A 112,986-nucleotide genomic window follows, 5' to 3' on the forward strand; every position below is an offset into this window, starting at 1 on the left:
CGGTCGGCGTGCATGTCCCTCCCCTCGGGCGCCACCGACGCGTCCCCGGCGCCCGGCTCGATCTCCCGGACCCCGACAAGGCGGGCGAGCGACACCTGGGCCACCTGCACCTCGTCGTACCAGCGCAGGATCAGGTTGACCGGGTCGACGAGCATCTGGGCCACGAGCGCGCCCGTGATCAGCCGGCCCACCCCGAGCCACCCGTGCAGGACGAGCGTTCCGCCCACCATCAGGACCGAGCCGAGGACGATGACGTGGGTGGCGTTGATCACCGGGAACAGCACGGACCGCAGCCAGAGCGTGTACCTTTCCCACGCGCTCCAGGACTTGATCCGCTGCTCGGACAGGGCGACGCGGCGGGCGCCCAGACGATGCGCCTCGATGGTGTGGCCCGCGTCCGCGGTCTCGGCGAGCGCGGCGGCGACGGCCGCGTATCCGGCGGCCTCGGAGCGGTAGCCGGCGGGCGCCCGCTTGAAGTACCAGCGGCACCCGGCCACCAGCACCGGCACGGCGAGCAGCACGGCGGCAGCCAGCGGCGGCGCCGTGACCACCAGCCCGCCGAGCAGCAGCAGGGCCCATACGACACCGATCGCGAGCTGCGGTACGGCCTCGCGCATGGCGTTGGCGAGGCGGTCGATGTCGGTGGTGATACGGGAGAGCAGGTCGCCGGTGCCCGCCCGTTCCAGCACGCCGGGCGGCAGGCCGACCGAGCGGACGAGGAAGTCCTCGCGCAGGTCGGCGAGCATCCGTTCGCCGAGCATGGCGCCGCGCAGCCGCACCTGCCGGACGAACACCGCCTGTACGGCGAGCGCCAGCAGGAACAGGCCGGTGGTGAGGCCGAGATGCAGCTCCCGGCTTCCGTCCGACAGCCGCTGGACCAGGTCGCCCAGCAGATAGGGGCCGGTCATGGACGCGATCACGGCCACCGTGTTCACGGTGATCAGCAGCAGGAAGGCCCGGCGGTGCCGGCGGAACAGCTCGGAGACGTAGGCCCGTACGGTCGCGGCCGTGCCGACGGGCAGGGTGGTGGCGGTCGTCGGGGCCGCCGGGTCGTGGGCCGGTGGTGCGACGCCGATCATGCGCTCTCCTCGATCTCTGCCAGCTCGCCGAGCGCGTCCAGCAGCGCCTCCTCGTCGGCGGTGGCGGGTTCGGCTTCCGTCTCCCGTGTCACCACGGCGCGGTACCGGGGCTCGTTCTCGAACAGCTCCCGGTGCGTGCCGGTCGCCAGAACCTCGTCCTCGTGGACCAGGACCACCCGGTCGGCGCGGTCCAGGAGCAGCGGCGAGGAGGTGAACACCACCGTCGTGCGCCCCGAGCGCAGCCGGCGCAGTCCGTCGGCGATGCGGGCCTCGGTGTGCGAGTCGACCGCGGAGGTCGGCTCGTCCAGCACCAGCACCTCCGGGTCGGTGACCAGGGACCGGGCGAGGGCGAGCCGTTGGCGCTGGCCGCCGGACAGGGACCGTCCGCGTTCGGTGATGCGGGCGTCCATCGGGTCGGCGGCGTCCAGGGAGCCCTGCACCAGGGCGTCCAGGACGTCCTCGCACCGTGCGGCCGCGAGCGCGTCGGCGGCCGTGACGGCGCCGGACGCGGGTACGTCGAGCAGTTCGCGCAGGGTGCCGGAGAGCAGCACCGGGTCCTTGTCCTGGACGAGGACGGCGGTCCGGGCGAGGTCCAGCGGGAGTTCGTCCAGGGCCGTCCCGCCGAGCAGCACCGAGCGGCCCGGTTCCGTGGGGTGGCCGCCGAGCCGTTCCGCGAGCCGGCCGGCCGCGTCCGGGTCGCCGCACACCACCGCGGTGAGCCGCCCGGCCGGAGCGGTCAGCCCGGTGCCGGGGTCGTACAGATCGCCGCGGGGCACCTCCGCCCGGTCGCCGCCCGCCGCTTCGCGGACGTCTCCGCCCGCCGCCGACCGTTCCAACGACAGCACCCGTGCGGCGCGCTTGGCCGACGGGCGGGAGAAGGAGTAGGACATGGCGATCTCTTCGAAGTGCTGCAAGGGATAGCTCAGGACCATCACCGAGCTGTAGACGGTGACCAGTTCACCGACGGCGATGCGGCCTTCGCGGACCAGGTGGACGCCGTACCAGACGACCGCGATCAGCAGCAGTCCCGGCAGCAGCACCTGCACGGCCGAGATCAGTGACCACATACGAGCGCTGCGTACGGCCGCGTGGCGTACCTCCTGGGAGGCGTGGCGGTAGCGGTCGAGGAACAGTTCCTCGCCGCCGATGCCGCGCAGCACCCGCAGTCCGGCGACGGTGTCCGAGGCCAGTTCGGTGGCGCGGCCCGCCTTCTCGCGCTGTACGTCGGCGCGGCGGGTGGCGCGTGGCAGCAGTGGCAGCACGGCGAGGGCCACGACGGGGAGCCCGGCGGCGACGACCGTGCCGAGCGCGGGCTGGTAGACGAGGAGGCCCGCACAGACGACGACCACCGTCACCGCGGCGGCGGTGAAGCGGGACACCGCCTCCACGAACCAGCCGATCTTCTCCACGTCTCCGGTGGACACGGCGACCACCTCGCCGGCCGCCACCCGCCGGGTGAGCGCCGAGCCGAGGTCGGCCGCCTTGCGGGCGAGGAGCTGCTGGACGCGGGCGGCGGCGGTGATCCAGTTGGTGACGGCGGCCCGGTGCAGGAAGGTGTCGCCCACCGCGACGGCCGTGCCGCACAGCAGCATCAGAGCGCCCGTCAGGGCCAGCCGGTGGCCGGACCGATCCACGACGGCCTGTACGGCGAAGCCGACGCAGAAGGGCAGCGCGGAGACGGCGACGAAGTGGAGCAGGCCCCAGGCCAGCGCCTTGAGCTGGCCGCCCAGCTGGTTGCGCCAGAGCCACCACAGGAATCGGGGCCCCGAGCGTGCGTCGGGCACACCGGGGTCGGGATAGGGAAGGTCGTGAATCTGCATGACGTCCAGATGGCTCGTGACAGCGTGTCAGGGAACGGCGGCAGCCGGAGGTGGCGGCGGCCGGGGACAAGCCGTGAAAGGGTCGCTTCGCAGAGTCGGGAATTTCAAACGGTTTTCGAGTCAATCGGACGTCATGTCAGCATGGCCGGGTGCATATAGACAGTGAGCGGCGCTCGACGCGCTGGGCGGCGGCCCTCGGAACCCTGCTCCTGACGACCCTTTCGGCCTGCGGGACGGCCTCCTCCGGCTCCGCGCCCGGCCACCACGGCCCGGCCGCGTCGACCGCCTCCGGCTCCGCGCCCGCCCCCGACCCGGTCCGCGTCCCGGGTGTCGGCAGACGTCTGTACGCACGGATACCCGCACAGTCCCGCCAGGTCGTGGCCGTGTACGGCAAGGGCCGGGAGTCGGCCGAGTCCGAAGTGGTGCTCTATGTGCGGCAGGGCGGCGGCTGGCACCGGGAGGGCAGCTGGGCGGCGCACAACGGGCGGCGCGGCTGGACCCTCGACCACCACGAGGACGACAAGCGCAGCCCGGTGGGCGTGTTCACGCTGTCCGCCGCGGGGGGTACGTTCGCCGACCCCGGGAGCAAGCTGCCGTACGACCACAACACCTACGCCTACGCGTCCCCGAAGGAGTGGCCCAAGGCGTACCAGCACGACTTCGGTTACGTCATCGCCATCGACTACAACCGCGTACCGGGCACCCCGCCACGCGACGGCGCACGCCCCCTGGGCGCGGCCAAGGGCGGCGGGATATGGCTCCATCTGGACCACGGGAGCGGCACCTCGGCCTGCGTGAGCATGCCGAAGAGCGCGATGGTGACGCTGCTGCGCACGCTCGATCCGGCCCGGCACCCCGTGGTGGTGATGGGGGACCGGGCTGATCTCGGCGCCTGAGGACCGCGCGGCCGTCAGTTGCCGGTCGAGCCGCCCTGGGGCGCCGAGGACGGTCCCGCTGCGACGGCCGAGCCGATCACGTCCACATCGTTGGCGCGGACGTAGGCGATCCGGTGGTCGAACTGGATCTGGTAGTAGGTCTCGTCGCCCCTGACCACCGGCTCGGGGCTGTCGACGAAGGCCGAGCGCGGTACGAAGGAACTGTCGATGGTGCCCTCGGTGACATACCGCTGGCCCGCGCGGAAGTGGTAGGGGAGCGGCGCCTCGGGCTCCCCCTCCATGCCCTCCGGGTAGGCGTCCTCCTCGGGCAGGGCGCGGCCGAAGACCGGGATCTCGTTCAGGCCCTCCTTGGGCGTCACCATCTTTCCGGCCGCGCCGACCGCCGTGGCCTGCTTCTTCGGGTTCTTGAACCAGGCCTTGCGGCCCTGGTACCAGACCGCCGTCCAGTCGCCTCGGCGCTCCGCGACGGCGAAGGTCTGCCCGGCCGAGGCCCGCGCGCCCAGGTCGTCGACGTCCAGCGTGGAGTCACCGCCGTCCGGGTGGCGGCCCGGGTCCTGGATCAGCGGCGCCTTCTCGTCCGGACGGGTGTACATGCGCACCGCGCTGGAGCCGTGCTTCGGGCACGGCGCCCCGGGCTTGAGGCAGCCCGTGAACTTGGGCGAGTGGGTGGCGTAGTCCGGAAGGACCGTCACCATGTCGCTGTTCGGCCCGGCGGTGGCCTTCAGTGGCGCGCCGAGGAGGTCGAAGTAGTGGCGCCAGTCCCAGAAAGGACCCGGGTCGTCGTGCATGTCGGGGATGGAGTCGCCGGTCGGCGAGGGCACGTTGTCATGGCCGAAGATGTGCTGCCGGTCGAGCGGGACGTCGTACTTCTTGGCCAGATAGCGCACCAGACGGGCCGAGGTCCTGTACATCTGTTCGGTGAACCAGGTGCCCGGCTGCCGGAGGAAGCCCTCGTGCTCGATGCCGATGGAGCGGGCGTTGACGTACTGGTTGCCGGAGTGCCAGGCCTCGTCCTTGGTCTGGACGTGCTGGGTGACATGGCCGTCGCTGGAGCGGATCGAGTAGTGCCAGGACGCCTCGGTCGGGTCCTGGACCGTCTGGAACATGCTCGACAGCTTGGCCTCGGTGTCGTGGATGACGATGTACTCGATCTTCTGGTCGCGCGGCCGGTCGGCGAGGTCGTGGTTGCCGTAGTCGCCGTCGTCGTCGATCTCCTCGTACGGCGCCGCGAGCCAGTCGCAGGCGACCTCGGCCGGGCACTCAGTCCCCTTGGCGTGCTGGGGCTTCTCGGTGCGGACGGTGTGGGGGCGCACGGAGGGGCTCGCGGGCAGGGAGACCTCCTGGCCCTCGGCGGTGGTGCGGTGGGCGCCCTTACGGATGACCGAGAAGACATCGTTCGCATAGGTCGCGGCCGAGCTGACGTCAGGAGTGCCGGGGAAACGTTCCACCGCCTCCCACCAGTCCGCGGGATTGTCGCTCAAGGGCTTGCCCAGCTGCTGCTGGGTGGCCGCGAGCAGGGCGGCGCCGCCGCGCACATTGGCGGTGGCATCGGTACGCAGTCGCCCGGCCGGGGCATCGGTCAGCCGGGCGGCGCGCTGGAGGTCCGCCGGCTTCACGGACCGGCCGGCCAGGACCCCGTCCGGCCGCGCGGCGGGCGCCCCCGCAGCTCCCGCGCTGGGCTGGAGCGCGCCACCGCCCTGGACGCCCGGGGTGGGCGAGGCCGCCGGAAACTGACTGGTGTCCACCAGATGCATCGGCCCATAGCCGCCCGCGACGCTCGGGGAGCCCGGGTGGGCGTCCCAGCGGGTCTGCACATAGGACACGCTCATCAGCACACTGCGCGGCACATGGAAGTCGTGGGCGGCATCGGTGAAGGCGACCTGAAGGCGCTGCTCGGGTGCGTCGTCGTCGGTCAGCGGGGTGAGCAGTAGCGGGGCCAGCAGAGCCGCCGATCCGATGGCGCATGCGGTCCGGCGGCACACGCGGCCGTTGGGGACACGTGGGGCGGTGGGTCTTTTCATGGCACGGGTCTCCAAACATGTTCAACGCGCTCTTCGCAGCCAGGACAAAGGAGTTGCCCCTGACAACCACCCCTTGTACGTTTCCGTGCCCCGCGTGTCCCGTCGCGCCAACCGTCACCGGGGTGGACCAGCGGCCCGGCAGAGGCCACCCGGTCGGCGGCAGCGGCTCCGCCCCGACGGCTCGTCAGTACGGGTGCCCGTACGGGGCGGTGACGGAGGGCATCCGGGTCAGTCCTCGACCGGCTCGACCCGCCAGTCGGGGTGGCCCGGCATGGGCGGGGTGCGCGGGCCGTGGAGCCAGGCGGTCAGAAAGGGTTTCAGATCCTGTTTCGCGACCCGGGAGGCGAGGTCGATGAAGTCCCGGGTGCCGGCCGCGCGGCCCCGGTAGGTGCTCACCCAGGACTTCTCGATCCGCTCGAAGACCGCGGCGCCGACCTTCTCCCGCAGGGCGTACAGCACCAGTGCCGAGCCGTCGTAGCGCATCACCTTGAACAGCGTGTCGGCGGTGGGTTCGGCCGGCGCGCCGTCGTCGTGGCGCCACTGGTCGTGCTGCTCGTAGGCGTCACGCATCGCGTCGTCCAGGCTGACGCCGCCGTGCGAGTCGGAGTACAGCCGTTCGTAGAAACGGGCGTGACCCTCGCTCAGCCACAGGTCGGACCAGCGCCGGATGGCGACGCTGTCCCCGGTCCAATGGTGCGTCAGCTCGTGCACGAGATTGCGTTCGGCGTCGACCCGGTCGCCGAGCAGATCGTCCTTCGGTACGACGGACAGCGACTGGGTCTCCAGCGCCACCGGCAGCTCGGTGTCGCCGACCAGCACGCCGTAGCGGCGGAACGGATACGGCCCGAGCCGCTGTTCGAGCCAGGCCAGGTGTTCCGGGGTGAGCGAGCGGTACTCCGCGGTGTCGCCGACCAGGTCGTCCGGGACCACGTCACGCACCGGCAGCCCGCGCGGGCCGGTGCTGTTGACGACGCGGAACCTGCCGATCGCCAGCTGGACCAGTTGGGCCGCGATCGGCTGTTCGGAGTCGTAGGTCCGTTCGACGCGGCCGCCGGGTCGCGCGGTCGTGCTGACGAGGCGTCCGTTGGCCACCGCACCGACGTTTGCGGGGGTCGTGACATGAAAGGTGATCGGGGCGCGCAGGCTCGGATGGTCGTCCGCCGGGAAGATCATCTTGGCGCCGTCGGGCTGGGCGCAGACCACGGTGCCGTCGGGCGTGGGCACCCAGCCGTAGTCCCGGATCGCGTCGTCGCGGTGGCGCTGCTGGGTGGGGTCGGCGGTGTAGGCGACATGGACGGTGAAGGCCCGGCCGCGGGGGATCGGCCGGGCCGGGGTGACGACGAGTTCGTCGCCGTCGCGCGCGTACCTGGCCGGGGAGCCGTCGACGGTGACCCGGTGCAGCGTGTTGCCCGCGAAATCGAGGTCGAAGCGGGACAGGGCCTGGGTGGCGGCGGCGCTGATGGTGGCGCCCGCCTCGAACGGCGTCAGGGGTGCCTGCCAGTCGAAGTCCAGCGTGTATCGGCGGACCGTGTAGCCCCCGTTCCCGGCGAGCGGCATCAGCGGGTCGCCGATACCCGGGGCGCCGGGGGACGGGGGTGCGCCTCCTGTCGGACCCGAGGCGGCGGCGCGCCCCGGTGCGGCGGCCGGGCCGGGCGCGCGCGAGCCCTGGCCCCCGCGCGGGAGCAGGTCGTAGCAGAGGGCGGCGCCGGTGAGGGTGAGGGCACCGGCGAGGGCGAGGGCCGTGCGGCGGGGACGCCTCGTTCCGCGCGCCTTCCGTGAGCCCTGGCCCGGGGGGCCCGCCGGGCTGCCTGCGGACATGATCTCCATGAACGCACTATGCCAGCGAGATCCGCTTATAGCACTAAATGTCTGTCAGGGTGACGATGCGCCAGATGCGCTCCGTGTGGCGGCTCCTTCCCCCGACGCCTCATTGCGGGCGGGCCCAACTCCCCGTAGAACACCGCCCATGAGACAACGGATAGTCATGTCCATGCTTGCGACCGCGGTCCTGCTGGTCGGCGCGTTCCTCGGCGCCGGAACCGCGACCGCGCGGGCCGCCGGCGTTCCCGCCGAGTTCGGCACCGACTGGCACGACCCGGTGACCGCCGCCCCGCCCGTCGCCCGGCCGCACACCAAGTCCTGTCAGGTCACCCTGGCCGACACGCAGTTCCGCGACTTCACCCCCTACCGGGGCGCGTACACCCCGCCCAAGGGCTGCGGCGACCATTGGAGCAAGGTCGTACTCCGCCTGGACGGCACGGTGAAGGGCCGTCAGTACGACCGGCTCGGCTATCTGCACGTCGGCGGGGTCGAGATCCTGCGCACCTCCACCCCGGAGCCCTCGCCGGACGGCATCGCCTGGCACGTCGAGAAGGATGTCACCCGCTACAGCGACACCTTCCGGAGCCCGCGGGACGTCGAGATGCTGATCGGCAATGTGGTCGACGACACCTACACCGGCGTCATCGACGTCCACGTCACCCTGACGTTCTACGCGGGCAGCCCCGCCGGACGCACCCCCGACCGCGTGCTCACCCTCGCCGACACGCCCGACGGTACGACGCTCACCACGCCGCGCAACAGCGAGCGGATCGTCGCCGAGGTCTACGCGACCGGATCCGGCGGCGGCTGCGAGGAGTTCTGGTACCTGACGGTGGCCGACCCGGCGTCGTACTCCTGCAAGGCCGATCACGGCCCCTACCGCGAGGTGCAGATCAAGGTCGACGGCCGGACGGCGGGCATCGCCGCGCCCTTTCCGAACGTGTGGACAGGCGGCTGGTCCGATCCGTACCTCTGGTACGTCGTCCCGGCCCCGGGTGCCTTCGATGTCCGGCCCATCGAGTACGACCTGACCCCCTTCGCCGGACTGCTGGACGACGGCCGCCCGCACCGGGTCGAGGTATCCGTCGTGGGCGTGCCGGCGGGCCAGGCCGGCTGGAGCACCCCGGTGAACGTGCTGGTCTGGCAGGACGCGCACCGCGACCGCCTCACCGGGGCGGTCACCGAGGACACGGCGACCGACCTGGTCAACTCCTCGACCTATACACCGGGTTCGGAGAACCGGGCGGACACGAAGGCCGGGCACCGGCTCACCGTCAGCGGATACCTCGACACCTCTCACGGACGAGTGACCACCACCGTCACCCGGACCCTGGCCGACACCTCCGTCCACCGCTGGACCGACGGCGAGAACACCGACGGACTGAACGCGACCTGGACCGACGACCAGGCCGTCGCCACCACCGGGTCCGGTCCCGCGCGGTCGGCGCGCACGCTGCGGACGTACACCCTCGACGGCGTCACCACCATCGGCTCCGACGACCGGCTGCGCACCGTCCTGACGCTCGGCGACCGCGCGTCGGTGACCGAGCTGCGCGGCGGCCGGCGCACCGCGTGGTCGCGGCTGGACGACACCTACCGCGGCGACGCCTCCTACGCCCTCGACGCCCCGCGCGAGCAGCGGCACGCGGTCGGCACCTCGTCGGAGCGCTACCGGTCGTACGGCTCGGGCGGCTGCTACGACCACACGCTGGCCACCGCCCAGGGCGCGCTGACGCTGGACCGCAGGGGCTGCTAGCCGGAAGCCCCTCGGAGCCCTTCGGCGCGATGGCTCCGACCGTCGCGCCGGGGGGCCTCAGCAGGGCTTGGCGGCGTCTCCGTCAACCAGGGTGTCCAGCAGCACGCCGAGCACCTCGCGCTCCTTGCCGGTGAGCGGGGCGAGTATCTCCTCGGCCGCCGAGCGGCGCGCGCCGCGCAGTTCGCGCAGGGTCGCGCGCCCCTCGTCGGTCAGCTCGATCCGGGTCACGCGCCGGTTCGCCGGATCCGCGGCCCGGCGCACCTTGCCGCTCGCCTCCAGCCCGTCGACCAGCGTCGTCACCGCGCGCGGCACCACTTCCAGGCGCTCGGCGAGGTCGGCCATGCGTGGCGGGGAAGGGTAGTGCGCGAGGGTGCGCAGCAACCGGGACTGGGCGGGGGTGATGCCCAGCTCACGCTGTTCCAGATGGCGCTTCTGGATGCGGTGCACCCGGCGGGTGAGCCGCAGCAACTGCTCGGCGAGCAGTCCCTCGGGATCGGGGGTGGTCATGCGGGAACAATATCAGGATGCAGTTCATTGTGAGTATAGGTAACAATGAGCTACGATCCGTTCCGTCATCGCCTGCCGGTCCCGGCCGGCGACCGCTCACCTCCGTAGGAGCCCATGCATCCCGACCGTGAGTCCTCCTGGACCCCGCCCGCCGACGCCAAGGACATGCCCCGGCAGTGGCGGCGGATCCTCAAGCTGTTCCGTCCCTACCGCGGGCGGCTCGCCGTCGTCGGCCTGCTGGTCGGCGCCTCCTCGCTGGTCTCGGTGGCCACACCGTTCCTGCTCAAGGAGATCCTCGACGTCGCCATCCCGCGCGGCCGCACCGGCCTGCTGAGCCTGCTCGCGCTCGGCATGATCCTCAGCGCGGTCCTCTCCAGCGTCTTCGGCGTGCTCCAGACGCTGATCTCGACCACCGTCGGCCAGCGCGTCATGCACGACCTGCGCACCGCCGTCTACGGCCGGCTCCAGCGGATGTCGCTGGCCTTCTTCACCCGCACCCGCACCGGCGAGGTGCAGTCCCGCATAGCCAATGACATCGGCGGCATGCAGGCGACGGTCACCTCCACCGCCACCTCCCTGGTCTCCAACGCCACCAGCGTGGTCGCCACCATCGTCGCGATGGTCGCCCTCGACTGGCGGCTCACCATCGTCTCGCTGCTCCTGCTGCCGGCCTTCGTCTGGATCAGCCGCCGCGTCGGCAATGAGCGCAAGCGGATCACCACCGAGCGCCAGAAGCAGATGGCCGCGATGGCCGCCACGGTCACCGAGTCCCTCTCGGTCAGCGGCATCCTGCTCGGCCGCACCATGGGCCGCACCGACTCGCTGACCGGCTCCTTCGCCGACGAGTCCGAGCGACTGGTCGACCTGGAGGTCCGGTCGAACATGGCCGGACGCTGGCGGATGGCCGTGATCACCATCGTGATGGCCGCCATGCCCGCCGTCATCTACTGGACGGCCGGTCTCGCCCTCCAGTTCGGCGGCCCCCAGGTGTCGCTCGGCACCATCGTCGCCTTCGTCTCGCTCCAGCAGGGCCTGTTCCGCCCGGCCGTGAGCCTGCTGGCCACCGGCGTCCAGATCCAGACCTCCCTCGCGCTCTTCCAGCGCATCTTCGAGTACCTGGACCTGCCGATCGACATCACCGAGCGCCCCCGCCCAGTCCACCTCGACCGGGTCAAGGGCGAAGTCCGCTTCGAGGAGGTCGGGTTCCGCTACGACGACAAGGGCGGTCCCGTCCTCGACGGCATCGACGTCACCGTCCCCGCCGGCAGCAGCCTCGCGGTCGTCGGCCCCACCGGCGCGGGCAAGTCCACCCTGGGCTACCTGGTGCCACGGCTCTACGACGTCACCGACGGCCGGGTCACCCTCGACGGGGTCGACGTCCGCGACCTGGACTTCGACACCCTCGCCCGCGCGGTCGGCGTGGTCTCGCAGGAGACGTACCTCTTCCACGCCTCCGTCGCCGAGAACCTGCGCTTCGCCAAGCCGGGCGCCACCGACGAGGAACTGCATGCCGCGGCCCGGGCGGCGCAGATCCACGAGCACATAGCGGCGCTGCCCGACGGCTATGACACGGTCGTGGGCGAGCGCGGCCACCGCTTCTCCGGCGGCGAGAAGCAGCGCCTCGCCATAGCCCGCACCATCCTGCGTGACCCGCCGGTCCTCATCCTGGACGAGGCGACCAGCGCCCTGGACACCCGGACCGAGGCCGCCGTGCAGGAGGCCATCGACGCCCTCTCGGCGAACCGTACGACGATCACCATCGCCCACCGGCTGTCCACCGTCCGCGACGCCGACCAGATCGTGGTGCTGGACTCCGGGCATGTCGCCGAACGCGGCACGCACGAGGAACTGCTGGAGCGCGACGGGCGGTACGCCGCCCTGGTGCGCAGGGACGCGCAACTGGAGCCGGCCGGGTGAAAGCGGCGACCAGAGGTCAAGGGCACGGACGGGCGTCCGGCGCCTCGGACCGAGACGGGTGACTGGGCCGACGAGCTGAATATATGTCGTGTTTGCGGTGATTCGCGTATTACGGTTCCCGCATGCTGATGCACATTCCGCCACGGAGAAGGACCCGACTGACACGCCGGGGCAGACTCGCTCTCGTCGTGGCCGGCGCCGTCGTCGCCGGCACCGCCGTGGCGGTGCCGCTGCTGACGGTGGCCGAGCACCATGAGGCGCCCAGGCCCGCCGCGCTCGTCGTCCCGGAGGGCTGGCGCGCGACCCAGGTCTACGACGCGATCGACAAGGCGCTCGCCCTGCCTTCGGGTAGCACCCGCGGCTCGCTCGGCAAGGCCCGGCTGACGCTGCCCAAGGACGCCGGGGGCAACCCGGAGGGCTATCTCTTCCCGACGTCCTACCCCTTGCGCAAGGGCGCGACCCCCGAGTCCGTGCTGCGGTCCATGGTGGACACCGCCCACGAGAAGTTCGACGGCGCACCGGTCGCGGCCGGGGCGCAGCGCAACTCGATGAACGTCTACCAGGCCCTCACCATCGCCAGCATCGTCCAGGCCCAGGCCGTGAAGAAGGAGGACATGGGCAAGGTCGCCCGGGTCATCCTCAACCGGCTGGAGCGCGGGATGCCGCTGCAACTGGACTCCACGCTCATCTACGCGCTGGGCCGCGCGCGCACCACCGAGGACGACACCAGGAGCGACAGCCCCTACAACACCTATCAGCGCATGGGCCTGCCGCCGACGCCGATCGGCAGTCCCGGCGAGGACGCGATGCGCGCCGCCATCAATCCGACGCCGGGCGACTGGCTGTACTTCGTGACGGTCAAGCCCGGGGACACGCGCTTCACCGCCGACTACGACACACACATGCGCAATGTGGCGGACTTCAACTCCGAGCAGCAGAAGGTCGGGCAGCAGGCGGGCCAGGGCCAGAGCCCGTCGCCGAACCAGAGCCCGTCACCGAGCCACTCCACGTCCCCGTCCGCGACACGGTCCGGCAAGGCAGGCTGAGAGGGCGTCGACCGGTCCTGCGCCGACCGGTTCAACGGGGCGCGGCGGTCCGGCGGTTCGTCATGCGGCGGCCGGTCGGTCCTCCGCCAGCAACCGCCTGATGTCCCGTACGGCCGCGCGACCGGCCCGGTTGGCGCCGATGGTGCTGGCCGAGGGGCCGTAGCCGACGAGGTGGATCCGGGGATCGGCCGCGGTGCGCGTCCCCTCCATGCGGATCCCGCCGCCCGGTGCGCGCAGCCGCAGCGGGGCGAGATGGCCGAGCGCCGGCCGGAACCCGGTCGCCCACAGGATCACATCGGCGTCCACGCGGCCGCCGTCCCGCCATTCCACGCCGTCGGGGGTGATCCGGTCGAACATCGGCCGCCGGTCCAGGACGCCGTCCGCGAGTCCCCGGCGGATCGCGTCGTTCAGGGGCAGCCCGGTGACCGAGACCACGCTGCGCGGCGGCAGCCCCTCGCGCACCCGTTCCTCCACCAGCGCGACGGCGGCCCGCCCGGCGCCCTCGTCGAACGGGCCCTCGCGGAAGACCGGCGGCCGCCGGGTGACCCAGGTGGTCGCGGCGGCGTACGGGGCGAGTTCCAGCAGATGCTGGGTGCCGGAGGCGCCGCCGCCGACGACCACCACCCGCTTCCCGGCGAACTCCGCGGGCCCGGCGTACTGCGCGGTGTGCAACTGCCGCCCGCGGAAGGTCTCCTGGCCCGGATAGTGCGGCCGGAACGGATGATCCCAGGTGCCGGTCGCGTTGATCAGCGCCCGGGTCGACCAGATGCCGTCGGCGGTCTCCACGAGCAGCCGCCCGCCGTCCCCCTCGCGCACCGCCCGCACCGCCACCGGGCGCCGTACCCGCAGGTCGAAGGCGTGCTCGTACCGATCGAAGTACGCGCCGATCACCTCGGCCGAGGGGCGCGCGGGATCGGCGTCGGTCAGCTCCATGCCGGGCAGCGCGTGCATCCCGTGCACCTTGCCGTATGTCAGCGAGGGCCAGCGGAACTGCCAGGCGCCACCCGGTGCGGGGGAGTGGTCGAGGACCACGAAGTCGCGGTCCGGCTCGAATCCGGTGCGGCGCAAGTGATAGGCGCCGGCCAGTCCTGCCTGACCAGCGCCTACGACGACCACCTCGACCTCACGCAATTCGTTCACGCTTCTACCAACAGCGTGCCGTGCGCGGCTCTTCCCACCCGCTGTCGTACCCATGCGTCAGGATGGGAGCCATGTCAGATGCCTTCACCACCCGAATCCTGAACGTCTCCACCGGCAGCCGGGAACGCGTCGTCGACCTCACCGGGGACTGCGAGGACTTCCTGCGGGATGCGGCGGGCGGTCGCGACGGCCTGCTGAACATCTTCGTCCCGCACGCCACCGCCGGGATCGCCGTCATCGAGACCGGCGCGGGCAGCGACGACGACCTTCTCGCCGCCCTGCACACCCTGCTCCCCGCCGACGACCGCTGGCAACACCGCCACGGCAGCCCCGGCCACGGCCGCGACCACGTCCTCCCGGCGCTGGTCCCACCACACGCCACGTTGCCGGTGATCGCCGGCCACCTGGAACTCGGCACGTGGCAGTCGGTGTGTCTGGTGGACACGAACAAGGACAACCCCGAGCGCACGGTGCGTCTCAGTTTCCTCGGCTGAGTTTCCTGGAGTGAGGGACGTTTCCGCTCGTGGGCTGTACGACCGGTGAACACCGGCCACGATGGCTGGGGCGCGTGGTGGCTGTGGCGGACGGACCGGCCGGCCCAACATCTCCTGGACGCAGCTCACTTCCAGTGCTTCGGCGTCCCTTCGGCCCGAGCCGTTGCGACACCCCACTTGCGGTCGGCGGGACTTCTGTCTGGCCTGCGGACAGGAGTGGAGCCTGGGACGGTACCTGGGCCACCTCCGGTCACGTGGAGGTATGGAGCGTCGGAACACGCCCTCGCCACCACCTCTTTCCACACTCCTACGCACCCATCACCCCTCCTGTCCGGCTGCCGTCCACAGGATGGGCGAGAGGCGTTTCCTTGACCGTCTACTCTCAGCACGCCAATCGCGGTAAGTCTCAGATTCTGGCGACCTATCAGAGTGCGGATGGCGTCGTGTCCAAGACCGTGACGAGCCTTGGCGACGCGCGCCTCGCGGCTCCGATCGTCGACGCTCTCAGTCGGATCTCCGCTTTCGCCACCGTCCCTGTCGGCGTCCACGACCGCCGCGAGCGGCGTGGGCGCGCCTGCCCGCACCAGCACCTTGCGGCGCTGACCGACGCCGCTGTCCGAGCCGCTCTGCTCACCGGTGCCCATAGCCTGTGGTACGAGTAGGGCGATCCATTCCGAACTCAAGCTGGAAGAAAGCGAGTTGCGTGCGGCACTCGCCGAATACTCAGGGACTTCCTCGGAGGATGAGCCGGAGATCGAACGCCACCGGAGGAACGGGAGAAGGCCGCCGCTGACCTCCGGGTGCTGGTCGCAGCACACTCCAGGGTCGACGGGATGTTGGCGTCACTGGACGATGCCGGCAGTGTCATCTTCGCGGAGCCGTATGACTCCGACGGTTTCCACATGACGGTCCAAGCACCAGAACCCGGTGATGCCGAGCTTCCTGGGAGATCGAGATCGGACGTTGGGAGCCGGACGACCCCGATGAAGCGTACGGAGACCACACCAGTGCGACGGGAAGGTCCGTGATCTGCTGTGCTCTTCGGGTTGCACCGAGCGCCGAGGAGATCGTCCATTTGCTGAAGTGGTGACCCCGCACTACGGCTCCTGACCGGGTCCCTGGAGGGCTTCTGCACGCCTCGCCGGCGCCCGTGCTCGCTCACCTCCGTCGTGGGGCGAACAAATGCTCAATCACGTACGGTGTGGTGGACGCAGCAAGCCGGGCTCGCCGCGACAGAAGTGGTTGCGCAGTACGCGGCAGTCCCGGTCCGTTCAGGCCGGGAGAGGAAGCATGAGAATACGCGTCCGGCAGCGGCCCAGGAGCCGCCGCACAGCCCTGCGCACCGGGGTTCCGCTGACCACTCTGGCGCTCGCCGTCGCCGGCTGCGGGGCATCGGTCACGCCCGGGACGACCACGACCTCCCTCCGAAACACCGTCGCCACCCAGGGCACACCGACTCCGGGCGCCACGAGCCCGACGCCGAGCCCCACCGGCACCGCCACCGCGCACACCGCCCCGATGGCGACCGCCACCTCCTGCACCGATCAGATCCTGGCCGGTATGACCACGGCTCAGCGGGTCGGACAGCTCTTCATGGGCGGTGTCAACGCCGCCCAACCGGACCAGGCCCAGCTGCGCATCCTGCGGGACAACCACGTGGGCTCCGTCATGCTGACCGGCCGCAGCTCCGCCGGTACGGCGGCGACCCGGAAGATCGTCGACGGTTTCCGGGGCCAGGCGGACCGGGTCGGCGGCAAGCAGGTCGGCCTGGTGGTGGCGACGGACCAGGAGGGCGGCAAGGTACAGGTGCTCAACGGTCCCGGCTTCTCGGCCATGCCCAATGGGGTGACCCAGGGCAAGAAGTCGACCACGATGCTGCGCGCCGAGGCCGCCATCTGGGCCCAGCAACTCAAGCGCGCCGGGGTCGATCTGAACCTGGCACCGGTCGCCGACGTGGTCCCCGCCTCGCTGGGCACCCGCAACATCCCCATCGGCTCCTTCCAGCGCGAGTACGGCAACACCCCGGGCCCCGTGACCTCCCACACCGGTGCCTTCGCCGCGGGCTTCAAGCAGTCGGGCGTGATGACCACGCTCAAGCACTTCCCGGGGCTGGGCCAGGTGATCGGCAACACCGACACCACCGCCAATGTCGTGGACTCGGTGACGACCAGCACCAGCGCCAGCCTCGACCCGTTCAAGTCCGGGATCCAGGCCGGATCGCCCTTCGTGATGGTCTCCTCGGCCACCTACAACAAGATCGACGCCCAGCACATCGCGGCCTTCTCGCCGACGGTCATCGGCCAACTGCTGCGCGGCCAGATGGGCTTCAAGGGCGTGGTCATCTCGGACGACATCGGGAACGCGGTCGCCGTACGGTCCTTCACCCCTGCCCAGCGGGCGTTGAACTTCACCTCGGCCGGCGGGGACATGATCCTCACGGTACGGCCGGACGTCATACCCGCGATGGCGCAGGCCATCCAGACCCGGATGGGGCAGGACGCCTCCTACCGGGCCAAGATCGACGACAGTGTGCGCCGGATACTCGACGCCAAGCACAACGCGGGCCTTCTCCAATGCAGTTGAGGTCTTGAGACCTTGAAGCCTTAGGTCTTGAGGCCCGGGTCGGCCGCGTGGCGAGGTCAGGACGTCCACGCGGCCAGGCACAGCGTGCGGTCCAGCTCACTCGTGCAATGGGCCGCGGCCAGCCAGGCGCGGGCGAAGCGGTCGGGGTCGGTGGGGCGCAGGCGGCCGCAGACGTCATGCGCGCGGTCCGCGGCGGCGGGGTGCAGGTCCGTGAGGAGTTCGGCCGCCGTCGCGAGCCCGGACCGGCGCAGCGATCTTCGGTGACACCGACTTCAACATCCGCCCGGACGCGTTGCGGCACCACCTTCTTGCCGTCGAGGGCGACCTCGTACTCACCGGCCGACACCCACCCCATACGTGCCTCCCGCCCCGCAATGATCAAGTGACGGGAACTCTAGAGGCGACCACTGACAGCGCCCTCCGACGAACGGAGGGCGCTGGGGGCAAGCCTGTGGAGAAGCGGGGGATCAGCTCTGCGACGAGTCCTTCGCCGCGTCCTTCTGCTGCTTCAGGTTCTTGATCCGCGCCGCTTCCTTGCGGACCTCGACCTGGGTGGCCTGCTCCTTGAGGAGCCACTCGGGCCGCTCCTGCTTGAGCGCCTCGATCTGCTCCGTGGTCAGCGCCTCGGTGACGCCGCCGCGCGCCAGACCGGCGATGGAGACGCCGAGCTTCGAGGCGACCACCGGACGTGGGTGCGGACCGTTGAGACGCAGCTCGCGCAGCCACTGGGGCGGGTCGGTCTGGAGCTCGTTGAGCTCGGCACGCGAGACCGCACCCTCCTGGAAGGAGGCGGGGGTGGCGGGGAGGTACACACCCAGCTTCTTCGCCGCGGTCGCGGGCTTCATCGTCTGGGTGCTCTGCTGCGACTTCATGAGGACAAGGGTATCGGCCGTGCGTGCGGGAGCCGACCACGAGCCGGGCGGCGGACGCAGGGGATCACGGCCGGTGACCATGGGCGGGGCCGCGGCCGGTAACCTGGCCTGGTGACAGGCTCGGAGGAATCACCGTCGTTCCGGCTCGCGTACGTCCCCGGAGTGACACCCGCCAAATGGGTGAAGGTCTGGCACGAACGCCTGCCCGACATCCCGCTCACCCTCACGCAGGTCCCGGCCGCCGAGGCGCCGGAGCTGATGCGCGCGGGGGAAGCCGACGCGGGTCTTGTACGGCTGCCCGTGGACCGCGACTTCTTCAGCGCGATCCCGCTCTACACCGAGACCAGCGTGGTCGTCGTCCCCAAGGACCATGTGATCACGGCCGCCGACGAGGTCACCCTGGAGGACCTCGCCGACGAGGTGCTCTTCCATCCCCTGGACGACGTCTTCGACTGGGACCGGCCGCCCGGCGAGGCCGCGTTCGAGCGGCCCGCGACGACCCTGGACGCGATCGAGCTGGTCGCGGCGAACGTCGGCCTCCTCGTCGTCCCGCAGTCGCTGGCCCGCCTCCACCACCGCCGCGACCTCACCTACCGCCCGGTCACCGACGCGCCCCAGTCCGGCGTCGCCCTGTCCTGGCCGGAGGCGGCCACCACCGATCTGGTCGAGGAGTTCATCGGCATCGTCCGGGGCCGCACGGTCAACAGCACCCGGGGGCGCGGAGCGGCGGGCCGCCCGGCGGACGGCGGTACGGCGGAGGGCCGTACGGCCAAGCCGGGAGCCAAATCGGCGGGCAAGCCCCAGGGCGACAGGAAGTCCCGGGGCGCCGGTCAGTCCGGCGCCCGGCAGAAGCCCGGGGCCGCCAAGTCCTCGGGCGGCCGGGGACAGCGGGCCCGCACGGGCGGAGCCAAGCCGGCGGCGAAGCGCGGGAAGCCGAAGAAGCGCTCATAGGGCCGGGCGACGCGCCGAGGCGCTCTCGGGCCGAGCGTTTCTCAAACCGCCTGATCGTGTTCCTCCGGCCGTGCCGCGCCGCGCACCGCGCCCAGCGGTTCCGTCTGTCGTTCCCGCAGGTCGGCCACCGCGAGGACCAGGGCGAGGACGATGATGCCCACGGCGGTCAGCAGACCCAGCTGGAGCGCCCGCGCCGGGCTGCCGTGGTTGGCCAGGTGGGCGAAGTACACCGCGCCCACGGCGGCGATCCCGGCGGCCGAGCCGATGCGCTGGGCGGTCACCAGCACCCCGCCCGCCGCGCCCGCCCGCTGCACGGGAACGGTCGCCAGGGTGAGCGTGGTGTTGGGGGAGATGGTGACGCCCGAGCCGAGGCCCGCGATCAGCAGGGGCAGCGCCGCCGCCCAGGCCACGCCCTGCCCCGGCACCAGCTGCACCGTCGCGATCACCGCGAGCAGGCCCAGCGCCACCACCGCCAGCCCGGCGACCACCAGCTTGCGCCCGTGCCGTACGACGAGTCGGCCGCTCACCCCCGCGCCGATCGCCGAACCGCACGCGAACGGCAGCGAGGAGAACCCGGCCGCGAGCGCCGTGTAGCCCACGCCGTTCTGGAGGAACAGCGTGTAGACGAAGAAGAGCGTGGTGAAACCCGCGAAGTAGACCAGATTCAGCAGCACCCCGAGCGAGAAGGACCGCTGGGCGAACAGCCGCAGGTCCAGCAGCGGCGCCTGCCCCCACCAGCCCTGCCAGCGCTCCCACGCCCAGAATCCCGCCAGCAGCAGCGCGGCCACCGGCAGCAGCGCCCACTTCAGCCGGCCCGTCCACTGCTGCTCCTGCACCAGGGGCAGCATCAGCGCCAGCACGCCGGTGCCGAGGAGCAGCACACCGGTCAGGTCGATGCCCTCGCGCCTGCCGGTCGCGGGCGGGGTGCGCGGCAGCAGCCGCAGCGCCGCGCAGAAGGCGGCGACACCGATCGGCAGGTTGACGTAGAACACCCAGCGCCAGCCGTCGTCGGTGCCGAACAGATGGATCAGCAGTCCGCCGGCGGGCGGCCCGATCGCCGTGGACAGCCCGACGACGCTGCCCAGCATGCCGAACGCCCGTGCCCGCTCGGTGCCCCGGAACATCTGCTGGATCAGCCCGGTGGTCTGCGGCGCCAGGATGCCGGAGGCCACGCCCTGCGACAGCCGGAAGAACACCAGCCAGCCGGCGTCGGTGGCCAGTCCGCACGCGGCCGAGGCCAGCGTGAACAGGGCGAGCCCGTACAGGAAGACCGTGCGCCGTCCGCGCAGGTCCCCGAGCCGCCCGGCGGGCACGAGGGCGAGTCCGAAGGTGAGCGCGTAGCCCGAGACGACCCAGGACAGGGCGGCGGTGTCGGCGCCGAGGCCGCGTTCCATCGAGGGCAGGGCGACATTCACGATCGAACTGTCCAGCAGCGTCATGAAGCCCGCCGTGAGACAGACCCAGAGCGCCTGCCAGCGGCGCCGGTCGTCGGCCGGCCGGGCCGTGTCCATGGTCATGGGGGCCACGCTAAGCAGCGGCCGGCCCTTGTGCGGGTAAGCGAGGAAAATCCGGCGCGTCGGTGTTTGTCCTGCTATAGAGCACCAAGTGTCGCGTCGCATTCGGGGTCTCAGGCATCAGGCGGAGTTCGTGGCGGCCGTTCCCCGGAGCCAGGCGTACGCCGAGCGGGCCGTGAACTCCTTCTGGCCGCCGCGCAGCAGCAGGCTCGCCGTGGCGAACCCGGGATCGTCGGCCTGCTCGGCGACATAGGGGACGGCGATACAGCGCATCCCGGCGGCGTGCGCGGCGGCCGCGCCCGGAGCCGCGTCCTCCAGGACCACGCAGTCGTACGGATCCGCCCCGAGCCGCCGGGCGGCCTCCAGGAAGGTGTCCGGCGCCGGCTTGCCGCGCGCGACGTCGGCCGCCGAGACCACCACGGAGACCAGGGCGTCGAGGCCGGTGCCGGCCAGGACCGCGGCCACGGCCTCGGGGGAGGAACCCGAGGCCACCGCGGCCGGTACGCCGTCGGCGGCCAGCAGCTCAAGCAGCGCCCGCATCTCGGGATACACGCGCGTGTCGGCGCGGGCCAGCTCCAGATAGCGCCGGTCCGTCGCGGCCAGCAGTTCCTCGGCCGGGGCAACCAGCCCGTAGCGATCCCGCCAGAGCAGGACCGTGTCCCGGGTGCTGACACCGACGTAGCTCTCGTGGTCCGTCCAGGTGTAGTCCGGGACGCCGTACTCGGCCAGGGCCAGACGGCTCGCCTCGTAGTAGTTCGGCTCGCTGTCCACCAGCGTTCCGTCGAGATCGAAGATGACCGCGAGGGCGCCGAGATCGCTCATGCGCTCCAGCATGCCGGGATCAGGCGCGGGCGGCGCGGCCCACCGCCTCCACCAGGGGCCCCAGCCGGTAGGGGACGCGCTCGCGCAGGGCCACCTCGGTACGGGTGCGGACCACACCCGGCAGGCTGATCAGTTTCTGGATGACATCCTCCAGATGGGCGTTGTCCCGGCCCACCACGCGGGCGAGCAGATCACCGCCGCCCGTGATCGAGAACGCCTCCACGATCTCCGGCACCGCCGCCAGCGCGTCCCCGACATCGTCCAGGTGGCCCTGGGTGACCTCGATGTGCACGAACGCGAGCACGGGGTGGTCCAGGGCGGCGGGGGACAGGGAGGGGCCCGTACCGGTGATCACCCCGTCCCGCTCCATGCGGTCGAGCCGGGCCTGGAGCGTGCCGCGGGCTATGCCGAGAATCCGGGCGTACTCGCGCACGCTGGTGCGCGGCTGCTCCAGAAGCAGTCGCAGGATGCGGGTGTCGAGCTCGTCCACGGCCATGATGTACGACTGTACCAATGGCCCAGTACCCGTTCGGACCGCTGTGCCGCTCGACCTGCGCCGTTGGCGTCGCGGGGGCTCTGCGACAGGGCCTTGTGCTGGGCCGTTGGCCCACTGAATCGAGCATCACTTGAGCCACTGCGGTAGGGGATGCTCTTATAGACATGTCGATGGCGCTGCGGATCCCCGCGGCGCCTTTTGTTTTCAGGTCTTCCTTGGTCGTCCAAGGTGTCCATGGGGAGGGCAGCAGTGCTGAAGAAGGTGTTCGTGGCTCCGGACCCGGGTCGGGCGCGATTGCGCTGGGCGTCCCGGGCCGTCCTCGGCATCGGGCTCGCCGTGGTGGTCTGCCTGCTCGTCGGGCACTCCGTCGTCGGCGCGGTCACCGGCGGGCTCGCGGCGCTGCTCGCGCTGTTCACCGTCGCCGACCCCACCGTGCGCGGGCAGGCGGTCACCACCGCCCTGCTGCCGGTCGTGGGCCTGCCGGTGCTCGGCGCCGCGGCCGCGCTGCACCCGTATCCGGTGGCGCGGGACCTCGCCTTCCTCGCCGTCGTCGGCGCCGGGGTGTACGCCCGGCGCTGGGGGCCGCGCGGGCACAGCCTCGGGGTGTTCGCCTTCATGATGTTCTTCACCGCCCAGTTCCTGCACGCCGCCCCCGACCGGCTGCCCGAGCTGTCCGCCGCCGTACTGCTGTCTGTGCTCAGCGCGGCCGCGGTGCGCTTCGGGCTGTGGTGCTACGAGCGCAGCCTGCCCCCGGCCGCCGCCCCCGCCCCCCTGTCCAGCGGCGGCGGGCTCGCCCGGGTGACCACGCGCCAGGCGGTCCAGGCGATGGCGGGCGCGGGCTTCGCGCTGGTCGTGGGCGAGCTGGTGTCCGGCCAGCGGTGGTACTGGGCCGTCGGCGCCACCTGGTGGGTCTTCGTCAACACCGCCTCGCGCGGCGAGACGCTGGTACGGGGCTTCCGCCGGGTCCTCGGCACGCTGATCGGCGTCGGCCTGGGCTTCCTCGTCGCCGTACCGCTGCACGGCGCGCCGGTGCCGACGGCCGCGCTGCTCGCGGTCGCCGTCTTCGGCATCTTCTACTCCGCCGCCGTCTCCTACACCTGGATGATGCTCTGGGTGACGGTCCTCGCCGAACTCCTCTACGGTCTGCTCGGCGTCCTCACTCCGGGACTGCTGGCGCTGCGGCTCGGGGAGACCGCGGTGGGCGCGTTCGGCGCCGCGCTCGCGGTGTTGTTCCTGCTGCCGGTGACCACGCACGCCACGACGGACGCGTGGATCGAGCGGGCCCTGCGGTGCGTGCACGCCTGTACGGCGGAGGCGGCGGCGCGGCTCGCGGGCTCGCCGACGGCGGATCCCGGACCGCGGGTGGCCGAGCTGGAGAGGCTGCTCGAACGGGTGCGGCTGTCCGTGGCGCCGCTGGTGCATCCGCTGAACCCGCTGCCGGCCCGTAAGCGGCGGGCCCGCAGGGTGCTGGCGCTGCTCGACGACTGCGCGCGTGAGATCCGGGGGCTGGTGGCTGTCGCGGCGGATCCGGAGGCGTCGCACGACGCACGGCTCGCGGCGGCGTGCGGGCGGGTGGAGTCGGCGGTCGAGGCGCTGACGGGGGGCTCCGCGGGGCCGGCGGTCACGGCGACCGAGTCTCCGGCGTCGCCGGCGCTGGCGCATGTGCATGGCCTTGAGCATGCGTTGGCTGCGCTGGCGGAGCCGTTGCGGGAGACGGCGGGGGCGAGGTTGGTGGGGGCGGGAGCCTGATGGCTGGTGGTGGGTGAGTCTTCTTGGGGGCTGATGAGGGGGACGAGGGTGCGGATCCGTCGTGGCTGGTCGCGCAGTTCCCCGCGCCCCTGGGGAACTGCCGTGCCGTCGGCCGAGAAGTGGACGCTTCCGTGCAGAACGGCTCGCCGGCCCGGCGCGCGTGCGGGAGCCGCCCGCTTTGAAGACCGCCTCGCGCCCGTAAAGGGCAACAGATCCGCCCAGCCCCTGCCGTAGCCCCCGGCCGCAGCCGCGCGCAAGCGCCGGCGACCGGCCCCGCGCTCGCCCCGCGCTCGGCGCCGAGCTGCGCCGCAGACCTACCCCCGGCCCCCTCCGGAGGATGCCGCAGCGGAGTGAAGAACTCCCGGCCCACGCCGTTCTCTTGGTCTAGACCGAACTAGGTCGGCTGCTACCGTCGGCGCGTGACGGGCTTGACCGAGAGGGGACAGCGGTGGTGCGGAGCGGTGGCGGCAGGGTGTTCATCGGGTCGTTCACGGCGGCGGGCGGCCCGGGGCTGGTGATCGCCGAGGCCGCGGCGCAGGGCGGTGCGCTCACCCTCGTCGCCGCCGTCAACGACGTGCCGGACCCCTCCTACCTGGCCCTCTCCCCGGACGGCGGCATGCTCTACGCGGTCAGCGAGACCGCCGAGGGCGCCGTGGCCGCCTATCGTGTCGACGGCGGCCGTACGGAGCTCGCCGGACCGTCCGTGCCGGTGGACGGCAGCGGACCCACGCATCTGAGCTTGTACGCCGGGCATGTGCTGACCGCCAACTACGGCTGCGGCAGCGTCACCGCCGTAGCGCTGCGCCCGGACGGCACCCTCGCCGCGAAGCCCTCCGGCCGGCTCCAGCACACCGGCTCGGGGCCGCACGACCGCCGGCAGCGTGGCCCGCACGCTCACCAGGTGCAGCCGGACCCCAGCGGCCGCTGGGCGGTGAGCGTCGACCTCGGGACCGACTCGGTGCGGGTGTGCACGCTGGAGGCCGGTGCCCCGGCACTGCACCGCGAGTGCGCGCTGCGACCCGGCTCCGGGCCCCGCCACCTGGCCTTTCATCCCGACGGCGAGCACGCCTACGTCGTCAACGAACTCACCCCGACGGTGACCGTGTGCCGCTGGGACGCCTCGGCCGGCTCTCTGAAGCCGCTCACCGAGGTCCCCCTGCTGCCGGGCGCCCCGGTCGGCGACGCCTACCCCTCGGGGATCGTGGTCGCCCCCGACGGCCGCTTCGTGTGGACGGCGACCCGGGGCGAGGACGTCCTGTCGGTGCTCGCCGTCGAGGGGGACGGCCTCAGACTGCTCGGCACCGTGCCCTGCGGCGGCCACTGGCCCCGCGCCCTGGCCGCGCACGACGGCTTCCTGTACGTGGCCAACGAGCGCTCCGGCGACGTCTGCTGGTTCGCCGTGGACGAGGCGACCGGAGTACCGCGCTACGACGGCTCGGTGCAGGTCGCCGCGGCCTCGTGCGTCGTCTTCGGCTGAGCGCGCACGACACTGGGTCCCCGGCAAGGCGAAGGACCCGCTCCCGAGGGGAGCGGGCCCTGCCTGTGCGAATTTCCGTTTTCGGTGCCGTCAGCGGACCGGGGTGCCCTGCGCCTGCTGCGGCGCGATACCCAGGGCCGTCGTGTACTTGGCGAGGGCCAGCTTGCCGATCGCCGGGTAGGCGCCCAGCGGCTCGGCCATCGAGCAGCCCACCTCGTCGGCGGCGGCCGCGAGCAGCGTCGCGTCGATCTCCGGGCCGACCAGATACGGCGCGAGCGCCAGCTGCTGCGAACCGGAGGAACGCAGCTGCTCGGCGACCGAGGAGATGGAACCCTCCTGGTCCAGGGCCGCCGCCATCACCGGCACGGCCAGGCGCGCGGCGAGCAGCATGCCGGTGATCCCGGCCGCCTGCACGGCCTCCTCTCCGCCTACGGAGGCCAGCACGATGCCGTCGGCGGCCGTGGCCACGGTGAACAGCCGGGCGCGGTCCGCGCGGGCCAGGCCCGCCTCGGACAGCCGTACGTGCAGCGCCTCGGCGAGCAGCGGGTGCGGGCCGAGGACATCGGTCAGCTCGGCCGCGACCCGGCTGTCGTTCACCGACTGGCGGATCTGCCGCAGCAGCGCGTTGTCCGGACCGGCCAGCAGCGGTACGACGACGGCGACCGGGCCGTCGGGCTCCCGCAGGCCCTCGACGCCGGCGGCGACGGCCTGCTCGTAACGGGCCGTACGCTCCTCGGCGGCGTGCGCAAGAACCGACCGCAGCGAGGGAAACTCGGCGTCGTCACCGTCCAGGTAGCCGATCCGGGCATTCAGGCCGGGCAGCTCGGAACGGGCGATGCTCACGACCTCCTCGGCGAGGCCACGCGTGGCAGCGCTGGGCACACCGGGCACCGCGAGGACGAGCGCGGGCGCGCCCTCGGGAGCCACCAGCGGTTCGGGCCGGCGGTGCCGTCCGGGCTGGCGGGGTCGCGGCATTCGTACTGGGAGGCCGGACTCGGGTCCAGTGGAGGAGCTCATGGCGCCGCATGTTACTGGTTTCCCGGATGGTCCTGTTCGGGGAGGGTACAGGTGAGCGGTATCCGTCCGGATTTGTCTGCCCGCTTACGGGTGGCGGCTGTGACGTGCAGCATTGTCGGTTCACCCGGCAGCGTGAGCCGCCCGGCGGCCAGCTCGGTCGCGATCCGTACCGCGCCGTGCAACGGGTCGCCCTCGGGCGGCACCTGGCGGGCATGCGGCAGCCGCCGCGTCAACTCCTCGCGCAGCGGCACGAGCAGCGGATCGCCCATCTTGGACAGGCCACCGGTGAGCGCCACTTCGGGCGTCCCGTCCACCGGGCACACGGCCGCGGCCGAGTCCGCCATGTGTCGCGCCGCGGCGCGCAGGATGTCCGCGGCGACGGGGTCGTCCGCGCTGAGATCGGCCACCCGGGGCGCGAACGAGGCGAGTACGGCGGCCCGGTCGGTCCGCGGATAGAGCAGGCCGGGCAGTTGGCACACCGGTCCGAACTGTTTCTCCGCGCATCTCAGCAGCGCGGCCGAGCCGCCCGCACGGCCGTCGTGGGCCCGCAGCGCCGCCTCCAGACCGGCCCGGCCGATCCAGGCGCCGCCGCCGCAGTCACCCAGCAGATGCCCCCAGCCGTCGGCCCGCCGCCAGCCGGTCAGGTCGGTGCCGATGGCGATCAGACCGGTGCCCGCGGCGAGCACCGCGCCCGGCCGGGAACCGAGGGCTCCTGCATACGCGGTGACGGCGTCGGCGGCGAGCGCGACCCGTCGTACCCCCAGTACGCGGGCGAGGGCGTCCGGCAGTTCGGCGCGCAGGGCGTCGCCCAGGGTGGCGAACCCGGCGGCGCCGACGACGGCCGTGCCCAACTCGTCCACCCCCGCCTCGGTCGCCAACTCCCTGGTCAGCGGAATGAGTTGGGACATCAGGTGGGCCGGGTCGATGCCGCCCGCGCCGGTACGGACCGGCTCCCGGGTCTCCCGCTGTGCCGAGGGGGTCCGCCCCGGCACGCCGACGGCGACCCGGAGGCCGGAGCCGCCGGAGTCCACGGCGAGATACCCGGCGACGGTCACGGCAGACGCCAGTCCACGGGCTGCCCGCCCTGCTGGATCAGCAGGTCGTTGGCCCGGCTGAAGGGGCGCGAGCCGAAGAACCCGCGGTCGGCCGACATCGGCGAGGGGTGCGAGGACTCCACCGCCGGCAGGCTCCCGAGCAGCGGACGCAGATTGCGGGCGTCACGGCCCCACAGGATCGACACCAGCGGCTTGCCGCGCGCCGCGAGCGCCCGGATGGCCTGCTCGGTGACCTCTTCCCAGCCCTTGCCCCGATGGGCGGCCGGGCTGCGCGGCGCGGTGGTCAGCGCCCTGTTCAGCAGCAGGACGCCCTGCTGGGTCCAGGGGGTGAGGTCGCCGTTGGACGGCTGGGGCAGCCCCAGGTCGTTGATCAGCTCGCGGTAGATGTTGATCAGGCTCGGTGGCAGGGGCCGTACCTCGGGAGCGACCGAGAACGACAGGCCCACCGCGTGCCCGGGGGTGGGATAAGGGTCCTGACCGACGATCAGGACCCTTACCTCGTCGAAGGGTTGCTGGAACGCCCGCAGGACATTGCTTCCGGCCGGTAGGTAGGTACGTCCCGCGGCGATCTCCGCGCGCAGGAAGTCGCCCATCTGGGAGATGCGTCCGGCCACGGGTTCCAGGGCCTTCGCCCAGCCCGGTTCGACGATTTCATGCAAGGGTCGTGGTGCCACGGGCGTCACCCTACTGCCGTACGGCCGCCGGTGATCAACCGATGGCCGGAACCCGGCCGGACGCCCCACGCCCCTGGCCCCCTGCAACCCCGCTCTCCCGACACCGCTGCGCCCCCCTCTTCGGTCATGCCTCCCCCACTTCCTTCTCCGGCTCCGGCGCGGCCCTCAGCCGACCAGCGCCGCGCGTACGCACAGGACGTCCGGCAGATGCGCGGCCACCTGCTGCCAGCTGTCGCCGTCGTCGGCCGAGGCGAACACCTCTCCGTTGCGGTTGCCGAAGTACACGCCCGCCGGGTCGGCGTCGTCGGTGCACAGGGCGTCGCGCAGCACCGTGCCGTAGTGGTCCCCGGTCGGCAGGCCCCGGGACCGGGGTTCCCAGGACTTGCCCGCGTCGGCCGTGCGGAAGACCCGGCAGCGGCGGTCGGCGGGGACCCGGTCGCTGTCCGCGTTGATCGGGAAGACGTACGCCGTGTCACCGCGGTGCGGATGGGCGGCGACGGCGAAGCCGAAGGTGGACGGCAGGTCCGCGCCGATGTCGCTCCAGTGCGCCCCCGCGTCGTCGCTGCGGTACACCCCCCAGTGGTTCTGGAGATAGAGCCGGTCCGGGTCGGCCGCGTCCCGGGCGACCTTGTGCACGCACTGGCCGAACTCCGGGTTCGGGTCCGGCAGGAACACCGCGGCCACACCGGAGTTGGACGGCGCCCAGCTCGCCCCGCCGTCGGTGGTGCGGAACACCCCGGCCGTGGAGACGGCCACCGTGAGCGCCGCCTTGTCGCGCGCGTCGGTGAGCACCGTGTGCAGCCCCTCACCGCCGCCGCCCGGCACCCAGCGGGAGCGGGTGGGGTGCTCCCACAGCGGGCGTACCAGCTGGAAGCTCTCGCCGCGGTCCACCGAGCGGTACAGCGCGGCCGGTTCCGTGCCCGCGTACACCACATCGGGTTCGGCGGCGGCCGGGTGCAGCTGCCAGACGCGCTCCAGGGAGGCGCCGGTGTCCTTGGGGAACCTGACGGCCGGCCGGGGCGGTTCGGTCCAGGTGCGGCCGAGGTCGTCGGAGTGGAACACCGACGGTCCCCAGTGCGCGCTGTCGCCCCCCGCGAGCAGCCGCGGACGAGGCCCCCGGGTGTCGATCGCGACCGAATACACCGCCTGCGCGTTGAAGTACGGGCTCTCGTCGAACTCCCACGGGCGCCGGCCCAGCCGCCGTCCGAGGAACAGGCCCTTGCGGGTGCCCACCGCCAGCAGTACCTCGGTCATGCCGATCACCTCCGGGGCGCCATTGCCCAGGGTCGCCATCAGATATCGGCCAGTGTGCACCCCACCACTGACAGTCTCCCCTGGAGCGGCCGTCGCCCCAGCTCAGCGGGGGTGTCTTCGGCTTTCCGCGAGGATCTGCGAGGTCCGTTCCGCGATGCGCCTGCGCGAGGCGGGCCGCTCGTGCGAACGTCGAGGACGGCTTGTCATGAGCAACGGAACGATCCCTCCTCCCGGGGAGGGCGGTCCTGCCGGTCTTTGCGGTCGCGAGGAGGATGCCCTTGATGGCGTTCCGAAGTCCCAAGGTGTGGCTGTGGCGGTGGCGGCGCAATCCGCTCAGGCGCCGGGCGGACGTGGTGGAGGGCTGGGTGGTGCTCGGCGTCGGGCTGCTGACCGTGCTCGCCGGGGTGCTCGCCGGGCTCATGGTGGCCCGGTCGGTGACGCAGGGGCTGGCCCGCGAGCGTGCCGACCGGCGCCCCGCCGTCGCGCATGTCGTCGCCGAGATCCCGGACGCGCACGCCGGGCGTCGGCACATATCCCATGACGCGCGGGGCTGGGCCGAGGTGCGCTGGACGGTGGCCGACGGCTCCGTGCGCACCGGCCGGGTCCGGACGGCGGCCGGCAACCGGGTCGGCACCAGGGTCACCGTCTGGACCGATTCCCGTGGCCACCTCGTCGGCAGCCCCGTCCCGCCCGGCCAGGCCGCCTTCCGCGCCGATCTCGTCGGAACCCTGGCGGGCCTCGGCGCCGCGCTCGTCCCCTTCGCCGGCGGCTTCCTGCTGCGCTCCCGGCTGGAGCGCCGCCGGATGACCGCCTGGGACACGGAATGGGCCCGGCTGGGGCCGCAGTGGGGACGCATGGTCTGAGCCGGCGTCCGTCGGCGAAACGCCAAATCCCCCGGGTTGCCTAGTGGTTGGTCACGATCCGGTGAAGTCTCATTGAATGTTGCAACTTCATGGGATCTTCACCAATCACACACGTGTTCATCACAGCAGCAGCCTCAGGGGGGCACATGAGCCAGCAATACCCGCAGCAGCCCGGTGGAGACGTCCCGCCGCCACCCGGATGGGGCGTCCCCCAGCAGGGCTGGGGCACGCCGCCCCCGCCCCCGCAGCCGCCGAAGAAGTCGAGCACCGGCAAGATCCTCGGCTTCGGCTGCCTCGGTGTCGTCGCGCTCGTCATCGTGATCGGCGTCATCGCGGCCGTGGCGGGTGGTGGCGGCAAGGGCGACGACGGCAAGGCGGACGCCGGCAAGAGCGGCGTCCCGAGCGCAGCGTCCTCGTCGCGGCCGGGCGGTTCCGAGCCGGCGGGGAAGCCGGCGGCCGTGGAGATCACCGCGAAGAAGGCGTCGTTCACCAAGAGCGTCCTCGCCGACGGTGACGCCTACACCAGCGTGTCCGTCACGATCCGCAACAACAGCGGCAAGAAGGTCAGCGTCAACCCGCTCTACTTCACCGTCACGGACACCAACGGCACCAAGCACACGGACGAACTGGGCGTCGACGACAAGCAGATCGACACCGTGGACCTGTCCCCGGGCGAGAACATCTCGGGCACGGTGACCGGCAAGGGCACGTTCACGCCCAAGTACGTGACCTTCACGGAGGACTTGTTCGGGGATCCGGTTCGGGTCGACGTCAAGTGACGTAGTCGAGGGGCCTGGAGGAGCGGGTGGTGGTCGTACGGGCCCGGCCGGAGGCGGGCCGGACCCGTACGGGGTCGCCGGGCTCAGCCGTGGTCGGGCAGGGCCCGTTCCAGGATGGCGTCCAGGTCCGTTCCGGGGGGCAGGGTCCCGAAGGAGTGGCCCCAGTCGCCGGCCAGGCGGGTCGCGCAGAAGGCGTCCGCGACCGGCCGGGGCGCGTGGCGGACCAGGAGGGACGCCTGGAGGGCGAGCGCCATGCGCTCGACCAGGCGGCGGGCGCTGAGCTGGTCGGCCCGGGGCAGCTCGGACCTGAGGGCGGCCACGGCGGAGTCCAGGCGGGCGTCCGCGCCCCCGGCGAGGGCGAGTTCGGCGAACAGGGCGTCGGCGGCGCCCGGTTCGCGGCCGAGGGCGCGCAGCACGTCCAGCGCGTTGACATTGCCCGAGCCCTCCCAGATGGACAGCAGCGGGGCCTCCCGGTAGTGCCGGGGCATGCCGGAGTCCTCCACATACCCGTTGCCGCCCAGGCACTCCAGGGCCTCGGCGGTGAACGCGGGCCCCCGCTTGGTGACCCAGTACTTGCCGACGGCCGTGGCGATCCGCCGGAAGGCGTGCTCCCCGGCGTCCCCGCGCACCGCGCGGTCCGCGGCCCCGGCCAGCCGCAGCGTGAGCGTGGTCGCCGCCTCCGACTCCAGCGCGAGATCCGCCAGCACATTGCGCATCAGCGGCTGTTCGATGAGCCGGGCACCGAACGCGCTCCGGTGGCGGGCGTGATGGCCGGCCTCGACCAGCGTCTTGCGCATCAGCGTCGCCGAGGACATCACGCAGTCCAGACGGGTGCAGTTGACCATCTCGATGATGGTCTTCACACCCCGCCCCTCGGGCCCCACCAGCCACGCCACGGTCCGGTCGAACTCCGGCTCGGACGAGGCGTTGGAACGGTTGCCCAGCTTGTCCTTCAGGCGCTGGATGCGGAAGGTGTTGCGGCTGCCGTCCGGCAGTACGCGCGGCACCAGGAAGCAGGACAGCCCGCCGGGTGCCTGTGCCAGGACGAGGAAGACGTCGGACATCGGCGCCGACGTGAACCACTTGTGCCCGCGCAGTGTGTACACGCCCGGTTCGCCGGTGGGCGTGGCCGTCGTGGTGTTCGTCCGCACGTCCGAGCCGCCCTGCTTCTCGGTCATGCCCATCCCGGCGATCAGGCCGGGCTTCTCGGTCGGCACCCGCAGGCCCGGCTCGTACTCCCGGCTCGTGAGCAACGGTTCGTAGACCTTGGCCAGTTCGGGCTGTGCGCGCAGGGTGGGTACGGCGGCGTACGTCATCGACGTCGGACAGCCGTGCCCCGCCTCGGTGTGCCCCCACACCAACCCGCCCGCGGTACGGGCCACATGGGCGCCGGGCCGTTCGTCTGCCCAAGCCGAACCGGCGAGGCCCGCCCCGACCGCGGCTCGCATCAGATGGTGCCAACCGGGGTGGAAGTCCACCTCGTCGACGCGGTTGCCGTAGCGGTCGTGGGTGCGCAGCACCGGCTCGTTCACGTTCGCCTGCTCGGCCCACTCCTGGGCCTCCGCGCTGCCGGCGTGGGCACCGAGCCGGCGGATCTCCTTCTCGGCCCACCGCGCGCCCTCGCGGCGCAGGCCCTCCAGGAGGGCGGTGTCGTCGGAGGAGTCGTAGGGGGCGAGGGGCGGGGGCTGATTGGTGACGTCGTGGGTCGCGACCGACGGCTGCGTCTCTGTCTGCGTGGAGGCCATACGCGCAATGTTGCGCTTTATCTGCGACTGTAGCAATAGTGCAACATGGAGGCGCACGTAAAGTACGTGCCCATGCGCATGAACGTGTCGACCGGGCCGGAGACGGCCGGCCTGCGGCCCCTGTCCGCCCGGTCGGTCGTGCTGAGCATGCTCCTGGCCGTGCACCCGCCCGAGTTGCCGGTGAAGGACCTCATACGGCTGGTCGAGCCCTTCGGCGTCGGCGGCTCCACGCTGCGGGCCGCGCTGAGCCGGATGGTGGCCGCGGGCGATCTGTGGCGCACGGACGCGGTCTACGGGCTGAGCGACCGGCTGCTGGCCAGGCAGCGCCGCCAGGACGACGCTGTTCACCCCCGTACCCGGGCATGGGACGGTGACTGGGAGATGGTGGTCATCACGGCCACGGGGCGCGGCGCGGCCGAACGCGCCGAGCTGCGCACCCGGTTGACCGCGCTGCGGCTGGCCGAGCTGCGCGAGGGCGTGTGGCTGCGCCCGGCCAACCTCGACCGGCCGCTGCCGGACGGACTCCACCGGGTGGCGGTGACGTACACGGCCCGCCCGGACGAGCCCGCGCACGACCTCGTCGCGCGCCTGTGGCCGCTGTCCGCCTGGGCGAGCACCGCCCAGACCCTGCTCACGACCGCCTCCGACGCCCCCAGCCCCGCCGACCGCCTCACCGCCTTCGCCGCGATCGTCCGCCATCTCCTCGGCGATCCCGTCCTCCCGCCGGCCCTCCTTCCCCCGACCTGGCCGGGCCCCGAACTGCGCACGGCGTACGCCGAGTACCAGCGGGAGGTGGTGGCGTCGGTCGGAGTCGAGGGGAGCGTGCGGGGCTGCTGACCGGGGGCGCGCGGGCCGAGGCGAGCACTGGGGCCGGGGCCGGGGTGGCCGGTCGAGCGGGGAGTCGTGGGGGAGGGGCTGGGGTCGGCCCTGAGGAGGGTGGCGGTCGGGGGTGAGCAGGCGCTGTCGGCGGGGTGAGGTGGGCCGCCGATCGGCCGGGGGCTGCTGGGGACTCCGTCGCCGGGCGCGGCGCCGCCCGCCGCGACCCCTCCCCGGCATCGAGCATGGGCACCGCCTCCCGACCACGCGTCGCCCGTAAGCCGCAAGCCGCACACCCAGCCGCCGGGCCCGCGCGGGAACGCCGCCCGCCGTCGGGCCCGGCCTCGCGGCTGAAGAGACGCGCGCCCGTCGCCGAGCCCCGCCACCGCGGCCTACGGCCCGTCCAAGGCCCCGCTCCACCCCATGCGGAGCAACCCCCGCACCCGCTCTCCACCGGTCCGCCGGGCATCCCGGCCACGACGGCTCGACGCCCCCGGTGACCGGACCGCCCCGCGCCTCACGCCCAGCAGGTGGCGCGCCCGACGTACAGGGCGTTCCCTGGGAGATGGAGGGTGACCGGCACGGTCGCGGGCACTCGGTGGGGGTTGGAGGACGATCTCACCCGAGGAGAGTCATGGCTGAGCACAACGCATCGTCGGCCCTCACGGCGCCCATGCGTGGTGCCGCCTCGGTGCTGCGCAAGGTGCCGGGCGCCACGACGGTGGGCCACGTCGCTGAGGAGGCCCTGGACAAGGTGGGCGCCGTTTCCCCGCGCGGGCGGCGCATCGCGGTGTACGCCGGAGCGGGCGTGCTCGGCGCGGCGGGCGTCGTGGAGTGGCCCGTGGCCCTGACCGGCGCGGCGGTGGCCTGGCTCACCCAGTCCCGGCCCGGCCACCGTGGCGACGGGACCGGCGAGGAACGGGCCGCGGCCCCACATGATCTCGGCACCGCCGCGCTCCGGTCCGGCGCGCAGACGCGTACGCACGGACCCCAGGAGCAACCGCACCGGCATCACGGCGAGGGCGGCCAAGGGCATGGACACGGGCATCGACCCGGACCCGGCCCGGTACCCGCGGACGACACCCAGGACAGCACACCGAAGACGGTGACCGGCCCCTTCGGGCCCACCGCGCGCCCCGACCGCACCACTCGCTGAGGAGAGCCCCTTGCCAGGTATGTTCACCGTGCCGCGGGCCACCCTCCGGCTGCTGCCCGCGGCACCACGCCTGCTTGCCCGCGCCGCCGCGCCCACCGTGGGGGTGGCCGCAGGCGCTGCCGCGGGCACCGCACGGGCCGGCGTGCGCGGCGTGGACGCGGCCCTGCGGGTCGCCCGCGTCGCCCGCAACTCCCTCCCCGGCTCCGACGACCACTGGCGCTCGGGCACCCGCGCCCACCTCGCCCTCCGCCCCGCCACCCCCGAGTCCGCACCCGGCGCGCAGCCCCCACCCCCCGAGCCCTCACCGGGCGGGACCACCGCACCCCCGGCTCCGGGGCCCGCCGCCGGCGCACCCGGCGCGCAGCCCCCGCCCTCCGAGCCCTCGCCCGGCGGGACCACCCCACCCCCACCTCCCGAATCCGCCACCGGCCCCACAGGCGCCCCGCCACCCCCCGCCCCCGACCGCTCGGCCGACGCCACACACCCCGCCCCCGAACCCTCCGCGACCGCGCCCCCGCCTCCCGAACCGCCGCCCAGCACCGAACCCCCGCGCCCCAACCCCACCCCCCACATCGGCCGCCGTATCGCCCGGATCCTCGCCGAGCGTCCCGATGTGCTCTTCGCGTACTGGGACGACGGTCTCGCCCGGCTCGTGGTGAGCGTGACCGAGGAGGAGGCCACCGATTACGTGGTCGAGCACGCCGCGCGGCTCGCCGCACGGCACGGGTTCGAACTGGCCGCCGGGGACGTGGAGGAGACCACCCACCCGGCCGACCCCGCGGGGGTCCGCACCGCCGTGGCCACGTTCGGCGTCGATGTGCTGGGCACCGCCGTCGCGGTCACCGGGTACGCGCTGCGGCTGCCGCCCTCGCCCCGGCTGGTGACCGCCGTGGTGACGCTGCTGCGGGAGAACCCGCGGTTCCGCGCCTGGCTGCGCGCCCGCCTCGGACCCGACCGGATGGACCTGGTGCTGGCCACCGCCAACGCCGCCGCGCACGGCGCCGGGCAGACCCCCGCGTCGCTGCTGCTCGACGGCACCCTGCGCGCCTGCCAGATCGCCGAGACCGTGGCCCGCGCGGCCGCCTTCGACGCGGTGCACGACGACCTGTGCGGCCCCGACCGCGTCAGCCTCGCCCCCGGCGGCGAGTCCCGGCCGCCGCTGCGCGAGTCGCCCGCCCAGGAGTACGCCGCCCACGCCTCGGCCGGCAGTGTGCTGGGCGCCGCGGCCACCCTGCTGGTCAAGCACGACGGTACCGAGGCGGCCGAGGCGGTGCTCGCAGGTTCACCCAAGGCCGCCCGCTACGGTCCCGCCGCCTTCCACGCCGTCCTCAGCGCCGCCCTGTCCCGCACCGGAGTGCTGGTCCGCGACCCGGAGCGGCTGCGCCGCCTTGACATGGCCGGGACCGTCGTCCTGCACGCCGGAGCGCTGCGCGGCGCGGACGGCGAGGCGGATCCGTGGGCCGAACCGGTGCTCGACGCCGCCCGCCGGGCCGGGCTGCGCGTGGTGCTGGTGGACGACCCCGCCCTGGAGGACTTCACCGGCCTCGCCGACCAGGTCGTGGACGCCCGCCGGCCGCTGGACGACGTGGTCTACGAGGCGCGCGGTGAGACACAGACCGTGCTCACGGTCGCCCGGGTGGGCTCGGCCGAGGAGAGCGATGTGCTGGCCGCGCTGCGCGCCAGCGATGTCGCCGTCGCCCTCACCGACCGGGACGGCGCGGTGGTGTGGGGCGCGGACTTGCTGGCCCTGCACGGGTTGCCCGACGTGTGGCGGGTGCTGATCGCGATCCCGGCCGCCCGCGCGGTCGGCGGGCGGTCCCAGACCCTGGCCCGGTCCGGCGCGGCCCTGTCCGGGCTCCTCGTGGCCGTCGGCGAGGCCAAGGGCGGCCGGGGACGGTTCGCCATGCTGCCGGGGCTGCGGCACGCACCCGTCGACGCGGGCGCCGCCCTGGCCCTGCTGTCCGGGATGCGTGCCGCGCTCGGCGTCGCGGTGGCCCGCGCCCCGCACCCCCGACCCCGGGTGCACTGGCACGAACTGGACCCGGACCAGGCCAGGGACCGGCTCGAACACCAACCCGGCGTCGAGAGCACGCCGTTGGGCACGCTGGCCGAGGGGCTGCGCAAGGCTGCCGACGGCGTCTACCGGCATCCGCTCGTCGCCCCGGTGCGCTGGTCCTACGAGCTCGGGCAGGCCGTCCGCGGCGAGTTGCACGACCCGCTCACCCCGGTCCTCGCGGTCGGCTCGGCCGCCTCCGCGATCCTCGGCTCGGCGGTGGACGCCCTGCTCGTGGTCGGCGCCCTCGATCTGAACGCCCTGGTCGGCGGGGTCCAACGGCTGCGCGCCGAGCGGGCGTTGTCCGGTCTGGTCGCGGACCAGAAGCGCAAGGCGCGCGTGGTGCCCGCGGAGGAGGAGGCACCGGCCGGCGGCACCCGCACCGTGGAGGCGGGCAAGCTCACACCGGGCGATGTGATCCAGCTCAAGGGCGACGACGTGGTGCCCGCCGACGCCCGGCTGCTGTGGCAGGAGGGCCTGGAGGTCGACGAGTCCGCGCTGACCGGCGAGTCCCTACCGGTGGAGAAGGACACCGACCCCACCCCGCACGCCCCGGTCGCCGACCGCAGCTGCATGGTCTTCGAGGGCACGACCGTGGTGGCGGGCGAGGCCCGTGCCGTCGTGGTCGACACCGGCGAGCACACCGAGGCCGCCCGCGCCGTGCACCTCGCCGCGCGCACCCCCCCGGCCGCCGGTGTCCAGGCCCGTCTCCAGGAACTCACCCGCAAGGCACTGCCGCTGACCCTGGCGGGCGGCGCCGCGGTGACCGGAATCGCGCTGCTGCGCGGCACCCCGATCCGGGAGGCGGTCAGCGGCGGTGTGGCGGTCGCGGTGGCCGCCGTACCGGAGGGGCTGCCCCTGGTGGCCACCGTCGCCCAGCTGGCCGCGGCCCGCCGGCTCAGCCGCGGCGGCGTCCTGGTACGCACCCCGCGCACCCTGGAGGCGCTCGGCCGGATGGACACCATCTGCTTCGACAAGACCGGCACCCTCACCGAGAACCGGCTGCGCCTGGTGCGGGTCTCCGACGCCGAGGGCACCGTACGCGCCGTGGCCGCCGCCGGGTCCGCGGACACCGTACGGTCGGCCGCCCGGGCCTGCCCCCGATTCAACGGCGGCTCCGAGCGGCCGGTGCACGCCACCGACGAGGCCGTCCTGGACGCGGCCCGCCCCGACCCCGACTGGACGCAGCTCGCCGGGCTGCCCTTCGAGGCCGGCCGCGGCTACGCGGCCGCCGTCGGCCGCACCGGTGACGGCTCCCGCGTCCTGGTGGTCAAGGGCGCCCCCGAGACCGTCCTGCCCGCCTGCACCGGTCTCCCCCCGGGCGCCGCCAACGCGGCTCAGGAGCTGGCCGGTTCGGGACTGCGGGTCCTGGCGGTGGCCGAACGGCGCCTGGACGGCGGGGAGGACGAGTCCGCCGTACTCGAACAGCCGCTCCAGGACCTGGAGTTCAATGGAGTGCTGGCGCTGTCCGACGTACCGCGCGACACCTCCACGGCGCTGGTGAAGGGGCTGCTGGAGGCGGGCGTACGACCCGTCGTGCTCACCGGCGACCATCCGCAGACCGCGCGTGCCATCGCCGCCGAACTGGGCTGGCCGGAGGACACCGTGGTGGTCACCGGCGATGAACTGGCCGCCGCCGACCGGGCGGCGCGGGCGCGGATGCTGCGCGACGCGGGCGTGGTGGCCCGGGTGGCGCCCGAGCAGAAGCTCCAGGTCGTGGAGGCGCTGCGGGACGCGGGCCGGGTGGTCGGCATGGTCGGCGACGGTGCCAACGACGCCGCGGCCATCCGCGCCGCCGACATCGGCGTCGGCATCAGCGCCCGCGGCTCGGCCGCCGCCCGCAACGCCGCCGACATCGTGCTCACCGACGACGACCTCACGGTCCTGATCGACGCGGTCGGCGAGGGCCGCGCCCTGTGGCACAGCGTCGCCGACGCCATCGCCATCCTCATCGGCGGCAACGCGGGCGAGGTCGGCTTCGGTCTGATCGGCACCCTGGTGTCCGGGCGGGCGCCGCTGTCCACCCGGCAGATGCTGATGGTGAACCTGTTCACCGACCTGTTCCCATCGATGGCGGTCGCCGTCACGGAGAAGGAGGGTGAGGCGGACCTCGCCCATGTCGAGGAGGCCGCCGGGGTGTTGGGCGATCCGCTGCTGCGGCAGATCAGGCACCGGGCGCTGACCACCTGTCTGGGCGCGCTCACCGCCTGGCTGATCGGCCGCTTCACCCCGGGCACCGCCCGCCGCTCCAGCACCATGGCCCTGTGCGGGGTGGTCGGCACCCAGCTGGTGCAGACCCTCCTGGACCGGCGCGACAGCCGGCTGGTGCAGATCACCTCACTGGGCTCGGCCGCGGTGCTCGTCGCCGTCGTCCAGACCCCGGTGCTCAGCCGCGCCTTCGGCTGCACCCCGCTCGGGCCGCTGGCCTGGGCCGGCGTGGCCGTCGCCATCGCCCTCGCGCTGGCGGGACAGCGTGCGCTGCCCCGCCTGGAGGAGACGGTCGTACGACTGCTGCCGGCCTGAGGCTCACACCGAACGCAGATACTGCTCCGGCACCCGTACGTCGCCGCCCAGCTCCCGGGCGGTGTGCCGGGCCCAGGAGGGGTCGCGCAGCAGCTCGCGGCCGAGCAGGACGGCGTCGGCCTCGCCGTTCGCCACGATCTTCTGGGCCTGCTCGGCCTCGGTGATCAGACCGACGGCCGCGACCGGAAGGCCGGTCTCGGTCTTCACCCGGGCGGCGAACGGGACCTGATAGCCGGGCCCGACCGGGATGTGCACGCCGGAGACGTTGCCGCCGGTGGAGACGTCGAGGAGGTCCACGCCATGGGTGCGCAGATCGCGGGCCAGGCGGACGGTGTCGTCCGCGGTCCAACCGCCCTCCTCCAGCCAGTCGGTGGCCGAGACCCGGAAGAACAGCGGCTTGTCCGCGGGCCACTCCTCCCGGACGGCGTCCACGATCTCCAGCGCGAAGCGGACGCGGTTCTCGTACGAGCCGCCGTAGGCGTCGGTGCGGTGGTTGGAGTGCGGGGAGAGGAACTCATGGACCAGATAGCCATGGGCGCCGTGGATCTCCACGACCTCGAAGCCCGCCGCCAGCGCCCGGCGCGCGGCCTCCTTGAACTGCCCGGCGATCTCCTTGATCTGATCCGCCGTCAACTCGCTGGGTACCGGGTGGCCTTCGGCGAAGGGCAGCGGGCTCGGGGCGAGGGGCTGCCAGCCATGGCCCTCCGGACCGATCGGCGCGCCGCCCTTCCAGGGCCGCTCGGTCGAGGCCTTGCGTCCGCTGTGTGCCAGCTGCACAGCGGGCACCGTGCCCTGGGCGGAGAGGAAGCGGGTGATCCGGCGGAACGCCTCCACCTGGGTGTCGTTCCACAGGCCGAGGTCGTAGGGGGAGATCCGGCCCTCCGGGGAGACCGCGGTGGCCTCGACCACGATCAGACCGGTGCCGCCGGTGGCCCGCGCCCCGTAGTGCGCGAAGTGCCAGTCGTTCGGGGCGCCGGTGAGCGGCCCCGCGGGCTCGGCCGAGTACTGGCACATCGGGGGCATCCACACCCGGTTGGGGATGGTCACCTCGCGCAGGGTGACGGGCTCGAACAGCACGCTCACGACAGAATCCCTTCGTCACGGACCGCAGGTCTACTTGTACGATAGACCTCGTAGTACGAGGGATGTCAAACTACGATGCCTCTCGTACAATGCGGGAACGTAAAGGTTCCATGACTCCAGCGACGAAGGTGGGCCGCCGTGACCGAGACCGCCGCCCCCGGGCGGGTGCTGCCGCACCCCGACCGGACGGAGATCCGACTGGAGGGCGTGCTGCACGCGCTGTCCGATCCGGTGAGGCTGCACATCGTCCGCGAACTCGCCACGGCCGCCGACGAGTTGTCCTGCTCGCGCTTCGACCTGCCGGTCACCAAGTCCACCACCACGCACCACTTCCGGGTGCTGCGCGAGAGCGGCGTCATCCGGCAGTGCTACCGGGGCACGGCCAAGCTGAGCGGCCTGCGCCGGGACGACCTGGACGACCTCTTCCCCGGCCTGCTCGACGCCCTCCTCACCGCCGCCGACGGCCAGTACGCCCGCCTGGGCGACGACGTCTGAGTACGCGGGCCGGGGGTTACGGCCGGGGCTGCGAAGGGGGTTGCGACGACCGCGCCACCGCCAGCAGGGTGTCCCAGTCCGCGAGCTTGACCACACCCCGGCCCAGACGCGCGCCCAGCTCGGCCTCCGCCCGCTCGATCGCCAGCCAGCCGTCCCAGACCACCGGCTCGATCCCGGCCGCCAGCAGCGCGGGGACCGCGTCCTCGGGCACATCGGAGCGCGCCGGCTCGGAGGCGTCCGCGAGGAGCGAGGCCACCGTCTCCTTGGCGCAGGGCCGGTTGGTGCCGATCACACCCGACGGACCACGCTTGATCCACCCGGCGACGTACTCCCCGGGCGAGGCCACGCCGTCGCGCACCACCCGCCCCGCCAGGTGCGGGACCGTGCCGCTCGCCTCGTCGAACGGCAGCCCCTCCAGCGGTACCCCCCGATAGCCCACCGAGCGCAGCACCAGCTGCGCGGGCACCTCCTCGTACCGCCCCGTCCCCGTCACCCCGCCCCGCCCGTCCGGCGCCGTGCGCTCGAAGCGGACCGCGCCCACCCGGCCGCCGTCCGCGAGCAGCTCCACGGGACGCAGGAAGAAGCGCAGCCGGATATGGCGGTCGATCCCCGAAGGAGGCTGCTCCGCCCAGCCGCGCAGCACCTCCAGATTGCGCCGCTGCACCGCGGGCAGCGTCTCGGGGCCGGCCGGATCGAGCGCCAGGTCACCCGGTTCCACGAGGACCTGGGTGCCGGGCAGGGTGCCGAGCTCCCGCAGCTCCTTGGTGGTGAAACGGGCCTGCGCGGGACCGCGCCGCGCCACCATCCGCACCTCGCCGACCCCGCTCTCCGCCAGCGTGTCCAGCGCCCCCTGCGGCATGTCGGTCGGGCGCAGCTCGGCCGCGCCCCGCATCAGCATCCGGGTGACGTCCACCGCCACGTTCCCCGCGCCGATCACCACCGCCGAGCGCACGTCCCGCAGGAAACCCGCGTCGGCCGCGTCCGGGTGCGCGCTGTACCAGGCCACGAACTCGGTCGCCGACCAGCAGCCCGGCAGTTCCTCGCCGGGAATGCCGAGGTGGCGGTCGGTGGCGGCGCCCACGCAGTACACCACCGCGTCGTACAGCCCCCGGAGCACCTTCACCGGCACCCCGCCGGGGCCGCCCACCCGCACCCCGCCGAGGAAGCGCACCCGCTCGTGCTCCAGCACCGTACGCAGGCTCGCCTGGAGCGACTTGATCTTCTCGTGGTCCGGGGCGACGCCGTACCGGACGAGGCCGTACGGGCACGGCAGCCGGTCCAGCACGTCCACGCGCACCTCGGGGTCCTGCTGGACGAGCTGCTGGGCGGTGTAACACCCGCTCGGTCCGGATCCGACGACGGCGACTCGCAGCACGGCGGTACTCCTGACGGCTGAAGGAGAGTGCGCGGACAACTCCAGAGTCCCACCGCGGAGCCCCCGAGGGCAGAGCCCGCCGGGTGACGCGGGCGCGTGTCCCACCGTATGGAGGGTGCGCGCGCGGATACGTTGCGTAGGTGCTCGAAGCATCCTTTCTTGATCTTTCCGAGCGGAACGCGGAGGACGGCGCGCTGTCCGTGTGGCCCGCGTGGGAGGTGCGCGGGCACGGCGGCACCCTGTCCTGGCTGTACGTCCGGCTGGACTTCCCCGACGGCGCCGGGGTGGACGCGCTGGCCGTCGTGAGCGACGGGGGCAGCGTCTGCGTCGAGGAGATCCGCGCCCACCCCGCGCTCTCCCTGGACGACCTCGCCGTCCTCGCGGACTGGATCGAGGAGCCGCTCCTTGAGGCGTTCTGGGCGGGGGAGCGGGCCGCGGGCCGCTCCCCGATCCCGGTGGCGCACCCCGACGACCCCGGCGTCTCGCGCGCGGCCCGGCGCCGCGCCCGCCCGGCCTGGCCGCGCGGCGCCGAGGGCCGGCTGCTGCTCGCCCGGGAGTACCGCGCGGCACAGGAGGCGGGCGCGGACCCGGTGCTCGCCGTGATGCGGGCGACCGGCCACGGCCGCCGGCGCTCCCTCGGCCTGATCGCCCGGGCCAGGGACGCGGGCCTGCTGACACCGAGGCACGCTCGCCGGTAACTGCCGTCCCGGGTCCGCTCGCTCCCTCGGGGCGCTGTGGCGGACTACGGCGGTCGCGGCATCCGGCGCGTCTGCTGACACTGAGGCACGCTCGCCGACAAGAGCCGATTCCCGGGACCGCTACAACCCCTCCGCGCGATTCCGGGACCGCTACGACCCCTCCGTGCGCTCCCCGGTCGCGAAGAACCGGGACAGATCGCGCTCCGCGGCCCCGCACCCCGCGTCCCGCTCCGGCGGCACCCCCAGCTCCCAGTCCAGCCCGTAGCGCTGGAACAACTCGGCACGCAGCGCCGGAACGGGCATGGGCACGCCCGGGACCAGGGCCGCGTACACCGCGCCCATCAGCTGGGCCCGCAGCATCGGATAGCCGGCCGTCACATCCGCGGAGCCGTACCGGGCGACGGTGTCGCCGAGCAGCTCCGACAGCCGCCGCTGCTCCGGGCACTCCACGAAGCCCTCGGCCTGGAGCAGCCCCGCCATGTGCTGGCGCATCAGCACCGGCCGGTCGCGGGCCAGCCCCAGGATCGCGTCGACGGCACGGGCCAGCCGCTCCCGGCCGTCCTCGCTGCGCGGCTCCCGCTCCAGTGCCTCCTCCAGCGTGCGGTGCATCAGCCGGTGCACGGCGGACTGCACCAGATGGCGCTTGCCCGGGAAGTAGTACGACACCAGGCCGCGGGCGGAACCGGCGCGGTCCGCGATGTCGCCGAGCGTCGTGGCCTCGAAGCCGCGCTCGTCCACCAGCTCCACGGCGGCCTGGAGCAGCCGCTCCCGGGAACGCCTTCGCAACTCTTCATTGACCGAGGCGCTGCGCGGGGACATGCTGGACTCCTGCGTTGACTGGCTGCCAGCCAACTATACTCAACGCATCCGGAACCCATGGGTCCGGTCGGAGCTGCCGTCTGCCGGGGTGACACGGGGGATCACCCCGGCGGACGGTCCGCGTCCGTCGGACACCGGGAAACCGGTCAGGAAAGGTCAGGCCGGGTCCGAGGCGAGGTCCGGGACCAGGTCGAGAACCGGCAGCAGCGCGTTCGGACGCTCGGCGGCCGGCAGAGGGTCCACGAGGTGCACCCGGCAGCCGAGCGCCGCCGCGCCCCCGTCCGCCTCCCGGCTGTCGCCGACCATCAGCGTCCGCCGGGGATCGGCACCGAGCGCCGCGCAGGCGACCGAGAACAGCCGCGGGGTCCGGCTTCTGCGCCCCGTGCTCGTACGACAGCGCATACGCGTCCACGAACGGGTCGAGGCCGTGCGCGCGGAAGACCGGACACGGGTCCCAGCCGATGTCGCTGACCACCGCCACGCCGATCCCGCGCTCGTGCAGGGCGCGCAGCACCTGCCGGGCGTCCGGGTAGGGGGTCCAAGCGGCGGGGGACATGTGCCGTGCGTAGAGCGCGTCGGGCAGATCCGGATCGGGCAGCGGCACCCGCCGGGACATCCCGGTGTACGCCGCCCGGCAGTGCCCCGACAGCCTCCAACGCCCATGCCGCTTCCTTCAGTTCGGGCTCGGGAAGGTCCCGTCCGGTCTCCTCCAGCACCGCACGCAGCCAGGACTCGGTGGACTCGACGCGGAACAGCGTCCCGGAGAAGTCGAACAGCACGGCAGTCATGGCGTCGGACTCTATCGGGGCTCGCTCGTGGCGGAGTTGAGCGGTGCTCCGGCGAGGCGGGGGCCGCGTTCGGCCGAGCATCCGCAGCACCGGCACCGGCACCGGCACCAGCTCCGGCGCCGCCCCGTCGACAATCATGCGGTCGGACCCACTCGCAGGAAAGTTGAGCCGTGCCCGGCCGAGGACGGCGGACCACGTTCAGCCCAGCGCCCGCAGGCCCGGTACCAGGGTCAGCAGGACCGGGAGTGCCGGGACCAGCGCGGCGACCGCGGTGAGTCGCAGTCGGTGCAGGGCCGGGAGTCGGTCGGGTGGGGTGAGCAGCCGGTCCACCCGCTGGGGCACATGCGCCTCGGGGGTCGGGCTGGGCCCGAACACGCCCCGCTCCTCGTTGAGTTCGACCAGTGCGAGCGCAGTCGTCAGCCTGCCGAAGCGCCGGGAGGCCGTGTCGTCGGCGGCCAGCTCCACCAGCCGGTGCATCTCGTCCCGGAACGCGGCGAACACCGGCACCTGGGGGAACCCGTCCGCGAGCGCCGCCGAGCAGTGCAGCAGCCAGTCGTGCCGCGCCTGCGCGTGCCCCTTCTCATGGGCAAGCAGCGCGTCCAGCTGACGCTCCTTCAGGCGGTTCAACGCGGCGGTGGTGACGACCAGTCGAGGCGTCGCACCGGCCAGCCACCAGGCGTCGGGGCGCCTGTCCTCCAGCACCACCAGCCGCCCCGCTCCCGGCTCCTCACCCGGCAACAGCGGTGCGCGCAGCCGGAGTTCGGCCCGCTGTGCCCGCCGTCGCGCGCCGGATCGTACGACCTCCCGCACCAGCATGGCCGCGCTCCACAGCCCGGCGCAGGCCAGCAGTACGGCGGTGGCGGCCGCCCAGGGGCTCGCGGTGCCGAGGGCGTACGCGTCCACGACCGCGCGCGGCGCCCGCGCGAACACCTGCCCGCGCACCGGCGCCCAGGCCGCGGCGGCGCTCAGCGTCATCGAGAGCGCGCAGCACAGCAGCACGGCCGCCACCACGCACTGCCATGCCCACAGCGCGACGACCGGTTCGCGGTCCGGCCAGTCGGCGCGGGCCAGCAGCCGCGGACCGAGGACGGCGGTGAGAGCGCCGAGCAGTAAAAGGGCCACCGGGACCATCATGGGCAGCACCCTATGAGCGCGGGGCCGCCCGGCGGTACGGTCCGTCGCCCCGAAGTGACGCAGACAACGCGTCCCGGCCGCCCGTCCCGTCGTACCGCCGGCGCTATATCCGGTTGGCCGCCTGCTTGACGGTCCTGATCACCGGTGCCGTCTCCAGATGGGTGATGGCGGGGAGCGCGGCGATACGGGTGGTCAGGTACCGGTACAGCTCCCGTTGGTTCGCGCAGACCACGCTCGCGTACAGATTGGTCGGGCCGGTCGTGGCAGCGGCGAACGCGATCTCCGGGTGTCCGGCCAGCGCCCGGCCGGCCTCCTCCAGGTGGGCGGGGGCCACCGAGAGCCAGAGCAGGGTCCGGGCGTTCCCGCCGAACACGCGCCAGTCGACGTCGAGGTCCAGATAGAGCACGCCGTGCTCGCGCAGCTCCGTCATCCGGCGCCGTACCGTCGTCGGTGACCAGCCGGTCGCCGCGGCCAGCTGCTCGAACCCGGCCCGGCCGTCGGTGGCGAGCAGCGCGAGGAGCTTGCGGTCACCGTCGTCCAGCCGTACCGGCCCCGGTCGGTGCGGCAGCGGCGGCGGGCGCAGTCGCTCGATCGCCGCCGTGTCCAACCACCCGAGTTTTCCGACCAGGTTGTCGGGGCCGCCGTAGAAGGCGTGCAGCACGGAGTGCGCGGTCACGCCCTCCACACGTGGGGTGCGGGGGAGTTTGGCCAGCAGTAGCGCCTCGCTGTCCGCCTCGCTCTCGGTCCGCACCACGCAAGTGATCTCGGTGCCACCGGAGTTGAGGCTCACCCAGGAGGTGTCGGGGCGTGCGGCCAGCGCCTCGGCGACCGGGAGCGCCGCGGTGGGCGCACAGCGCACCCGCAGGAACCACAGGACGGCGCCCAGCGCGGTGGGGTCGAACCCGCCGAGCACCCTGATCGCCCCGGCCGACCGCAACCGGGCGTAGCGGCGGGCGACGGTGCGGTCCGAGACGCCGAGGGCCTCGGCGATCGTGCTGAACGGGGCACGCCCGTCGATCTGGAGAGCGTGCACGAGCCGACGGTCCAGCTCGTCGTAGTCGGATTCCACCGGTTCAAGGCTAGTCGGTGTCGGATCTCGGCACGATCGAGCCGGTTTCTGGTCCGGGCGGCCCGATCGGCGGAGCGTTGCCGCTGTCCCGATCGGCACAGACAGATTCGATACAGACGAAGGAGTGTCCGTGGACACCGATGTGCTCATCGTCGGCGCCGGCCCGACCGGCATGACGCTGGCCAACGAGCTGCTGCTGGCAGGGGTTTCGACCGTGCTGGCCGACAGGCTCGCGCAGCGCAGCGACCTGTCCAGGGCGGGCGGCGTGCAGTCCCGCACCCTGGAGGCGCTCGACCAGCGAGGGTTACTGGAGCCCCTGCTGGCCACCGGCGATCACCCCGTCACCACCGGCCACTTCGCCGGTATCCCGCTCCCGCTCCAGACCGAACGGCACTGTCTGCCCTGGCGGTCCGTGCCGCAGGTGGTGATCGAGGAATTCTTCGAGCGGCATCTCGCCGCGCACGGCCTGCACGCCCGCAGGGGCCATGAACTGGTCGGCCTCGCCCAGGACGAGGACGGGGTCACCGCCGCCTTCGCCGACGGCACCGCCCTGCGCTCCCGCTACCTCGTCGCGGCCGACGGCGCCCACAGCACCGTACGGTCGCTGCTGCGGGCCGAATTCCCCGGTGAGCCGGGCACGTTGACGATCATCGCCGCCGATGTGCGGCTGGGCGGCTCCGACCCGTCCACCGCGCACACCTGGAGCGAGGACGGGCACTGGGCGGCGCTGTTCCCGCTCGGCACCGATCCGCGGGGCAGGCAGTTGCGGCGACTGGTCCTCGGCGGGCCGGGCCGGTCGCTGCCGAGGGAGGTCCCGGTCACCGAGGACGAGATCCGCGACGGTCTGCGCACCGTGTTCGGCACGCGGGTCGAGCTGCTCGAACTGCGTTACGCGCGCCGTATCACCAACACCTCACGGCAGGTCGAGCAGTACCGGCACGGGCGGGTGTTCCTGGCGGGCGATGCCGCCCATGTCCACCTTCCGCTCGGCGCGCAGGGCATGAACACCGGGATGCAGGACGCGTTCAACCTCGGCTGGAAGCTCGGCGCCGCCGTGCACGGCTGGGCGCCGGGGTATCTGCTCGACACGTATCACGCGGAACGGCATCCGGCCGGGGCCGCCGTCCTGCGCAACGTCCGGGCGCAGAGCCTGCTGATGGACTGGGCCGGCACCCGCGATCCGGAGGTGCTGGCCGCCCGGGAGATCTTCACGGCCATGGCTCAACTCCCGGCGGCCCAGGGTTATCTGGGCGACCTGATGTCCGGGATGGCCGTCCGCTACCCGATGCCCGGCACCACGTCCCATCCGTTCGTCGGCCGTCCCGCACCGGACCTGGACCTCGGCCCGGACCGGGTGCATGAACTGCTGCGCTCCGGGCGCGGCGTCCTGCTGGACCCGGCCGACCGGTTCGCCGAGGCCGCCGGTCCCTGGGCGGACCGGGTCGACCGGGCGGGCAAGGGCGCCGGCGTCGAACCGATGCTCATCCGGCCGGACGGCTATGTCTGCTGGGCGGGCGCGGACGATCCGGCAGCGGCGCTCCGCCACTGGTTCGGCGAGCCCCGCTGAGCAGGCCGGCCGCCTCGGCGGCCACCGAGGCGACGCCCTGCCCCCTGCTTCGGCGGGCGGCGGGGCGTCGTCGCTCCGGTTACGGGCAGCTCTCGCCGAACTTGACCGCGGTGAACGCGACCGGCTGCCCGCGCAGCGCGCTGCCCGCGGAGGGTGTCTGCGTGCACACCTTCCAGTTGCTCTCCACCAGGATCCAACGGCCGTCCGCTGAAGCGTCCTTGACGGTGAGCGACGTGCCCGAGTCCAGGGCCGCGCGCGCCGCCTTCACGGACCTGCCCTTGAAGTCGGGCATCCTGCCGCCCCGGACGGTCGGCTCCTTCTGGTCCGTGCCGGGGCAGGACTCCGCCAGCTTCACCGCGCCGAAGTCCAGTGTCGTGCGCGTCGGCACCGACCTGCCCGCGGCCACGTTCTGGGAGCACACCTTCCAGTTCCGGTCGAGGGCCTGCATGCGGTCACGGCCGAGCGCGTCATGCGACTTCAGTGAGGAGAAGCCGTCGGCCTGCGCGGCGTCCTGTGCGGACTGGAGGCCCATCCCGACGAAGTTCCGCACGGCCTTCGGTGCCGCGCTCGCCGACTTGCCGCCCTGGGAGGCGGAACCACCGGGCGCCGTCGAGGAGTTGCCGCCACCGGACCGGTCGTCGGTCGGCTGGCAGGCGGCCAGTGCGACCGTGGCACAGAGCAGGGCGGTGCTGATGATGCGGGTCCGCACGAATCCCCCCGGGTGAAGCGGATACAGGCCGGACACGCTAGACCATGCGTGAAGAAGACGTGAACACCCGTCGCTCGTCAGGCATCGCCCCTCACATCGTCAGAAGCATCGCCACCATCCCGATCGCCATCGACAGCCGGCACGCGCGGGCCAGTTCCGGGCGGTCGCCCCAGCGGTTGGGGGGCGGGGGGCCGTCGACGGCGACGGCGGCCGGGACCAGGCGGGCGCCGGACAGCAGTACGTAGCCCGTGAAGTAGAGCAGCAGGACGCCGGTCACCGCGGGGACCCCGGTGCCGCCGTGCATGCCCTCCATGGACATGCCCTCCATGGCGTGGCCGGCGGGCGGGGCCACGGCCATCGCGGCCGCCATGTAGACCATCGCCCCGGCGCCCACCAGGTGGTGCAGATGATGCCGGTCGCGGCGCGCGGCCCACAGGGCGCGCAGCGCGGCCAGGCCGAAGACGGCCGCGTACACCGGCCAGGCCCAGCCCGGCGGGGTGAACGCCGCCGCCGGCACCGCCATCGCGGCCATTCCGAAGCCCATCAGCGCCTCACCACCGGCGGACCGGCGCTGCTCCTCGACGGCGCTGCGCATCCGCAGCAGACAGTAGGCCCCGGTCGCCGCGCACAGCGCGACCAGCGACCAGGCGGCCGACACGGGTCCGTGCACGGGTACCTCCCCCGCTCGACGGTCGGTCGAGGGATGCGATGCCCAGTCGGGGCGGGGCGCATGCGGGCGCAGGGGGGTGCACGGGAGCGCCGGTGGGGGCACGGCGGGTGGGTGCGGGAGCCGCGCGCCAGGCGCGAGGGTGTGACCGGGCAGTCACCACGTCGTATATTTTACAGATAAAACACATGCTAACTTTGATGAATGAGCAGCGCGACCCGTCACCGTCTTCCCCTCGCCGGGATACTCCGCCTCGGCCGCCCCTCGGACATCTGGTTCAAGCCCGCCCTGAGCGTGGTCGTCGCGGTCGCCCCGCCCAACCTGATCCTGCTGGGGCTCGGCCGCCTCGACCTGGCCATGTACACGATGGCCGGATCGCTGTGCGCCCTCTACGGCCACAACCGGCCCTACGCCGCACGGGCGCGGGTCCTGGCCTGGGTGGTGCTCGGCATGGTCGCCGGAGTCGCCGTCGCCCTGGTCACGGCCTCGCTCACCTCCGACGCCGTGATCCTGGTGACCGTCGGCGCCGTGCTCGCGGCGGTGCAGAAGGGCGTCTGCGACGCCACCCGGATCGGCCCGCCGGCCAATGTGATCTTCACCTTCATCAGCTCCGCCTCCCTGTTCGCACCCCAGACCCTCGGCCAGGTGCCGGGCCACCTCGGGCTCGCCCTCGCGGCCGGCGCCTGGTCCTGGCTGGTCGGCATGGCCCCCGGACTGGTCCGCCCGCACGGCCCCGAGCGCCGGGCCACCGCGGCGGCCCTGAACGCCACCGCCGCCTACGCCGACACCCGCGGCACCGGCGAGGGACACGCCCCCGCCCGCGCCGCGAGCGCGGCCGCCATCCATGCCGCCTGGCAGTCGCTGCTCGCCGTCGGCGCCCGCCCCGACGCCACCCGGCGCGCCCTGGAACGCCTCCTCGTCCGGGCCGAGGTCGCCCTCGCCGCCCCCGCCGACACCGACCCGGCACGGCTGCGCGCCTGGGCCCGCGAGCTGCGCGGCCTGCGCCGCACCCTGAGCCTCGACATCCCCGGCGAGCACGCCGACGAACTCCTCGGCCTGGCCACCGAGCTGGCCCTGCCGCGCCCCTCGCTGCGCCACCGCCTCGCGCCGTTCGCCCCCATCGCCGCCCGCACCGCGATCGGCTGCGCCCTCGCCGGATACGCCTCCCTGGCCCTCGGCGTCGGCCGCCCCTACTGGGCCCTGGTCACCGCGGCCTCCCTCTACCAGGCCAACGTCACCCTCACCTGGCGCCGGGGCGTCCAGCGCGTCGTCGGCAACGTCCTCGGCGTCCTCGCCTTCGCCGTCCTCGCCCCGCTCGCCCACCTCAACGCGGTCGCCCTGGTGCTGTGCTGCGTCGCCCTGAACTTCGGCGCGGAGGCGCTGATGAGCCGCAACTACTGGCTCGGCAGCATCTGTGTCACCCCGATGGCACTGCTCATCACCGAGTTCGCCCGCAGCCAGGACTCCACCGAGCTGATGACCGACCGGGTCGTGGACACCCTCGTCGGGGCGCTGGTCGGCTTCGTCGCCGCCGTCGCCGTCACCAACCGGCGCGCCGGTGACCGCCTGGAACACGCGCTGACCGAGGCGGAACGCGCCCGCGAGAACGCCGCCCGGCTGCTCGCCGAGGCCCACCCGGAGCCCCGCGCCCTGGACGGCGCCCGCCGCGGGCTCGCCACCGCTCTGGTGGACCTGCGCGCCACCGCCGACGCGGCGGCCGGCGAATGGTGGCAGCGCGCCCTGCCCGAGGACCGGGTCGTGCTCGCCGAACAGGCCGGACACCGTACGCTCGCGGCGACGGTACGACGCCAGGGGCTCGCGCCGCGTCAGCACGACCCGGGTACGACGACGGAGGACATACGGCCATGACGGCGACGAACGGCACACCGGCAGCCGGGGACGCGAGCGGCACGTCAGCGCGGCGCGAGGCGTCCACGGCCGACACGGTCGCCGCGGTCGTACGGCAGTGGCGGGCCGTCCATCCCGAGCTGGACACCGGGCCGATGGAGGTCATCGGGCGCATCAACAGGTGCGCGGCACTGCTCCAGCAGGCCGAGGACGCGCCGCTGCGCCGGGCCGGGCTCAGCCGCCCCGAGTTCGACCTGCTCGGCGCGCTGCGCCGTACCGGGCACGAGCTGACGCCGGGCGAGCTGGCCAGGGAGACGTTCTCCTCCGGGGCCGCCGTCACCAAGCGGATCAAACAGCTGACCGAGCGGGGGCTGGTCGAACGCCGCGGTGACACCCGGGACCGCAGGGTGGCCCATGTCCGTCTCACCGACGCCGGGCGCGACCTGGTCGACGGGGTCCTGCCCGAGCAGCTCGCCTACGAGACCGCGGTCCTCTCGGTGCTGGCACCGGCCGGGCGCGACGACCTGGCCGGTCTGCTGGCGGAGCTGCTCAGCCGACTGGAGGGGCGGATGGGCGCGCTGCGGGCCGGGGGCTGAGTTCGGGGTCGCACCGTAGGGGGTGCGGGCCGGCCGCGCGTGCATCGCAAGGCGGAGGAGGGCGACATGGCGGAGCCATGGCAACCGACGACAACGCCGCGAGGCGCGGTGCCAGGGCCCGCGAGCCCGGCATGATCCAAACGAGAGGCCCTAGATCCCGGCCCGGTACCGCAGCGGATGGTCCCCCGGCACCTCCACCAGGACGATCCGGGTGCCGTCCGGATCCGCGAGCCACATCTCGATCAGCCCCCATGGCTCCTTCACCGGCGGCCGGGTGATCTCGACGCCCTTCGCCCGGAGCTCCTCGTACGCCGCCGTCACGTCCTCGACCTGCATCCACAGCGACACGGCCGGCGAGGGTGGCTCCGAGGCGCGGCCCGAGACCTCCAGGAAGCCGCCGCCGAGGAAGTACACCGTCCCCCGCTCGGGACCCGTACCGAACTCGCGGTAGACGGGGAGGCCCAGCCGTTCGCCGTAGAAGGCGCGGCTGCGCTCGGGGTCGGTGGGTCGCAGAAGTGTCCGGCTGCTGAGCACATGCACCATGCCCGCGCAGCCTAGTGGCACAGTTACGCTCGTCCCAGCCCCAGCCACGCCCGAGATCGGAGAACCGCCCCCATGCACAGCGCCGCCACCCCCGGCCTCACCTTCCGCGACGCCACCGACGCCGATGTCGACGCGCTGGTCGTGCTGATCGAGTCGGCGTACCGCGGCGATGCCAGCCGGGCCGGGTGGACCACGGAGGCGGACATCCTGGAGGGGCAGCGCACCGATCCCGAGGGCGTCCTGGCGGTGATCAAGTCGGCGGACAGCCGGCTGCTCACCGTCGAGCGCGACGGCCTCGTCGTCGCCTGCTGCCAGCTCGAACACCGCGGCGACCACGCCTACTTCGGCATGTTCGCGGTCAGCCCCACCCTCCAGGGGGAGGGCCTCGGCAAGATCGTCATCGCCGAGGCCGAGCGGCAGGCCCGTGCGGCATGGGGCATCAGCGAGATGCACATGACCGTGATCTCCGTACGGGAGGACCTGATCGCCTGGTACGAGCGCCGCGGCTACCGCCGTACGGGACAGATGTCCCCGTTCCCGTACGGCGACGAGCGCTTCGGCATCCCGCAGCGCGCCGACCTCCAGTTCGAGCTGCTGGTCAAGAAGCTCGGCTGAAGCGGCCGTAGCGGCCGAAGAGCCGGGGCGCGCGCGACCTACGCCGTGAACCGTCCCGTGCGCTTGATCTCCGGGAAGTCCGTGGTCGCGCCGTCGAGTTCGAGCGCGCGGACCAGCCGCAACTGCTCCTGTGTGTTGACCGTCCAGCCGATGATCCGCAACCCGGCCGCGCGCGCGTGCTCCACGGTCTCCAGGGTGATCCGGCGGATGTCCAGACACAGGGTCGGCGCGCCCACCGCGACCGCGCGCTCGACCACCTCGGGGCCGTAGCGCCCGGCGATCAGCGCGGTGCGCACCCCGGGCACCAGCCGGGCGATCTCGGCGACCGCCTCGTCATGGAACGAGGACACCTCCACCCGCGCGACCAGATCCCGCTCCAGCATCACCCGCGCCAGCTCCCGGGCCGCCGCCACGTCCTTGATCTCGGCCTGGAGCGGGGTGTCCACCGCGTCCAGGACCTCCTCGAACACCGGCACCCGCTCCCCGCGCCCCGCGTCCAGCGCGCGCAGCTCGGAGAGGGTCTTCTCGGCGATCGGCCCGGAGCCGTCGGTCGTGCGGTCCACCTCGGCGTCGTGCATGACGACCAGGGCGCCGTCCTTGCTGAGGTGCAGATCCAGTTCGATCAGGTCGAGGCCGGCCCGGTGCGCGGCGACGAAGGAGCGAAGGGTGTTCTCGGGCTCCACACCCATGACCCCGCGGTGACCGATGGTAAGGAAGTTCAAGGTTCGACTCGCTTCCGTCGACGGCGGCTCGGCACGCGCGGCGACGGGCGGACGCCGTCGTCCGTGCGGGCAGGTCGCAGCCTAACGGCCCCGACCCGGGATGAACCCGCATGCGCGCGGACGATCTGGACGCGCCCCGGGCGGTGACTGGCTGCTACCCCGTTGCGACATCACCCACGCGTGGGCGCGTCCCCCGCGTGCTTGACAGGCCGAATCCCGCCCCTCCCGGGCCCGAGGGGCCGACGCTCGAAAGTGAGCGCCGTCACGGTTTACGGCAGGAAAAATGTCGGTGACCATGTCCTCAGACAGAAAAATCTCCTGCACTCCCTCTTGATGGGGGGATCAGGGTATGCATACGGTGTCCATACGCTGGGTTCTCCCGTGGAGGATGGAAAATGACGGAAATTCTTGTGCAGTCGGGGCCGAAGGGGCAGGTTTCTTCGCAGGCCAGGGTGGTCGAGCACCCCGCCTGGCCCGTGCTCAAGGATGCCGTGGAGCAGATCCGGCCATGGCAGTCGGCGGACGGCTCGATCGACTTCGACGCCGAGGGCGCGCCCGCCAAGGCCGAAGCGGAGGCCGCCGTACGCCGTGTCGCCGAGGCCGTCGAGCAGCTCTCGCCGCTCCTGCCGTACGACGCCGCCTACCACGAGGCCGTGGTGAAGGATCTGCGCCGCTGGGCCGAGGGCGGCTTCGATGTGCCGGACTTCCTGGACTCCCTGCTGGCCTTCCACCCCGCGGCGCAGCGCGCGGACGGCCTCCAGCACCTGGTCGTCTTCCCGATGTACACGCAGAACGGCAACCTGGACCGCAATCTGGAGGCGGTCGTGCTGCGCATGGTCTGGCCCGAGTGGCTGGCCGAGCTGGAGCGCACCCGGTACGACAACCCGCTGTTCTGCGGCATCAAGTTCGAGGACTTCACCTCGGGCTACGACACCAACTCGGCCGTCCTCTTCCCGGAGACCATCGCCGTCCGTGAGGCGCCGGAACGTTTCTCCTGGGGTGGCATCTTCTGTGACCGCGAGGCCGCGCGCTTCCGTCGGGTCACCGACGCGGCCGTCGGCATCCTGGGTCTTGAGCTGCCCGAGGACATCGCCGCGATGGTCCACGACCAGAAGCGCTGCGAAGAGGCGTTCGTGCTCTGGGACATGGTCCACGACCGCACCCACAGCCACGGCGACCTGCCGTTCGACCCGTTCATGATCAAGCAGCGCCAGCCGTTCTGGATGTACGGCCTGGAGGAGCTGCGCTGTGACCTCACCGCCTTCAGGGAGGCCGTGAAGCTGGAGGCGGACGGCGTCCCGCAGGCCCGCGACGTGCAGTACGCGGTGCTCTTCGACCGTATGTTCCGCTTCCCCGTCACCGGCGACCGGGTGCGCAACTACGACGGCCTCGGCGGCCAGCTGCTCTTCGCCTACCTGCACAAGCACGACGTGGTGCGCTGGACGGACAACAAGCTGTCCATCGACTGGGAGCGCGCCCCGCAGGTCACCAACCAGCTGTGCGCCGACATAGAGAAGCTGTACCGGGACGGCATCGACCGTCCCAAGCTCGTGCACTGGTTCGCCGGCTACCAGCTGGTGTCCGAGTATCTGGCCCCGCACCCCGGCTCCAAGTGGGCCAAGGGTCCGGACGCCCTCGACCTGACGCTGCCGCCGCGCAAGCTGGTCGACGACGTGCTCCCGGACGAGTTTCCGCTGAGCATGTTCTTTGAAGCCCTGTCCAAGAAGCTGAAGAATGTGATCGCCTCCACCAAGGGCATCACGGCGGACGGCGCCGAGCGGCTCGCCGCGTGACTGACGGCGCACCGTCCACACACATCACTGCTGTAGAGGGGAAGATCATGGGGAACGGGTCGAACGGGGCGCTCAGCGGTGCGGTCATCGCGGTGGCCGGCGCGGGCGGACCCGCCGGACAGGCGACGCTGCTGCGCCTGGCCGAGGCCGGGGCGACCGTCGTCGGAGCGGACAACGACCCGCAACGGCTGTCGGAGGCCGTGGACGCGGCCCGCTACGCCTCGGGCGGTGCCACGGTCACGGGGGACACCGTGGACCTTCTCGATCTCCAGTCCACCCGGGAGTGGGCCGAGCACATCGAGAAGGACTTCGGGCGCGTCGACGGCCTGGTGCACCTGGTCGGCGGCTGGCGCGGCAGCGAGACCTTCACCAAGACCAGCCTGGACGACTGGGACTTCCTGGAGCTGCTGCTGGTGCGCACCGTGCAGCACACCTCGCTCGCCTTCCACGAGGCCCTTCAGCGCAGCGACCGCGGCCGCTACGTGCTGATCAGCGCGTCCGGCGCGACCAAGCCCACCGCGGGCAACGCCGCCTACTCCGCGGCCAAGGCCGCCGCCGAGGCGTGGACGCTGGCCATGGGGGACTACTTCCGCAAGGCGGCCAAGGCGGAGGGCGCCGAGGGTCCGACCTCCGCGGCTACCATCCTCGTGGTCAAGGCGCTGGTGCACGACGCGATGCGCGCCGAACGCCCCAACGCGAAGTTCGCGGGCTTCACGGACGTCAAGGACCTGGCCGAGGCCATCGAGGGCGTCTGGAGCAAGTCCGCCGCCGAGTTGAACGGAAATCGTCTGTGGCTGACCGAGAAGCCGTGAACCCTCCCAGGACCGACGCGCGTCGTCATCACGACCCGGAGGTCCGCGGTTTCGCCAGTGACAACTACGCCGGGGCGCATCCCGAGGTGATGGCCGCCCTGGCCCTGGCCAACGGCGGCCACCAGGTCGCCTACGGCGAGGACCAGTACACCGAGAACCTCCAGCGGATCATCCGCAGCCACTTCGGTGCCACCGCGGAGGCCTTCCCGGTCTTCAACGGCACCGGCGCGAACGTGGTCGCGCTCCAGGCGGTCACCGACCGCTGGGGCGCGGTGATCTGCGCCGAGAGCGCGCACATCAACGTGGACGAGGGCGGGGCGCCCGAGCGGATGGGCGGGCTCAAGCTGCTCACCGTGGCCACGCCGGACGGCAAGCTCACGCCCGAGCTGATCGACCGGCAGGCCTGGGGCTTCGAGGACGAGCACCGGGCGATGCCCCAGGTCGTCTCGATCACCCAGTCCACCGAGCTGGGCACGCTCTACACGCCCGAGGAGATCCGCGCGATCTGCGAGCACGCCCACGCGCACGGCATGAAGGTGCACCTGGACGGCTCCCGGATAGCCAACGCGGCCGCCTCCCTGGACGTGCCGATGCGCACGTTCACCAGCGCGGTCGGCGTCGACATCCTCTCGCTCGGCGGGACGAAGAACGGCGCCGTGTTCGGCGAGGCGGTCGTGGTCCTCAACCAGGACGCGGTGCGCAGGATGAAGCATCTGCGCAAGCTGTCCATGCAGCTCGCCTCCAAGATGCGCTTCGTCTCGGTGCAGTTGGAGGCCCTGCTGGCCAAGGACCTGTGGCTGCGCAACGCCCGGCACGCCAACGAGATGGCCCAGCGGCTCGCCGAGGGCGTGCGCGCGGTGCACGGGGTGGAGATCCTCTACCCGGTGCAGGCCAACGGCGTCTTCGCGCAGCTCCCGCACGACGTGAGCGAGCGGTTGCAGAAGCGCTTCCGCTTCTACTTCTGGGACGAGGCCGCGGGCACGGTGCGCTGGATGTGCTCCTTCGACACCACGGAGGAGGACGTCGACGCCTTCGTGGCGGCGGTCAAGGAGGAGATGGCGCGCTGAGCCAGGCGCCCGAATGGGCGCATAGGTATGCGGTCACGTGAAAAGTCATTGACTGGCAGGTGGCCGCATTCCTATGCTCTGCGGGCATGCAGCTGACCCAGGAAACCGCCGACCTATCCGCCTACTTGGCCGCGGACGAGGTGATCGACCATCACCATCCGATGGTCCGGGAGACGGCCGCCCGGCTGGCGGCCGAGGCGGCGGACTCGTATGTCTATGCGCGCCTGGCCTATGAGTTCGTCCGCGACACCGTCCCGCACTCCGCCGACACCGGCGACCCCCGCGTCACCTGGCGCGCCTCCGACGTCCTCGCCCGGCGGACCGGCATCTGCCATGCCAAGGCACACGCGCTGACGGCCCTGCTGCGCGCCGAGGACATCCCGACGGCCCTGTGCTACCAGCGCCTGCGCGACGACGAGGGCGAGGGCCATGTGCTGCACGGCCTGATCGCCGTCCGCTTCCACGGCGCCTGGCACCGCCAGGACCCGCGCGGCAACAAACCCGGCGTCGACGCGCGGTTCTCGCTGACCGGCGAACGGCTCGCCTGGACCCCCGACCCGGCCGCCGGTGAACTGGACCACCCGCTGCTGTACGCCGCCGCGCACCCGGCCGTACTCGACGCCCTGCGCACCGCCCCCGACCGCGAGGCCCTGGGCCGGGCGCTGCCGAGCGCCCTGTAGCCTCCCCGGCATGACGCACGGGGGAGCAGCGGCGGAAGAGGCCCCCGGCGTCCGTCCGGCCGCCGGGGCTAAGCGCGGGAGAGGGCGGTTCTCCTGGTCGCGCAGGCACCCATGGCTCGCCTCCGCCATGGCCCTGGCCGTCGTCGCGGGCGGCGTCGCGGTGCCGCTGGCACTCGGTGGCGCAGGCCCCTCCTGTCGGCAACTCCCGGCCGCCACAAGGGAGTCGGCGGGCAACCCGGCCGCGGCGACCAAGGCTCTCGACCCCCGGGACGACATGTCCGGCTTCCCCGCCCCGCGTGCACTGCTGCCGACCGGGAGGCTGTGCGGGGACGGCAGGCGGGTGCTCGGGACGGTGGTGGCCGAGGCCACGGGGACGGCCGCCGCGGGGACCACCGCCACCGGCACGGAGCGCACCCCGGGCCAGGCCCGCGCCGTCTGGGCGGTCGTGGTCGGCTACGGCGGGGCCGAGGTGCCGCCCGGCGCCGAGCCAGGACGGGCCCGCATGCTCGCCGGCTACATAGCCGACACCACCACACGGGTCTCCGCCGTCAGCCTCGACGCCAAGTCCCCCGCCGTCCCGGCCCGTTCGGCCACGGCGACGGACGAGACGGGCCGGTCTCGCTTCGGCGCCTTCCTCTCGCCCACTGCTTGGAACGCCTCACCGACAAGGGCACCGACCCCGGCTACCAGCCCGGGAAGGTGCCGAAGGGGCGGAAGAACCCCGAGACCCGGGGAGTCGACAGCGACCTGGACGACATCGCCCGCCGCGTCGGCGGCCTGCTGCGCACCCGGACGAGCGCCGCCCGCGCCGGACACATCGACCTCGCCGCCTACGACCGGTCCGTACGACGGCACACCCCGGGTGGCACCGACCCGGCTGACCACCCGGCCCCCGATGGGCGGCATCGCGGGCCGCCCGGTGAGCGGACCCGTGCGCGGCGATCTCAGGGACGGGCGCGAGCAGTTGTCCCGGACGCTGGACGCCTGGGCGAAGGCCCGCAAGGTCGCGGCGGCACGGGCGGCGGCCATGCGGCAGATCCTCGACGACGGTTACATATGGGCTTTCCGCAGCGGATCGACCTGACGGGCACGGGCGGCCAGGCCGTCGCCGGGCTTCCGTGGCGAGCCGGTCCGCCCGCCGTGCTCAGCCGGTCAGCCGCAGCCCCGAGCAGCCGTGCCGCTCGACCTGGTCCTCGGCGAAGGACCGCAGTAGCACCCGCCGTCGGGCGTCGCCGATCGACTTCGACGCCCGGATCGCGAAGTTGGCGGCCTCGCCGTCGCAACGGGCGGTCGCCGTCAGCGGCATGCGCACCCCGCTGCCGGTGACCAGGCGGTCGCTCCAGTCGCCGTACCCCGCGCTAAAGCCCAACTCCCATGCCCAGCAGGGCCATTGCGCAGCGTCAGGTCGCACCGGCCCCCGGGCGAGACGTCGTTCAACAGCGGCTGGACCTGCCAGTTCCCACTCAGGGGGAGCCTGGCGCGGGCCGCCCAGCCGCAGCCGGTGCCGGCCGCCCCGGACACCGGGATACCGCGCGGCGGATGCGCGGAGTCCGGCAGCGCGCTCCCAGTGTCCTTGCCGGGGGCCGCGACCACCAGCATCCGGCGCGGCCGGCCCGCCGCGTCCTTGCCGAGGGCCGGGCAGCGCAGCAGGGACTGGAGCTCGCCTGCGTCGTCGACGACGCCGGGCAGATCGCCCGCCGGCGGATGGACGGGCGAGAAACCGTCCCGGGGGAAGGGAGAGCGGGAACTCGGCGTCCCGGTCGTCGCGCCGGGTGTACGCGGACATCCGCACCACCCATGCGGCCTCGCCGTGCCCGGCGAAGCGCAGATCGCACCCGTAATCACCGAGCCCCGCGTGCTCCGTGGTGTCCGCCCCGGCGAAGTGGCCGCCGCCCGCCGCGAGTTGCCGTACCGGACCCGACGGCAGCGCGCCGTCGCACGCGGTGCGCAGCAGCCACCGGTCCTTCACGTACGGCGCCTACAACCACCGCCGCGCACCAAACCTTCCACCAACGCCGCATCGCCCAGCCCCCGTACAGCGATCGGTACCCGAGGGCCGAGTGGCCCTCCCGTCATGAGCGGGCACCTCGTCGGGCAGGGCGCGGCGGCACCGGTCCGGTGTCAGTGGACCTGGGCGGTGGTCCGCAGCGCCTCCGCCGTCGGAGCCGTACCACCCAGGTGGGCCGGCAGCCACCAGGAGTCCTCGGGGCCCTTCGGGCGGCCCGGGTAGGCGCGCTGGGCGGCGTCCAGCAGTTCCTGCACCCGCTCGCGCAGTCGGCGGGTGATCGCCCCGGCGTACTGGTCGCGCGGCGCCTCCACGGCCTCGCCCACGCGGATGGTGATGGGCAGGTGGCTGCGCTTGAAGTCGCGCGGGTGCCCCTTGGTCCACAGCCGCTGCGTGCCCCACAGTGCCATCGGGATCAGCGGCACCCCGGCCTCCTGGGCGAGCCTGGCCGCACCCGACTTGAAGCTCTTCAGGGTGAACGACTGCGAGATGGTGGCCTCCGGGAAGACCCCGATGACCTCACCGGAGCGCAGCGAGTCCAGCGCGTGCGCGTACGCGGCCTCGCCCTGCCCCCGGTCCACCGGGATGTGCTTCATACCGCGCATCAGCGGACCCGAGATCTTGTGCCGGAAGACGGAATCCTTCGCCATGAACCGCACCAGGCGCTTCTGCGGCAGCGCGGCCAGGCCGTCGAAGATGAAGTCCAGATAGCTGATGTGATTGCTCACCAGCACGGCCCCGCCGGAGCGCGGGATGTTCGAGGACCCCTGGCAGTCGATCTTCAGGTCCCAGACCTTGAACAGCGTCTTGGCGAATCCGATGACGGGACGGTAGACCAGCTCTGCCATGGGCGGGGTGAACCCTTTCTGCTCTGCTCGGGAAAGGGGCTCCCGGCGGACAAGTTACGCAGCCGTAGGGTTACGGCGTCTCGCAGATCGTGCCCCAAGAACGTGCGGGGAGCCAGCTCTGGTGCCCGGCCCGGGCGAGATCCTCGTCACGTCCGCACAGGATTCACCCGGGCGCCGGGAATCTCTGCGGCGCGCCGATTGTTTGCCCCCCCGACGCCCGCAGAAGCGGGCGCCCCTGGAAGTGCCGCACCGGCGGCGGAGCGGGAGGGCACGGGTGAGCGGGCGCGACGACGCCGAAGCGGGCGGGAGCGGAACCGGACCTGAGGCGGCCGAACTCGGCGGCGCTCTCGGCGAACGGGCCACCCTGGTCCAGTTCTCCAGCGCCTTCTGCGCGCCCTGCCGCGCCACCCGGCGCGTCCTCGACGAGGTCGCCGCGATGGTGCCCGGCGTCGCCCACATCGAGATCGACGCCGAGGCCCGCCTCGACCTCGTACGCGCCCTCGGGATCCTCAAGACCCCCACCGTCCTCGTCCTGGACGCGCACGGCAGGGAAGTGCGCCGAGCCGCCGGGCAGCCCCGCAGGGCCGATGTCATCGCGGCGCTGGGGGAGGCGGTGTGAGGGGGTCTCAGCACCAGGTGAGAGACATCCCAGTTCCCGGACCGCACTTGACTGCGCGCGCCACCTATCGTCAGCCTGACCGTATGCCGACCGAACTCCTTCTCCACGGGCGGGCCCACGTCGACCTCGCGCGCACCGCGAGCGCCTGCTGTCCGGGCCGCTGAGCAGCCACGGATCCGCTCGCCCTCCCGAACAGAAGGACAACTCCATGACGGCCCTGCCCGGACTCGGCACTCCCCAGCTCGCCTCTCCCGATCTGCTGCGCGCCACCTTCCGCCGGCACGCCGCCGGTGTCGCGGTGATCACCGCGCGCGGCGCCACCGGACCGGTCGGCTTCACCGCCACCTCCCTCACCTCGGTCTCCGCCGAGCCCCCGATGATCTCCTTCGGGGTCGGCACCGGCGCCTCCAGCTGGCCCGCGATAGCCGAGGCCGACCACATCGGCGTGCACATACTCGGCGAGCACCAGGGCGACCTGGCCGCCACCTTCGCCCGCAGCGGCGCCGACCGCTTCGGCGCGCCCACCGCCTGGCGTGACGGCCCCGAGGGCGTGCCGGTGCTCGACGACGTACTCGCCTGGCTGGTCTGCCGGATCGTCGCCCGCGTCCCCGCGGGGGACCACCGGATCGTGCTCGCGGAGGTCGTCCTCGGCGATCCCGCCGGCGGCGGCCGCCCCCTCCTCTACCACCAGGGCCGCTTCACCGCGCTGCGCGACTGATTGCGGCGTGGATCACGCTCCGATTCCCTGCACGGCGGTCGATTCCCGATTACGCTGCGTTGCGAAGGTCACAGTTCAAAGCGCTTGCTTAGCGGGAACGAACTGGGTGTACTGACGAGTAATATTCCGGTCGGAGCGCGCTGACGCCCCGGCCGGGATCGGCCGCTTCAGGCGCCTATGCTGCCTGCAAGAGGCAGCCAGGAAATCACGATGCAGTAGGAGAGCCGGCGTGAGCTTGAGGATCGTTGTCACTGTGAAGTACGTGCCCGACGCCACTGGCGACCGGCACTTCGCCGATGACCTGACCGTCGACCGCGACGACGTGGACGGTCTGCTCTCCGAGCTGGACGAGTACGCGGTCGAGCAGGCGCTCCAGATCGCGGACGAGGCGGACGACGCCGAGGTCACCGTGCTGACGGTGGGCCCCGAGGACGCCAAGGACGCGCTCCGCAAGGCCCTGTCGATGGGTGCCGACAAGGCCATCCACGTCGAGGACGACGACCTGCACGGCACCGACGCCATCGGCACCTCCCTGGTGCTGGCCAAGGCCATCGAGAAGGCCGGCTTCGACCTGGTCGTCTCCGGCATGGCCTCCACCGACGGCACCATGGGCGTCGTCCCGGCGCTGGTCGCCGAGCGCCTGGGTGTCCCGCAGGTCACCCTGCTCTCCGAGGTCTCGGTCGAGGACGGCACCGTCAAGGGCCGCCGCGACGGCGACGCCGCCTCCGAGCAGCTGGAGGCGCAGCTGCCGGCCCTGGTCTCCGTGACCGACCAGTCCGGCGAGGCCCGCTACCCGTCCTTCAAGGGCATCATGGCGGCCAAGAAGAAGCCGGTGGAGTCCTGGGACCTGTCGGACCTCGACATCGAGGCGGAAGAGGTCGGCCTGGACGGCGCGTTCACCAAGGTCGAGACCGCCGACGCGCGTCCGGCCCGCACGGCCGGCACCATCGTCAAGGACGAGGGCGAGGGCGGCAAGCAGCTCGCTGAGTTCCTCGCGGGCCAGAAGTTCATCTAAGGGTTCGCGCCCGCCGACCGCCCCTCAACTTCGTTACGCAGGAGAGCAATCCCATGGCTGAAGTCCTCGTCTACGTCGACCACGTGGACGGTGCCGTCCGCAAGCCCACCCTTGAGCTGCTGACCCTGGCCCGCCGCCTCGGTGAGCCCGTCGCCGTCGCGCTGGGCAACGGTGCCGCCGACACCGCCGCCACCCTCGCCGAGCACGGCGCGGTGAAGGTCCTCACCCACGACGCGTCCGAGTACGCCGACTACCTGGTCGTGCCGAAGGTCGACGCCCTCCAGGCCGCCCACGAGGCCGTCTCCCCGGCCGCCGTGCTGGTCCCGTCCTCCGCCGAGGGCAAGGAGATCGCCGCCCGCCTGGCGCTGCGCATCGGCGCCGGCATCATCACCGACGCCGTCGACCTGGAGGCCGGCGACGAGGGCCCGGTGGCCACCCAGTCGGTGTTCGCCGCGTCCTTCACCACCAAGTCGCGTGTCATCAAGGGCACCCCGGTCATCACGGTCAAGCCGAACTCGGCCGCCGTGGAGGCCGCCCCGGCCGCGGGCGCGGTCGAGGCCCTCGCCGTGACCTTCTCCGACAAGGCCACCGGCACCAAGGTCACCGCCCGCACCCCGCGCGAGTCCACGGGCCGCCCGGAGCTGACCGAGGCCGCGATCGTGGTCTCCGGCGGCCGCGGTGTCAACGGCGCCGAGAACTTCGCGATCATCGAGGCCCTCGCCGACCAGCTCGGCGCGGCCGTCGGTGCCTCGCGTGCCGCCGTCGACGCCGGCTGGTACCCGCACACCAACCAGGTCGGCCAGACCGGCAAGTCGGTCTCGCCGCAGCTGTACATCGCCAACGGCATCTCCGGTGCCATCCAGCACCGCGCCGGCATGCAGACCTCGAAGACCATCGTGGCCGTCAACAAGGACGCCGAGGCCCCGATCTTCGAGCTGGTCGACTACGGCGTCGTCGGCGACCTGTTCGACGTCGTGCCGCAGCTGACCGAGGAGATCAAGACCCGCAAGGGCTGATCGCCGACCGGCTGTCCGAGGCCCCCGTGACCCGCGCGGTCATGGGGGCCTCGGTGCATCCTGAAGGCGACATGGGGTCCTCGGCCGAGGTGTTGACCAGCCGGAACCGCGCCGGATAACTTCATTCTACGGATTGTTGATTCCGCAACGCGGAATTGCAGTGGATATTGGAGGGTGTGGGATGGGTCAGCAGGAGAAGGTGGCGACCAGCCTCGCCGGCGCCGTCGGCGAGGAGATCAGCGCCTCGCTCGCCCCGGTCGACGCGGAACTGGCACGCCGCTACCCCGGGGACCCCGGCACCCGGCAGCCCGTCCACACCGTCTACGTCCCCGGTGACGCCTTCACCGCCGACACCGTCCGCTCCTGGGGCGACCAGGCCCTCGCCGCCCTGGACGAACATGCCCCGGACGCCGCCTCCTTCGCCGCCGTCCTCGGCCTCGCCGACGACCTCGCCGAGCCCGTCCACTCCCGCGTCCGCGCCAAGCTGGAGCGCGAGCCGATAGAAGACCTGCGGGTCGACTTCGAGGACGGCTACGGCCCCCGCCCCGACGCCGAGGAGGACGCGACCGCGGCCCGCGCGGCCCGGCTGATCGCCGAGGCGTACGCGAAGGGGACCGCGGCGCCGTACATGGGCATCCGCATGAAGTGCATGGAGGCCCCGGTACGGGCGCGGGGCATCCGCACCCTCGACATCTTCCTCACCGGCCTGATGGCGGCGGGCGGACTGCCCGACGGGCTGGTGCTCACCCTGCCGAAGGTGACCTATCCCGAGCAGGTGACCGCCTTCGCCCGGCTCCTGGCGGCCTTCGAGAAGGCGCACGGTCTGGACGCGGGACGGCTCGGCTTCGAGATACAGATCGAGACCAGCCAGGCCATCCTGGCGACCGACGGCACCGCGACCGTCGCCCGTATGATCCAGGCCGCCGAGGGCCGCGCCACCGGGCTGCACTACGGCACCTTCGACTACAGCGCCTGCCTGGGCGTCTCCGCCGCCTATCAGGCCAGCGACCACCCGGCCGCCGACCACGCCAAGGCGGTCATGCAGGTCGCCGCCGCGGGCACCGGCGTGCGCGTCTCGGACGGCTCCACCAATGTCCTCCCGGTCGGCCCCACCGAGCAGGTGCACGCCGCCTGGCGGCTGCACTACGGCCTCACCCGGCGCGCCCTCGCCCGCGCCTACTACCAGGGCTGGGACATGCACCCGGGCCACATCCCGACCCGCTACGCGGCCGTCTTCGCCTTCTACCGCGAGGGCTTCGAGCAGGCCGCGGCCCGCCTCGCCCGCTACGCCAACCGCACCGCGGGCGACGTCATGGACGAGCCCGCCACCGCCAAGGCCCTCAGTGGCTATCTGCTGCGCGGCCTGGACTGCGGTGCCCTCGACCTCGCGGAGGTGGCCGAGCGTACAGGGCTGACCCGTGCGGGACTTGAGGGCTTCGCGGCGCCGAGGCGCGGCGACCTCACGGCCGCCGCTCAGTAGCCGGAACTCGCGGGGTTCACCGGGCTCACGGGGTTCACCGGGCTCGCGGGCGGCGCGGGCTACAGGGCGACGTACGGTTCGAGCCCCGAGCCCGATACCCACCCGTGCTCGGCGAACAGCCGGGTGCCCCGTGCGCACAACCGCGCATCGCCGCGCGCCCGTTCGCTGAACTCCTCCGGACTCGTTCCGAACAGCTCCCGCAACCGCGCCGAGGAGGCGGGGAGTTCGGTGAGCAGCGGGCGCTGGCCCGGGTGGCGGCGGGGCGCGCCGGTGCCGTCGTGCAGGACTCCGTGCCGATTGACGTAGGCATACGCCCCCGACAGCACGGTGTCGTCGGCCAGTTGGACCTGGACGTCCGGCGCGGGCAGCCAGGCCCGCCGGAAGTTGCCGTCCGGCAGCGGCGCCCCCTCGCTGGCGTCGATCACGTCCAGCTGCCGCCGGTCCAGCCACAGCACGAACAACTCCCGTGTGACGGAAGGCGACTTGACCGGTGAGGCGGAGACATAGCCCATGCGGCTGACGTGCGCGGAGACGCCCACATCGAGGCCGGTCACCCGGGAGCGCACCATCGGGACGGGCGAATCGAGCCCGAACCCGGCCATCTTGTGGCGCAGTTGACCGGGGCAGGCGTTGGAGCCGACCGCGAGCACCGGCGCCCGGTCGTCGTACACCAGCCGGGTCAGCGGCAGCATCCGGTCGCCGTGCAGCAACCCCGAACGGGCGGGCCAGGCACCCGGATACGTCAGCGGGTCCTCGCGCGGCACCCCGGCCAGCCCCAGCTCCTCCAGCGTGGCCATGGGCGGCTCAGCCGGCCGGGGGCAGCTCGCCCGAGCCGCGGGTGATCAGCCGGGTCGGCAGCTCGATCCGCTCCGGTGCGATGAGTCCGCCGTCCAGCTGGCGGAAGAGCCGCTCCGCCGCCGTACGGCCGAGGGCGGCCGAGTCCTGGGCGACCACCGTGACGCCCGGCCGCAGCAGATCGGCCAGCTCGAAGTCGTCGAATCCGACGAGGGCCACCTGCCGGGACCCCTCGGCGAGGACCCGGACCACGGTGACCGTCACCCGGTTGTTGCCCGCGAACACCGCGGTGACGGGCTCGGGTTCGGACAGCATCTCCTGCGCGGCCCGGCGCACCCGCTCCGGGCTCGTCACCCCGAGCGACATCCAGCGGTCCTCGACCGGTATCCCCGCGTCCTCCATGGCCGCCCGGTAGCCGCGCAGCCGCTCGGCCGCCGTGTGGATGCGGGGCATGTCCCCGATGAAGCCGATCCTGCGGTGGCCGTGCGCGATCAGATGGGCCACGCCGTCGCGGGCCCCGCCGAAGTTGTCGGACAGCACCACATCGGCGTCGATCCGTCCGGCCGGGCGGTCCACGAACACGGTGGCCACGCCCGCCCGGATCTCCGGCTCCAGATAGCGGTGGTCGTCCCCGGCCGGGATCACCACCAGGCCGTCCACCCGGCGTGCGCACAGCGCGAGCGCCAACTCCCGCTCCCGCTCCGGGTCCTCGGCGCTGGAGCCGTTGATCAGCAGGGCGCCGTGCGAGCGGGCGACCTCCTCCACCGCGCGGCTCAGCGGGCCGTAGAAGGGGTCCGCGAGGTCCTCCAGGACCAGACCGATGCTCGCCGTGCGGCCCTTGCGCAACACCCGCGCGCTGTCATTGCGGCGGAAGCCCAGCGCGTCGATCGCCTCCTGCACCCGGCGCTCGGTGTCCGGGGTGACCCCGGGCTCGCCGTTGACCACCCGGGACACCGTCTTCAGCCCGACCCCGGCCCGCGCCGCCACGTCCTTCATCGTCGGCCGGTTGCCGTAGCGGCTTCCGGGGTGGCGATCCGCGCGGTGGGTGGTTTTGGGCACGATGCGCTGTCCTGTCCTGTCGTCCGTGGCCCCACGGGGTGTTTTGCGGGCGGCCCATGGGCTTGTATGAGGATGTGGCGTCGAGCATAGAGCCTGGACAACGTTGTCAGGTGCGCGAGAGACTGTCGACCGCTCTGCGCGGGACCGTGCCCCCACCACCCGGCCGACCCGCTCGGGCCCATGGCTTTCGATCGTTCGACGGGGAGATCACACACTGATGCGCACCGACCTCGTGGCAGCGCTGGACATCGGCGGCACCAAGATCGCCGGCGGTCTTGTGGACGGCCGCGGACTGATCCTGGAGCGGGCCCAGCGCGCCACGCCCGCCCGGCAGGACGGCGAGACGGTCATGCGGGCCGTCGAGGAGGTGCTCGGTGAACTCGCCGCCTCGCCCCGGTGGGGACAGGTCCGCTCCGTCGGCATCGGCAGCGCGGGTCCGGTGGACGCCTCCGCGGGCACCGTCAGTCCCGTGAACGTGCCGGGCTGGCGGGACTTCCCGCTGGTCGAGCGGGTCCGGACGGCGACCGGGGGACTGCCCGTCGAACTGATCGGCGACGGCGTCGCGATCACCGCCGCCGAGCACTGGCGGGGCGCCGCCCGGGGCCATGACAACGCGCTGTGCATGGTGGTCTCGACGGGAGTCGGGGGCGGCCTGGTCCTGGGCGGACAACTGCACCCCGGCCCGACCGGCAACGCCGGGCACATCGGGCACATCAGCGTCGACCTCGACGGCGACCCCTGTCCGTGCGGCTCGCGTGGCTGTGTGGAGCGGATCGCCAGCGGCCCGAACATCGCCGGCCGCGCCCTGGAACAGGGCTGGCGGCCGGGCCCGGACGGCGATGCCTCGGCCGCCGCGGTGGCCGAGGCGGCACGGGCGGGCGACCCGGTCGCCGTGGCCTCCTTCCGGCGGGCCGCGCGGGCGCTCGCCGCCGGGATCGCGGCCACCGCGACCCTGGTCGAGATCGACATCGCGGTGATCGGCGGCGGGGTCGGCAACGCGGGCGACGTCCTCTTCACCCCGCTGCGCGCGGCCCTCGCGGACTACGCCACGCTGTCGTTCGTACGGCGGCTGACGGTGGTGCCCGCGCAGATGGGCACGGACGCGGGGCTGGTGGGTGCCGCGGCGGCGGCGCTGATCAGTGGGCCGGGGCTGGTGCGGCTCTAGGCTCTGCCGGTCGGCTCAGACCGTGTCGGCCGAGACGCGCAGCAGGACCGTGCCATGGGCCGGGACGGTCGCCGTGATCGTCCCGGCGGAGTGGCCTTCGGTGTGCCGCCACAGGTCCCGCAGGGTGTAGGACCCGGCTCCGGGCAGACCCACGGCAGCGGCGGTGGTGGTGATCTGCCGCGCGGTGCCGGACTCGTTGAACAGGGCGACCGCGCGGCTGCCGTCGGCCATCTCCTTGGCGATGACCCAGCTTCCGTCCGTGTCGTCGACGACCGTGCCCTGCTTGCCGAGCGGGTCCTGGTCGACGGCGATGACCTCCGCGTTGCCCAGGATGTCGAAGGTGGCGGGCGTCGCCTTGCGCAGGTCGGTGCCGATGAGCAGCGGGGCGGCCATCACCGACCAGAGGGAGAAGTGGGAGCGGTACTCGGTGTCCGTCATCCCGCCGTTGCCCACCTCCAGCATGTCGGGGTCGTTCCAGTGGCCCGGGCCGGCGTACGGGGCGAGCGGCAGGTTCTGCTTGACGATCGACAGCATGGAGGGCCAGCTGTCACTGATGTCACCGGTGGTGCGCCACAGGTTGCCCACGTCCGGGGCCCACTCCCAGGGCTTGTTCTCGCCCCATTCGCAGATGCTGTAGACGATCGGCCGGCCGGTCGCCTTCAGGGCGTCCCGCATCGTGGTGTAGCGCGCTACGGCGTCGACGCCGAGGTTGTTGCAGTTGTCGTACTTCACGTAGTCGACGCCCCAGTCGGCGAACTGCCGTGCGTCGCCGTACTCGTGGCCCAGGGCGCCCGGCATGCCGATGAGGTCGCAGGTGCGCAGCCCCGCGCTGGTGTAGATGCCGAGCTTGAGCCCCTTGGCGTGGACGTAGTCGGCGACCGCCTTGATCCCGTGCGGGAACCGGACCGGGTCCGGGACGAGTTTGCCGGTCAGGCTCCGCAGCGGGAAGGCCCAGCAGTCGTCCAGGTTGACGTACCGGTAGCCCGCGTCCTTCAGGCCCTTGGCGACGATGAGGTCCGCGATGCCCTCGACCATGGCCTCGTCGAAGCCGGGCCCGCACTGGGTGGAGTTCCAGTTGTCGAAGCCCATCGGCGGGGTGCGGGCGAGACCGTTGTCGAGGCCGGGCGCGGCGGTGGCGGCCGGGGCCGTGCCGAGGCCGGCGGCGCAGAGCAGTCCGGCGAGCAGAACTCCTGCTGCTCTGCGGTGGGTTGTGCGGGTCGAGGATGTGCGCATGGTCGACGTTCCTCCAACTCGCTCGGGATCGGCGGGCGTTCACGGTAGAACGTGTCCGAGTGTGTTGGAAGGGGTACGGCCGGTGCGCCCGTCGCCGTGCGGACATGTGCGCTTCGGTGCCCTACCCGTCGTCGCCGACGCGACCCCAGCCGGGGAGCGGGGGCTGGGGCCAGGGGAGCGGGGCGGGTGTCCGGGGCCCGTCGGCCGGGAGTCGTCCGGTGAGCCAGCCGAGCAGCCGATGCCCCTCCCCGCTCACCTCGGGGCCCTCGGCCGAGACCGCCCAGCGCCGGCCCAGATCGACGGCCGTCACGGCGGTGAGCGGGAAGCGCCGGGCGGCGAGGGTGGTGAGGGTGTCGTCCAGGGCCCAGCGCACATACCGGTGCGGCCAACGCTCGGTGCCGTACCCGACACGGAGGTCGAGGTGGTGGGTCTCCAGCTCCCGCAGGCCGCGCAGCAGCAGGTACCAGGCGGGATGGCGCCAGCCGGCCAGCGCCGGGACCAGCCGCTCCCAGGCGGGCGCGGGCAACGCGCGCGCCCCGTCCGTGAACCGGCGAAGGCTCGCCCGCAGCCGTTCGGCCAGCGGCTCGGCGGGCAGTACGGCGTCCCGTGCCACCCGCCCCGGATCCGCGCGCGGACCGGGTTCCCGGCCGGTGCGCGCGAGCTCGAGCAACCAGGTGTACGCGTCGGCGCTGTAGGCGACATGGGCGAGCACCTGCCCCCGGGTCCAATCCGGCAGCCCCGAAGGCGCCCGCACCGCGGCCCCGGACAGACCGGCCGCGGCCGCGGCGAGCCGGTCGGCCGACCGTACGACGTCCTCGATCACATCGCCGAGCTCGGCGCCGACCGTGCCGGAGGGGAAGACAGGGGACACGCGTACTCCTCGCCGTGCGGGTGCCGCGGCTCACCGAAAGGTGTGCACGACCTCGATCGGTCCCACGATATGCGCGTTGAACTCGTCCAATTCCTCGGCGGGCACCCACAGTTCCAGGATGGTCCGGCCACCGGCCTGCCGCACCGGGTAGCGGCCGAGGAACGCGGTGTCGACCTCGAAGCGGGTCACGAACCCGGCTCCGTCGTGCCGTACGTTCCAGTCCCGGGCGATCCGGATCGCGTAGTCCTCGTTGAGCACCGGGTAGAAGATCGGCTGCTCCGGGAGTCTGGGCGGCCAGGCCCGCCAGTCCGAGGCGCGTACCAGATCCAGTTCCACGGGACCGGTGGGACGCCAGAGCGTGGTGGTGGGGCGGGCGCGGGTCATGATGTCGGTCCTCCGGTGTCGGTCGCCCCGGACGCTATCGGCCGCGTCGGCGCCCCGGCCAGGGGATTTCGGCGTTCCGGCGGTATCCGCGTGACCCCGGGCCCCCTCGGGGAGTTGATCCGCACATGAAGAAGCGCAGCATGCTCGCCCTCGCCTCCCTGGCCACCGGTTTCGTCGTGGCCGCCATCACCCCGTCCCACGCCGCGGACAAGGGGCCGCTGGACGGTCTCGATGTCTCCGGCACCCTGCACTCGGCCGGTGATCTGGTCAGCCACGACAGCCTGGCCCCCGCCGACTCCCCGGCCACCGGACACACCACCGGACACGCCCCCGGCCTGGCCGCCGGCCAGGACTAGGACAGCGGCGTATGCGTGCCGGTGCCCCGCCGCGAGGGCACCGGCACCGCGCTTTACCGCACCCTCACCGCGGCGGGGTTTCCGTGGCAGGGTGGAGCGGGCAAGCCTCAGGGGGCCAACAGAAGAGGGGGAAGTCCGTGACCGTCGTCTGGATCAACGGCGCGTTCGGTGCGGGAAAGACCACGACCGCACGGGAGCTGATCGAACTGATCCCGCACAGCACGCTCTTCGACCCCGAGGTCATCGGCGGGTCGCTCGCGCACCTGCTGCCACCCAAGCGCCTCGCCGAGGTCGGCGACTTCCAGGATCTGCCGATCTGGCGCCGGCTCGTGGTCGACACGGCCGCCGCGATGCTCGCCGAACTGGGCGGCACCCTCGTCGTGCCGATGACCCTGCTGCGCCAGGAGCACCGCGACGAGATCTTCGGCGGCCTCGCCGCCCGCCGGATACCCGTACAGCATCTGGTCCTCGCCCCGGCCGAAACGATCCTGCGTGCGCGCATAGCCGGGCGCGAGGTGCCGCCCGACCTGCCCGACGGGGAGATACGGGTACGGCAGTGGTCCTACGACCACATCGAGCCGTACCACGCCGCCCTCGCCTCCTGGCTCACCGTCGACGCCCATCTGATCGACACCAGCGCGCTGACCCCGTACGAGACCGCCGTACGGATCGCGGAGTCGGTCGGCAGGGGTGACTACACCCCCTGCGACATCGTGCAGACCCCCGAGCCCACCGCCGAGACCCTCGCCGCCGGGGTACTCCTCTTCGACGAGCAGGACCGGGTGCTGCTCGTGGACCCCACCTACAAGCCCGGCTGGGAGTTTCCCGGCGGTGTGGTGGAGCGCGGCGAGGCCCCGGCCCGCGCGGGGATGCGCGAGGTCGCCGAGGAGACCGGGATACGGCTGCGGGAGGTGCCCCGGCTGCTGGTGGTGGACTGGGAACGGCCCGTGCCGCCCGGCTACGGCGGGCTCCGGCTGCTCTTCGACGGCGGCCGGCTCCCCTCCGACGAGGCGGCCCAAGTAATGCTCCCGGGAACGGAGTTGCGCGGCTGGCGGTTCGCCACCGAGCAGGAGGCCGCCGGGATGCTGCCCCCGGTCCGCTACGAGCGGCTGCGCTGGGCCCTGCGGGCTCGTGAGCGCGGGAAGGCCCTGTATCTGGAGGCCGGGGTGCCGCGCGGCTGACCTCACATCGCGGCGGCCCGGCGCAGTTCGGCGGCGGCACCCCGCAGCACCGGGTCGCCGTGACCGAAGCACGCCACCTCGGCACCGAGATCCGCCAACCGCCGTACGGAGTCGAGGAGTCGGGGCCGGTCCAGGTTGAACACGCCCGGGATCAGCGTGTGTTCGACGGGGTCCGTCGGCACCGGCTCCCCCCGGGACAGCACGCCCTCGGGCGGCAGCGCGGCCACGGTGTCCCCGGTGAACAGCACGCCCTCGGCGGGCAGATGGAGCGCGATGCTGCCGTCCGTGTGCCCCGGGACGTGCACCACCTGTGCCCCGCCGCCGAAGCCCAGCACCTCGCCGTCCGTCACCTCCGTGACCGACGGCGGCGGCAGCGGGGAGCCCCCGGGCAGATGCCGGGCGACCTCCGCCCGGATCGGCAGCTCCCACTCCGCGAGCCGCGGTGCGGGGCCCGGCGCCTCACCTCGTACGAACGGCGCGTCCAGGCGATGGGCCAGCACCTCGGCCCCGCTCAGTGCGGCGAACTCGCCCGCTCCGCCCACGTGGTCCTCGTGGAAGTGGGTCAGCACGATGCGCCGTACGTCCTCGGGGGCGCGGCCCAATGCCCTGACCGCCTCGGCGATCACCGGCCCCGCCCCGATCGTCCCCGCGTCGATCAGCGTCAACTCCTCGCCGTCCCGCCAGAGATACGCCTGGCCGACCGGGAAGCGCAGCAGATGCAACCGGGGGAGAAGCTCGATCACGTCCATGCCCCGACCGTAGGCCGGGGCGGGAGCGGGGAGGACGCTTCTACGCCTTGGGCGGACGGGTGTCCGCCCAAGGCGGAACCTCACGGCCGGGGCGACCCTGCGGCGGGGCCGACCTCGCGGCCCGGGCCGCGCCGCACGGGCGCGGTCCCGGCCTGTCGCGCGCTCAGCCCGCGTAGTTCCGCAGGAACAGCGCCTCCGCCACCGACAGGCGCTCCAGTTCCTGGGGCGAGACGCTCTCGTTGAGGGCGTGGATCTGGGCCTCCGGCTCGCTGAGGCCGATCAGCAGGATCTCGGCGTCCGGGTAGAGGCCGGCGAGGGTGTTGCACAGCGGGATGGAGCCGCCCTGGCCGGCGTACTGCATGGTCTCGCCCGGGTAGGCGACCGCCATCGCGTCGGCCATCGCCTGGTAGGCGGGGCTGGAGACATCGGCGCGGAACGGCTGGCCCTGGCCGACCTGTTCCACGGTGACCCGGGCGCCCCAGGGGGTGTGCGTCTCCAGGTGAGCCTGGAGCAGCTTGCTCGCCTCCGTCGCGTCCACGCCCGGCGGCACCCGCAGGCTGACCAGCGCGCGGGCCCCGGCGTGCACCGAGGGGGTGGCGCCGACGACCGGCGGACAGTCGATGCCGAGCACGGTGACTGCGGGCCGGGCCCACAGCCGGTCGGCGACCGAGCCGGAGCCGGTCAGACCCACGCCGTCCAGCACCTTGGCGTCCGAGCGGAACTGCTCCTCGGTGTACTCCAGGCCGTCCCACGCGGCCGACGCGTCCAGACCGTCCACCGTGGTGGAGCCGTCCTCCGCGCGCAGCGAGTCCAGCACCCGGATCAGCGCGGCCAGCGCGTCCGGGGCGGCGCCGCCGAACTGGCCGGAGTGCAGATTGCCCGCGAGGGTCTCGACACCCACCCGGACCAGCGTCATGCCGCGCAGGATCGTGGTCACCGTCGGCAGGCCCACCCGGAAGTTGCCCGCGTCACCGATGACGATGGTGTCGGCGGCCAGCACCTCCGGGTGCTGCTCGGCGTACCGCTCCAGACCGCCCGTGCCCTGCTCCTCGGAGCCCTCCACGATGATCTTGACGTGCACCGGCACGCCGCCGTTCGCCTTCAGGGCGCGCAGAGCGAGCAGGTGCATGATCACACCGCCCTTGCAGTCGGCGCTGCCCCGGCCGTACCAGCGACCGTCGCGCTCGGTCAGCTCGAACGGCGGAGTGGTCCAGCCGGCCTCGTCCAGCGGCGGCTGCACATCGTAGTGCGCATACAGCAGAACCGTTTTGGCACCCTCCGGGCCCGGCAGACAGCCGTACACCGACTGGGTGCCGTCGGGGGTGTCGAGCAGGGCGATGTCGACAAATCCCTCGGCGCGCAGTGCGTCGGCGATCCAGTTCGCGGCGGCCTCGCTCTCGCTCTTCGGAAACTGCTCGAAGTCCGCCACGGACCGGAAGGCGACGAGCTCGGCCAGCTCCGCCTTGGCCCGGGGCATCAGAGAGGCGACGGTCTCGGCGACCGGATTCGACGACATGGGCACGCTCCTCGTAGGTGCGACGTTGTACCTGCTGGGTGGATCGATCCTCCCACAGCGGCGCACTCCGCTCGCGGCCGTAGGATGCGAGTACATCGGGTAACCCCCTGCTCGCGGCATGTCGTGGGTACGGGGAGCGGCAGCGGCTTGATCGGAGCAGTAGACCATCGTGAGCGGCGAGAACTCTTCGGCGGACGACGTGCAGCGAGTGTGGGACGTCGTCGTGGTGGGCGCGGGACCCGCGGGGGCCTCGGCCGCCTATGCGGCGGCGGTCGCGGGGCGCCGCGTCCTGTTGCTGGAGAAAGCCGAGTTGCCCCGGTACAAAACCTGTGGCGGCGGCATCATCGGCCCTTCGCGCGACTCCCTGCCGCCGGGCTTCGAACTGCCCCTGCGGGACCGGGTGCACGCGGTCACCTTCTCCAACAACGGGCGCTTCACCCGCACCCGCCGTTCCCGGCAGATGCTGTTCGGGCTGATCAACCGGCCCGAGTTCGACCAGCAGCTGGTCGAGCACGCGCAGAAGGCGGGCGCCGAACTGCGTACGGGCGTCACCGTGCAGCGCGTCGAGCAGCACGGCTCGGCGGTCCCCGACCGGCGCACGGTCGCCGTCGTCCTCCAGGGCGGCGAGACGGTCCTGGCCCGCGCGGTCGTCGGCGCGGACGGCAGCGCCAGCCGGATAGGCGCCCATGTGGGCGTGAAGATGGCCCAGGTGGACCTCGGTCTCGAAGCGGAGATCCCGGTCCCCGAGTCGGTCGCCGAGGACTGGAAGGGCCGGGTGCTCATCGACTGGGGCCCCATGCCCGGCAGTTACGGCTGGGTGTTCCCCAAGGGCGACACGCTGACGGTCGGGGTGATCTCCGCCCGCGGTCAGGGCGCGGCCACCAAGCGCTATCTGGAGGACTTCGTGGCCCGGCTGGGCCTCGCCGGCTTCGAACCGGCCGTCTCCTCCGGCCATCTGACCCGCTGCCGGGCCGACGACTCGCCGCTCTCCCGCGGCCGGGTCCTGGTCTGCGGCGACGCGGCCGGACTCCTGGAGCCCTGGACCCGTGAGGGCATCTCCTTCGCGCTGCGCTCGGGCCGGCTGGCCGGCGAGTGGGCGGTGCGCATAGCGGAGGCGCACGACGCCGTCGACACCCGCCGTCAGGCCCTGAACTACGCCTTCGCCGTCAAGGCGGGGCTCGGTGTCGAGATGAGCGTCGGCCGGCGCCTGCTCGCGGCGTTCGAGCGGCGCCCCGGCCTCTTCCACGCCGCCCTCACCGGCTTCCGCCCGGCCTGGAACGCGTTCCGCAACATCACCCGGGGCGCCACCTCCCTCGGTGAGCTGGTCCGTTCCCACCCGCTCGCCCAGCGCGCCCTGACCGTGCTGGACCCGGGCCCGGCGCAGGCGGGGGACACCGAGGAGCCCGCCGAGCCGGAGGAGGAGCCCGTCACTTCGTGACGGTGATCCGGAAGACGGGGTGGTCACCGGCGCAGGCGATGATCTCCTCGTCGGTGGAGGCGGCGGTCACCCCGGCGAAGTACTGGTTGACCTCCCAGCCCCACTTCTCCAGATAGGTCCGCAGGACGGGGAGCTTCTCGGCGTCGGGAAGCTCCACCGCGGTGAAGGTGCGCACCTTGCGTCCGACGCGCAGCTCACCGCCGTTCGCGGCACGCATATTGCGCACCCACTGCGAGTGGCCGCGCGCCGAGACCAGGTACTGCCCGCCCTCGTGGGTGTGCGGGTTGACCGGGACGCGCTGCATCGCACCGCTCTTGCGCCCCTTCACGGACAGCTCGGCGGTGCCCGCGAGGCTGACCCCGTGCCGGGCGAGCCAGCCGATCACGCTGTTCAGCCGCACATTCAGCGGGCTGCCCTTGAGGTAGTACGGCGCGGACGACGACATGGTGGACTCCTGTGATTCGGAGAGCGGTGCTCTCGCTTGACACCAGCATGAGGGAGACAGGTGCTCTAAAGCAAGAGCAGTGCTCTTTTTTGTGTGCACCGCTCTCATGCATGGCAGAATGAGGGCCATGACCACCGCACAGGGAGCCCGCGAACGGGCCAGGAACGAGGTAACCGCGGCCATCAAGGAAGCGGCCCGCCGGCAACTGGCGGCCGAGGGCGCGGCCAAGCTCTCCCTGCGGGCCGTCGCCCGCGAGCTGGGCATGGTCTCCTCCGCCCTCTACCGCTACTTCCCCAGCCGCGACGAGCTGTTGACGGCTCTGATCATCGACGCGTACGACGCCCTGGGCGCGGCCGCGGAGAAGGCCCGGCATGCCGCGGGTGAGGCCGCGCCCGTGGACTGCTTCATCGCGGTGTGCGAGGCGGTACGGACCTGGGCGCTCACCCATCCGCACGAGTACGCGCTGATCTACGGCTCGCCCGTGCCCGGCTACGCCGCCCCCGAGACCACCGTCCCGGCCGCCGCCCGCACCGGCGTGGTCCTCATCGGCGTCTTCCGTGACGCCCGGCAGGGCCCCGGTCTCGACGAACTGCCGCTGTCCGCCGAACTGCGTCCCGAGGCCGCGCGGTTGGCCGCCGAGATCGCCCCCGACCTGCCCCCGGAGGTGGCCGCCGCGATGGTCGCTGCCTGGGCGCAGCTGTTCGGGCTGGTGAGCTTCGAGCTGTTCGGTCAGTTCAACAACGTGATCGAGGACCGGGAGCGGTTCTTCCGGCACGCGGTGACGGGGCTGGCGCGCGGGGCCGGGCTGCGGTAGCCGCCCGGGTGGCCGACCGCCGACTTTCTTTACCCGCCCATGGGACTGCTACGGTGCGTCGATGACGTCGACGACGGACGAGCGGGCACTCGTGGCGCAGTGGCGGGGCATCCTGGCCCTGCATGCCCGCACCCAGTGTGAACTGGACCGGACCCTGGGCACCCACGGCCTGTGCGCCAGCGACTTCGAGGTCCTGGACCTGCTGGCCGAGCGCCGGGGCCCGCACGGCTGTGCCTACCGCATCCAGGAGATCTCCGAGCGCGTCCATCTCACCCAGAGCGCGCTCTCCCGGCTCATCGGCCGCCTGGAGAGGGAGGGCCTGGTCGAGCGGGGTGCCTGCGCGGAGGACCGCCGGGGCGTCCGGGTGGCCCTCACCCCGAAGGGCCGCGCGCTGCACACAGAGGTACGGCCGGAGCAACGCGCGGTACTGGCCCGGATGTTGACCGAAGAGACGGACTGATTCCTTGGTCCTGACATGGCGTCAGATACCCGAGGTCTCCTGCCACAGGTCGGCGAGGGAACGGTCACCGGAGACCCCCGGGACGGGCGCGCGGTTCCACAGGGCCAGATACAACTGGTCCGCCGGACCGAAGAGTTCGGCATCGGCCTCCCCGTCCGCCTGACGCGACGTCATCGGTGGTCCGTCCGGGCCGAGCCGTACGGTCCATATGGCGTCCGGCCCCGCGTCCGCCGCCCGTACCCGCAGCGCCCTCGGCTCCGTCGTACGCACCCGGCTCCTGGACCGCCCGTGGAAGCCGCGCAGCAACTCGTCGATGCCGTCGGCCGCGAGGTCCGCGGCGATCGGGGAGGGTGCCCCACTCCGGGCGGCCTCGGCGTCGTACCGGTGCACGGTCGTCTCGTGCGCCTGCCGCCGTGTCCAGAACTCCAGGGGCGAGAGGCCGGGCAGCGCGAGGAAGGTCCAGCACTCCAGGTCGGCGGGTGCGGCGGACAGGGTGTCGACCAGCAGCCGGTGGCTGTCCCGGTACCAGGCCACCAGCTCGGCGCCGGCGAGGTCCGGCTCCTCGCCGATCGGCCGGGGCTCGGTGTGCCCCTCGGCGACGAAGCCCGCGGCCCACCGGTGGACCGTGCCGATGTGCCGCAGCAGGTCCCGCACCCGCCACTCGGGGCAGGTCGGCACCGTGGCGTCGGTGCCGGCCCGTTCGGCGGCCGCGGCGAGCGACTGGCCCTCGCGATCGAGGGCATGGAGGAAATCAGGGGTCTGCATGGGGTGATCCTGCCGGAACCGCCCGCCGCGCCGCACCGGGATTCAGTAGTCGCTGTTCATCGCGGCACGCACCTCGGCGAGGGTGGCGTCGGCCACGGCGTTCGCCCGCTCGTTGCCCGCGCGCAGGACGCGGCGCAGCTCGCCGCGGTCCCGGGCGTACTCGGCGCGGCGGGCCCGGATCGGGGCCAGGTACTCGTTGACCGCCTCGGTCACGGTCTTCTTCAGCGCCGCCGCGCCCGCGGAACCGATGTCCGCGGCGGTCTCCTCGGGCGTCCGGCCCTGGCAGAGCGCGGCCAGCAGGAGCAGCGAGGAGACCTCGGGGCGGTTGGCCGGGTCGTAGGTGATGTGCCGCTCGGAGTCGGTCTTCGCGCCCTTGAGCAGCCGCGCCGTCTCATCGGCGTCGGCGGCCAGGATCACGGAGTTGCCCCGGCTCTTGCTCATCTTGGTGCCGTCGGTGCCCAGCAGCAGCGGCACCTCCGACAGCAGGGCCTCGGGCCGGGGGAAGACAGGGGTGCCGTGGCCGTAGCGGTCGTTGAAGCGGCGGGCGATGGTCCGGGTGATCTCCAGGTGCGGCAGCTGGTCCTGGCCGACCGGGACCAGGTTGGCCTTGCAGAAGAGGATGTCGGCGGCCTGGTGCACGGGATAGGTGAACATCAGCCCGCTGACGGCGGACTGGCGGGAGTGCGCGATCTCGTCCTTGACCGTGGGGTTGCGGTTCAGCTCGGCGACGGAGACCAGGCTGAGGAAGGGCAGCATCAGCTGGTTGAGGGCGGGGACGGCGCTGTGCGTGAAGATCGTGCTGCGCTCGGGGTCCACGCCGATGGCGAGGTGGTCGAGGACCAGCTCGTCGACGTAGGACTGGAGGTCGTCCGCGACATCGCGGTCGGTCAGCACCTGATAGTCCGCGATGATCACGAACAGCTCCACGCCGAGGTTCTGGAGCCGGACCCGGTTGTGGAGGGTGCCGAAGTAGTGGCCGAGGTGCAGTCTTCCGGTGGGCCGGTCGCCGGTCAGGATCCGGAACTTCCCCGGGTCCTCGGCGATCAGCTTCTCCAGCTCCGCGCTGCGGGCCCGTGCGGCGGAAGTGCCGAGCGCGTCGGGAGCGTCAGGGGCGTCGGGGGCGGACGGGGCCTCGGCCGGCGCGGCCTGCGGGTGGGAATTCATCTCGGTCTCCTGGTGGTGGGTCGGGCGGGCCGTCGGGACGCCCCGCCCCCTGGTGCCAGGGACATGGAAAAAGGGCCGTCCATACGAACGGCCCGCTTCATGCCTGTGTGGCGGCCGCTCCTACGAGGAGCGCCACCAGCACAGACACGACGAAAGATGCATGGGGCAATGATAGCGGAGGCGGGCGGTGGGCGGCCCGGCATCGGTCCGGCCGCAGTCGGCGCGGCCCCCTCGGGAGGCCGTCAGCCGTTCAGGGCCCGGCGCGTCCCCACCCCGATCAGGGCGGCCACGGCGGCCAGCGCGGCCACACTGGTGAGCGCGGTGGACAGGGAGAACCAGTCGGCCATGAACCCGATCATGGGCGGTCCGAGGAGCATGCCGCCGTACCCGAGGGTGGAGGCGATCGCGACGCCGGACGCCCCGGCCAGCGCGCCCGCCCGCTCGATGGCGACCGGGAAGATGTTGGCGAGCCCGAGCCCGGTGATCGCGAAGCCGGCCAGCGCCACCCAGACCGACGGCGCGAGCGAGCCGAGCAGCATGCCCGCCGCCGCGACCGCGCCTCCGGCGATCACCGTGCGGGCCCGGCCGAGGCGTCCCAGCAGCGCCGTGCCCGAGAGGCGCCCGGCGGTCATGGCGAGCGCGAAGCAGGCGTACCCGGCGGCGGCCGTCCCCGCGGACGCCGTCAGGTCCTGCTTGAGATGCAGCGCGCCCCAGTCGGCCATGGCGCCCTCGCCGTACGCGTCGCACAGCGCGACCAGCCCGAATCCCACGACGAGCCAGCGCCCGGCGACACGGGCGGCCCGGCCGGTACCGCCCGCCGCGGGCACCCGGTCGTCCACGGGCGGCACCGGGGGCTCGTGCCGCAGCAGGCTGCGCCCGGCGACGGCCGTCACGAGCAGCCCGAGCACGGTGATCCCGAGCAGATGGCGGGTGGGGGAGAGGAACCCGGCGACCAGGCCGCCGAGACCCGCGCCGACCATTCCGCCGAGGCTGAACGCGGCATGGAAACTGGGCATGATGGGCCGTCGTACGGCGGCGACGAGATCGACGGCGGCTGCGTTGAAGGAGACATTCACGCCCCCGTACGCGGCGCCGAAAATGAGGAGTACGGCGCCGAGCGCGGGCGCGGAGTGGGTGAGCGGGGGGAGGGCGACGCTGAGGGCGAGGACGACCATCCAGGCCACGGTCACCGGGTGGCTGCCGTAGCGGCGGCACAGGCGTCCGGTCAGCATCATGGTCAGCACGGCCCCGGCGGACACGCCGAGCAGCGCGAGCCCGAGGGCCCCGGCGGAGGCGTGGGTCTGGTGCTTGATGTCCGGGATCCGCACCACCCAACCGGAGAATATGAAGCCGTCCAGGGCGAAGAACGCGGTGATCGCGACCCGCAGCCCGACGAGCTCCCGGCCCGGCACGACGCTGTGCGTTCGGGTTTTGTTTATTAGCGGCACAAACTCAGCGTAGGGGGCGGCCGAGGCGCGGAGCAAGAGGATTGTCCCGCGGCGCCTCTACCCTCGGGCCGTATGAGCACAGCCATGGGCACGACCGCCGTGCCGAACTTGATCGCCAGGTATGCCGAGTTGGTGGACAGCGGTGACTTCGCCGGGGTCGGGGAACTGTTCGCCGAGGCGGTCTTCATCGGCAGCGGCGAACCTGCCGAGGGCGCCGCGGCCGTCGAGCGCATGCTCCGGGACACCGTGATCCGCTACGAGGACGGCACGCCCCGGACGCACCATGCCGTGTCGAACCTCGCCGTCGAGGTGGACGAGGAGTCGGGGGTCGCCACCGCGCGTTCCTACGTCACGGTGTTCCAGGCCCTGCCCGAGTCGCCGTTGCAGGCCATCGCGGCTGGGCGGTACGAGGACCGTTTCGCACGCAGGGGAGGGCGGTGGGGGTTCGTGGAGCGGAGGGTGCGGATTCATCTTGTGGGGGATGTGAGGCGGCACTTGCGGGGGTAGGGGGCCCGCGGCGTGTCGTGGTCCCGCTCGCCTGGCTCGGGGCAGCCGGGTGGGGTCGGCTTCGAGAATTACTGTCTTGGCGTACCAGGGCGGTAGAAACGCTGTGCAGGGCGCCAAGGCTCGGGCATGGGCGGCAGCTTGCCGAACGCGGGCAGAGGAACGCGCTCGGCGCGGGCGTTCGCGTCCCTCCCGGTCGCAGCGGCCGCAGCGGCCTGGTCCTCGGCCGCACCGGCGGGTGTCCACCGGTGTCCGTCCCACTCCTGGATGCCGCGCGGAGCGTCCGGGTCCACGTGCGCGCCGTGCTCCGGCCGGTCGCCGAGCGGGGTGGCCCGCCACTCCCCGCGTGCCGGGCGCAGCCCGCGGCGCTCCGCCCATTCCTCAAGGGGCGTCGTCCATCGGTCCCTCCCTCGTCGGTCACGTCCCGTGTGCCGCGCACTCAGGCGCCCGGGTACTCCACGCCGGTCACAGCGTGGCTGCCCAGCCGCCCCGCGACAGTGTCGTCTCGGCGTCGGGGCTGATGGTGACCCGCGCCCCGTGCACGGGGAGTTCGCCGTGTTCGAGCCCTGAACGCGGGCTCGGTTGCGGTGGCGCCCTGTGCGGGCTCGTGGGGTTCGGACGGGGCCCTGTCGGCCGGGTGTCCGGCCGACAGGGCCCCGTGCCGGGGAGGCCCGGCTGGTCAGCAGGCCAGGGCGGCGATCCCTGCCGTCCCCGCGTGCCGGAAGATCTTGCGGAGGTTGTGGCAGGCGGCCAGCAGGCGCCACTCGCCGCGGGCGCCGTCCTCGCCGCGCAGGAGGAGCTGGCGGCCGTTCTGGCAGGCCATGCTCTGTCCGAAGACGAGTTGGACGATGGCCTTGCGGCGGCTGTAGGCGTCCCGCCCGGGCTTGGTCCGCAGCTTGCGGGCCATGCGCTCCTTCAAGGTCGCGTCCTTGGGGATGCGTCCGCGGCGGGCGGGGACGCCGTGGTGGTCCCGGCGGATGAGGTTGGCGTGCGGGCCCCGGCGATCCGCCCTGCGTACGGCATGGCGTACTTCGTCGCCGAGTTGCCTGGAAGTGGTCTATACATCCGCTCTGTGCATGGGTGAGAATGCTTCCGTCCGTGTGCCATCGGGGGGATGTGTGCCGGTCCGGGTTCATTTCACTGTCGAAGACCTCGCCCGCACCAGGATCGCCGCGCAGCCGAATCCGCTGTGCGAACTGGTCGTGGCCATGCGGAAGTTGAAGTTCGCCGAGCATCCGGTGCGACTCTCGGCCTGGCGCCGGGACGCGGCGCGGCGGCTACGGCCTGAGGCGCGGATGGCACTGGACCTGGTCCCCCGCTCGGGCATCATGCCCGGCTTCCTGGCACCGCCCGGCACCGGCACGGCCGACGAACTGATGGACCGGATTCGGGCGGTACCGCGGTCCCTGATCCGCTCCGATCTGGCGGACGTCGTCGCGCACCGGAGCCTGCCGGCCTGGACCCGGCACCTGGCCGACGACCCGGACCGGCTGCGGCAACTGTGCGACAGCCTCCAGCACGTGCACGACCATCTGCTGCGCCCGCACTGGAACGAGATCACGGCCGTCACCGAGGCGGACATGGCGGCCAAAGCCCGGCAGGCGGTGAGCGGCGGGCTGCGAGAGGTGCTCGGCCGGGTCAACCCGCGCTGGATGCGCTGGGCCCCGCCCGTCCTGGAGGTCACGATGCCCTCCGGCCTGGACGGCGACCTGCATCTCGCCGGACGCGGCCTTCTCCTGGTCCCCTCCGTGTTCGGGACCGACACCCCGGTCATCGGCCCCGACGCCGAACCGCAGCCCTTCCTGCTCTACCCGGCCGGCGGCCCGCGGGGCCTGGCCGCGGCACTGGCCCCCCAGGAAGCGCCGTGGCGCCCGGCAGGGGCGGGCTCCCTCGGCTCGGTACTCGGGACCACCAGGGCCGCCGTACTGTTCGCCGTCATCGAACGGCCCGGCTGCTCGACCAAAGAACTCGCGCACGCGGTGGGAATCGCCCCGGCATCCGCGAGCGAGCACGCCACCCTGCTGCGCGAAGCCGGCCTGATCCGCACGACCCGGCGCGGCTCCGCCGTCTCCCACAACGCCACTTCCGCGGCGGTGGAGTTGTGGGAGACCGCCGCGGGCTGACACCGGCGTCGATCAGTTCCCGGCACCCGCACGCTGCGGACCGCCCCGACGGGCCCCATGGCGATTCCCAGCCATACCCTGCTGAACCACCCGACGGAGCGGCGGATTTGGGCGACGTCAGGGTGTTCATCCTGTTTGCCGCTATTCGGCGTGGCCCGAATCCAGTCGATCTGCCGCGTCAACGGCGAAATCCTGGTGCCCGGTCGACGCCGGACACCGACTCGGGGCGGCGTCGGCCATTCATCTCCCTGGCCCGTGGGCGTAGACGCCCGCCGCGCGCCCGGCCGATTCCCACCGGAGGTTCGTATGCCGTCCCTGCTTTCGCGCGCCACATCGCTTACCGGCGACCGGCGGTCCAGGACGTCGTCGGTCTGACACGGGGCCCGCTCGGCGGCCGTGCCCGTGGCGCGGCCCGGGGAGTTCGGTGGCTCAGCGGACCGGCGGCTCGGCACCGGTGCGGCCGCCGAGCGGAGCCCGAGAACTCTCCGAAGCCCGATGCCGAGGCGCGCGCCTCATTCGGTGCGGTCCGGGCGAGGGTCGTTCTCCTTCTCCCTCGGCCCACCCGCGCCGCACCCGTACGGCGGGGCCCGGCGCACACCGGTCCAGGCGGCGCGTCGGCCCCAATGCATTGATTACGTGCGCGAATGAGGGCCGCTGACCAATTCGAAGGCCGCTGAACTCATTGTCGAGCGGCACCGTCACGGCACGCCGCCCAGCGCCGGCCGGCCGCGTCCGACCGTTCGGCGCGCACGTCCACCCGCACACCCCACACATGGAGGAACACCCATGACCCAGCCCGTGGAGACCCCGCCCTACCCGGAGGGCGGCGCGGGGATCTTCGACGTCGACCCCAACCAGGCCGGCGTCAGCCAGAACCCCGATGACGCAGTGACCGGAGACATCCAGGCCCTACCCGAAGACGTGGAGTTCTGACATGGGCAACGTCCAAGGCATGCTCGCCACCGCCCGCTCCCTGCTGGGCACCACCGAGCACCCGCCCGGCTCCAACCGCAACGTGATCACCAAGTGGTACGGCTTCACCGGCCCGTGGTGCGACATGGCCGTCAGCTACGTGGCCGCCCACTCCGACAACCTCTCCGCGACAGGCGGCAAGTACGCCCTCACCACCGCCCACGCCCGCGCCTTCCAGAAGAAGGGCCACTGGCACTACGGCATCGGCGGGATCCGGCCCGGCGACATCGTGTTCTTCGACTGGTCCGGCTCCCGCTCCATCGGCGCCATCGACCACGTCGGCATCGTCGAGGCCGTGCACTCCAACCGCACCATCACCACCCTGGAGGGCAACAGCTCCAACGCGTTCCGCCGCAGACTGCGCAGCTCCGCCTGCGTCGTGGGCTACGGGCGTCCCGCGTACGCGGGGGGCAGCGCGCCGATGCCGGCCGGCGACGGCATCTTGCGGCTGGGTTCGAAGGGCGCGGCCGTCACCACCCTCCAGCAGAACCTGAACACCGTGCAGAAGGCAGGGCTCACCGCGGACGGCCAGTTCGGGCCGGCCACGCAGAAGGCGGTCAAGACCTTCCAGACCAACCACCACCTGCTGGCGGACGGCGAGTACGGCCCGCAGTCCGCGGCGATGATGAAGGCCGCCCTGGCCGGCAAGAAGGCACCGATCCGGCCCAAGGCCCTCGTCGCCGCCGCCGGCACGCTGGAGGTCGACGGCGTGTTCGGACCGGCCACCTGCGCGGCGCTCCAGCGCACGCTCAACAGCCGGGAGCAGGCGGGACTGGAGGTGGACGGGGCCTTCGGACCGCTCACCGTCACCGCCCTCCAGAAGTACCTGAAGGTGACGGCGGACGGCACCGTGGGCCCCAAGACGGTCACGGCCCTCCAGAACCACCTGGCCACACCGGTCGGCGGCGAATGGGACGCGGTGACCAACCGAGCGCTCCAGAAGGCCCTGAACGCGGGCTCCTTCTGACGTGCTGACAGCCGGACCGGGAGACCGCCGCGGGGCCGGCCTCCCGGTCCGGCGCCCGGCGTCCCGTCCCCGCCACACCGCCACGGAACCGTCACGGACCAGGAGCACGACAGATGGACACCTCTCCCGAAACCTCCAGCGCAGCCGCGCCGGCGACCTACAAGGTGGCGATCACCGAGCAGCACACCGGGCGGATCCTGCTCTTCGACCGGAACGCCCAGTGGACCGACGCCAACGTCCGGTGGAGCTTCAGCACGGGCAACGCGACCGGCTGGGACCACCCGTTCGAGATCCGCTTCCGGGACACGCAGCGCTACGGCATGATCGCGCTGATGACCTTCGGCAAACCCGGCGAGGGCCGGGCCGCCATCGTCAACGTGAGCAGCAAGGCGCACCTCACCCGCGCCGACGTGCTGTGGTCGGCGCGCATCACCACGTATCCGCACTGCATCGAGCGCGTACCCGGGACCGGCACCGTCGTGGTCGCCGGCTCACGGGACCGGCTGCACGTCTTCGGGCCGTCCAGCAGTGACCCGGCCACCCTGAAGGAGGTGCAGACCCTGGCGTTCACCAAGGCCCACGCCGTTCTGTGGGACGACCAGAACGGACTGCTCTGGGTGACCGGCGGCACTGTCATCCGCAGTTACCACGTCACCGGGACGATGCGTGACGCCCGGCTGGTCAAACAAGGGGCGGACATCGCCATCGCCGGCAACGGCCACGACATCCAGCCCGACTACAGCAGGCCCGGCACCCTGCTGGTCTCCGACAGCCACCACGTCTACTCCCTGGACAAGAAGACCCGCAAGGTCACCACGCTGGTCAAGATGGCGTACCCGAAGTCCTACGTACGCCACGCGAACGGGCAGAGCATGTGGACCACCGACACCAATGAGGACGACTCCGCCTGGGGCGGGCCCACCGTGCACTTCTCCGCGGGAGGCGACCGCACCCGCGCCGGCGCACAGATCTACAAGGCCCGCCTGTACACCACCCAGTTCCACTGACACCGGGCGGGAGCGGGGGCGGGGCCGGAGCCGCCTCCCCCCCGTCGTACGGCGGAAGCTAGGAGCGTGGGTCGGTAACGAGTAAGGGGCCTGCTGATCGTGATCGATGGGATCGGTCGTGGTCGCCCCGCTGGTGCCTGTGAGGCTCCGGTTGGGGCCGTGCCCGCCGGATGTGCGGCCTGGTAGGGCCGTGACTGGCCGGCTGGTCAGCCGGCGAGGGCGGCGAGTTCGACGACGGCCTTGCGGCGGCTGTAAGCCTTCCGGCCGGGCTCGGTCCGCAGCTTGCGGGCCATACGTTCCTTCAGCGTGGCGTTCGCCGGTATCCGTCCGCGCGGTGCGGGCGGTACCCGTTCGTCGTGGGCGAGGCGGCCCTGGCCATGGACGTGTCGGTCCCGCAGGCAAGTTGGCGGTCCTTCGCGGCCTACAGGTTGGTCTCGGAGCAGTACCCGGCGTCGACCAGTGCCTGCTTGCTACTTCGAGATCGCCTGGACCGACACGACGGCGAATACTGACCCACGCTCCTAGCATGGGGCGATGGCTTTGGTGCGGCTGCGTCGTTCGGTGCGGGCGATCGTGCTCGATGAGGGCGACCGTGTCCTGCTGTGCCGGTTCGTGATTCCGGAGCCGGGCGGGGCGGTCGTCGTGTGGGCGGCGCCCGGTGGGGGTGTGGAGCGTGGTGAGTCCGTCCTTGCCGCCCTGCAAAGGGAGTTGCGGGAGGAGACGGGGCTCGTCATCGACGGCGAGCCGCCGCATGTCTGGCACCAGGAGGTCATCGATCCCGGACACGCGGTGGGCTATGACGGGGTGATCAACGACTACTTCCTGGTGCGCACCGTGTCGTTCCGCCCGCGTGGCGCGCTGTCCGACGACGAGCTCGCCGCCGAGAACATCGAGGGCTTTCGCTGGTGGGGGCTGCGCGAAATCGCCGGATACCGGGGTACGGATTTGTTCTCACCGCGCGACCTGGCCACGCCGTTGGCGGCGCTGATCGCCGGTCGGGCTTCGGGGGCAGTGGTGCGGCTGGGTCTGTGAGGCGGGCGACGACCGGGGCCCGAGATCAGCCCGCGAAGTAGACGGTCGCCGCGATGGCGAGGAGCAGGTACACGCCGGGGAACGCGATGTTGTGCAGGACGTGCGCGCGGACGTGCGTGATGATCGCGCCGATGAAGAACGCGGTCAGGCCGGCGCCCGCCGCGAGGCCGAGCCAGGGGGTGCCGAGCAGTCCGGCGGTGAGGCCGAGCGCGCCGGCGAGTTTCAGGGTGGCCAGGTACGGCACGGCGGCGGGCGGGACGCCGACCAGGGCGGCGTTCGCGGACACGAACCGGGCTTTTCGGTAGTCGGCGATGGCGGTGAAGGCGTTGGCGGCGACGCACAGGACGGTCAGGGCGAACGCGATCTGTAGACTCATGAGGGTCTCCTCGGGGTGCGAGCAGGGATGGGCTGAACCGACCCTCCTGACGTTCGCAAGCTCCGAAAGGTGACACCCGTGCCGATCACGGTCGAGGACTTCGAGGCCGCCCGGCCTCAGCTGCTGTCGGTCGCCCACCGCATGCTGGGCTCGGTCCATGACGCCCAGGACGCCGTCCAGACCGCGTGGCTGCGCGCCGCCGCCGGGCACCGCTCGCAGCGGATCGACAATCCGGCCGGATGGCTGACCACCGTCACGGCCCGGGTCTGTCTCGATGAGCTGCGCGCCCGCCGCCGGCGTGGCGAGGCACCGCTGCTCGCGGACGCGCTCCCGGCCGAGCAACTGTCCGCCGACGAAGCGATCCTGCGGACCGAGAACGTCTCGCGCGCTCTGCTGGTCCTCCTGGAGCAACTGACCCCGCCCCAGCGCGTGGCCTACGTCCTGCACGATCTGTTCGCCGTGCCGTTCGACCAGATCGCCCAGGTCCTCGACGGGACGGTGCCCAGCGCCAAGAAGCACGCCAGCCGGGCCCGGCAGCGCCTGCACTCCCCGGCACCCGTCGAGGCCCAGCGACAGGCACCGGACCGTGAGATCGTCGAAGCGTTCCTGGCCGCGGCCCGCACCGGCGACACCCGCGAGATGATCCGGCTCCTGGCCCCGGACAGCGTGCGCGACGCCGACGCCGCACTCCTCCCGCCCGGAGCGCGTACGGTCGTCACCGGTGCGACCGCCATCGCCACCGAGACCGTGCGCTTCGCCGACCGTGTCCGAGCGATCTGCCGGCTCACCGTCGACGGCGCCCCCGCACACCTCATCGCACCCGGTGGCCACCCGCTCGCCGTCCTCCACATCGGCACCGACCGCGGCCAGGTCACCCGGATCACCTTGCGGCCGGTACGGCCCACCGACGTTTTCGCGGCCGCTTGATGCCGGGAGCGGCCCGAGGCGACGTCGCCGTTCCTCGCCGTGCGGCGGCGAAGTGGGTGGCGGACGCGGGGGTTTGGCCAGATGGCGGGCCGAATCGGCATGCCGGTCGCTCGCATTGTGTTCGTACGCGTGTATGGGCGCGGCAACCCGGTCCGGATACAGGTCGGTTAATGCTTGCTCACGCGCTGGTTGCAACGGGGTGAGCGCGTCATGATGGGCCCATGACGTTGGCCTCGCGCGCATGCGCGCAACTGGCGACCTGGCCGGACCTGAGACAGGCCGTGCCGAGCTGCGGTCAGGGACAGGCGGTGGTTTCCGCCGAGGGTGAGATCGTCCATTTCCATTCGGACCGCGATGTCGATCTGCGGCTGACCGACCGGGCCATCCGGCGGTTCGCCAGGGATCTCAAACGCTCCGGCGTGATCAGGATCGTGCCCGGCTCCCCGTGGGTGACCCTGCGCCTCGACGCCGCGAGCGATGTCGATCTGCTGCTGACCCTGGTCAGCGTGGCCCTCCAGGCACAGCAGTTCCGGCCCGACACGGTCGACCGCCCGCTGATGGGCTGCAACGACCAGCGCGGCGCGGGATTTGTGAAGGTCGATCGCGGCGCCCTCTGGTAGCCCGACGGCTCGCGCGTCATACGGCGACGACGCGGATCCCGGCCTCCTCGAAGCGGTGGACCGCCTCCGGGTCCACCGCCGTGTCCGTCACCAGGGTGTCCACCAGACGCGCGGGGCAGATCCGGGCGAACGCCCGCTGGCCCAGCTTGCTGGAGTCCGCAGCGACCACGACCCGTTCGGCGCGCTCGCACAGCAGCCGGTTGATCGCCGCCTCCGCCTCGTCGTGCGCCGCCGCGCCGTGCACCACGTCGAAGGCGACCACCCCGAGCACCGCCACATCCAGCCTGATCTGCCCGAGCACCCCGTCCGCGAGCGGCCCGATCAACTCGTACGACTGCGGGCGCGCCACCCCACCGGTGACCACGATCTTGAACTGGGGCCGCACGGCCAGCTCATTGGCGATGTTCAGGGCGTTGGTGACCACGGTCAACGCCGGGGAGCCGGTGGCCAGATCACCGCGTACGGCGAGGGCGCGGGCCACCTCCGTGGTCGTCGTACCCCCGGTCAGCCCCACGGCCTCGCCCGGCGCCACGAGATCGGCCACCGCGGTGGCGATCCGCTGCTTCTCGGAGGCGCGGCGGGCGGTCTTGTAGCGCAGCGGGAGTTCGTACGACACCCCGTGCACCACCGCGCCGCCCCGGGTGCGGACCAGCATCTGCTGCTCGGCGAGCTGGTCGAAGTCCCGGCGGATCGTCGCCGCCGACACCGACAGCTCGGCAGCCGCCTCCTCGACGTCCAGCCGGCCGCGCTCCACGAGCAGTTCCAGCAGCGCCTTCCACCGGGCGTCCCGGGACATCCGCGGCCTCCGTTCTCCATGCGTTCCTCGACCGGTGACCCTAGCGCACCCCCGTGGTGCGCCCCCGGTCCCATGAGAATGCTTGATTGTGCTCGAAAGCTCGCTATATCTTGCAGGAACAATCAGCCAGGCCAGGGGAGGGTGTGGGCATGACCCATGTCGAGGACGAGCTGAACAGCCAGCCCGCGTGCTGGACGCGGGCCGCCGAGGAGGCGGGACGGCACCGGGACGTGCTGCCGGCGGCGGGTGAACGGGTCGCGGTCGTGGGCTGCGGGACCTCGTACTTCATGGCGCAGTCGGTGGCCGCCCTGCGCGAGGGGGCCGGGCAGGGCGAGACCGACGCCTTCGCCGCCTCGGAGTTTCCGTACGGACGGTCGTACGACCGGGTGATCGCCCTCACCCGCTCCGGCACCACCACCGAAGTGCTCGAACTGCTGGGCCGGTTGCGGGGTACGGCGACCCGCACCACGGCCGTCACCGCCGACCCCGCGACGCCCGTGATGAGCGCCGCCGACGATCTCGTGGTGCTGGACTTCGCCGATGAACGCTCCGTCGTCCAGACCCGGTTCGCCACCACCGCCCTCACCCTGCTGCGCGCCCATCTCGGCCTGCACACGGACTCCGTCGTCGCCGACGGCCGCACCGCGCTCACCACCCCTCTGCCCCAAGCCCTGGTCGAATGCGGCCAGTTCACCTTCCTGGGGCGCGGCTGGACGGTCGGACTCGCGAACGAGGCCGGGCTGAAGATGCGCGAGGCGTCCCTGTCCTGGACCGAGGCGTACCCGGCGATGGAGTACCGGCACGGCCCGATCAGCATCACCACGAAGGGCACCGCCACCTGGATGTTCGGCGAGGCGCCCGGCGGGCTCGCCGAACAGGTCCGGGAGACCGGTGGGTTGTGGGTCGAGGGCGGTCTCGACCCGCTCGCCGAACTCGTCCGCGCCCAGCGGCTCGCGGTCGCCGTCGCCGCCGCGCGCGGCCTCGACCCGGACCGGCCGCGCCACCTCACCCGCTCGGTGATCCTCACGGCGGATGCGGCGGATGCGGCGGATGCGGCGAGTGTGGCGGGCGCGGCTGGCGTGGTGAGTGCGGCGGGCGCGGCCGACGTGGCTGATTCCGCCGGTCCGGCTGGAGCCCTTGACCCCGCCGGGTCCTCCGAGGTCCCCGGGCCCCGCGATCCCCGTGACGCCTCCGAGGCCGCCGCCTGCGCCGACCCCTCCGACCACGCCTGACCCGTTTCCCGCCGTACCGCCGCGCCCCGGAAGGACACCCGAAGTGCCCCTCGCGCCCACCGGCGAGCTGGTCGCCCGCGCCGTCGAAGACCGCTCGGCCGTCGCCGCGTTCAATGTCATCACGCTGGAACACATCGAGGCCGTCATCGCCGGTGCCGAGGCGGCCGGCGCCCCCGTCGTCCTGCAAGTCAGCGAGAACGCGGTCAAGTTCCGCTACGGACGGCTGCTGCCGCTCGCCCGCGCGGCCGGCGCCGCCGCCGAACGGGCCGCCGTACCCGTCGCGTTGCACCTGGACCATGTGCAGAGCGACGAGCTGCTGCGCCAGGCGCCCGGCGCCGGGTTCAGCTCGGTGATGTACGACGCGGCCCGGCTGCCGTATCCCGACAACCTCGCCGCGACCCGGGCGGCCGCCGACTGGGCGCACTCCCAAGGGCTGTACATCGAGGCCGAGTTGGGGGAGGTCGGCGGCAAGGACGGGCGGCCCCCGCTGGACGCGCACGCGCCCGGCGCCCGTACCGACCCGGCGCAGGCGCGGGACTTCGTCGGCGGCACCGGGGTCGACGCCCTGGCCGTCGCCGTCGGCAGTGCGCACGCCATGACCACACGCACCGCCGCCCTCGACCACGCCCTGCTCAAACGGCTGTCCGCCGCGCTGTCCGTCCCCCTGGTGCTGCACGGCTCCTCAGGCGTACCGGACGCGGGCCTGGTCGAGGCGGTCGCGGGCGGCATCGCCAAGGTCAACGTCGGCACCGCGCTGAACATCGCCATGACCGGCGCGATCCGGGAGTTCCTCGCCGCGCACCCGGAGGCGGTCGACTCCCGTAAGTACCTCAGCGTCGGCCGGGAGGCGATGGCCCTGGAGGTGCGGCGCCTCATCGCGGTCGTGACCGGCGCCGCCGGGTCCGCTAGCCCTTCTTGACCGCCTTCAGAAGCACGAACTTCGCGTCGCTGGCGACGAGTTCGCAGTTGCCGAACACCCGCTTCAGGGTGATGTGGTAGCCCAGGTGCCGGTTACCGATCACCCACAGCTCGCCGCCCGCCCGCAGTGCGCGCCGCGCGCCGGTGAACATCCGTCGCGCGGTCGCGTCCGTCGTCGCCTGGTGGGAGTGGAACGGCGGGTTGTTCAGGACGAGGTCCACGCTGTCGGGGGCCACCCCGGTGAGCCCGTCGCCGACCCGGAACTCGGCATGCCCGGGTACCCCGTTGGCCTTGTACGTGGCCTCCGCGGCGGCCACCGCCTGGAACGACTCGTCCACGAACAGCACTTCGGCCGCCGGGTCGGCCAGCGCCGCCGCCGTACCGACCACGCCGTTGCCGCAGCCGAGGTCCACCACCCGGGCCGGCCCGGGGCCCGGCAGGTGCTGGAGCAGGAAGCGGGTGCCGATGTCCAGCCGGTCGGCGCAGAAGACGCCCGCGTGGTTGACGACCGGGCGGCCGGAGATCGCGCCGACGCCGGCGGGAAGGTCGTAGCGGTACGGCCATGGGTTCGCGGGCCGTCGCAGCGCCGGGTCGGGGGTGCAGAAGATCAGCCGGGCCTTCTGCTGGGCCAGCGAGGTCCGGGTCGGGCCGAGGATCCGCTCGAAGAGCTGAAGCGTGGAGGTGTGGATCTCCTTCACCATGCCGGTGCCGATCACCACCGTGCCCGGGTGCACGGCGGGCGCAAGCCGCAGCAGCTGGTCCTCCAGCAGCGCCAGGCTCTTCGGCACCCGCACCAGCAGGACGTCGATCCGCTCGGGCGGCTCGTCCTGGGTGGTCAGCAGCTGTACCGCGCCCGGTTCGACACCGGCCCGCGCCAGATTGGCACGGCTCGCCTCCTGGCCGAGGAAGGAGTCGGTGATCTGTGTCGGCCGGTGTTCCGCCAGCGCTGTCACCAGGGCGCCCCAGCGGTCCCCGAGCACCACCACCTCGCCGGTCAGCGGCACGTTCTGGGCGGCCAGGTGGCGCAGCAGATACGCGTCGGAGGCGTCCCAGGCACGCAGCCGGTCGCGGGGATCCTCGGGGAAGCGGGACAGCTCGACCTCGCCCCACGGTGTCGTCATACGGTCGCTCATCGCGCTCCAGGCTAGCGGAACCGCAGATCAGGGCCCGTACGGCCCGAGCCCCAGGGAGACTTCTCGGACAAGGGGCGACAGGGAGCGGCCGCCGAGAACGACTGCTTGTCGGCTTGTGTTCTGCTCGCACCGGTATCGCCTCGTACCGGTATCGGCGGGGCGCCGATCCGCACACTCAGCCCGAACCGCCGACCAGCGCCTCGCCGAGCGGGGTGCGCCGGTAGAGCACCGACCGTCCGGAGCGCGCCCGGACGAGCAGCCCCGCGGCCCGCAGGACGGCGAGATGGTCGCCCACCGCGCCCGGCGCCATGGCGAGGCTCCGGGCGAGATGGCTGGTGCTGGCCGGGGCGTCCAGCGCCACCAGCAGCCGGGCCCGGGCCCGGCCGACCAGGGCGGTCAGCGCGTCCGGTCCCGGCGCGGCCTCCGGCGTGTCCCACAGGGCGGCGGTGCCGCGAGCGGGATAGACCAGGGTCCTGGGCCAGGGGTCCGCCAGGTGGGCGGCGACGGACGGCCCGACGCAGACCGAGGGGATCAGCAGGAGCCCGTCCCCGACCAGCCGGACCGTGCCGCCCCGGGGGAAGAACCCGAGCTCGATACCGCCGGCGCGCCAGACGATGCCCGGGTGCAGGCTCTCGATGGCCGCGGCCCAGCCGTGTTCCCCGATCACCCCCACCCGGTGCACGACATCGCGCTCGCAGATCGCGCGCAGCTGCGGCCAGTCCGCCGCGAGCAGTTCCCCCCAGGCAAGGTCCATCGCCTCGGCGATCCGGGGGACCGCGTCCGCCGAGTCCAGCACCGCGCGCACCCGGGGATCACGGCCGAGCGGCCGGGCCGCGGCGGCGACGAGTTCGCGGCGGGCCGCGGCCGCGGGAGTGGCCCGGATCGCGGCGAGGTCGTCCGCCCAGGTCTGGCCGAGGCCGCGCGGCGGCGGGGCGACGAAGTCCGCGCCGGAACGCTCGGTGTGCAGGGCGAGGAAGGCGTCCAGTTCGGTCTCGCGGCGAAGCCGTTCGAAGGCCGGCCGGAGCCGGTCCGCCCAGGCGCGCGGCAGCGGCCGGTTCCGGCCGGCGAGCGAGCGCAGCAGCGCGGAGAGTTCCATCGCGGGCGAGAGCGCGAACCGGCTGCGCAGCAGGTCCTCGACGGAGACTTCGAAGCGGAGCACCCCGTCACGTTATCGCCAGGCGCCCGCTTCGATTCGTGCAGGGACGAATCATTGGAGCCCACAGGGGACGTACGCGGAAGCTGTCCGGCGTGACCACAACCGCCGAACCCGTCCAGGGCGACCATCGAGCCACCTACCGTGAAGTGCTGGCCGAGCCGCGCTTCCGGCTGCTCTTCACGACCCGTACCGTCGCGATCACCGCGGACTCGCTGCGGATCACCACGTTCTCGGTGCTCGTCTTCACGGCCACCGGCTCCGCGCTGTTCAGCGCGCTGGCCTTCGGCATCAGCTTTCTGCCGCAGCTGTTCGGCTCGCTGCTGTTCGGCTCCCTGGCCGACCGGTTGCCGCCCCGCGCGCTCATCGCCGGCGGCTACGCCCTGGAGTGCGCCGCCGCCGTGCTGCTCGCCCTGGTGCGGATGCCGATCGCGGCGAGTCTCGGCATCGTGGCCCTGATCGCCCTCGCCACCCCGCTGTTCAGCGGCGCGTCGAGCCGGCTGGTCGCGCGGTGGCTTGAAGGCGACGCCTATGTCCTGGGCCGCTCACTGAACAACATGGCCTCCTCCGGCGCGCAGCTCTTCGGCCTGGCGCTGGGCGGCGCCGCCGTCGCGGTGCTCGGCGCCCACCGGGCGCTCGCGGTGAGCGCCGCCCTCTACCTCGGCTGCGCGCTCGCCGTCCGTCTGCGGCTGCCCCGGCTGGAGCCGGGAGTGTCCGAAGGCACCTCCGGCCGCGCGCGGGGCGACGGCGGGGCCGTCCGGGCCAGCCTGCGCGGCGCCGGACTGCTGCTGCGCGCTCGTACGGTACGACGTCTGATGCTGGCCCAGTGGCTGCCGTCGGCGTTCGTGGCGGGCGCGGAGGGACTGATCGTCGCCTACGCGGGCGGACGGCACTTCGCGCCCGGCTGGTACGCGGTGCTGATGGGCTGTCTGCCGGTCGGCATGCTGATCGGCGACCTGCTGGTGGGGCGGCTGCTGCGGCCGCCCACCCGGGAGCGGCTGGTCGTGCCGCTGGTCGTCCTGATGGGACTGCCGCTGATCGGCTTCGCCGCCGAGCCCGGTGTGGGCCTCTCGTGCGCTCTGCTGTTGCTCACCGGCTCCGGCTTCGCCTACGGCCTCGGTCTGCAACGGCCCTTCCTGGACGCCTTGCCCCAGGAAGGCCAAGGCCAGGCCTTCGGACTGCTCGGCTCCGGCAACATGACACTCCAGGGGGTCGGCCCGGCCTGCTTCGGCTCGGTGGCCGAGGGCATCGGAACGGGTGGCGCGATCGCCCTGGCGGGCGGTGCGGCGGCGCTGACCGCGGGCTGGATCCTCAGCTGGCGGCGGGCCCCGTGAGGCAGGATGGGGTACGTGGACGCGGAACTGTTCCCCCGGGAGCGCGCGCAGCTCGCGCCGGGCGCCGCGCACGTCCCGGACTGGCTGCCGGCCGAGCGCCAGCGTGAGCTCCTCGCCGCCTGCCGGGACTGGGCACGCCCCCCGGCCGGGCTGCGCACCGTGCGCACCCCGGGGGGCGGCACCATGACCGCCCGCCAGGTCTGCCTCGGCCTGCACTGGGGCGTCGTACGCGCCTGCCCCGCCTGCGGACGGCCCGTACGGGACAACCCCGGGTGTCCCGGCCCCCATCAGTACCCCTACGCGTACACCCCCAAGGCCGTCGACGGCGACGGTGCCCCGGTCAAGCCCTTCCCCGGATGGCTCGGCGAGGTGGCCCGGCGCGCGGTGGCCGACGCGCTCGGACCGGCGGCCGTACCCGCGCCGCCGTACGACATCGCGCTGATCAACTTCTACGACGGCGCCGCCCATATGGGCATGCACCGCGACAGCGATGAACGGGCCGACGCCCCGGTGGTCTCGCTGAGCCTCGGCGACACCTGCGTCTTCCGGTTCGGCAACACCGAGACGCGGACCCGGCCGTACAACGACGTCGAGCTGCGCAGCGGCGACCTGTTCGTCTTCGGCGGCCCCGCCCGCGCCGCCTACCACGGGGTGCCCCGGGTCCACCCGGGCACGGCACCGCCCTGGCTGGGGCTGGCCGGGCGGCTGAACATCACGCTGCGGGTGAGCGGGCTGTGACGGCGGCGCGGGCCACGGGCGATGCGGATCATGGGAGACTCGCCCTCATGAGCGGCAAGGCGGAACCCCGGGCGGCGGGGGAGAGGACCACCACGAGGGCGCGGCTGGACCGGGGCCGGAGCGCGCTCGGGCCCGCCCTTGAACTGGTGCACACCGGACGGGCGCCGACCCGGGCCGTGCTCACCGCCGAACTCGGCGTCACCCGGGCCACGGCCGGTGCGGTCGCCGCCGAACTGGAGGCCCTCGGCCTGATCCGGGTGGACGCCCGCCCCGCCGCCGCGGCCGGCTCCCAGGGCCGCCCCTCGCACCGGCTCGATGTCGCCGAGGAAGGCCCGGTCGCCCTGGCCGCGCAGGTGCACGCCGACGGTTTCCGGGCCGCGCTGGTCGGCCTCGGCGGCCGGATCGTGGCCACCGCGCCCGGCTGCGAGACCGTCGCCGCCGACCCGGCGAAGGTGCTCGGCTCGGTGGTCGAGGCGGGCGCGGAACTGCTGCGCACCACCGGCCGCCGCTGTGTCGGCGCCGGGCTCGCCGTGCCGTCCGCCGTCGCCCAGCCCGAGGGCCTCGCGCTCAACCCCCTGCACCTCGCCTGGCCCGTCGGGGCGCCGGTCCGCCGGCTGTTCGAGGAGTGCGTGCGCGCGGCGGGCATTCCGGGACCCGCGTTCACCGGCAATGACGTCAACCTCGCGGCGCTCGCCGAACACCGGCACGGCGCGGGCCGGGGCGCCCGCGATCTGCTGTGCGTGGCCACCGGGCACCGGGGCGTCGGCGGCGCGCTCGTCCTCGACGGCCGTCTGCACACCGGCAGTTCGGGGCTGGCCCTGGAGGTCGGGCACCTCACCGTCAACCCCGAGGGCCGCCCCTGTCACTGCGGCGGCCGGGGCTGCCTGGACGTCGAGGCCGACCCGCTGGCGCTGCTCGTGGAGGCCGGCCGCGAACCGGGCCCCGAGGACTCGCTCCTGAAGCAGGCCGACGATCTGCTGCGCGCCCAGTACGACGACCCCGCCGTGCGCCGTGCCGCCGAGGCTCTGATCGACCGGCTGGGCCTCGGACTCGCCGGTCTCGTCAACATCCTCAACCCCGACCGGATCATCCTCGGCGGACTCCACCGCACCCTGCTGGACGCCGATCCGAGCCGGTTGCGCGCGGTGGTCGCCGACCGCAGCCTGTGGGGCCAGAGCGGCGGCGTCCCGATCCTGCCGTGCACCCTCGACCACAACAGCCTGGTCGGCGCCGCCGAACTGGCCTGGCAGCCGGTCCTGGACGACCCGCTGGCCGCACTGCGCTGAACACCTCGGCCGCGGGAGTCATCCTCGCCGCTCGGCCGCGGCATGCCACCAGCCGGGCGGGGACGTCCTGTTGACCCGGGCCGTCGGCCGGCCGGGGTGCAGCCCGAGCCGCCACAGGGCGTCGGCGCGCACCCGGACGTCGTACCAGCCGTGCCGGTGGCCGGCGGCGCCGATCCCGCAGACGAGCCCCCAGCCGATCCCCTCGGGCCCGAACGGCATCCGGTCGACGCCGCGTTCCCGCGGTCAAGCGCGTGCGGCCGCCATCGGACGCGGCCGGCCCGGCCCGTTCCCGTACGCGGCGACGGTGATCCGCTCGTGGTGCGCTGACGTCATGCCGGACATGATGCCCGGACCGTCACGCCCAGTCGACGGAGAACGCCTTCCCCGGGTGCTCGGTGAGGATCCGGTCGACCAGTTCCGTGCCCAACTCCGCCGCCAGGCGCGGGCGCAGGCGCCGCAGCAGGTACGGCATACCCGGGCCGCCGTCGACCGAGCGCGCCCCGGCGGTCACCGTGTCGCCGCCGAGCAGCAGCCGGTCGCCGAAGCCGGCCTCCGCGAGGGCGCGGGTGCCGGCCGGCATCTGCCAGTCGGTGGCGTGATGAGTGCGCGAGGGGCCGTCGAAGGCGAGCCAGCAGCCGGCGGCGGCGGCCTGCCGCTGTGTCACCGGATCGGGGAAGCGGTTCAGATGGCCGAGGATCACCCGGTCGCCGGGCACGCCCAACTCACCGCAGAGCAGGTCGAGTACGTCGAGGGCGCCGGTGCCCAGCTCCAGGTGGACGGCGATGGGCGCGCCGGTCGCGTGGTGCGCCTCGGCGGCCGCCGTCATGGTCCAGCGGGCGTGCGCGTCGAGCGTGTGGAAGCCGCCCGCCACCTTGATCAGCCCGGCCCGCACACCGCTCGTACCGATGCCCTCGGTCAGCTCGGTGACGAAGACCTCGGCCAGCCGGCCGCGCAGTCCCTCCAGCAACTCCGGTGCCACATGCGGGGCTTGATGCAGTCCCGTCGCGCAGACCAGATGCACCCCGGTGGCCCGGGACAGGGTCGCGAGGTCGGCCGCGCGGCGGCCCATGCCGTGCGGTGTCCACTGCACGACGGCGGCACCGCCCACCGTCCGGAACGCCTCCAGTTCGGCCCGGGCGGCGGCGACGTCGTCCAGTTCCCTGCCCGGCAACTGCCTGCTGCGCAGGAAGAGATGGTCGTGCGCGTCGCACACCCCCAGCTCCTGCGGGCGGATGTCACCGAGGACCGTACGGATCACCAGTGCCGCCCGCGCGGGAGCCGGTCGCGGCCGGGGGCGGACAGATGCAGCACCTGGTAGAGGTCGCCCTCGGCCTTGGGGGTGTCGTGCTCCCAGAGGGAGAAGTGGACCAGCTCCCAGCGGTGCGGGTCGGCGGCCGTCGCGGCCAGTACGGCACCGTCCTCGGCGGCCAACCGCTCGGCCGCGCCCGCCGCTTCCTCCATCAGGGACGACAAGTCAGCGCCCTCCGGGACCGGTTGCCTGTGCCGCACGGCGAACGCGGCACGGGTGCCGGTGCCCTCGGCGTAACCGAGCCCCGTCCACTGGCGTACGGCCGGACGTCCGAAGTCCTCGGCCAGGCGCTGGAATCCGCCGCCCCACAGGAAGCGGTTCATGCCCTCGACCGTGCGCCACAGATAGAACGGCGCGTACTGGTTGACCGGCGAGCCGTGCACACCGCGTTCCCGCAGCAGATACGCCTTGAGGCCGAGCCCCTCCCAGTCGTCCAGCAGATGCCCGAGGCGGTCGACGCGGGCGCGGATGATGCCCGTGTCGTAGTCCGCGGGCAGCGTCACCTCGTACTGCATGGCATGCATCAAGTGGCCCCTTTCCTCAGGATTGCTCAGGCCTCAGGCGGTGCGGGGCGCGAGGAGAGCGAGCAGCCCGTCGACGGCGGCGTCGAAGGCGGCGGGGGAACCGGCGGCGCGGGCCAGCACATAGCCGCCCTGCACGGTGGCGAGAATCGTCGCGGCGGTCCGCTCGGCGTCCAGCTCCGGCGCGAACTGCCCCTGCCGCTTGCCCTCTTCGACGATCTCCGCGAGCCGCTCCCGGATCGCGGCGAGCGTCTCAGTCACCGGGGCGCGCAGCTCGTCACTGGCGATCACGTCCGGGTCCATGGTCAGCCGCCCGACCGGGCAGCCGCGCAGCACCTCGCGCTCGCGGCGCAGATATGCCTCGATGCGCTCGTACGGTGTGCCCGGGCCCTCCAGGGAGCGTTCGGCCGCTGCCCGCAGCTGCTCGGCGGTGCGCCGGATCGCCGCCAGCGCGAGGTCCGGCTTGCCCTTGAAGTGGTGGTACATGCTGCCCTGGCCCGCGCCCGCGCGCTCCAGGATCGCCTTGGGGCTGGTGCCCACGTAGCCGCGCTCCCAGAGCAGGTCGCGGGTCGACTCGATGAGTCGTTCGGAGGTGCTCATGGGGTCAGTGTACATACTGGTAGATACAGAGGTGCTGGTGGACGCCGAAACACTCGTTCCGTGGGCGTGCGAGTGCCCGGCGAGCGGTTCGTCGCCGCTCGCCGGGCACTCATGCCGCCGTACGCCCGCCCACCGGTCCGGTTCAGCCCGCGCCCGCCGCGACCGGGTGGGTGGCGGCCAGTTCCTGCCCGCCGGGGGCGGTCGTGACCGCCGCCGGGACCGGTGCGCGGGGCGAACTGGCGGGAGCCGCCGTACTGACGACGCCCGCCGCGACCGGGGCGGGCATCGGCTGGTGTTCCGGGGTGCGGCACGGCACACGGGTCGCAAGGCCGGGCGTCGCGGGCAGGGTGAACCAGACGACCTTGCCGTTGTCGCCGTCCGGCCGCGCGCCCCAGCTCTCGCTGACCGCGGCGACCATGGCGAGGCCCCGCCCGCAGGTGGCGAGCGGTGTGCCGCCCTCCGCGTCCATGTCCGCGTCCTCGGCCGGTACCGGCAGTCGCGGATCATGGTCACGTACCGACACGGTGAGCCGGTCCGGGCGCAGCTCCAGCTCGACGGTGCACGACTTGTCGGGCCTGGCGTGTCGGTGGACGTTGCTGAGCAGCTCCGTCACACCGAGCGCGGCTCGGTCTATCAACGGGTCCAGATGCCAGTAGCGCAATTGCGCAGATACGATTCTGCGGACCTGGCCGATCCGCGACGGCAGGGCTTGGAGCTCCACCGTGCAGTGCCTGCTTGGGTGACTGATCACGGCTGCGACTCCCCGATGTGAGGTCCGGAACGGAACCGGAAAACACGGAGAACAACGGATCCAGCAGGCCCCCCGGCCCCGGGAAAGCGGCCCCCTGCTGTCGGTGGCCGGCGGGCTGGTTCGCAGCGTTATCGCCGGTAAACCCAGAGTGACGTGAGACCAGCGTGGCGCAGGGGGCGCAGTGACGCAACTCATCGCGCCCGGATGGATACGGGTGGTGAATTCCGGTGCCCTGTTCGCCGGTGTCCGACGCCTGCCGATCGCCCGAACACCGCGTGCCCCGCGGCGGATTGGTGCCGCCCGGCCTGCGGGCACCGCGTGCCGACCCGACATCGGATGCCGTCCGGACAGCGCGCGCCGATCCGACCCCTTACGCCGTCCGGACATCGCGTGCCGAGCGGGCACCGAGTGCCGTGGGAGGTCGTGAGGTGCGCACCGAATAGCGCGCTTCTTTGGCGGAATATCGCGCTCCTCCGCGCCGGGGCACCGGGTGCCGCCCCGAACGACGCGCCGCACCGACGACGTACGTGTCTCCCCGACCTGCCATGCCGCGCGCTTCCTGCCGCACGCCGCCCCACGCCGCCCGAGCCCCGCCGCAGGCTTCGGCCCCTCTTCAGCCGCCGCGGCCGGCGGCCCGGCGGACCGCCTCGATGAAGCGGCGGGCAGCGGGGGTGCCCGGCTCGCCCGGGGCGGGGTCCTGGTCGGCCAGGGTCAACAGGTACCGCTGGCCGTTGATGTCGGCCAGCGCCTTGTCGTCCGGGGCGAACCACGGCTTGGAGGCGCGCACCGCCTGCACCGGCGCGCTGTCGATCTCGCTGCCGTAACTGTTGAGCAACTCCACCCTGCCGTCATTGATCCGGACCTGTCCGGCCCGGGTGAGCGAGCGCATGCGTTTCCCGATCCGCACGCCCTTGGCCGTGAACTCCGGCTCCGCCATCCCTCGCCGCCCCCTTGTGCGCGTGTTCCCGTGTTCCGGTGTGCGCCCCCGTCCGCGTACGGGACGTTTGTCCCGACGCGTGCAGTCTGCCGCGCCACGGGGCGGAGCACCAGTGCGCGCGGGGGCGCGCACGGCAGCGGCCCGGAGCACACGCGGCGGCGCGCCCGTCCGTCTCGTACGCCTGTGCCCCAGGGTCTCTTTGGGCCGCCCAAAGATGCGTTTATGCAGGTGGGAAGCGGTCTGAAAGATGCCTATGCTCGAAAGTGCCGGCCCGCCCGAGGCGCCGTCGGCGCAGAGCGTAAGGAGCACCGACGTGAGCATCACCCACCAGGCCAGGACCGGCGCCACCCTCGATGTCGACCGTACCGACCCCGCCTATCGGGACTGGCTGAAAGAGGCCGTCCGCAAGGTGCAGGCCGATGCCAACCGCTCGGCCGACACCCACCTGCTGCGCTTTCCGCTGCCCGAGCGCTGGGGTATCGACCTCTATCTCAAGGACGAGTCGACGCACCCCACCGGCAGCCTCAAGCACCGCCTCGCCCGCTCGCTGTTCCTCTACGGCCTCTGCAATGGCTGGATCCGCCCCGGCCGCCCGGTGATCGAGGCGTCCAGCGGCTCCACCGCCGTCTCCGAGGCGTACTTCGCCAAGCTGATCGGGGTGCCCTTCATCGCGGTCATGCCGCGCACGACCAGCGCCGAGAAGTGCCGCCTCATCGAGTTCCACGGCGGTCGCTGCCACTTCGTGGACGACTCTCGGAAGATGTACGAGGAGTCCGCCCGCCTCGCGGTGGAGACCGGCGGCCACTACATGGACCAGTTCACCTACGCCGAGCGGGCCACCGACTGGCGCGGCAACAACAACATCGCCGAATCGATCTTCCGCCAGCTGGAGTTGGAGCGGTTCCCGGAGCCGGCGTGGATCGTCGCCACGGCGGGCACCGGCGGCACCTCGGCGACGCTCGCCCGCTATGTGCACTACATGCAGTACGACACCCGTATCTGCGTCGCCGACCCGGACAACTCCTGTTTCTTCGAGGGCTGGACGAGCGGTGACCCGGACGTCACCTGCGACTGCGGTTCCCGGATCGAGGGCATCGGCCGGCCGCGCATGGAGCCGAGCTTCGTGCCCGGCGCGATCGACCGGATGATGAAGGTCCCGGACGCGGCCAGCGTCGCCGCCGTACGGGCCCTGGAAGGGGTCATCGGCCGCAAGGCGGGCGGCTCCACCGGAACCGGGCTGTGGAGCGCGCTGAAGATCGTCTCCGAGATGGTGGCCGAGGGCCGTACCGGCAGCGTCGTCACCCTGCTGTGCGACCCGGGCGACCGGTACCTCGACAAGTACTACTCGGACGAGTGGCTCGCCGAGCAGGGCCTGGACATCGTGCCGTACACGACGGCGATCGAGACGCTGCTGACCACCGGCGTGTGGCCCGACTGAGCGGTCCGCGACCCGGTGGAGGCCTGGCGCGCTGATTCCGTGTCGCTGTCGCCGTCGCCGTAACGGTCGGCTCAGGACAACCGTCGGTCCAGTGCCCCCGCCGCCTGCCGGATGGCGAGGCCCGCGCCCGGGGCGGCAAGTCGGCAGCCGAGGCGGAACGCGGCGATGCCGTCGAGGGCGAAGACCGCCCGGACACGGGTGCCGGTGCCGACGGGGGTCAGGCGCCATTCCTCGACCCAGGCGCGGGCGCCCGGGATGTTGGTCACATCGACGCGGTATGTGTACAGCTCGGGCTTCTCGGCGGCCAGGACGGTCTCCTCGAAGCGGATGCCGCCGCGCAGCCGGACCTCGCGTCCGCCGTCCGTCGACCGGGCGCGGGCCACGGCCGAGAACCACTGCGGCATGCTCGCCACGTCCTCGGCGAGGGCCTGGTAGACCAGATCCGGGGCGGCTTTCATGTCCCGGCCGAACACCAGCCGTACGGGCGCGCGGTCGACGAAGTCCGGGCCGACCGGACGCAGACGCTGGGCCATGGCGGCAACCTCCTCATGAAGTCCCGCACGGAGGTGGGGCGTTGGCGAGTGCTGGGCTTCTTCCGTGCGGACGGGCCGTGGCCGCAGCGTAGTTGACGTGGTGTCAGTTGTCCTCGACGCCGTCGGCGGGTTCCGCGGCGCTGTCGCCGTCGGCCTCCTCGTCGTTTCCTGCCGCGTCCTCGACGTCCGGCTCCCCGGCCACGATCAGCCGCCGCAGCCGCTCGGAGACCTCGGTGCGTGCCTCCTGCGGCAGCCCCGAGTCGGTCACCAGGGTGTCCACCTGATCCAGCGTGGCGAACGAACTCAGGCCCACCGTGCCCCACTTGGTGTGGTCGGCGACCACCACCACGCGCCGCGCCGAGTGCACCAGGCGGCGGTTGGTCTCGGCCTCCGCCAGGTTCGGCGTGGACAGGCCCGCCTCGACCGATATGCCGTGCACCCCGAGGAAGAGCAGATCGAAGTGGAGCGCGGCGATCGCCTGGTCCGCCACCGGGCCCACCAGCGAGTCGGACGGGGTGCGCACCCCGCCGGTCAGCACCACCGTGGCGGCGCCCTGGATCTGCCCCGAGATGCGCTGCGCCGCGTGGAAGACGTCCGCGACCCGCACCGAGTTCGTCACCACGGTCAGGTCCGGCACCTCCAGCAGATGCTGTGCGAGCGCGTACGTCGTCGTACCGCCGGACAGGGCGATCGCGGTGCCGGGGGTGACCAGGGCGGCGGCGGCCCGCGCGATGTCCTCCTTGGCCGACAGCTCCAGGCCCGACTTGGCCTCGAAGCCCGGCTCATGGGTGCTCGCCTCGACCACGGGGACCGCGCCGCCGTGCACCTTCTCCAGCACGCCCTGCCGGGCCAGCGCGTCCAGGTCGCGGCGCACGGTCATGTCCGACACCCCGAGCCTGCGGGTCAGTTCATTGACCCGGGCACCGCCGCGGCGCCGGACCTCGTCCAGGATCAGGGCACGGCGCTGCTCGGCGAGGAGGTGCTGATTCTCGCTCACGTACGCTCCGGTCCTTTCGCCGCCAACCGTTCGACACACCCGGCGCATCCGCCTGCGAGCAGTGCGTTTGTCCGTCCGGAGGTGCGCGGGCTTCTCATCTTTTCACGGGACGGTACGGGGTGCGCCACCGCCCGGTGCCACGCTGGCGGGCGGTCGGGGGCCCCGGGTGGTGGCGCGGCGATCGGGGAGATTCTGTGACGAGCGGTGTGCAGCGGGCCGGAAACGGACATCCTGAAGCGCGCACGGACACAGGCCGTACGGCGTCACGGGGGAAGTGTGGAACGCGCTCAGGAACGCCCCAGCGGACAGCCGGCCGGGGGCCGCGCGCCCGAGCCGGTCGATCTCGAGTTACTGGTGCACGGGGTCGGCGGTACGACCCCGGAGGAGATGCTGGGCGACGCGCGCACCGTGCGGGTCGCGGGGGACGACACGGCGGCGGTCTTCCGGCGCGCCGAGGATGTCTCCGAGGACGTCTCCGGCGCCGGAGCGGGGCCTCGGGGTGGACCAGGGGCGCGCGGCGGGGGCGGGCCGGTGCAGGAGGCGTACGTCTGGTGCAACCTCACCTCCGGTGACGCGGGCCGCGCCCTGTGGCTGTTGCTGCTGCCGTTCATGGTGGTCAACCTCGCGCACTGGATGCGCCCCGCCGCGCCGGCCCGGCCGCGTGCCGTCCGCCTCTACGGCCTGCTGGTGCGGCTCATCGCCCTCACCCTCACGGTGCTGCTGGTGGCCGCCGCGTGCGAGGTGGCCCTCGACCTGGTGGCCTGGCAGTGCGCCGGCGCCCGCGACTGCGCCCGGCGCCATTTCTGGCTGGCCTTCCTCACCCCGGACGCGGCCCAGGGTCCCGGCGTACGCCGGTGGACGGAACTGCTCGGCACGTCCGGCGGCTGGTGGGCCCAGCCGGGACGGCGGCTCGCGCTCGCGGCGCTGGTGCCGGGCGGACTGATCCTCCTGCTCTGGTATCTGTCGCACCGCACCTGGAGCGCGTACGAGTCCCACCGGCCGCTGGTCCAGGGCCCGGCGCCGGACCCCGACGACAGCGCCCTGGCACGGCCCGGCTTCTGGTACGGGCGCCGACTGGTGGCCCGGCTGCGCGCAGCCCATACGGCGGCCGGGCTGCTGACGATCGCCGCCGCCCTCGCCACGCCTGCGCTCCGCTTCGACCACCGGCCCGGCGGCCCTGGCGCGCTGGACACCCTCGGCGTGCTGCTGACCGCCTGTCTGCTGGCCGGGGCGGGCGTGACGGTGGCCGCGGTGTGCCGCCGGGGCCGCGACGAACACCGCGTCGACCAGCGGCTCGACCCGCACCTGCTCCGACAGCTCCCGCTCGGCGCCCTCGCCCTGCTCCTCCTCACCGCGCTCTACACCGGCTGGTCCCGCCCCGACTGGCACTCGACCGGCCGCCTCCCCGGGGCCCCGGCGTTCGGCGGCCTGATGCTGGCGCAGGGGGCTCTGGTCGTCCTGCTCGGGTTGGTCGCCTGGGGGATGTACCGGAGCGGGGCGACACCCTCGGCTCCCACCACTGAGACCGACATCGACTCCGCCTCGGTCCTTGGTCCCGCCTCGGTCCCTGGTCCCGCCTCGGTCCTTGGTCGCGGCTCGGGCCCGGTCCTCGGCATTGGCTCCGACCCAGCGTCCGACCCCGACCTCAGCCCCCGCTCTGACTCCGGCCTCGGTCCCGGTCCCGGCACGGACCTTGGCCCCGACCCCAGCTCCCGCTCCGACCCCGACCTAGGGCGTGTTGTGAAAGTGCTGGTCAAAGCCACTCGTTGATGGCTGCGACCAGCACTGTCGCTTCGTAGCGGACGGCGAGTTTGTCGTACCGAGTGGCGACGGCCCGGTGGCGTTTGAGCCGGTTGATCCCGCACTCGACCGCGTGCCGCTGCCTGTAGTCGTCCTTGTCGAACGCCGGTGGACGCCCGCCGCGCGAGCCGCGCTTGAGGCGGTTGCGGACGCGGTCCGCAGGGACTGGGATGGTGGCTTTGATGCCGCGTCTGCGCAGGTAGGAGCGGTTGCTGCGGGAGTCGTACGCCTTGTCGGCCCGCACCCGGTCCGGCCTCTTGCGCGGCCTGCCGAGTCCCAGCCTCGGAACCCGGATGGCTTCCAGGACCGCTTCGAACTGCGGGGAATCGCCCCGCTGTCCAGCCGTGATCACGACGGACAAGGGCTTCTGCCCCTGCTCGACCGCGAGGTGGATTTTGCTGGTCAGCCCGCCGCGGGATCGTCCGAGACCGTGGTCGGCCGGCTCGACGAAGATCCCGCCGGGCGGTTCCTTCTGGAGATCCCCCTTTTCACCGCGCCGGCAGCGTGCTGGTGAGCCCGGCAGACGGTGGAGTCGACGTTCACGTCCCAGGTGACCAGGCCCTCCGCATCGGCCTCGGCCTGGAGCTGGGTGAGGATCCTCGCCCAGGTGCCGTCCCGCTGCCAGCGCCGGAACAGGTCATAAACCCGGTCCCACGGCCCGTAGCGTTCGGGCACGTCACGCCATGGGGCACCGGTCCGGGTCCGCCACCGTATGCCGTCTATCAGCTGCCGCCGCGTCCACACCTGCGGACGACCCGGCTTGATGCCTTGCGGCAGCAACGGCTCAAGCCGGGCCCACTGGCCGTTCGTCAGATCCCCACGTCCCACGAAAGGTGATCATCAACGAACAAGATCCACTTTCGCAACAGACCCTAGCCCTTGACCTCAGCGCCGGACCTGGCCCCGGACCCGACCCCCGTCCCACCTCTCACCCCCGCCCCACCCCCAGCACCCACGGTCTCGGTGGACCCGCTGCCGCGTTGGTCGGTTGTGTGTTGGGTGGGGTGATGTCCGGTGGGGTCGCGCAGCGGGTGGCGGACTGGCTGGATGGGGCCGGGGGTGCCATTTCCGGGCCGTCGGTGGTGTTGATCTGGCAGGCGTCCATGATTCCGCCGCTGCTCGCGGTGCTGCTGGGGGTGGCCGTGCGGCTCGCCGCCGGGACCGCGCGGCTCGCCCGTGTCGAACGCGACCGCGTACGCCGGGAGCATCCCGGGGAGGCCGAGGACCCGGCCCGTACTCGTGCCATCGCCCACGCCCGGGCCATGGCCGCCCTCACCGACCGCGCCCCGCTCGTCCTCACCGTGCTCTCCGCCGCCGCCCTGGTGCTCGGCGGCGTGGCGCTGGCCGGGGCCCTGGTCAGCGGGCGGTCGCCGGACGGCGCGGCGGGCGGCACCGCGGCGGTCGTACAGATCGCCGCCGGGATCTCCCAGGGCCTTGGCTCATGGCTGGTCGGGCTCGGCTTCCTGTTGTTCGTCACCTGGGGTCGGCGCGCCTACAAGGACCGCGGCGCCCGGCGCACCGTCGGCATCCTGTGGGATGTCGGCACCTTCTGGCCGCGCGCCGCACACCCCTTCGCACCCCCGTGCTACGCCGAGCGCGCGGTGCCCGACCTGACCTGGCGGATGGCGACCTGGACCGAGGCGACCGGGGGCCGGCTGGTGCTCTCCGGTCACTCCCAGGGCAGTGTGCTCGCCGCGGCGGCGGCCTGGCAGCTGACGCCGGCCACCCGGGCGCGGATCGCGCTGCTGACGTACGGCTCACCGCTGGAGCGCTTGTACGGCCGCTGGTTCCCGGCCCACTTCGGGCCCGCGGCGCTCGCCGGGCTGCACCGGGACATGGCGTGCTGGCACAACCTCTACCGCCGCACCGACCCGATCGGCGGCCCGGTCCGGCTGCCCGTCGACGACCAACCACCCGTCGACCGGCCGCCGTTGCGAGACCCCCTCACCTACGGACGCACCCCCGAGCACCCGCTCCCCACGCCGATCCTGGGCCACTCCTGCTACCAGAGCGACCCGGCCTTCGCGCAGGTACGGGCGGACCTGCTGACCCGCCTGCACACCGAACTCCCGGCTCCACGCGGGGAGTCGGCGACCTGATGCCCCCGCCCGGCTACGGCGCTGCTCAGGGCTGCTGGCCCGGCAGGTCCTCCGGATACAGCAGGGTCAGATCGTCGGTGGTCGGGTCGGGCAGCTGGGCGACCCGGCTCGCGTGGCGTTCGACCATGGCCTCGAAGGTCTGGCGGGCGGTGCGGCCGTTGCCGAAGGCGGGACCTTTCGGGAGGGTGGTGAAGTAGGCGGCCAGGGCCTCGGCGGTGCCGGGAGCGAGCCGGTACTCGTGCTCGTCGGCCTGCTGCTCCACGATCCGCAGCAGCTCCTCGGGGCCGTAGTCGCCGAAGGTGATGGTGCGGGAGAACCGGGACGCCACCCCGGGGTTGACGGACAGGAAGCGCTCCATCTCCGCCGTGTACCCGGCGACGATCACCACCACCGCGTCCCGCTGGTCCTCCATCAGCTTCACCAGCGTGTCGATGGCCTCCTTGCCGAAGTCACGCCCGGCGTCCTCCGGCGAGAGCGCGTACGCCTCGTCGATGAACAGCACCCCGCCGCGCGCCCGTTGGAACGCCTCCTGAGTACGGATCGCGGTGGAGCCGATGTGCTCGCCGACCAGGTCGACCCGGGACACCTCGACCAGATGGCCCTTGTCCAGCACACCGAGGGAGGCGAGGATCTCGCCGTAGAGCCGGGCGACCGTCGTCTTGCCGGTGCCGGGGGAACCGGTGAAGACCAGATGCCGCTTGACGGACGCGGCCTTCAGCCCCGCCCGCTGCCGGCGCCGGCCCACCTCGATCATGTCGGTCAGCGCCCGTACCTCGCGCTTGACGCTCTCCAGGCCGACCAGCGCGTCGAGTTCACCGAGCACGTCCTTCGACGTACGCGCCGGCTCCACCGGCTCCGCGGCGGTGACCGACGGCTCCTGCTCGGTGCTGCGCTGCCCGGGGATCGAGCCGAGCAGCCCGGGGGAGTGGTGCACCGTCTGTACGGCCGTCTCCCGCGCCGCCGGGGACCGGAGGCTGCCGCTCTCGTCGCTGGTGCAGTCCTCCACCACCGGACCCGAACCCGACCCGGCGTCCGCGCCGCCCTCGGCGAACTCGTAACCCCCGCGCGCACAGCGCTCGGTGCGGCACTTGCGCAGCGTGGTGCGGCAGCCGTCGATCACATGGAAGCCGTAGCCGCCGCTCCCGGTGACCCGGCAGTTCAGGAAGCTGCCCCGGCCGCCCGCGGAGACGTAGAAGCCGGCCTCGGCGGGGGAGTCGACGGTGCAGCGCTCGATGGTCGGGTCGGCGCCCTTGGTGACGATCACACCGGTCTGGGTGCCGTCCACGGTGCAGTTGTTGAGGGTGCCGCCGCTGCCGTGGTCCCGGAACCAGGCGCCGGTCGCCGTGTCCCGGATCCGGCAGTCGTCCAGCTGCGCGGTCGCCCCGTCGCTCACCGACACGGCCGTGTTGCGCACCTGGGACAGATCGCTGTCCACCACGTCCACCCGCGAACCGCGGTCCAGCACGAACAGCGCGTCCGGCACATCGTGCACCCGGCAGGAGTCCAGCACCGCGGTGGCGCCGTCGCTCACCCACACCGCCGGATAGTCACCGGTGCTGTCGAAGATCTCGCACTGGTTGGCGTCCACCCGGGTGCCCGGGTCCCACACCGACAGCCCGTTGCGCCCGAACTGCCGGACCGTCGTGCGGGTCAGCGTGAGCACCGAACGCGAGCGCAGATCGACCGCGTTCTCCGGGATGTCGTGGATCCGGCAGTCCTCCAGCGTGAGTACCGCGTCCGTGTCCAGCGTGACGCCGTCGCCGGTGGTGCGGTGCACATCGCAGTCGGTCAGCTGCGCGGTCGCTCGCTGGCTGACCTGCACCCCGGAGCCGCGCACCTCGTAGATCTCGCAACCGACCGCCTCCAGCGCGGAGTTCTCCCCGGTCACGCTGAACCCGGTGCCCGAGGCGTGGTGCACCCGGCAGCGGTCCAGGCGCGGATGGCCGCCGCCGCGCACCGCCACGCCCGCCTGTCCGGCCGCCACGATCTCGCACTCCTCGAACACCCCGCTGCCGCCGTCGAGTACGGCGATACCGATACCGGCCGGGTTGTCCACGGTGAGCCGGCGCACGGTCGGACGGGCCGCGCCGCGCACCTCCACCCCGACGGCCGAGCGGGTCACGATCCGCATGTCCATCAGCTCGGGCGTGCCCTCCTCGACCAGCAGCGCGGGCGCCGCCGCGTCCTGGCCCTCCACATGCAGGTCGTGCACCACGGCCGAGGCCCGCACGGTCAGCGGTACCCCGTCCACCGGCGCGATCCGCACCGAGCCGGGCGAGCCGTCCGGCCCGCGGAGCGTCACCGCCCGCTGGATCACGAGGTTCTCCCGGTAGGTGCCGGGAGCGATGGTGAGGACGTCGCCGTCGGCGGCGGCCTCCAGGGCGGCGGCGAGCGATGCGTACTCACCCGTGCGGCGCCGCCACCGCGAGGTACCGGTGTGCGTCACCTGGACCGTGCCCTGTGCCATGGCGTTGCTGTGCCCCCACCTCGTCGTACTGATGGCCGCCGCCCCGTACGGGCGGCGCTGCCGAGTCCGTGCGTGTGCCCGGCCCCTGGGCCCGCCCGGCCATGTCCCCGCGTCTCTGCGAGTCCCTGACGTGCGCCCGTCCGCGGCCTGTCGCCGAAAGCGCTCCGGCCGGTCCACCGTAGCGTGTGCGCCCGGGGTGGGTTGACCACAGCCCGCCCGCGGTCAGCTGCCGGTGCCCGCCTTGCCCCAGTCCGGGCCCGCCCGGTCCCAAGCCTGCTCCCAGCGTGCGTACCGGCGGCGGACCATACGCCAGACGATGAGCCGCCGGGCGGTCTCGACCAGGCCCGCGGTCAGCAGAGCGGCGCCGAATCCGGCCAGGACGGCATGGGCCGTGGCCGTGACGGAGTCCAGCGGGCGGGTCGTTATTCGGCCCTGCGGATCCGTCCAGAGCCCGAAGTGGTCACCGGCGTGAGGGGACTTGAGGTCGGCGAGGACCGGGCCGCGGTGCGCGGTGCCGTCCGGCGCGGGCCAGTCGGCGAGGACGCGGCTGCGGGCCTCGTGCGCGCCGGTGGAGTCGGGATCGCCCTCGGCGGCCCGGCCCAGCGGCCGTACCACGGTGGCCATGACCGGATGGTGGGTGTGCTGTTCCACCCGCGCGGCACGCTGGAGCGAGTCCTCGGCGACGAAGCCGACCAGCGCGCCCGTCAAGGGCGCCACCACGGTGATCAGCACCAGCGCCACCAGCGCCACCCACGCCTCGGCCAGATCGGTCGCGCGGCACAGCGGATTGCGTCTCCAGCGCCACAGACCTGTGACTGCCCGCATCTCCCCACCCCCCACGTCCCCCGCGGCCGGTCACGGCCGCGACGTCTCACGCATTTCTCATGTCACCCCAA

102 protein-coding genes and 7 pseudogenes (1 of these 109 running past the window's edge) are annotated in these 112,986 nt (G+C 72.9%); 53 read left to right on the top strand and 56 right to left on the bottom strand.

The features are described 5' to 3' along the window. Both HEP81_RS33595 and HEP81_RS33600 read right to left on the bottom strand, forming a co-directional pair. Positions 1-1,079, bottom strand: partial view of an ABC transporter ATP-binding protein gene (locus HEP81_RS33595; protein ID WP_037659090.1) — the 5' portion only. 703 nt of this gene lie to the left of the window's left edge; the window shows 1,079 of its 1,782 coding nt (coding positions 1-1,079); the start codon lies at positions 1,077-1,079; the stop codon falls past the left edge of the window. Continuing rightward, a complete protein-coding gene (locus tag HEP81_RS33600; RefSeq protein ID WP_037659088.1) occupies positions 1,076-2,899 on the bottom strand; it encodes an ABC transporter transmembrane domain-containing protein in 1,824 nt (607 codons plus the stop codon). Before HEP81_RS33600 ends, HEP81_RS33595 begins: the two co-directional genes overlap by 4 nt. A 155-nt stretch (positions 2,900-3,054) precedes the next feature. Between HEP81_RS33600 and HEP81_RS33605 the strand changes: the two genes are divergently transcribed. Further along, on the top strand, positions 3,055-3,795 hold the full coding sequence (locus HEP81_RS33605) for a L,D-transpeptidase family protein (RefSeq protein ID WP_037659180.1): 741 nt from the start codon (positions 3,055-3,057) through the stop codon (positions 3,793-3,795). 14 nt (positions 3,796-3,809) lie between these two features. Here the strand turns inward: HEP81_RS33605 and HEP81_RS33610 are convergent, their stop codons facing one another. After that, the gene (locus tag HEP81_RS33610) at positions 3,810-5,816 is read right to left on the bottom strand and encodes an N-acetylmuramoyl-L-alanine amidase (protein ID WP_078967533.1); all 2,007 of its coding nucleotides are present in this window, start codon (positions 5,814-5,816) and stop codon (positions 3,810-3,812) included. Positions 5,817-6,044: 228 nt separating this feature from the next. Further along, entirely contained in the window at positions 6,045-7,643 is a 1,599-nt protein-coding gene (locus HEP81_RS33615) for a M1 family metallopeptidase (RefSeq protein ID WP_243279674.1), read from the bottom strand. 139 nt (positions 7,644-7,782) lie between these two features. On the opposite strand from HEP81_RS33615, the gene HEP81_RS33620 reads away from it, so the two are divergent. Beyond that, positions 7,783-9,393, top strand: a complete 1,611-nt coding sequence (locus HEP81_RS33620) for a peptide-N4-asparagine amidase (RefSeq protein WP_190276059.1) — start codon at positions 7,783-7,785, stop codon at positions 9,391-9,393. A gap of 57 nt (positions 9,394-9,450) precedes the next feature. Here HEP81_RS33620 and HEP81_RS33625 read toward each other — a convergent pair whose 3' ends face one another. Continuing rightward, on the bottom strand, positions 9,451-9,900 hold the full coding sequence (locus HEP81_RS33625; RefSeq protein ID WP_037659085.1) for a MarR family winged helix-turn-helix transcriptional regulator: 450 nt from the start codon (positions 9,898-9,900) through the stop codon (positions 9,451-9,453). Positions 9,901-10,014: 114 nt separating this feature from the next. On the opposite strand from HEP81_RS33625, the gene HEP81_RS33630 reads away from it, so the two are divergent. Then, positions 10,015-11,817 (top strand): ABC transporter ATP-binding protein, encoded by a 1,803-nt coding sequence (locus tag HEP81_RS33630; protein ID WP_037659083.1) that lies wholly within the window; start codon positions 10,015-10,017, stop codon positions 11,815-11,817. Between the two features lie 122 nt (positions 11,818-11,939). Further along, positions 11,940-12,863, top strand: a complete 924-nt coding sequence (mltG, locus tag HEP81_RS33635; protein ID WP_078967532.1) for an endolytic transglycosylase MltG — start codon at positions 11,940-11,942, stop codon at positions 12,861-12,863. A gap of 60 nt (positions 12,864-12,923) precedes the next feature. Here the strand turns inward: mltG and HEP81_RS33640 are convergent, their stop codons facing one another. After that, positions 12,924-14,003 (bottom strand): NAD(P)-binding domain-containing protein, encoded by a 1,080-nt coding sequence (locus HEP81_RS33640; protein ID WP_190276060.1) that lies wholly within the window; start codon positions 14,001-14,003, stop codon positions 12,924-12,926. A 71-nt stretch (positions 14,004-14,074) separates the two neighbouring features. On the opposite strand from HEP81_RS33640, the gene HEP81_RS33645 reads away from it, so the two are divergent. The 3 genes from HEP81_RS33645 to HEP81_RS33655 all read left to right on the top strand — a co-directional run bounded on the left by HEP81_RS33645 (position 14,075) and on the right by HEP81_RS33655 (position 17,080). Further along, positions 14,075-14,497: a secondary thiamine-phosphate synthase enzyme YjbQ gene (locus tag HEP81_RS33645; protein WP_037659080.1), complete on the top strand. Its 423-nt coding sequence runs from the start codon at positions 14,075-14,077 to the stop codon at positions 14,495-14,497. Positions 14,498-14,865: 368 nt separating this feature from the next. Next, positions 14,866-15,159: a hypothetical protein gene (locus HEP81_RS33650; protein WP_051850383.1), complete on the top strand. Its 294-nt coding sequence runs from the start codon at positions 14,866-14,868 to the stop codon at positions 15,157-15,159. Between the two features lie 628 nt (positions 15,160-15,787). After that, the gene (locus HEP81_RS33655; RefSeq protein WP_037659078.1) at positions 15,788-17,080 is read left to right on the top strand and encodes a glycoside hydrolase family 3 N-terminal domain-containing protein; all 1,293 of its coding nucleotides are present in this window, start codon (positions 15,788-15,790) and stop codon (positions 17,078-17,080) included. Between the two features lie 467 nt (positions 17,081-17,547). On the opposite strand, the gene HEP81_RS33660 is transcribed toward HEP81_RS33655, so the two are convergent. After that, positions 17,548-17,952 carry a DUF5997 family protein gene (locus tag HEP81_RS33660; RefSeq protein WP_037659077.1) on the bottom strand — a complete coding sequence of 135 codons (405 nt, stop codon included), beginning with the start codon at positions 17,950-17,952 and terminating at the stop codon, positions 17,548-17,550. Positions 17,953-18,063: 111 nt separating this feature from the next. Here HEP81_RS33660 and HEP81_RS33665 point away from each other — a divergent pair, with 111 nt between their 5' ends. After that, on the top strand, positions 18,064-18,903 hold the full coding sequence (locus HEP81_RS33665) for a LysR family substrate-binding domain-containing protein (RefSeq protein ID WP_051850381.1): 840 nt from the start codon (positions 18,064-18,066) through the stop codon (positions 18,901-18,903). 41 nt (positions 18,904-18,944) lie between these two features. Here HEP81_RS33665 and HEP81_RS33670 read toward each other — a convergent pair whose 3' ends face one another. The 3 genes from HEP81_RS33670 to HEP81_RS33680 form a co-directional block, all read right to left on the bottom strand. Further along, a complete protein-coding gene (locus HEP81_RS33670; protein WP_037659072.1) occupies positions 18,945-20,420 on the bottom strand; it encodes an MFS transporter in 1,476 nt (491 codons plus the stop codon). Positions 20,421-20,537: 117 nt separating this feature from the next. After that, entirely contained in the window at positions 20,538-21,239 is a 702-nt protein-coding gene (locus HEP81_RS33675; RefSeq protein WP_037659170.1) for an HAD family hydrolase, read from the bottom strand. Between the two features lie 19 nt (positions 21,240-21,258). Beyond that, positions 21,259-21,735, bottom strand: coding sequence for an Lrp/AsnC family transcriptional regulator (locus HEP81_RS33680; protein ID WP_172427374.1), 477 nt, complete (start codon positions 21,733-21,735; stop codon positions 21,259-21,261). Positions 21,736-21,984: 249 nt separating this feature from the next. Here HEP81_RS33680 and HEP81_RS33685 point away from each other — a divergent pair, with 249 nt between their 5' ends. Together HEP81_RS33685 and HEP81_RS33690 are read left to right on the top strand one after the other, a co-directional pair. Then, positions 21,985-23,484 (top strand): FUSC family protein, encoded by a 1,500-nt coding sequence (locus HEP81_RS33685; RefSeq protein WP_037659069.1) that lies wholly within the window; start codon positions 21,985-21,987, stop codon positions 23,482-23,484. A 448-nt stretch (positions 23,485-23,932) separates the two neighbouring features. Next, positions 23,933-24,961 carry a lactonase family protein gene (locus tag HEP81_RS33690; protein ID WP_037659066.1) on the top strand — a complete coding sequence of 343 codons (1,029 nt, stop codon included), beginning with the start codon at positions 23,933-23,935 and terminating at the stop codon, positions 24,959-24,961. 90 nt (positions 24,962-25,051) lie between these two features. On the opposite strand, the gene HEP81_RS33695 is transcribed toward HEP81_RS33690, so the two are convergent. The 4 genes from HEP81_RS33695 to HEP81_RS33710 all read right to left on the bottom strand — a co-directional run bounded on the left by HEP81_RS33695 (position 25,052) and on the right by HEP81_RS33710 (position 28,961). Further along, on the bottom strand, positions 25,052-25,978 hold the full coding sequence (locus HEP81_RS33695) for a sirohydrochlorin chelatase (protein WP_093679866.1): 927 nt from the start codon (positions 25,976-25,978) through the stop codon (positions 25,052-25,054). Between the two features lie 11 nt (positions 25,979-25,989). Continuing rightward, complete coding sequence (locus HEP81_RS33700; RefSeq protein ID WP_078967531.1) at positions 25,990-27,033, bottom strand: N-acetylglucosamine kinase; 1,044 nt, start codon at positions 27,031-27,033, stop codon at positions 25,990-25,992. Next, on the bottom strand, positions 27,030-27,707 hold the full coding sequence (locus HEP81_RS33705; protein WP_037659060.1) for a uracil-DNA glycosylase: 678 nt from the start codon (positions 27,705-27,707) through the stop codon (positions 27,030-27,032). Before HEP81_RS33705 ends, HEP81_RS33700 begins: the two co-directional genes overlap by 4 nt. Before the next feature lie 165 nt (positions 27,708-27,872). Then, the gene (locus HEP81_RS33710) at positions 27,873-28,961 is read right to left on the bottom strand and encodes a WD40/YVTN/BNR-like repeat-containing protein (protein WP_243279675.1); all 1,089 of its coding nucleotides are present in this window, start codon (positions 28,959-28,961) and stop codon (positions 27,873-27,875) included. 281 nt (positions 28,962-29,242) lie between these two features. Here HEP81_RS33710 and HEP81_RS33715 point away from each other — a divergent pair, with 281 nt between their 5' ends. Both HEP81_RS33715 and HEP81_RS33720 read left to right on the top strand, forming a co-directional pair. Beyond that, the gene (locus tag HEP81_RS33715) at positions 29,243-29,824 is read left to right on the top strand and encodes an Rv1733c family protein (protein WP_037659056.1); all 582 of its coding nucleotides are present in this window, start codon (positions 29,243-29,245) and stop codon (positions 29,822-29,824) included. A 146-nt stretch (positions 29,825-29,970) separates the two neighbouring features. Next, positions 29,971-30,603: a DUF4352 domain-containing protein gene (locus HEP81_RS33720; protein ID WP_243279676.1), complete on the top strand. Its 633-nt coding sequence runs from the start codon at positions 29,971-29,973 to the stop codon at positions 30,601-30,603. Between the two features lie 83 nt (positions 30,604-30,686). On the opposite strand, the gene HEP81_RS33725 is transcribed toward HEP81_RS33720, so the two are convergent. After that, entirely contained in the window at positions 30,687-32,348 is a 1,662-nt protein-coding gene (locus HEP81_RS33725; RefSeq protein ID WP_037659049.1) for an acyl-CoA dehydrogenase family protein, read from the bottom strand. Positions 32,349-32,420: 72 nt separating this feature from the next. On the opposite strand from HEP81_RS33725, the gene HEP81_RS33730 reads away from it, so the two are divergent. From HEP81_RS33730 to HEP81_RS33740, 3 genes are all read left to right on the top strand, one after another. Then, the gene (locus tag HEP81_RS33730; RefSeq protein ID WP_037659047.1) at positions 32,421-33,185 is read left to right on the top strand and encodes a PaaX family transcriptional regulator C-terminal domain-containing protein; all 765 of its coding nucleotides are present in this window, start codon (positions 32,421-32,423) and stop codon (positions 33,183-33,185) included. 613 nt (positions 33,186-33,798) lie between these two features. Then, positions 33,799-34,320: a hypothetical protein gene (locus HEP81_RS33735; protein ID WP_037659044.1), complete on the top strand. Its 522-nt coding sequence runs from the start codon at positions 33,799-33,801 to the stop codon at positions 34,318-34,320. A 19-nt stretch (positions 34,321-34,339) separates the two neighbouring features. Continuing rightward, the gene (locus tag HEP81_RS33740) at positions 34,340-38,896 is read left to right on the top strand and encodes a cation-translocating P-type ATPase (RefSeq protein WP_190276109.1); all 4,557 of its coding nucleotides are present in this window, start codon (positions 34,340-34,342) and stop codon (positions 38,894-38,896) included. A gap of 3 nt (positions 38,897-38,899) precedes the next feature. Here HEP81_RS33740 and HEP81_RS33745 read toward each other — a convergent pair whose 3' ends face one another. Beyond that, a complete protein-coding gene (locus tag HEP81_RS33745; protein WP_037659317.1) occupies positions 38,900-39,979 on the bottom strand; it encodes an NADH:flavin oxidoreductase/NADH oxidase in 1,080 nt (359 codons plus the stop codon). A gap of 138 nt (positions 39,980-40,117) precedes the next feature. On the opposite strand from HEP81_RS33745, the gene HEP81_RS33750 reads away from it, so the two are divergent. Next, positions 40,118-40,474, top strand: a complete 357-nt coding sequence (locus HEP81_RS33750; protein WP_037659318.1) for an ArsR/SmtB family transcription factor — start codon at positions 40,118-40,120, stop codon at positions 40,472-40,474. A gap of 16 nt (positions 40,475-40,490) precedes the next feature. On the opposite strand, the gene HEP81_RS33755 is transcribed toward HEP81_RS33750, so the two are convergent. Beyond that, positions 40,491-41,849, bottom strand: coding sequence for an FAD-dependent oxidoreductase (locus tag HEP81_RS33755; protein ID WP_037659322.1), 1,359 nt, complete (start codon positions 41,847-41,849; stop codon positions 40,491-40,493). A 194-nt stretch (positions 41,850-42,043) separates the two neighbouring features. On the opposite strand from HEP81_RS33755, the gene HEP81_RS33760 reads away from it, so the two are divergent. Next, positions 42,044-42,547, top strand: a complete 504-nt coding sequence (locus HEP81_RS33760) for a DUF6214 family protein (protein WP_037659453.1) — start codon at positions 42,044-42,046, stop codon at positions 42,545-42,547. A 150-nt stretch (positions 42,548-42,697) separates the two neighbouring features. Here the strand turns inward: HEP81_RS33760 and HEP81_RS33765 are convergent, their stop codons facing one another. The 4 genes and pseudogenes from HEP81_RS33765 to HEP81_RS33780 all read right to left on the bottom strand — a co-directional run bounded on the left by HEP81_RS33765 (position 42,698) and on the right by HEP81_RS33780 (position 46,357). Then, a complete protein-coding gene (locus HEP81_RS33765) occupies positions 42,698-43,366 on the bottom strand; it encodes a TetR/AcrR family transcriptional regulator (protein ID WP_037659324.1) in 669 nt (222 codons plus the stop codon). 156 nt (positions 43,367-43,522) lie between these two features. Further along, positions 43,523-44,154 (bottom strand): annotated as a pseudogene (locus HEP81_RS33770) (HAD family hydrolase). A 198-nt stretch (positions 44,155-44,352) separates the two neighbouring features. Next, complete coding sequence (locus HEP81_RS33775) at positions 44,353-45,288, bottom strand: M56 family metallopeptidase (RefSeq protein ID WP_037659455.1); 936 nt, start codon at positions 45,286-45,288, stop codon at positions 44,353-44,355. Between the two features lie 103 nt (positions 45,289-45,391). After that, positions 45,392-46,357, bottom strand: a complete 966-nt coding sequence (locus HEP81_RS33780; protein ID WP_037659326.1) for an Lrp/AsnC family transcriptional regulator — start codon at positions 46,355-46,357, stop codon at positions 45,392-45,394. A gap of 130 nt (positions 46,358-46,487) precedes the next feature. On the opposite strand from HEP81_RS33780, the gene HEP81_RS33785 reads away from it, so the two are divergent. Beyond that, on the top strand, positions 46,488-47,924 hold the full coding sequence (locus HEP81_RS33785; protein WP_037659330.1) for an FAD-dependent monooxygenase: 1,437 nt from the start codon (positions 46,488-46,490) through the stop codon (positions 47,922-47,924). 79 nt (positions 47,925-48,003) lie between these two features. Here HEP81_RS33785 and HEP81_RS33790 read toward each other — a convergent pair whose 3' ends face one another. Then, positions 48,004-48,633, bottom strand: a complete 630-nt coding sequence (locus HEP81_RS33790) for a hypothetical protein (RefSeq protein ID WP_051850411.1) — start codon at positions 48,631-48,633, stop codon at positions 48,004-48,006. A gap of 91 nt (positions 48,634-48,724) precedes the next feature. Beyond that, positions 48,725-49,303 carry a DUF5134 domain-containing protein gene (locus HEP81_RS33795; RefSeq protein WP_037659332.1) on the bottom strand — a complete coding sequence of 193 codons (579 nt, stop codon included), beginning with the start codon at positions 49,301-49,303 and terminating at the stop codon, positions 48,725-48,727. A 201-nt stretch (positions 49,304-49,504) separates the two neighbouring features. Between HEP81_RS33795 and HEP81_RS33800 the strand changes: the two genes are divergently transcribed. Together HEP81_RS33800 and HEP81_RS33805 are read left to right on the top strand one after the other, a co-directional pair. Continuing rightward, entirely contained in the window at positions 49,505-51,169 is a 1,665-nt protein-coding gene (locus tag HEP81_RS33800) for an FUSC family protein (RefSeq protein WP_037659334.1), read from the top strand. Further along, positions 51,166-51,744 carry a MarR family winged helix-turn-helix transcriptional regulator gene (locus HEP81_RS33805; RefSeq protein ID WP_037659336.1) on the top strand — a complete coding sequence of 193 codons (579 nt, stop codon included), beginning with the start codon at positions 51,166-51,168 and terminating at the stop codon, positions 51,742-51,744. Before HEP81_RS33800 ends, HEP81_RS33805 begins: the two co-directional genes overlap by 4 nt. Positions 51,745-51,894: 150 nt before the next feature. Here the strand turns inward: HEP81_RS33805 and HEP81_RS33810 are convergent, their stop codons facing one another. Then, a complete protein-coding gene (locus HEP81_RS33810; protein WP_037659339.1) occupies positions 51,895-52,287 on the bottom strand; it encodes a VOC family protein in 393 nt (130 codons plus the stop codon). 72 nt (positions 52,288-52,359) lie between these two features. On the opposite strand from HEP81_RS33810, the gene HEP81_RS33815 reads away from it, so the two are divergent. After that, positions 52,360-52,902 (top strand): GNAT family N-acetyltransferase, encoded by a 543-nt coding sequence (locus HEP81_RS33815; RefSeq protein WP_037659343.1) that lies wholly within the window; start codon positions 52,360-52,362, stop codon positions 52,900-52,902. Positions 52,903-52,940: 38 nt separating this feature from the next. Here HEP81_RS33815 and HEP81_RS33820 read toward each other — a convergent pair whose 3' ends face one another. After that, the gene (locus tag HEP81_RS33820; RefSeq protein WP_063755260.1) at positions 52,941-53,624 is read right to left on the bottom strand and encodes a glycerophosphodiester phosphodiesterase; all 684 of its coding nucleotides are present in this window, start codon (positions 53,622-53,624) and stop codon (positions 52,941-52,943) included. A gap of 395 nt (positions 53,625-54,019) precedes the next feature. Between HEP81_RS33820 and HEP81_RS33825 the strand changes: the two genes are divergently transcribed. The 5 genes from HEP81_RS33825 to HEP81_RS33845 all read left to right on the top strand — a co-directional run bounded on the left by HEP81_RS33825 (position 54,020) and on the right by HEP81_RS33845 (position 59,060). After that, positions 54,020-55,417, top strand: coding sequence for a DUF6421 family protein (locus tag HEP81_RS33825; protein ID WP_037659348.1), 1,398 nt, complete (start codon positions 54,020-54,022; stop codon positions 55,415-55,417). A 47-nt stretch (positions 55,418-55,464) separates the two neighbouring features. Next, positions 55,465-56,229, top strand: coding sequence for an SDR family oxidoreductase (locus HEP81_RS33830; protein WP_037659350.1), 765 nt, complete (start codon positions 55,465-55,467; stop codon positions 56,227-56,229). Beyond that, positions 56,226-57,296, top strand: coding sequence for a threonine aldolase family protein (locus HEP81_RS33835; protein ID WP_037659353.1), 1,071 nt, complete (start codon positions 56,226-56,228; stop codon positions 57,294-57,296). The genes HEP81_RS33830 and HEP81_RS33835 overlap by 4 nt, the downstream gene beginning before the upstream one ends. A gap of 86 nt (positions 57,297-57,382) precedes the next feature. After that, positions 57,383-57,976 (top strand): transglutaminase-like domain-containing protein, encoded by a 594-nt coding sequence (locus HEP81_RS33840; protein WP_037659354.1) that lies wholly within the window; start codon positions 57,383-57,385, stop codon positions 57,974-57,976. 10 nt (positions 57,977-57,986) lie between these two features. Next, positions 57,987-59,060 carry a hypothetical protein gene (locus HEP81_RS33845; protein WP_154823715.1) on the top strand — a complete coding sequence of 358 codons (1,074 nt, stop codon included), beginning with the start codon at positions 57,987-57,989 and terminating at the stop codon, positions 59,058-59,060. Positions 59,061-59,120: 60 nt separating this feature from the next. Here HEP81_RS33845 and HEP81_RS33850 read toward each other — a convergent pair whose 3' ends face one another. Further along, positions 59,121-59,345 (bottom strand): hypothetical protein, encoded by a 225-nt coding sequence (locus HEP81_RS33850; protein ID WP_157854511.1) that lies wholly within the window; start codon positions 59,343-59,345, stop codon positions 59,121-59,123. A 752-nt stretch (positions 59,346-60,097) separates the two neighbouring features. Then, on the bottom strand, positions 60,098-60,829 hold the full coding sequence (locus HEP81_RS33855; protein WP_037659357.1) for a lysophospholipid acyltransferase family protein: 732 nt from the start codon (positions 60,827-60,829) through the stop codon (positions 60,098-60,100). 202 nt (positions 60,830-61,031) lie between these two features. Between HEP81_RS33855 and HEP81_RS33860 the strand changes: the two genes are divergently transcribed. The 5 genes from HEP81_RS33860 to HEP81_RS33880 all read left to right on the top strand — a co-directional run bounded on the left by HEP81_RS33860 (position 61,032) and on the right by HEP81_RS33880 (position 65,677). After that, positions 61,032-61,448 (top strand): TlpA family protein disulfide reductase, encoded by a 417-nt coding sequence (locus HEP81_RS33860; RefSeq protein WP_078967541.1) that lies wholly within the window; start codon positions 61,032-61,034, stop codon positions 61,446-61,448. A gap of 208 nt (positions 61,449-61,656) precedes the next feature. Further along, the gene (locus HEP81_RS33865; RefSeq protein WP_037659361.1) at positions 61,657-62,166 is read left to right on the top strand and encodes a flavin reductase family protein; all 510 of its coding nucleotides are present in this window, start codon (positions 61,657-61,659) and stop codon (positions 62,164-62,166) included. A 229-nt stretch (positions 62,167-62,395) separates the two neighbouring features. Next, positions 62,396-63,181: an electron transfer flavoprotein subunit beta/FixA family protein gene (locus HEP81_RS33870; RefSeq protein ID WP_037659364.1), complete on the top strand. Its 786-nt coding sequence runs from the start codon at positions 62,396-62,398 to the stop codon at positions 63,179-63,181. A gap of 53 nt (positions 63,182-63,234) precedes the next feature. Next, on the top strand, positions 63,235-64,197 hold the full coding sequence (locus HEP81_RS33875; protein ID WP_037659366.1) for an electron transfer flavoprotein subunit alpha/FixB family protein: 963 nt from the start codon (positions 63,235-63,237) through the stop codon (positions 64,195-64,197). A gap of 181 nt (positions 64,198-64,378) precedes the next feature. Then, on the top strand, positions 64,379-65,677 hold the full coding sequence (locus HEP81_RS33880; protein WP_037659369.1) for a DUF6986 family protein: 1,299 nt from the start codon (positions 64,379-64,381) through the stop codon (positions 65,675-65,677). 59 nt (positions 65,678-65,736) lie between these two features. Here the strand turns inward: HEP81_RS33880 and HEP81_RS33885 are convergent, their stop codons facing one another. Further along, complete coding sequence (locus tag HEP81_RS33885) at positions 65,737-66,474, bottom strand: hypothetical protein (RefSeq protein ID WP_037659371.1); 738 nt, start codon at positions 66,472-66,474, stop codon at positions 65,737-65,739. A gap of 7 nt (positions 66,475-66,481) precedes the next feature. Continuing rightward, positions 66,482-67,531 carry a LacI family DNA-binding transcriptional regulator gene (locus HEP81_RS33890; protein WP_037659373.1) on the bottom strand — a complete coding sequence of 350 codons (1,050 nt, stop codon included), beginning with the start codon at positions 67,529-67,531 and terminating at the stop codon, positions 66,482-66,484. Positions 67,532-67,748: 217 nt separating this feature from the next. Between HEP81_RS33890 and HEP81_RS33895 the strand changes: the two genes are divergently transcribed. Then, positions 67,749-68,696 carry an ROK family protein gene (locus HEP81_RS33895; RefSeq protein ID WP_037659377.1) on the top strand — a complete coding sequence of 316 codons (948 nt, stop codon included), beginning with the start codon at positions 67,749-67,751 and terminating at the stop codon, positions 68,694-68,696. A gap of 24 nt (positions 68,697-68,720) precedes the next feature. On the opposite strand, the pseudogene HEP81_RS33900 reads toward HEP81_RS33895, so the two are convergent. From HEP81_RS33900 to HEP81_RS33910, 3 genes and pseudogenes are all read right to left on the bottom strand, one after another. Then, positions 68,721-69,929 (bottom strand): annotated as a pseudogene (locus HEP81_RS33900) (glycoside hydrolase family 27 protein); the annotation flags it as partial. Positions 69,930-70,050: 121 nt separating this feature from the next. After that, on the bottom strand, positions 70,051-70,800 hold the full coding sequence (locus HEP81_RS33905; protein WP_051850406.1) for a maleylpyruvate isomerase family mycothiol-dependent enzyme: 750 nt from the start codon (positions 70,798-70,800) through the stop codon (positions 70,051-70,053). Between the two features lie 30 nt (positions 70,801-70,830). After that, positions 70,831-71,184: a hypothetical protein gene (locus HEP81_RS33910; RefSeq protein WP_037659380.1), complete on the bottom strand. Its 354-nt coding sequence runs from the start codon at positions 71,182-71,184 to the stop codon at positions 70,831-70,833. A gap of 125 nt (positions 71,185-71,309) precedes the next feature. Here HEP81_RS33910 and HEP81_RS33915 point away from each other — a divergent pair, with 125 nt between their 5' ends. Together HEP81_RS33915 and HEP81_RS33920 are read left to right on the top strand one after the other, a co-directional pair. After that, positions 71,310-71,540 (top strand): hypothetical protein, encoded by a 231-nt coding sequence (locus HEP81_RS33915; RefSeq protein ID WP_037659384.1) that lies wholly within the window; start codon positions 71,310-71,312, stop codon positions 71,538-71,540. Positions 71,541-71,677: 137 nt separating this feature from the next. After that, positions 71,678-72,721, top strand: a complete 1,044-nt coding sequence (locus HEP81_RS33920) for an NUDIX hydrolase (RefSeq protein ID WP_037659385.1) — start codon at positions 71,678-71,680, stop codon at positions 72,719-72,721. A 2-nt stretch (positions 72,722-72,723) separates the two neighbouring features. Here HEP81_RS33920 and HEP81_RS33925 read toward each other — a convergent pair whose 3' ends face one another. Together HEP81_RS33925 and HEP81_RS33930 are read right to left on the bottom strand one after the other, a co-directional pair. Then, on the bottom strand, positions 72,724-73,470 hold the full coding sequence (locus tag HEP81_RS33925; RefSeq protein WP_037659387.1) for an MBL fold metallo-hydrolase: 747 nt from the start codon (positions 73,468-73,470) through the stop codon (positions 72,724-72,726). Positions 73,471-73,633: 163 nt separating this feature from the next. After that, positions 73,634-74,986, bottom strand: coding sequence for a dipeptidase (locus HEP81_RS33930; protein WP_037659389.1), 1,353 nt, complete (start codon positions 74,984-74,986; stop codon positions 73,634-73,636). A 169-nt stretch (positions 74,987-75,155) separates the two neighbouring features. On the opposite strand from HEP81_RS33930, the gene HEP81_RS33935 reads away from it, so the two are divergent. After that, positions 75,156-76,424: a geranylgeranyl reductase family protein gene (locus HEP81_RS33935; RefSeq protein WP_037659391.1), complete on the top strand. Its 1,269-nt coding sequence runs from the start codon at positions 75,156-75,158 to the stop codon at positions 76,422-76,424. On the opposite strand, the gene HEP81_RS33940 is transcribed toward HEP81_RS33935, so the two are convergent. Then, positions 76,414-76,869 (bottom strand): nitroreductase family deazaflavin-dependent oxidoreductase, encoded by a 456-nt coding sequence (locus HEP81_RS33940; RefSeq protein WP_037659392.1) that lies wholly within the window; start codon positions 76,867-76,869, stop codon positions 76,414-76,416. The two genes, HEP81_RS33935 and HEP81_RS33940, sit on opposite strands and share 11 nt — an antisense overlap. A 127-nt stretch (positions 76,870-76,996) precedes the next feature. Here HEP81_RS33940 and HEP81_RS33945 point away from each other — a divergent pair, with 127 nt between their 5' ends. Beyond that, positions 76,997-77,683, top strand: a complete 687-nt coding sequence (locus tag HEP81_RS33945; RefSeq protein WP_037659393.1) for a TetR/AcrR family transcriptional regulator — start codon at positions 76,997-76,999, stop codon at positions 77,681-77,683. A 61-nt stretch (positions 77,684-77,744) separates the two neighbouring features. Further along, positions 77,745-78,143: a MarR family winged helix-turn-helix transcriptional regulator gene (locus tag HEP81_RS33950; protein WP_037659394.1), complete on the top strand. Its 399-nt coding sequence runs from the start codon at positions 77,745-77,747 to the stop codon at positions 78,141-78,143. Positions 78,144-78,164: 21 nt separating this feature from the next. Here HEP81_RS33950 and HEP81_RS33955 read toward each other — a convergent pair whose 3' ends face one another. From HEP81_RS33955 to HEP81_RS33965, 3 genes are all read right to left on the bottom strand, one after another. After that, positions 78,165-78,908: a maleylpyruvate isomerase family mycothiol-dependent enzyme gene (locus tag HEP81_RS33955; RefSeq protein WP_037659396.1), complete on the bottom strand. Its 744-nt coding sequence runs from the start codon at positions 78,906-78,908 to the stop codon at positions 78,165-78,167. A gap of 42 nt (positions 78,909-78,950) precedes the next feature. Further along, positions 78,951-80,072, bottom strand: a complete 1,122-nt coding sequence (trpS, locus tag HEP81_RS33960; RefSeq protein WP_037659398.1) for a tryptophan--tRNA ligase — start codon at positions 80,070-80,072, stop codon at positions 78,951-78,953. Between the two features lie 242 nt (positions 80,073-80,314). Continuing rightward, complete coding sequence (locus HEP81_RS33965) at positions 80,315-81,484, bottom strand: MFS transporter (RefSeq protein ID WP_037659400.1); 1,170 nt, start codon at positions 81,482-81,484, stop codon at positions 80,315-80,317. Between the two features lie 108 nt (positions 81,485-81,592). Here HEP81_RS33965 and HEP81_RS33970 point away from each other — a divergent pair, with 108 nt between their 5' ends. Continuing rightward, positions 81,593-82,027, top strand: a complete 435-nt coding sequence (locus HEP81_RS33970; protein ID WP_037659401.1) for a nuclear transport factor 2 family protein — start codon at positions 81,593-81,595, stop codon at positions 82,025-82,027. Positions 82,028-82,095: 68 nt separating this feature from the next. Here HEP81_RS33970 and HEP81_RS42755 read toward each other — a convergent pair whose 3' ends face one another. Both HEP81_RS42755 and HEP81_RS33975 read right to left on the bottom strand, forming a co-directional pair. After that, positions 82,096-82,788, bottom strand: coding sequence for a DUF6087 family protein (locus HEP81_RS42755; RefSeq protein WP_220450514.1), 693 nt, complete (start codon positions 82,786-82,788; stop codon positions 82,096-82,098). Further along, a pseudogene (locus HEP81_RS33975) lies at positions 82,704-82,979 on the bottom strand (transposase); the annotation flags it as partial. The gene HEP81_RS42755 and the pseudogene HEP81_RS33975, both read right to left, overlap by 85 nt. Positions 82,980-83,142: 163 nt before the next feature. On the opposite strand from HEP81_RS33975, the gene HEP81_RS33980 reads away from it, so the two are divergent. The 4 genes from HEP81_RS33980 to HEP81_RS33995 all read left to right on the top strand — a co-directional run bounded on the left by HEP81_RS33980 (position 83,143) and on the right by HEP81_RS33995 (position 87,093). Then, positions 83,143-84,147 (top strand): DUF5937 family protein, encoded by a 1,005-nt coding sequence (locus HEP81_RS33980; RefSeq protein ID WP_037659405.1) that lies wholly within the window; start codon positions 83,143-83,145, stop codon positions 84,145-84,147. Positions 84,148-84,933: 786 nt separating this feature from the next. Next, a complete protein-coding gene (locus HEP81_RS33985) occupies positions 84,934-85,080 on the top strand; it encodes a hypothetical protein (protein ID WP_157854513.1) in 147 nt (48 codons plus the stop codon). A 1-nt stretch (position 85,081) separates the two neighbouring features. Beyond that, positions 85,082-86,086: a peptidoglycan-binding protein gene (locus HEP81_RS33990; RefSeq protein ID WP_051850408.1), complete on the top strand. Its 1,005-nt coding sequence runs from the start codon at positions 85,082-85,084 to the stop codon at positions 86,084-86,086. 113 nt (positions 86,087-86,199) lie between these two features. Further along, positions 86,200-87,093 (top strand): hypothetical protein, encoded by an 894-nt coding sequence (locus HEP81_RS33995; protein ID WP_051850409.1) that lies wholly within the window; start codon positions 86,200-86,202, stop codon positions 87,091-87,093. A gap of 227 nt (positions 87,094-87,320) precedes the next feature. Here the strand turns inward: HEP81_RS33995 and HEP81_RS34000 are convergent. Beyond that, positions 87,321-87,562 (bottom strand): annotated as a pseudogene (locus tag HEP81_RS34000) (IS5/IS1182 family transposase); the annotation flags it as partial. Between the two features lie 65 nt (positions 87,563-87,627). Here HEP81_RS34000 and HEP81_RS34005 point away from each other — a divergent pair. Continuing rightward, the gene (locus HEP81_RS34005; protein ID WP_037659408.1) at positions 87,628-88,125 is read left to right on the top strand and encodes an NUDIX domain-containing protein; all 498 of its coding nucleotides are present in this window, start codon (positions 87,628-87,630) and stop codon (positions 88,123-88,125) included. A gap of 25 nt (positions 88,126-88,150) precedes the next feature. On the opposite strand, the gene HEP81_RS34010 is transcribed toward HEP81_RS34005, so the two are convergent. Further along, complete coding sequence (locus tag HEP81_RS34010) at positions 88,151-88,501, bottom strand: DoxX family protein (protein WP_037659411.1); 351 nt, start codon at positions 88,499-88,501, stop codon at positions 88,151-88,153. Between the two features lie 78 nt (positions 88,502-88,579). Here HEP81_RS34010 and HEP81_RS34015 point away from each other — a divergent pair, with 78 nt between their 5' ends. Together HEP81_RS34015 and HEP81_RS34020 are read left to right on the top strand one after the other, a co-directional pair. Then, the gene (locus HEP81_RS34015) at positions 88,580-89,428 is read left to right on the top strand and encodes a sigma-70 family RNA polymerase sigma factor (protein WP_037659412.1); all 849 of its coding nucleotides are present in this window, start codon (positions 88,580-88,582) and stop codon (positions 89,426-89,428) included. Positions 89,429-89,649: 221 nt separating this feature from the next. Then, complete coding sequence (locus HEP81_RS34020) at positions 89,650-90,048, top strand: luciferase domain-containing protein (RefSeq protein WP_037659415.1); 399 nt, start codon at positions 89,650-89,652, stop codon at positions 90,046-90,048. Positions 90,049-90,064: 16 nt separating this feature from the next. Here HEP81_RS34020 and HEP81_RS34025 read toward each other — a convergent pair whose 3' ends face one another. Next, a complete protein-coding gene (locus HEP81_RS34025) occupies positions 90,065-90,844 on the bottom strand; it encodes a DeoR/GlpR family DNA-binding transcription regulator (RefSeq protein ID WP_037659417.1) in 780 nt (259 codons plus the stop codon). Positions 90,845-90,993: 149 nt separating this feature from the next. Between HEP81_RS34025 and HEP81_RS34030 the strand changes: the two are divergent. Both HEP81_RS34030 and HEP81_RS34035 read left to right on the top strand, forming a co-directional pair. Then, positions 90,994-91,869: pseudogene (locus HEP81_RS34030) on the top strand (SIS domain-containing protein); the annotation flags it as partial. Positions 91,870-92,119: 250 nt separating this feature from the next. Next, the gene (locus HEP81_RS34035) at positions 92,120-92,995 is read left to right on the top strand and encodes a class II fructose-bisphosphate aldolase (RefSeq protein WP_037659419.1); all 876 of its coding nucleotides are present in this window, start codon (positions 92,120-92,122) and stop codon (positions 92,993-92,995) included. On the opposite strand, the gene HEP81_RS34040 is transcribed toward HEP81_RS34035, so the two are convergent. Both HEP81_RS34040 and HEP81_RS34045 read right to left on the bottom strand, forming a co-directional pair. Next, positions 92,982-94,115, bottom strand: a complete 1,134-nt coding sequence (locus tag HEP81_RS34040; protein ID WP_037659421.1) for a methyltransferase — start codon at positions 94,113-94,115, stop codon at positions 92,982-92,984. The genes HEP81_RS34035 and HEP81_RS34040 overlap by 14 nt on opposite strands. 187 nt (positions 94,116-94,302) lie before the next feature. Continuing rightward, a complete protein-coding gene (locus tag HEP81_RS34045; RefSeq protein WP_037659422.1) occupies positions 94,303-95,286 on the bottom strand; it encodes an ArsR/SmtB family transcription factor in 984 nt (327 codons plus the stop codon). Between the two features lie 89 nt (positions 95,287-95,375). Between HEP81_RS34045 and HEP81_RS34050 the strand changes: the two genes are divergently transcribed. Genes HEP81_RS34050 through HEP81_RS34060 form a run of 3 tightly spaced genes read left to right on the top strand, consistent with a single transcriptional unit; the run spans position 95,376 to position 98,638 of the window. Further along, positions 95,376-96,614: an MFS transporter gene (locus tag HEP81_RS34050; protein ID WP_037659425.1), complete on the top strand. Its 1,239-nt coding sequence runs from the start codon at positions 95,376-95,378 to the stop codon at positions 96,612-96,614. A 15-nt stretch (positions 96,615-96,629) separates the two neighbouring features. Next, positions 96,630-97,352 carry an alpha-ketoglutarate-dependent dioxygenase AlkB gene (locus tag HEP81_RS34055; RefSeq protein WP_037659429.1) on the top strand — a complete coding sequence of 241 codons (723 nt, stop codon included), beginning with the start codon at positions 96,630-96,632 and terminating at the stop codon, positions 97,350-97,352. 47 nt (positions 97,353-97,399) lie between these two features. Further along, positions 97,400-98,638, top strand: coding sequence for an ROK family protein (locus tag HEP81_RS34060; protein ID WP_037659432.1), 1,239 nt, complete (start codon positions 97,400-97,402; stop codon positions 98,636-98,638). Positions 98,639-98,656: 18 nt separating this feature from the next. On the opposite strand, the gene HEP81_RS34065 is transcribed toward HEP81_RS34060, so the two are convergent. The 6 genes from HEP81_RS34065 to HEP81_RS34090 all read right to left on the bottom strand — a co-directional run bounded on the left by HEP81_RS34065 (position 98,657) and on the right by HEP81_RS34090 (position 102,756). Further along, positions 98,657-98,857 (bottom strand): hypothetical protein, encoded by a 201-nt coding sequence (locus HEP81_RS34065; RefSeq protein ID WP_037659435.1) that lies wholly within the window; start codon positions 98,855-98,857, stop codon positions 98,657-98,659. A 136-nt stretch (positions 98,858-98,993) separates the two neighbouring features. Next, positions 98,994-99,896 carry a phosphotriesterase family protein gene (locus tag HEP81_RS34070; protein WP_375139817.1) on the bottom strand — a complete coding sequence of 301 codons (903 nt, stop codon included), beginning with the start codon at positions 99,894-99,896 and terminating at the stop codon, positions 98,994-98,996. Beyond that, positions 99,893-100,471, bottom strand: coding sequence for a DUF4865 family protein (locus tag HEP81_RS34075; protein WP_037659441.1), 579 nt, complete (start codon positions 100,469-100,471; stop codon positions 99,893-99,895). The genes HEP81_RS34070 and HEP81_RS34075 overlap by 4 nt, the downstream gene beginning before the upstream one ends. A gap of 33 nt (positions 100,472-100,504) precedes the next feature. Then, complete coding sequence (locus HEP81_RS34080) at positions 100,505-101,068, bottom strand: TetR/AcrR family transcriptional regulator (protein WP_243279678.1); 564 nt, start codon at positions 101,066-101,068, stop codon at positions 100,505-100,507. Positions 101,069-101,210: 142 nt separating this feature from the next. Beyond that, positions 101,211-101,819, bottom strand: a complete 609-nt coding sequence (locus HEP81_RS34085; RefSeq protein WP_078967543.1) for an ATP-binding protein — start codon at positions 101,817-101,819, stop codon at positions 101,211-101,213. Between the two features lie 613 nt (positions 101,820-102,432). Next, positions 102,433-102,756: a hypothetical protein gene (locus tag HEP81_RS34090; protein ID WP_037659444.1), complete on the bottom strand. Its 324-nt coding sequence runs from the start codon at positions 102,754-102,756 to the stop codon at positions 102,433-102,435. Between the two features lie 313 nt (positions 102,757-103,069). Between HEP81_RS34090 and cds1 the strand changes: the two genes are divergently transcribed. After that, positions 103,070-104,194, top strand: a complete 1,125-nt coding sequence (gene cds1, locus HEP81_RS34095; protein WP_037659446.1) for an L-cysteine desulfhydrase Cds1 — start codon at positions 103,070-103,072, stop codon at positions 104,192-104,194. A 71-nt stretch (positions 104,195-104,265) separates the two neighbouring features. Here the strand turns inward: cds1 and HEP81_RS34100 are convergent, their stop codons facing one another. Both HEP81_RS34100 and HEP81_RS34105 read right to left on the bottom strand, forming a co-directional pair. Continuing rightward, entirely contained in the window at positions 104,266-104,727 is a 462-nt protein-coding gene (locus tag HEP81_RS34100) for an SRPBCC family protein (RefSeq protein ID WP_037659447.1), read from the bottom strand. Between the two features lie 103 nt (positions 104,728-104,830). Further along, the gene (locus tag HEP81_RS34105; protein ID WP_037659449.1) at positions 104,831-105,724 is read right to left on the bottom strand and encodes a DeoR/GlpR family DNA-binding transcription regulator; all 894 of its coding nucleotides are present in this window, start codon (positions 105,722-105,724) and stop codon (positions 104,831-104,833) included. Between the two features lie 276 nt (positions 105,725-106,000). Here HEP81_RS34105 and HEP81_RS34110 point away from each other — a divergent pair. Continuing rightward, positions 106,001-107,218: pseudogene (locus HEP81_RS34110) on the top strand (hypothetical protein); the annotation flags it as partial. A gap of 259 nt (positions 107,219-107,477) precedes the next feature. Here HEP81_RS34110 and HEP81_RS34115 read toward each other — a convergent pair. After that, a protein-coding gene (locus HEP81_RS34115; RefSeq protein ID WP_207748323.1) for an IS5 family transposase occupies positions 107,478-108,352 on the bottom strand; the annotation gives its coding sequence in 2 pieces (ribosomal slippage) (positions 107,478-107,959 and positions 107,959-108,352; 876 coding nt in all). Positions 108,353-108,456: 104 nt separating this feature from the next. Between HEP81_RS34115 and HEP81_RS34120 the strand changes: the two are divergent. Continuing rightward, positions 108,457-109,623: pseudogene (locus tag HEP81_RS34120) on the top strand (hypothetical protein); the annotation flags it as partial. A gap of 25 nt (positions 109,624-109,648) precedes the next feature. Here the strand turns inward: HEP81_RS34120 and HEP81_RS34125 are convergent. Both HEP81_RS34125 and HEP81_RS34130 read right to left on the bottom strand, forming a co-directional pair. Continuing rightward, positions 109,649-112,090, bottom strand: coding sequence for a right-handed parallel beta-helix repeat-containing protein (locus HEP81_RS34125; RefSeq protein ID WP_037655871.1), 2,442 nt, complete (start codon positions 112,088-112,090; stop codon positions 109,649-109,651). 222 nt (positions 112,091-112,312) lie between these two features. After that, positions 112,313-112,915 carry an Rv1733c family protein gene (locus tag HEP81_RS34130; protein WP_037655869.1) on the bottom strand — a complete coding sequence of 201 codons (603 nt, stop codon included), beginning with the start codon at positions 112,913-112,915 and terminating at the stop codon, positions 112,313-112,315. Positions 112,916-112,986: the final 71 nt, after the last annotated feature.

Origin of the sequence: Streptomyces griseofuscus (assembly GCF_014673495.1) — a bacterium.
Lineage (GTDB): Bacteria > Actinomycetota > Actinomycetes > Streptomycetales > Streptomycetaceae > Streptomyces > Streptomyces murinus.

Excerpts from the sequence above, each read along its gene's own strand:
- HEP81_RS33710 (WP_243279675.1), bottom strand. The coding sequence starts at position 28,961 with ATGACCGAGGTACTGCTGGCGGTGGGCACCCGCAAGGGCCTGTTCCTC.
- trpS (WP_037659398.1), bottom strand. The coding sequence starts at position 80,072 with ATGAATTCCCACCCGCAGGCCGCGCCGGCCGAGGCCCCGTCCGCCCCC.
- mltG (WP_078967532.1), top strand. The coding sequence starts at position 11,940 with ATGCTGATGCACATTCCGCCACGGAGAAGGACCCGACTGACACGCCGG.
- HEP81_RS33675 (WP_037659170.1), bottom strand. The coding sequence starts at position 21,239 with ATGAGCGATCTCGGCGCCCTCGCGGTCATCTTCGATCTCGACGGAACG.
- HEP81_RS33735 (WP_037659044.1), top strand. The coding sequence starts at position 33,799 with ATGGCTGAGCACAACGCATCGTCGGCCCTCACGGCGCCCATGCGTGGT.
- HEP81_RS33630 (WP_037659083.1), top strand. The coding sequence starts at position 10,015 with ATGCATCCCGACCGTGAGTCCTCCTGGACCCCGCCCGCCGACGCCAAG.
- HEP81_RS33730 (WP_037659047.1), top strand. The coding sequence starts at position 32,421 with ATGCGCATGAACGTGTCGACCGGGCCGGAGACGGCCGGCCTGCGGCCC.
- HEP81_RS33655 (WP_037659078.1), top strand. The coding sequence starts at position 15,788 with ATGAGAATACGCGTCCGGCAGCGGCCCAGGAGCCGCCGCACAGCCCTG.
- HEP81_RS33805 (WP_037659336.1), top strand. The coding sequence starts at position 51,166 with ATGACGGCGACGAACGGCACACCGGCAGCCGGGGACGCGAGCGGCACG.
- HEP81_RS33625 (WP_037659085.1), bottom strand. The coding sequence starts at position 9,900 with ATGACCACCCCCGATCCCGAGGGACTGCTCGCCGAGCAGTTGCTGCGG.
- HEP81_RS33670 (WP_037659072.1), bottom strand. The coding sequence starts at position 20,420 with ATGACCATGGACACGGCCCGGCCGGCCGACGACCGGCGCCGCTGGCAG.
- HEP81_RS33895 (WP_037659377.1), top strand. The coding sequence starts at position 67,749 with ATGCGCACCGACCTCGTGGCAGCGCTGGACATCGGCGGCACCAAGATC.
- HEP81_RS34040 (WP_037659421.1), bottom strand. The coding sequence starts at position 94,115 with ATGACGACACCGTGGGGCGAGGTCGAGCTGTCCCGCTTCCCCGAGGAT.
- HEP81_RS33810 (WP_037659339.1), bottom strand. The coding sequence starts at position 52,287 with ATGGTGCATGTGCTCAGCAGCCGGACACTTCTGCGACCCACCGACCCC.
- HEP81_RS34025 (WP_037659417.1), bottom strand. The coding sequence starts at position 90,844 with ATGTCCCGGGACGCCCGGTGGAAGGCGCTGCTGGAACTGCTCGTGGAG.
- HEP81_RS33740 (WP_190276109.1), top strand. The coding sequence starts at position 34,340 with ATGTTCACCGTGCCGCGGGCCACCCTCCGGCTGCTGCCCGCGGCACCA.
- HEP81_RS33660 (WP_037659077.1), bottom strand. The coding sequence starts at position 17,952 with ATGAAGTCGCAGCAGAGCACCCAGACGATGAAGCCCGCGACCGCGGCG.
- HEP81_RS33645 (WP_037659080.1), top strand. The coding sequence starts at position 14,075 with ATGTCAGATGCCTTCACCACCCGAATCCTGAACGTCTCCACCGGCAGC.
- HEP81_RS34080 (WP_243279678.1), bottom strand. The coding sequence starts at position 101,068 with ATGAGCACCTCCGAACGACTCATCGAGTCGACCCGCGACCTGCTCTGG.
- HEP81_RS33715 (WP_037659056.1), top strand. The coding sequence starts at position 29,243 with ATGGCGTTCCGAAGTCCCAAGGTGTGGCTGTGGCGGTGGCGGCGCAAT.
- HEP81_RS33620 (WP_190276059.1), top strand. The coding sequence starts at position 7,783 with ATGAGACAACGGATAGTCATGTCCATGCTTGCGACCGCGGTCCTGCTG.
- HEP81_RS33765 (WP_037659324.1), bottom strand. The coding sequence starts at position 43,366 with ATGTCCCCGCGCAGCGCCTCGGTCAATGAAGAGTTGCGAAGGCGTTCC.
- HEP81_RS34090 (WP_037659444.1), bottom strand. The coding sequence starts at position 102,756 with ATGGCGGAGCCGGAGTTCACGGCCAAGGGCGTGCGGATCGGGAAACGC.
- HEP81_RS33885 (WP_037659371.1), bottom strand. The coding sequence starts at position 66,474 with ATGGCCACGCTGGAGGAGCTGGGGCTGGCCGGGGTGCCGCGCGAGGAC.
- HEP81_RS34125 (WP_037655871.1), bottom strand. The coding sequence starts at position 112,090 with ATGGCACAGGGCACGGTCCAGGTGACGCACACCGGTACCTCGCGGTGG.
- HEP81_RS34020 (WP_037659415.1), top strand. The coding sequence starts at position 89,650 with ATGACGTTGGCCTCGCGCGCATGCGCGCAACTGGCGACCTGGCCGGAC.
- HEP81_RS33830 (WP_037659350.1), top strand. The coding sequence starts at position 55,465 with ATGGGGAACGGGTCGAACGGGGCGCTCAGCGGTGCGGTCATCGCGGTG.
- HEP81_RS33855 (WP_037659357.1), bottom strand. The coding sequence starts at position 60,829 with ATGGCAGAGCTGGTCTACCGTCCCGTCATCGGATTCGCCAAGACGCTG.
- HEP81_RS33775 (WP_037659455.1), bottom strand. The coding sequence starts at position 45,288 with ATGATGGTCCCGGTGGCCCTTTTACTGCTCGGCGCTCTCACCGCCGTC.
- HEP81_RS33610 (WP_078967533.1), bottom strand. The coding sequence starts at position 5,816 with ATGAAAAGACCCACCGCCCCACGTGTCCCCAACGGCCGCGTGTGCCGC.
- HEP81_RS33875 (WP_037659366.1), top strand. The coding sequence starts at position 63,235 with ATGGCTGAAGTCCTCGTCTACGTCGACCACGTGGACGGTGCCGTCCGC.
- HEP81_RS34075 (WP_037659441.1), bottom strand. The coding sequence starts at position 100,471 with ATGCATGCCATGCAGTACGAGGTGACGCTGCCCGCGGACTACGACACG.
- HEP81_RS33985 (WP_157854513.1), top strand. The coding sequence starts at position 84,934 with ATGACCCAGCCCGTGGAGACCCCGCCCTACCCGGAGGGCGGCGCGGGG.
- HEP81_RS33600 (WP_037659088.1), bottom strand. The coding sequence starts at position 2,899 with ATGCAGATTCACGACCTTCCCTATCCCGACCCCGGTGTGCCCGACGCA.
- HEP81_RS33720 (WP_243279676.1), top strand. The coding sequence starts at position 29,971 with ATGAGCCAGCAATACCCGCAGCAGCCCGGTGGAGACGTCCCGCCGCCA.
- HEP81_RS33970 (WP_037659401.1), top strand. The coding sequence starts at position 81,593 with ATGAGCACAGCCATGGGCACGACCGCCGTGCCGAACTTGATCGCCAGG.
- HEP81_RS33800 (WP_037659334.1), top strand. The coding sequence starts at position 49,505 with ATGAGCAGCGCGACCCGTCACCGTCTTCCCCTCGCCGGGATACTCCGC.
- HEP81_RS33915 (WP_037659384.1), top strand. The coding sequence starts at position 71,310 with ATGAAGAAGCGCAGCATGCTCGCCCTCGCCTCCCTGGCCACCGGTTTC.
- HEP81_RS34005 (WP_037659408.1), top strand. The coding sequence starts at position 87,628 with ATGGCTTTGGTGCGGCTGCGTCGTTCGGTGCGGGCGATCGTGCTCGAT.
- HEP81_RS33945 (WP_037659393.1), top strand. The coding sequence starts at position 76,997 with ATGACCACCGCACAGGGAGCCCGCGAACGGGCCAGGAACGAGGTAACC.
- HEP81_RS33815 (WP_037659343.1), top strand. The coding sequence starts at position 52,360 with ATGCACAGCGCCGCCACCCCCGGCCTCACCTTCCGCGACGCCACCGAC.
- HEP81_RS33725 (WP_037659049.1), bottom strand. The coding sequence starts at position 32,348 with ATGGCCTCCACGCAGACAGAGACGCAGCCGTCGGTCGCGACCCACGAC.
- HEP81_RS33825 (WP_037659348.1), top strand. The coding sequence starts at position 54,020 with ATGACGGAAATTCTTGTGCAGTCGGGGCCGAAGGGGCAGGTTTCTTCG.
- HEP81_RS33930 (WP_037659389.1), bottom strand. The coding sequence starts at position 74,986 with ATGTCGTCGAATCCGGTCGCCGAGACCGTCGCCTCTCTGATGCCCCGG.
- HEP81_RS33680 (WP_172427374.1), bottom strand. The coding sequence starts at position 21,735 with ATGGCCGTGGACGAGCTCGACACCCGCATCCTGCGACTGCTTCTGGAG.
- HEP81_RS33845 (WP_154823715.1), top strand. The coding sequence starts at position 57,987 with ATGACGCACGGGGGAGCAGCGGCGGAAGAGGCCCCCGGCGTCCGTCCG.
- HEP81_RS33910 (WP_037659380.1), bottom strand. The coding sequence starts at position 71,184 with ATGACCCGCGCCCGCCCCACCACCACGCTCTGGCGTCCCACCGGTCCC.
- HEP81_RS34065 (WP_037659435.1), bottom strand. The coding sequence starts at position 98,857 with ATGCCGTTCGGGCCCGAGGGGATCGGCTGGGGGCTCGTCTGCGGGATC.
- HEP81_RS34100 (WP_037659447.1), bottom strand. The coding sequence starts at position 104,727 with ATGGCCCAGCGTCTGCGTCCGGTCGGCCCGGACTTCGTCGACCGCGCG.
- HEP81_RS34060 (WP_037659432.1), top strand. The coding sequence starts at position 97,400 with ATGAGCGGCAAGGCGGAACCCCGGGCGGCGGGGGAGAGGACCACCACG.
- HEP81_RS33940 (WP_037659392.1), bottom strand. The coding sequence starts at position 76,869 with ATGTCGTCGTCCGCGCCGTACTACCTCAAGGGCAGCCCGCTGAATGTG.
- HEP81_RS33955 (WP_037659396.1), bottom strand. The coding sequence starts at position 78,908 with ATGCAGACCCCTGATTTCCTCCATGCCCTCGATCGCGAGGGCCAGTCG.
- HEP81_RS33840 (WP_037659354.1), top strand. The coding sequence starts at position 57,383 with ATGCAGCTGACCCAGGAAACCGCCGACCTATCCGCCTACTTGGCCGCG.
- HEP81_RS34010 (WP_037659411.1), bottom strand. The coding sequence starts at position 88,501 with ATGAGTCTACAGATCGCGTTCGCCCTGACCGTCCTGTGCGTCGCCGCC.
- HEP81_RS33880 (WP_037659369.1), top strand. The coding sequence starts at position 64,379 with ATGGGTCAGCAGGAGAAGGTGGCGACCAGCCTCGCCGGCGCCGTCGGC.
- HEP81_RS33615 (WP_243279674.1), bottom strand. The coding sequence starts at position 7,643 with ATGGAGATCATGTCCGCAGGCAGCCCGGCGGGCCCCCCGGGCCAGGGC.
- HEP81_RS33695 (WP_093679866.1), bottom strand. The coding sequence starts at position 25,978 with ATGAGCTCCTCCACTGGACCCGAGTCCGGCCTCCCAGTACGAATGCCG.
- HEP81_RS33865 (WP_037659361.1), top strand. The coding sequence starts at position 61,657 with ATGACGGCCCTGCCCGGACTCGGCACTCCCCAGCTCGCCTCTCCCGAT.
- HEP81_RS33925 (WP_037659387.1), bottom strand. The coding sequence starts at position 73,470 with ATGGACGTGATCGAGCTTCTCCCCCGGTTGCATCTGCTGCGCTTCCCG.
- HEP81_RS33995 (WP_051850409.1), top strand. The coding sequence starts at position 86,200 with ATGGACACCTCTCCCGAAACCTCCAGCGCAGCCGCGCCGGCGACCTAC.
- HEP81_RS33990 (WP_051850408.1), top strand. The coding sequence starts at position 85,082 with ATGGGCAACGTCCAAGGCATGCTCGCCACCGCCCGCTCCCTGCTGGGC.
- HEP81_RS34130 (WP_037655869.1), bottom strand. The coding sequence starts at position 112,915 with ATGCGGGCAGTCACAGGTCTGTGGCGCTGGAGACGCAATCCGCTGTGC.
- HEP81_RS33950 (WP_037659394.1), top strand. The coding sequence starts at position 77,745 with ATGACGTCGACGACGGACGAGCGGGCACTCGTGGCGCAGTGGCGGGGC.